Origin of the sequence: Paenibacillus agri (genome assembly GCF_013359945.1) — a bacterium.
GTDB classification, from domain to species: Bacteria; Bacillota; Bacilli; order Paenibacillales; family Paenibacillaceae; genus Paenibacillus_AQ; species Paenibacillus_AQ agri.
The window spans coordinates 1-115,343 of the sequence record NZ_JABWCS010000209.1; the positions used below are offsets into that span (position 1 = coordinate 1).

The following is a 115,343-nucleotide window of genomic DNA, read 5'->3' on the forward strand; positions in this document are numbered from 1 at the left end:
GATGAGAGTGATGAAACCCGGCTTGCTCGATAGGAAAACGGGCCTGTGACGAAGGTTTTGTTTTCTGAGCAATCGTATCGTCGTGAATGACAAACAGCGGCTCCGCCGTGCGCTTGGAGGTCTCCAGGATCTAGAAATGGGATTCGGTTTTCACTTTATTTTGCAACACGGTTTTATCCCATACCCCTTCGGCAAGGAAATGGCCTAGTGTGGTACGATGGCGGTCACTGTATTCCGCCAAAGCGGTAACCTTGCCACGAAATCCTTTAGCGGTTGCCGCCGTCATGTACGTTTCCACATGAGTTAAAACAGGCTTGGAAAAATACAAAGACAGCTGATGCTGCAACAAATAGTTGCGGATGGCGTTGGATTCAGGTACGATGGCGGTATGAGACATAGTGATTACCTCTTTGTGAAAAGTTTGTTGTTGTGACTACTTTTTCAACACAGGTAAAGCACTTTGTCTCTATTTTTTTTGATTTTACAGTTTATTGGAAGTGGATTTGCTCATTTAAAGATAGAACTTTGATTTTAAGATTCGAGAGAATAAGTGGGTGAGAATAATGTATAAAATAGTATTATGTGACGATAATGAATTTTTTTTGAAAGAGTTACAACAGGCACTGGAAGAAATTTTTCGAGTAAACAGATGCAAATATAGTATTGAGAAACTTAACAGTGGAATTGCCTTACTTGAGAAGATTGAACATGAAAAAAAAGGTTACAATATCATTTTTCTGAATGTTAATAAAGGGGAATCTCAAGAGTTTTTGATAGCCAAACGGATAAGTATAATGCACAAGGACTGTATTTTAATATTTACATCAAATTTATGTGATATTGCTAATGAAGGATATAAGTATGGTGCTTTTAGATGGATTTTAAAGAGTAATTTAAAAGAAGAAGTCTATGAAGCAATCAATAGCATAGTTGGAGTACATAGCAGTGCAATAACGGATGAAAGAGTAATAAGATTTAAGTTTAGGCATGAGGAGGAGTATGACTACATCAATGTTCTGGAACGGGACATCATTCAACTTTATAAGAAAAATAGAAGAGTGGTGCTGGTGACATTACAAGGAGATTATGAACTTCTACTCTATACGCTAATCCGATATAAAAATTATATCAATAGTAATAATTTTCTGATTGTTTCAAGGTCACGTTTAATTAATCTATACCACGTTGAACGATTAAAAGGTGACTTTTTTCAATTATCAAATGGAGATACTGTTTGTTTGGGGTCAGATGAGCGTATAAAAAAACATGTAAAAAAATATTATTCAATTAGATATAAAAAGGGAGCAACTTAATGTAGATAATTCTACAGATAAGTCAGTCCCTATATACTTAAATATCAGATTCCAGCCCGCTCAACCATTCCGCGAGCAATCCATACCCCTGCTGCCCCGGCCTGCGCCAGACCGCGGGTAATACCCGCACCGTCTCCACCGCAGTAGAGGCCGGATATTTCTGTCTCCATCGCTTCTGTAAGCTTCGGACGAGCGGAGTAGAACTTCGCTTCCACGCCGTAGAAGAGTGTATGCTCGGAAGCAATTCCCGGCGTGACCTTCTCCAGCGCCTCTACCATCTCGATCAGGCTCTTCATTGTGTTGTACGGCAGCACCAGCCCCAGATCACCTGGCACAGCTTCCTTCAGTGTCGGTTCCAGGAATCCTTCGCTGATCCGTGCCTCCGTTGAGCGCCGTCCACGCAGGATATCACCATACTTCTGGACGATGACGCCACCGCTGGACAGGTCATTGGCTCTTTTGCAGATTTCGCGGGCATATTCGTTCGGTTTATCGAACGGGTCTGTGAACTTATGCGAGACCAGCAGGGCAAAATTCGTATTCTTGGAGCCAAGTGCCGGATCTTTATAGGAGTGTCCATTCGCAGCCATTACCCCGCTGTGATTCTCCACCACCACATGGCCGGAAGGGTTACTGCAGAAGGTACGGACACGTGTACCCACAGAAGTATTGAAAATGAACTTTCCTTCATAGAGATGCTCGTTAATCTCCTGCATCACGACATCCGAGGTCTCCACCCGGACGCCGACGTCTACCTGGTTGTTGTACATCTTCAGACGGCGCTTCTTCAGCACTTCAGTCAACCAGGCCGAGCCGTCACGGCCCGGTGCAATCATGACCAGATTGGCCTCGTAGCTCTCGCCGTTCTTCATGGAAATACCGGTCACCCGGTGGGTTCCATCCTCTTTGACTGTAATCAGGTCCTGTACTTCTGCTTTAAACACCATATCGACACGTGTTTTCAAGTATTCATATATAGATTTTAGAATTTCGAGGTTTTGTTCTGTTCCTAAATGACGCACCTGAGCCCGCAACAGCTTCAAACCAGCCGCATAGCCACGCTGCTCGATATCCCGGATACTGTCCGTTGTAGGATCGGTAATTAGATCAGTGGCGCCATGCTCCAGGTTGATCCCGTCCACATAGTTGATTAGCTCGAGCACCTTGGAAGGGGCCAGATAATCTGTCATCCACCCGCCGAACTCCGTTGTGATATTAAACTTGCCGTCACTATAAGCGCCTGCGCCCCCAAAACCAGCGGTAATGGAGCAAGCTGGCAGACAGCCCGCAAACTCCTTGCGACCGGAGGCTGGCGGACAGAGCTTAATTTTCTCCTCGAGAATCGGACAACTGCGGCGATAAATATCATGGCCTTTATCCACCAGCAGCACTTTCCAATGCGGGGCCTTCCGTGTCAGCTCATAGCAAGCGAATATTCCGGCCGGACCGGCACCAACGACAATTACATCATATTTACTCATTTGTTCCTCCCAAGAAGATAAGGCTTCTCCGCCCTTACTGCGGACGGTACGCGTTCTCATAACATGATCACTTTGTGTGCTTTGTTGGCGACACTACAGCGGGAACCGGGCGTCTGTACAGTCCAACCTTTGCTTGCCAGAACGATCAGCAACAACAAAAATCCCGCCTATTTCAAGGTATGCCAAAGCACCCTATCCGTAGCCAGGAATTTACGGTTCCCTGTAGAGACCCCCAAACCCTATCTTCGGGGATATACGAACATCTTATACAAATTTTATAGAAAATATACGAATGTGTCAAGTTATTATATCGCTTATAGTTCGTTTTTTATTAATTTTACGTCAATATAGTCCTAATTAAGATTTATTATATATATCTAAATCCGAACATTAACTACAAGATAGCTTACAGAAGGAAACGATAGGATCTTGTCGAATATATAAGTATATTGCCACTTGAAAAGAGGAACATCTTATGCAGTGCCTACTACACAATCCTCGCGAAAAATATTGGAATCGCATGCTGCTGAACGCTTTCTGGGTTATTCTCCTGGTCTATTTCGCCAGTCAGTTGCTCGTTTTGATAGTCATGGGCAACGGCAGGCTGCTGATTTCGGAGAAGGAATATATTCATATCCGTATGGTTCTTCCTGATTCCATGATCCTGGTGCTGCTTCTGCTGCTTGAAGGAATATATCGCTGGAAACCCACCCTCTCGGAGATCTCGATAATTGCGGCCAGCCATGTGTACGCGATGATAATTATTCTGCACATCTCATCGGATGTAGCTGTGAAGCCGTTCATTCTGCTAATACCACTGCTTGTATCCATGATCTATCTGAAGAGTTGCTATCTGATCGGTTCTTCCGCGATCTGCCTGATCTATTTAGTCATATTGTTCGGATCGGGTGGAGATTATAACTACATAGAGTACACCGAGAATATTATCATCGTTACCATATTTGCAGGCACCTCACTGGCCGGGTTCGCAATCATCGGACGCGGGCGGGACTTGATTCAATCCCTGGAGAATTCAGAGAAGTCAGAGCAGGATCTGCGAATACAGAATATCATCATGGACCGCTTGTCCAAGATTGATCCTTTGACAGATTTGTACAATCATAAGACCTTTCACGAATATCTGGGCTGGCTGATTGAGCATCAGCAGAGCAACCCGTTCCCGATGCAACTGGCGGTTCTGGATATCGACAACTTCAAGCAGGTCAATGACAGGTTCGGGCATTGGGTCGGGGATATCGTACTGAAGCATGTGGCAGCCGTTGTCCTCAAGCACATCTGTACCGATGATTTTGCCGCACGTTACGGTGGAGAGGAATTTGTTGTGATCTTGAATGCTAAGCCTTTCGAAAGCTCACGCGAAATTATGGAAAAGATCCGCGCGGAAATTGCCGCTCACCCCATTGAGGTGATGGGGGGGCAGGTTATCACCGTGAGCATAGGCATGCATGATTTTGCAGGTGCTGACTCCAAGAGCTATGTGTTCCAGAAAGCCGATGATGCCTTATACGAAGCGAAGAAATCGGGGAAAAATCGAATCGTAGCTCTCTGAACCCAACACAAAAGAACGAGCCCTCCATTCAGGAGCAGCTCGTTCTTTTTGATTGTATACTGTGTACATGTTTTATCAAGAGACATCGTCTATTTCTCAGAAGTAGCGCTCGACCTCGAGCAGCTTACCTACACCACGTCCGGGAACCGGGCGGCTGATGAGATAGCCCTGAACCTTATCGCAACCAGAATCCTTAAGGAATGCCAGCTGGGCTTCCTCCTCTATGCCCTCTGCAACCACCTCCAGACCCATCTTATGTCCCAACTGAACGATAATTTGTACAAAGGACTGACTGTAGGTACTATCGGACAGAGAATCTATAAAAGCCTTGTCGATTTTGAGTGTCGATATCGGCAACTGCTGCAAATAGCTCAGCGAGGAATAACCTGTACCGAAGTCATCGAGCGCAATGAGAATCCCGCATGATTTCAAATACTCCAGCTTGGTGACCATACTCTCGAAGGATTCCATAAAGATAGACTCGGTAATCTCCAGTTCCAGACATTCCGGCTGTAATCCGGTCTCCTGTAGTGTATTCAGCACCACATCAATGAAATCATCTTGCAGCATTTGAATCACAGAGATATTCACCGATATCTTGTAGGGAATACCTACCCGATCATGCACATCCTTCGTGAAACGGCAGGCTTCACGCAGCACCCATTCCCCAATATAGATAATCAGTCTGGAATCCTCTGCAACCTTGATAAAATCAAGCGGAGAAACGAAGCCCAGCACCGGACTGTTCCAGCGGATCAAGGCTTCAAAACCGGAAATCAGACCCGTTCGAATATCTACCTGTGGCTGATAGTGCAGCTCAAACTCATTATTTTTCATGGCACTTCGCAGGTGTTTCTCGATGTTCATCCGTTCATTAAAAGCCTTATGCATCGACTTATCGTATACAGCATATCTGCCTTTGCCCTCTTCCTTGGCGCGGTACATGGCTACATCAGCATTCTTCAGCATTTCCTCTGTTGTCCCCCCGTCCTCGGGGTAAAAAGAAATTCCGATGCTGACCGTAACGTACAGTTTGCTCTCTCCGATCAGGAAGGATCTTTTGAAAGCCTGCATGATCTGTTCGGCAAGTTCAAAAATAGCATCCTTATCCTGAATATCCTTGAGGAAAATCACAAACTCGTCTCCCCCCAGCCGGGAGAGCATTCCCCCTTCACCCACCAGCGATTGCAGCCGCTCACTGGCCTTTCGAATAAGCACATCCCCAAACTTGTGACCGAGTGTATCGTTAATGTATTTGAAATTGTCGGTATCAACAAACAGCAGCGCCGCTGATCCTCCCGGCTTCCGGAAATATTTCTCCATCGCCTCCAGCAGACTGGCACGGTTGGGCAGATCACTAAGGGAGTCGATATAAGCCAGACGGTGCATATTCTTCTGATTTTCCAGCAACAGCTCGTATTGGCCCATAAGCTCTTGCTGGGTCGCTGTGAGCTGCTCATAGGTCGCCTCAAGCTCCTGATAGCTATTGTTCAGCTTGAGCTCCACCTGTTTACGATTGCTGATGTCAATCAGTGAGCCGAGGAACAGCAGGATTTTGTCCCGCGGATCAACGATCGCTTTACCCCTGACCTCAAACCAAATATAGTTTCCTGCCTTAGTCCGCATGCGATATTCTGTCTCATAGATCGGAGTTAATCCGGCCAAATGCTCCTGCCGGGCTTTATTCGACGACGCCTGCTCTTCCGGATGAATGATGCTGAGCACACCGCCTTCATAGGAATTAATCTCTTCCTCGGTGTAACCCATCACCTCAAACCAGCGGTCCGAAAGCCTGTAGTAACCACTCTCCCAGTCCAGCTCCCACATGTAGGCTCCAGAGCCTTCGGAAGCCAACCGGAACCGGCGCTCACTGATCCGTAATTTGTCGAACTGATCCTGCAGTTCCTCTTCGGTTGCCGCCAGTTCTTCGTATGTAGATTCCAGTTCTTCATAACTGAGCTGGAGTTTGAGCTCATTTTGCTTGCGGATATCGATATCCAGGCCTACGAGCACGAAGATATCCTCTGCCTGACGATCCAAACCTTTGATCAGTGTGGTACGGATCGTAAAATATCTGCCTTCCGGATCGCCCTCGGGAAGCTTCAGCTCGACATCGCTGACGTATTCCAGCTCCACTGCTCGCAGCAGCAGATCTCTAAGGGTTGCCACACTGCCCTCAAGTCCACCCAAATCCTCGATGCTTACACCGAGCATCTCCCGCTCGCAAAGTCCGGTCAGCCTCTCGGCATAATAGTTGAATCTCACAATTTTTTTGTCGCTGTGAACAGCCCAAATCATCATGCCGGTATTCTCGATGACATCCTCGAAAAATTGCTGCTCTGCATGGATCACCCTGCGCAGACGATTAATATACATCTTCAGCAGAAAAGCACCGAACACCAGCAGGCAAAGGGCAATGATCACGCCGGCAACCACCTGAGTGAATATCTTATTTCTGTAGCTATCGGAATGCGAGAAAAAGTATTGCTGGTAAAGCTCCTCGAATGCCCCGGATTCCTGAAGCCGTTCCAGGCGGCTGTTCAAATAAGGAACGAGATCAGGCTTGGACTTGCTTACCCCGATAGCTACATTTACCGGATAAAGATCGCTGAGCTTATGGACAATGGTACCGGTCAGACCCTGGTCGACAATCAGGTAATCGACAACCCCCTGGTTCTCGAATAGCAGGTCCACCTCACCTTTTTTTAGCGCATCCAATGCAGCTGGTATCGTAGGATATGTTATGTATTGTTTGATGTTTGCTTTATCGCGCAGCATGGCCTCTGTATATTGGTTCTTTCCTACAGCGATTTTGTAGAGGCCTAATGTGTTCAGAGTGACTTCTTCCTTGAAGGACTGGCGGGCGTAGACGGAGATTTTACTTTTGAATACAGGCACCGAGAACAGAGCCTTCTGCTTTCGCTCATCGGTAACGACCATCAGCCCGGCGGTATCAATCTCACCATCGATCAGCCGTTCATACACATCTCCCCAATCGCCGGTGCTGTAATGAACGAGATACCCCTGCTTGTCAAAAATCATGCTGATAAGATCAACATCAAAGCCGGTCAGATAGCCGTTCTGTATGTATTTGTAGGGGGGATAGTTCAGTTCGGCCTGGTATTTAATCTCCTGTCGCTGACCATGAGCAGCGGCTGCAGGAAACGTGAAGATAAGCAGAATACTAAGTAGAAGCAGAAACGCACATCGCTTCATCGCAAGTTCTCCTTTTTCCAAAATCAAATAACAGCCCTATCTCCAGCTTTATTCGACAAAAAATGGTAAGGTTCCTGCCAGTTCCCTCTGGGGTGAATAGAAAATGTGCATCGAAAAGAGAAGTTCTTCAATTTTGTATTGATTTTTAACGCTAAAATGTGGATAATAACAAATATAGTTGATAATGATTATCATTATTGAAGAAAACAGATTATTCAACCTCACTATAATTGAGTACAAAGGAGACTGAACACCGATGAGCGCAGCCACTTCCCGGACGACACTTCAGGTAGATGATTACCTGGATCTGCTCAATCTTGCCGTAAAAGTCGGCGATCTGAAATGGCAGAAGGAAATCAAATCCAGACTGCAATACATCCTCTGTCTGCAATCCAAATAAAGACCTGACAGCCGCATTCCCTTTCCGGGGATGCGGCTTTTTTTGTGCGCGACACCGGGAACCAATAGCGGCTAGAACACGTAGTGTTAAAGATATGTAGGCCGCCGCTGAGGAACAACAGAGGGTTCATTATATAGTATAATATTCAACATAATATAGGGTGTGTCATTGTCCCTAGAGATCGGAGTGTGCCATCTTGAAGAAATGTATACTATTGTTCTTGATGATCAGTCTTATATGGGTACCAGGCGTTTTTGCCGCAGACATACCCGCACAGGGAGCGAATCTGGTTCAGGATGAAGCTGGGTTGTTGGATAGCCGTGATATAACGGCCATTTCCAAAGTAACCGCAGGCGAAGCCTTTACCTTTCATGTTCTAACTGTGGACTCCACGGAAGGAAGGTCCGCTGAAGATTACGCCAATGATATCTTTGATTCCTGGGGACTCGCCGCCAGGGATGTGCTATTGCTCATTGCTGTTCAAAATCATGATGTTCAGCTAGTTTTCGAGAATCCGCCACTGCAAGCCGCCATTAATACGTGGGCAAAAGATCAAGGCGCATCTAGCGGAAGCGCGGCCCTTGTCAAGCTGCTGGATACGTATTTCGTTCCCTCCGCCAAACATGGAGACTTTGCCGAAGGCATTACCTCGCTCTTGAATGCTGTGCAAGAGCTTGGCCGTGCGGGAAGTATAAGCGGCACGACGCAGTCCGGGAGCGGAGCTGCCTCCGGATCGCAGGGCTCTAGCTCAGGGGCTGGCTCACACGGCTCCGGATCGGCAGGAACGGGATCAGCAACTGGATCGCATGGTTCCAGTTCGGCAGGGGCAGGATCAGCAACTGGATCGCATGGTTCCAGTTCGGCAGGGGCAGGATCAGCCGCGCTGCAGGACAGCGGCTCCAGATCATCGACTGCGGCCCGGGCCACAGTCTTTGTAGGGGCAGCCCTTCTGCTTGGCGCCTTGTTCGTCCTGCTGACAGGACTACGCCGTAGCAAACAATTGGGCGAGCAGAACGAACAGCTCTCCGGCCTGCTGGTACGGACCAATCAGGCGTTGGAATCCCTGAAGCCGTTCCAGGGGATCGTCCAAGGCAAGACAGGCGCGCTGGTGGAAGCAATCTCTACGCGGCTGTCTACCCGCCTTGTAGATATCTCCGCACGCTCAGGCCAGGATGCCAAGCCCGCTCTGTATCGCTTGGGCGAGCTGAAGAAAACCTTGGAGAAGCTGCGTCAAGACAATGGTGCCTTCAGCGCTGCACTCGAAGAGGATGAGAAGCAAATTGAGGTCATCAACGAGGCCGACCGTCATGTGAAGCAACGTATCACTGCTCTCAAGAAGGAAATTCCTGAACTGGACGAAGCTCTGCAAGCCCTGATCAGAGAGACCGGCTACAATCTACAGGCGATGGTCCAGGATCTTCAGACCTTAGCCGAGAAAGCAGCCAAAGCCGATCAGCTGGAGCTATTCGACCCCATTGCCGCCCAGGAATTTACGGAGGATGCTCAGAAGAGACAGACGAAGATTGGGAAAGACCTGCAAGATGTGAGCGTATATAACGATAAGCTAAAAGCATTTTCCGGGGTGCTGTCAGACACCCGGACAACGATTTCTGCACTGATTACGCAGCATTCCCTGCAAAATATGAAGGTCAGACCCTATGACCATCTGGAGCAGGCCCAAGCACAGGCAGAAGTCATCAAGACCCCGCTCCAAAGTGGGGATATGGATGAGGTGCGCAGCATCGCCGCCCGGATGGACCTGCTTCTGTCAGAGGCTGTGGCAATGACAGAGCGGCAGGGACAAATCCGGGGGCAGAACCGGCGGGATCTCGAGACAGTTCGCACGAACTGGACCACCCTGAAGCAGCGGCGGGATGAACTGCAAAGCCGTTTCCGTGATGCCGGAGGCCGGTTCGCGGAGCAGCATCTAGCGAGCGCCCGAGAGGCGCTAGAGGAATGGGGTACACGCCTGCAGGAAGGTGCAGGCGAAGTGCCGCAGATCGAGACTTGGACCAGCGATGAACGCGGGGAATTCGATCAAGCGCGCAGCGGTCTTGACCGCCTCCTGTCGCTTCAGGACGAAGCCTCCGCGCAGTTCAGCGACATCTCCGAGGGGCTGGATGTTCTGAATAGCCGGTTAGACAAAATCAACCGGATGCTGGCGGAAGGACCTGCCCGGGTCGATGCCGCGCAGAGCCTGCTGAAGCGAAACGGCCTGGCCCGCCGGGCGCGTTCCCATAATCCGCTAATCGCTGATTATGAGAAGCTGACACTGCGGCTGGTCTCACCGCCATTCCACCTGGATGAGCTGGAGACGCTTGCCCGATCTTATGAAGCGGCAATCAGCTCCTTTGTAGAAGAAGCTAATCGGCTTGTCCGCCAGAAGCAAGAACAGGAACGCCAGGCTGCAATGGCACTGATGCTTGAGCAGCAGCGGCAGCAACAGCGACAGCAGCAACAGACTCACAACAGCAATTCGTTCGGTGGTGGAAACCATTCCTCTGGCGGCTCCTCGTGGGGCAGCGGAGACAGCAACAGATCCTCTGGGGGTTCCTCTTGGGACGGCGGAGGCAACGACAGATCCTCCGGCGGTTCCAAATGGTAGATCACATGAGGCCAGATCCCCTGTTGGATTGAACACAAAACCCCTTCAGAGCTTGCAGTTATTGCAGCTCTGAAGGGGTTTTTTACTGCTGGTCTCAGTTCTTTAGGCCATATGGTTACTACTCCTGTAACCCCTTGATAAAATCGCGAAAAGCAGGGTGCAACCAGCGTTCTTTCGGATAAATAAGCTGGATGCTGAACGACTTGTGTTCCCCCGCTAGAGGGACTGCTGCCAGAGAGCCTGCCTGACGCTCTTCCTCGATAGCATAGCCTGGCAGGAATGCCGTGCCCCAGCGGTGCCTGACAGCCTGCTTGATCCCTTCCAGATTGCCGAATTCCATATTCATTCCCAGTGTTACACCACATTGCTTCAGCGTATGCAGCAGATGATTCCGGTCCAATCCGCCAATGTAAACAATGCCGCCCCGAGAGATATAAGTCCGGGGCAGCATTCGCTTTTTTATTATGCTGGGAGGAAAATCTTCACCGCTGTGCCTTGTCCAATCTCACTCTTGATCGTGATATGACCTTTATGCGCCGATACAATTTTTTTCACAATCATCATGCCAAGTCCGTTGCCGTTGAAGCGGGTCGTATGGAAAGGTTCCCCGATCTTCAGCAGCACCTCCTCGCTCATTCCTTCACCGTTATCCGCGATGGTAATGGTCTGGAAGCCGTCCTCCACCGCCAGTGTGATCATAATATCACCGCCGAACGGCAGGGCCTCCATCGCATTCTTCAGAATATTCAGGAAGACTTGCTTAATTTGGTTGCGGTCGCATTTAATCTCAAGATCCTCTTGAAAGTCCCTAGTGACGGTAATATTGTTCATACGGACCTGGATTGCAAAAATCCCCAGCATTTCCTGTAGAATGGCGCTACATCGTTCATTCTTGAAATGCACCGCTTGCGGTTTACCCAGAATCAGGAACTCGCTAACGATCAGATTCATGCGCTCCACCTCAGACATAATCAGATCATAATGCGGAAGCTTGCCATCCTTGTTGGACAATTGAAGCATTCCTTTGACCGTAGTAAGCGGATTACGAATCTCGTGGGCGATGCTCATCGCAAGCTGACCTGCGAATACCAGCTTTTCCGTATTGCGCAGCACCTCTTCGGTCCGTTTCATCTCAGTAATGTTGCGCAGACTTCCAATCACCCGGGACAGCTTCCCACCGCTATCAAAGGCTGGCACGACATCCATCATAAAGTGCTGAATCGACCCGTGCCGCTCCAGAGTCAGCTCCAACCCAGTACATTGATCATTTAGCATCAGCGTCCGCTCAAAATAATGCCCGATTTCAGTCAGCTCAAATACGCTGGAGCCTATGATGTCATAATACCGGGTTTGCTCGATCTCCAACATATTCATACCATTCTCATTTATATCAGCGATCTTGCCGTGTTCATCCGTAATAATGACGCCCAGATAATTCGTCTCCAGCAGCATTTGATTCAGCAATTCAAGCTGGGCATTGCTCTGGCGGAGCAACAGCTCCCGCTCAATGGAATCGGCCATCGTACACAGCAACGGCAGCAGATGCGGGTGAGTTACATCGATATCCGCCATGAACGAAATCGTCCCCAGAATCTGGCTATCCTCTTTAAGAATAGGGGCGGTGCAACAGGCCATACGGTGGAGAATCTGCTGATAATGATCTTGTCCGACCAATTGGAACGGTCTCTTGTGACGAAGACACAGGTCTATTGAATTGGTGCCTACATCCTCATTCATTAACGCACCCTCACCTAGGCCGATCTGTCGAATAGTGTCGATAATGGAGGGGTCGCCTTGAAAAGCCAGCAGATATCCTTTATCGTCGGAAATAGCGACAAGAATGGGGGTTCCAGTAATAGAGGACAGGAATTTATGAACAAAGAAATCGATAACCTCGATGACTTCGCGATACTTACTCAATTGCTTCTTCAGTTGCTCGGCAGACAAACGATTCGCAAAAACGGGCGGCTGTTCAGGGTCTATGCCTCTAAGCTTGCACTGTTGTTTAGAATCCTGAATAATCTGGTTGTCCGTCATTGTTTTCATGGCTACCACCGCTCTTTCCAAGAACATATCCCTCGATTTATAAATAAGCTTCAATTTTTTAACACTAATAATTTATTCTACTTTATATACCTTAATCCTTCCATTATTAAAAATTCAGATAGTTTCTTATTGCGAACAATGCTGACCTGTGATCCCCTTGTTTTATAACAAAAAAACTCCGCCCGATGGGGGCGGAGCCTGACATTTTGTCTTAATGCTGCTCTTCCTCGAGAAACGGTTTGTTCACGTAATAATACATATAGGCCATCAGTACACCGCCACCAATTAAATTCCCAAGCGTTACCGGAATCAGGTTATGCAGTACACCGCCCCACGAGATCGTTCCAGGGTGGTCCAGCACCAGCGCTATCGCAAAGGTACACATATTAGCAACGCTATGCTCATACCCGGAGATGAAGAAGCAGAAAACGAACAGCATCATGGCGAACATTTTGGCACCATCGCTCTTCATAGACATGGGTACAAAGAACGCCAGACAGACCAGCCAGTTACACAGAATCGCCCGGAAAAACAGCTGCAACGCCGGAGCCTCCATCTTGTGGGACACCACATTCAGCAGAAATCCGTTGACGTTGGAATCATAGAACAGACCCGTCAAATAAATCAGCAGTGCAAAGGCCGCTGCGCCCAGAATGTTGCCAATATAGGTGACGACCCACATCCTGATGACGTCTAACCAGCGCATTTTCCGGCGCAACGCGGCGTAAGAGTAATAGAAGGTATCTCCCGTGAACAGGTCGCCGCCTCCGTAGGAGATCAAAATGATCGCGGCCCCGAATGTAACAGCGGCCATCGGGTACGTCATCGGTGAATGCTCCATGTAGAAAAAGTTGCCCGTCTTAAAAGCTACGATGACACCGAATCCGATAAACATACTGGCCAGCATGGCCCTGGCAATATAACGCAGTACGCTTTGGCGAAAAATCTTTTGCTTCTTGAGAGCTAGCCGTTCAACCTGCAGCAGCGCTTCGTTCTCCATATGTCCTCCGTTTGGGTATAATTTTGCAGCGGATATTGGACTGATTATACAACATCTTGGTTAAGATACCCAATAAATTTGAAACATTTTCTTAAAACGAAGTCATAGCAGGATTAATTTTTCTCATTAGCTTTTTTCTTCTTGCGTCTTGAACTGTACAGGATGGTTCCAACGAAGACGATGATCAGAATAGCGAAGAAAACTGCATAAGGCATTTCGTAACCAAATACAGCAATCAGCATTCTACCGGCAATTATAGCAATCAGCAGGAAGGCCGCCTGCTCCAGTTCCGGAATTTTCTCAATCAACCTCAAGAATACCTGCGCCACCCCACGCATCATCAGCACGCCGAGTATCCCCCCGAGGAACAATACCCATACTTGATCACTAAGACCAAATGCGGCGATCACACTGTCAATACTGAAGGCGATATCCATCAACTCTACTAATAGCACAGTCCTCCAGAAGGAAGTTCCTTTATTCTGCATCTCTTTCTCTTTACCGACCTTGAACAGGCCCTTATACGCAATATAGAAGAGATAGAGCGCACCCAAAACCTTGACCAGCGTAAACTTGATAAGGACAGTGCCCAGCCCGATCGCCAGAAATCTGAACAGATATGCCCCCACAATCCCATAGAACAAGGCTTTCTTCTGCTGTTCCTTGGGTAAATGTCGAACCATTACGGCCAGTACCAGCGCGTTATCCGCTGAGAGAAGGCCCTCCAGAAGAATCAAGCTACCGATAATTCCCCAGTTCACAGGATCGGAAAACGCCCCTACAATATCGCCCCAAGAGAAAAAATGTCCATAGTTCTCACTAATATTTCTAAAAAAATCACTCAACCCGTTCATGCCACATTTGCGCCTCCGGTAAATTCATTATTAGCTCCCAGCTATCTTGTAAATATTATTTACGCATAACCTCAACGGTAGTTCCAGATAGGCGAAGTATAGCTTGCCGGATGGTCATTTCAATCGTAGTCCTGCAGCTCACCTTGTCTACAAAAAAGACCGCCATGAGCATTATTCATCTCCGGCGGTACTTTTCAAACATGTATTAAAATGTCAAATCCCCATCATACGAAGAAATCAATCTGTACAGTTCTGGACGGCGGTCACGGAAAATGCCCCACTCAATCCGCTGAACTTCCAGAGCATCCAAATCAAACTCGCTAACCAGGACGGTCTGCTCGTCGCGTCCAGCCTCAACAATTTTGTTGCCTTGCGGTCCGGCAATGAAAGAAGAACCATAGAAGTTAATACTGGAATCCTCATCGATCTCTTCGCCAATCCGGTTGGAAGCCACAACAGGAATCAGGTTGGCTGCGGCATGGCCCAGCATACACATCTGCCAGTGATCTTTGGAATCAATGCTTCCATCCTGAGGTTCCGAGCCAATAGCCGTCGGATAGAAGAGGATTTCTGCCCCCATCAGACTCATTACACGGGCAGCTTCCGGGTACCACTGATCCCAGCAAATACCAACGCCGATTTTGGCATAACGGGTATTCCAGACCTTGAAGCCGGTATCGCCCGGGTTGAAATAGAACTTCTCTTCATAGCCCGGTCCGTCCGGGATGTGGCTCTTGCGGTATTTGCCAAGTACCGTACCGTCAGCATCAATCACAGCCAGCGAGTTGTAGCGGGCATAGTTTTTCTTCTCATAGAAGCTGATAGGCAGCACGACCTGCAGCTCTTTTGCTACTTTTTTGAAATGATTAACGGCCTTGTTCTGCTCGAGCTCAGTCGCATACGCATAATATTCCGATTTCTCTTTCTGGCAGAAATACGGGGTCTCAAACAGTTCCTGCAGCAAAATAATTTGCGCGCCCTGTGCGGCCGCTTCTCTCACCAACGTCTCGGCTTTGCTAATATTCTCGTCAATGTTGCCGGAACAGCTCATCTGCGTTGCAGCTACTTTTACATTTCTCACGTATCGGTCCTCCTTATATATAAAACCAGTCTTGTTGGTTCATCCGTTAAAATGGGTTTACTTCACCGCAGGCATCTGCTGTGTAGTACAGTGAACATTTCCGCCTTCGCCGATCACGGCCATGCCGTTCACCGTACGGATGCGGCGGTCCGGGAACAGCCCAGCCAATGTCTCAGCAGCCAGCTTGTCTGTCTCCACAGCGGTTCCACCGAATACAGGCAGAACAATGCCCCCGTTCACAAAATAGAAATTCAGGTAGCTCAGGGTCAGACGTCCATCTTCTCCATCTACGCGAGGCGGCTGCTGAATCTTGATGATCTCCAGCTTCCGGCCCTTCGCGTCAGTAGCATTCTCCAGAATCCGCAGATTCTCTTGCGTAATCTCATAGTTCTCATCCTGCGGATCATCGCAGACCTGAATAATGACCTTGCCCGGTGCCGCGAAGCACGCAATGTTATCGACATGGCCGTCTGTCTCATCACCGCTCAAACCGCGCTTCAGCCAGATCACGGACTCTGCGCCGATATAATTACGCAACTGTTCTTCAATCTCATCTCGTCCCAGATCCGGGTTCCGGTTCGTATTCAGCAGGCACTCTTCCGTAGTCAGAACCGTTCCCTCTCCATCCGTATGAATGGAGCCTCCCTCCATTACGAGCGGTGCATCATAACGGGTGACCTTCAGATGCTCCAGAATCTGCGGAGCGACATTATCGTCGAGATCCCAAGGAGAATATTTGCCGCCCCAAGCATTGAACTTCCAGTTGACACCTGCGAGGGCACCTTCTTCGTTCACTACGAACGTAGGGCCATTATCACGCAGCCACGCATCATTATGTGCAATTGGCAGAAGGGAAACTCGCGGTCCGCCGACCAAGGCTTCCACCGTTTTCAGTTCATCAGGGTTCACGATCACCGTCACCGGCTCGAACTCTGCCATTGCTTTTATAATTTCTGCATACCCTTGGCACACAGACTCATGATTATCTGGAAAACACATGGATGCCTGCACAGGCCAGGAGATAAAGGTGCGCTCATGCTGGCTCCACTCCGGCGGCATCGTATAGTTCAGTTCTTTAGGATACATTTCGTTAGCTACCTCTACAGTTAAATTTAGAACCAGGATTGCCCCAAAGTTCCTTACATATCATACAATAATATGCCCCCTAGCTCAATTGCCGAAGTATAATTACGAGAAAGGTTATTTTTATAATAATAGTAAAAAAAATCATATTATAGACTCATCTACCGTATTGACCACTGTTCTATTCAGCGCGATAATTGAAGAAACATTTATCCAATTTATGGATTCTGGCGCGAAAGGTGGTCGTACCTTGGAAGCTGCAGCAACCATTTTGACTGAACTGGAGCATTACCTGAGAAGAGAAGCCTTGACGCTGGCTCAATTTGCAGAACGTACCGGCCTTCATTCCGGAACCCTAAGCAATATCATCCACGCCCGCCGACCGATTGCCATGCAGCAGCTTGACCGGATCACTTCAGCAATGGGGAAGCCGGATGGTTTTTTCTATGAAATGTATATTCATGATTACATTATTGAAGGGTCAGCAGATTGGCGGCGAATTGGCCCTTTGTTGCAGAGATGTGCTGAACTGGACAAGCTAGGCGCGATTAAGAATATTGTACAGCATATTATGGACAATCTGATGTACTCTCCCTTGCTGTTTGAGGCAGCGGAAGCGCTATTCGCTCAAGGTTATCTTGTAGCAGCTGCACTTCTGTACGAGAATGTGGCAGCAGGTGAAAAGCTCCAGCACTCCGAACGCCTGGCTCTGTGCCAGTACAGACTGTTTGCCATTCGTTTAGAGGATAATCAGGATGAGAACCTGCGTGCCGCCAATCAATTCGAACCCTATATAGAGCGACTGGAGGAAGCCGATCAACTGGATGCGCTGAAGCATTTAGCGGATATCTATGCCTCCCTGCATCGCTGGGACAAGGTAATGGAACTCGCAGAGCTTATGGGCCATAAAGCAGATATTCTATATCATCACTTTCGCAAAGATTCTGTGACCAAGACACCGACTCGCCCTATCATCTATTACATCCTTTATGCCAATTTGCTGGGCTCCTTGGTCTGTGATGAGCGTGGAGATTACGAACAAGCCTTGCAGTATGCATCTCTATATTCGGACGTAAGCTGGGCAAGGTCACCTGTTAACGAAGAGGAGTCCCGGGTAATTGAACAATTCAAAGAGTGGGCTACAGCGAATAGCTACTTGTACCGCCTTATGGCTGGACAAGTAGACGTCTTACCCGACTACATCAAATATGTCGAAGTTCGGGAGAACGAAATATTCCAGGCTCTTTTTAAAATCATGCAGGCCGCCAACCGCTATCGATTTGATGTTGATGCGATTTTGTTGCAATTCACAGACAACCTGTCGTATAAAGAGCAACACAGCCGACTGGGGAAGTACACTCAGCAGTTAACCGGAGATAAATACACACGGTTTCTTACCGAACTGGCCATATACTATCTCAGAAAAAATAATCTAGAGGCTGGCTTTGAGTACTTAATGGGGAGTCTGGAATCTTCGGTAAGAACGAGAAGCAATGATAGCATTGTGCGGTGTGTGGGATTATTTGAAAAGTACCGCGCGGCAGCTTCAGTAGAGCAACAGGAAGCATACGCAGGCTTAATCGGGGAAATGCACCGAATTAATGAAGAGAGAGCCTCTTATATCATTAAGACTTTATAGACACTAAATTAAACTACACCTCACTCAAACAACTACCCACTATTTGGAATAAAAGTATTATTAATACTAACTATTTTTTGAGCAAAGTTTGGCATCATCCTATAAACTATTAATAGAATCACTTTCAAGATTCCCTCAACAATTTTTAAAGTAGCCTGAACACACTACACAATTGGGGAGGTGTAACGAAACATGAGAAAGATGGTTTTGTGGGCAGTATCGTTTAGTTTCTTATTAATCGTAATTATTTCAGTAAATATACCAAGTAGTGGTTCCGAGTCAATTCAGTCCGCACTGCAACTCATGACACACGGCTCTGGCGGCTAACGAGAAGCTTTTAACGTCTACACATTTAGACAAAAAACAAAAGAGTCGTTCTGGAGGTATCAGGAATGACTCTTTTGTTGTTTTAAACCTCGTCGTTCCCCCAATCTCCTATTTTTTGACAGACGATTCTATAATACTACATATAGGAGGGATGTATTATGCAGTCGAGCCAGCCAGCCATCTTAATTCAAGTCGAGAGAGCCCGGGAAGAACTTCATCAAACACAGAAGAGATACGGTTTCTTTACACATCCCAAGGTCATCGAACAGTCGATGATTCTGGACGAGCTATTAAATCAATATCAACGCAAACGGCTTGTAAACTAGTTATTTCAATGATTTTCAATATAAATAAACACCTTATTTAGGGGGGAATATGTTTATTCCTATACTTGAAGCTATGACCATGGAGCAAGTGCTGGAAGTCATTCTGTTATTAGGCATGAACCTGGGCGCTGTATTTTGGGTACTACAAAAGCAAGCAAAAAAGACCCGCTAAATTCCTGTCTACACCAGCAAAATCAATATCCTGAATGCAAAGGTAGACAGGAACACAATGATAATAATTGATACACATACTACATATAGAGCTTCAAAATAGATCGTTTCAGAGCATTCGGATTTACCCCCACTTGAACCCTCTTAGCTCCTCTATTTTTTCATAACAAATCCCTTCTTCATATCTCCAGACATAAACATCCGCAAGGTTATCAATATCAATATCAAGTAGCCAACACAACCTGTGCATTCAAATATTATCTAAAAGACAGTATAGAGTTATTATTGACGATGATAATCATTATCAATTATAGTGTTATACATAAACTGATGGCTCTCTTAAATCCTGCTGGATGGTATTAAGGGTCACTCCGGAGGATTCCATATGTTTCATGGTGGAAGGGGCATTCGTTTGAATAAGACATAGTATTTCACCGGAAAATTCAGGTTCAAGAGGAGAGGAACTTCATTCATGCAAAGAAATACAAATAAGTTACTGTTTGCTTTCCTTTTACTTTTCACTTTATTGCTGGGGGCATGCTCCAACGGTAAACCAAACGCTAATGAAAATTCATTAACACAAGCAAACACCAAAACAATGAGTACGGTCTTCGGTAATGTTGATGTGCCTATGGAACCCAAACGTATTGTCAGTGTCGGGCTTGAGGATATGCTACTTTCATTGGATGCACCGTTAGTTCAAGCCAGTGGAACGAAAGGGGATTATCTGTACGACAGACTTCAGGAGAAGAAGGTTCCGACTCTAAATTTTTCATCTACACCTAACTATGAAGCTATACTGGCCGCGAACCCAGATTTGATTATTATAATTGATGGGTATGTTGATCAAGCAGGCTTTGAGAAACTTTCACAAATTGCGCCAACTCTTGTCTATGATCGAGGTGACTGGAAAACTTCAATCGTACAGATCGGCAAAGCGATTAATCGCGAAGAACAAGCAAATGAGATCATTAAAGCCTATGACGATAAATTGAGTAAGGCACGTCAGACGATTGCTCAATCGGTTGGAACGAATAAAACCGTTACCTTAGTGCGGCTTACGGACAAAGAAGCTGACGTGTTTTTCCCAAAGTTCCCTTATGGGGGAGTACTCTATAACGATTTGGGTCTAAAACCTGATGTAACTCTTACGGAATTTCAAAAAACAGCGGAAGAAGACTGGGGAGCTACTTTGTCATTGGAGAAGCTGCCAGAATTGAAAGCTGATTATTTGTTTGTCACGGCAGGGTATTCTGCTTCTTCTGAAGAGGAGTTTCAAAAAACATTAGAGACCGTGAAGGGAGTAGAGTCATTGCAAGTGTGGAAAGCGATCCCTGCTGTGAAGCAAAACCATACGTATAAAGTATCGGCAAGGCACTGGATGCTCAATGGCCCGATTGCTGACAGCATGAAAATCGACGATGTCGTGCAAGCTCTAACCGTAACAAAATAAACTTAAGTCTCAGCCATTCGGTCCGTTCGATTCCAATGGTGCCTACCCACTGCCAAAAACATTCCAGATTCAGCACATAAATACCCTGCCTTACCTACTCTATCGGAACATGGGTATTTTATAGAGGACATGCTTGGAGGTATGTTCACCGTGACCTCCTTGCATGTCCTTTTTCATCCCAAAGCCCAGCTATTCCTCAATCAATGGCATGATCGGCACTGCCCTACAGCTTAATTCCCTTAATCGTATCCCCATCGAAATCCTTCACCCTGAACTCGCCGTTTTGAAGAATACCGTATGAGTTTGGATAATTCTCCTTGGGAAGAGAAATCGAGCCCGGATTTAGTACATAAATGCCTTCCTTCACATCGGCTACAGGAACATGGGTATGTCCTTGGATAAAAATATCGCCCGGAGATAGAGGCGGAAGATTGTCCATGCTGAAGCCGTGCCCGTGTGTCGCATAGATCCGCCGGCCTTCATGCAGAATCAGGGCATAATCGCCCATCATCGGAAATTCCAGCAGCATCTGATCCACCTCAGCGTCACAATTGCCGCGTACCGCCACGATTTGGCTCTTGTATGCATTCAGCTTGTCAGCGACGCCCTGCGGGTTATAGCCCTCCGGCAGCGGATTCCGCGGCCCGTGATACATAAAATCGCCCAGGAAAATAAGCTGATCCGGCTGTTCCACGGCTACTTTTTCCAAAGTCTGTTCCAGCCAGAACAAAGACCCGTGAATATCGGAAATAAACATTAACTTCATCGTCAACCACCCTTTCGTCTACCCTAATTTCAGATGCTTCCATTGTAGGACAGTCCTTGCTTTGGTTCAAATTACATTCATACAAATGTCCGCTAAGTACATCACATAAGACAGTAATGCGAATCAACAACACAAAGCGGACGCCTATGAAGGCGCCCTGCTCTTTCTATACACATAACCTGTCATAGCTTAGGGCAAATTGGAGGCTCCCATTAAAAAGCGGTCCACTTCACGCGCAGCCTGCCGCCCTTCCTGAATAGCCCACACGACTAGACTTTGTCCGCGGCGCATATCGCCAGCGGTGAACACGCCTTCCACATTCGTTGCTTGAGCACCGAACTCCGCTGCGGCATTAGAGCGCTCGTCGCGCGCTATCCCAAGCTGATCCAGCACCGTGCTCTCCGGTCCGGTGAAGCCCAAAGCCAGTAGCACCAGCTGTGCCTTCAGCACTTCCTCGCTGCCTGGCACTTCCACCGGTACCATCCGTCCCTGCTCATCTCGGGTCCATTCAATGCGGACGGTATGCAGCTCCTGCACCTGTCCGCCGTCATCCCCCACAAATCGCTTTGTCGATACGAGATAGCGGCGCGGATCTTCACTGTACAGGGCAGCGGCTTCTTCCTGGCCATAATCGACTTTGAGCACCTTCGGCCATTCCGGCCAAGGGTTACCAGGCTGCCGCGACAGCGGTGCCTGCGGCATAATCTCCAACTGGATCACGCTGCGGCAGCCGTGCCGGATAGATGTCGCCACGCAGTCGGTGCCGGTATCACCGCCTCCAATGACGACGACATCTTTGCCCGCTGCGGATAGGTACTCTCCGTCTGCAAGCCCGGAATCCAGCAGGCTCTTTGTATTCAGAGTCAGGAATTCCATCGCCTGATGGATACCGGACAGCCCGCGCCCTTCCACCGGCAGGTCGCGGGCCACCGTGGAGCCGCCACAGAGAACAACAGCGTCATGTTCCCCCCGGACCTGTTCCGCAGGGATGTCCTTGCCGATCTCCGTTCCGGTCACGAAGGTGACGCCTTCCGCTGTCAGCAGATCCACGCGCCGCTGTACCGTCCCTTTATCCAGCTTCATGTTGGGGATGCCATAGGTTAGTAAACCGCCAATGCGGTCAGCCCGCTCGTATACTGTCACTGTGTGTCCAGCCTTATTAAGCTGGGCTGCACAGGCCAGACCCGCCGGTCCCGAGCCAACCACAGCCACTTTCTTACCTGTCCGCACCAGTGGCGGCTCCGGCACAATCCAACCCTCAGCAAAGCCCCTGTCTACAATCGCCTTCTCAATGGACTTAATCGTTACCGGCTTGCCGTTCATACCGACGGTACAAGAGCCTTCGCACGGGGATGGACAGACCCGGCCCGTGAACTCAGGAAAGTTATTGGTTTTGTGCAGCCGCTTTAGCGCTATCTCCCAGTTCCCACGATAGACAAGATCATTCCACTCCGGAATCAGATTATGCAGCGGGCAGCCGGAAGCCATACCGGACAGCAGGCGGCCCACATGGCAGAAGGGTGTACCGCAATCCATGCATCGAGCTCCCTGCTCCCGCAGTTTTTCCTCATCCATTTTGATAGCAAATTCGTTCCAGTTCTTGATCCGTTCCAGCGGCACACATTCTGCCGGCGTCTGCCGCGCATACTCCATAAATCCGGTTGCTTTGCCCATAACAGTCATCCTCCGAGTCTTCTTAAATGACCGCCGTAAAGTGAATTGGCGGTGTCCCTTGTGCTGATTCGGCTTCTATAAGAGATCACATGCTGCAGCCGACTAGAAATATACCACTGTGAAGCAGCAAAGTAAGAAGTGGCCTAGAGGCTTCAAATCCCTGCTGCCACTGCCTGCAAAGTAAAACAGGGGAATAAGTGAGACCATATTAACACTGCGCTGCCTTGCCGAAAATGAGCAATATCACCTTTTACGCAAAACGACATAATCAAATTAACGTTATCGTAACCGCTGAATGATTCATTCACATTGCAGAAGCATGGGGGTTAGGGACACATACAGAACAGGCAGTGCCCACAACTGGACACTGCCTGTTTTTGTGAAAAGAATGCATTTACAAACCGTAGGCTGGATTAGGAACGCCCTTTACTCTTGAAAATATTATAGGCCCCACTGAACATGCCGAATAAAATGGCGGTGATCGGGAACACGATCCAATTGATATGCCATTGCTGGAAAACCAGACCACTGATCAGAAAAATGCAGGTCGCCAGCGGCCAAATAATCGCAGCCACACCTCCGATAACCCGGTCCTCTTCCTTCTTTGCCTTCGAATAGTCACCGGTTTGCAGCAAGATGCTAAAGCTATCCTTAATATTCCCATAATAGACGAAGAGGAACACGGCTACAGCAACGATCTCCAGCAACACCACAACGCCCAAGGAAGCCGCCGCTTCACTGAATGCCGAGCCCACAAATATAGCAGCAGGGGATACCACGCATAGACATACGCCCATGATCAGGGACAGAGTGTAGGTAGAAGCAAAGGCTTCCTGTTTTTGCTGAACATAGGCCTTCAGGTGGTAGGGCAAGGTGAACTCAGATTTCAAATATTTGTATTTCTCCAGCTTCATGCCGCTATAGATGAACATAGCAATAGCTGGAACGATGAACAAGAGCATGGCGATCAGACCAAACATATTGGCAGCATCTTCTGAAAAGCGTCCTCCCAGCATCCCTATCTCAAAGGAAGTGGTAATAAAAATCAACAGTGCCACGCCGGTCAGGACCAGGGCTACACCGATGCCGATCCATAGACCCGATTTTCTTTTGGCGGCCATGAAGCCTTCAACTTCATCGTCCGCAAGCATAGGGGACCATTCTTCCTCCACCTCGGGCATAATGCCTAGTTCACTGGTCAATTCATCAATATTGCCAAACTCCGAGATCACGATCCCTACGGCTTCATTCTCCGATTTCCCGTCCATCTTCAACTCGTAGTACTTTTCTTCCATGCTGGCTAGCAGATCCTGCTTCAGCTTCAGCATTTGATCACTTTTGGGCAGGGTAGCGAACATATTGTTCAAATAGCTGATGATCGTATCCATGAACCTCACAGCTCCTTAATAAATTTATTAACGACCTCTTGTGTAACTTGCCATTCTTCGCATTTTTCGCGGTAATAGGCCAGGCCGGCCGGGGTAATCCGGTAGTAGGTGCGCCGCTTGCCGAACGTCTCTTCCTTGTAAAAGGAAACAATATATCCGTTCTTCTCCAGCCGGGTGAAGGCAGAATACAGCGTGGTCTCTTTCATAATGTATTTCTCCTCCGATAGCGTCCTGATCTTCTTGGATATCTCGTAACCATAAGATTCGCCGTCCATTAGCATATAGAGGATGAGGGTATCGTTGTATCCCCGGATCACGTCACTACTGATCAATAGTCTGCCTCCTTTACTGCATCTGTCGTACTTCACCTGTCGTAGTAATTGAATTGTAGCATAATTACTACGACAGGTGAAGTATTTTTATTCAAATTTGCGCCCGAAATAAGAAAAGAGCGCTCCACTGGCCATCCGGCCTTGCAGAACACCCCTTTTAGGCGTAAAATCAACTTTTTGCAAATCTATCTGTTCTCTGTTTGTTTTTTTGCCTCAAGCCTGTTGTACCGCAAGTACAACCATTCCGGTACCACGAGTAACCAGCCGGTCGCCCGCAAGCTTGCTTACAAGATCGCCGCCAAACAGCACTTCCCACTTACCCAAGCCAGGCAAGTTGCAGGAGACTCCTTCAGGGAGGCTGTTATAAATGACGTATAAGTGCTCTGCAGCTTCCCCTCCCGCGTGATCTCGCAGGGTGTAAGCCACTGCCCCGGCGGGGGTTTTCTCAAACACAAGATGACTGCGGATATCTTCCGCGTTCCGTAGCCGAAAGGCCGGATGAGATCTGCGTAGAGAAATGAGCTGCTTCATATAAGCAACATCTTCCTGATAAGCTGCACAGCGTTCCCAGTCCAGCCAGTTAATCTCCACCGGGGATTTGTAGCTGTTCTCAATACCGTCCTTGGTGCGCATAAATTCCTGCCCCGCATGGATGAAGGCGATCCCTTGGCTGGTAAGCACCATAGCTGAAGCCAGCCTGTGCATGGCCCGCCGCTGTTCGTCACTGACATCCTCTGTGGACAGTACGATTTTATCCCACAGGGTATGATTGTCATGACACTCCACAAAGTTCACACACTGCAGTGGCTCGTCAGCAAATTGTCCAATATCCTGGCTGTAGACAATCCCTCCGGTAATGCCCGTCTTCACCGCCTGTTCCAGTCCGGACTTCCCGCTAATAAACCCCGGCTGATCGTACAGAAAGATATTTCCTTTGACCGCATCCCGGTAACCATCGTTAAAGTGCCCGATACCCGGCAGCAAATCAGCATTGTTCTGGTTGGCCAACTGTTCCATAGGCAGTTCTGTATCCATGACCCAGCCCTCGCCAATGGTTAGGATCGACGGGTCGAGTTCATCCAGGCGACGGCGAATCTCCGCCATCGTGCCCACATCTATCAGACCCATCAAGTCGAACCGGAAGCCGTCAATATGATATTCCTTGGCCCAATAGAGTACAGAATCGACGATAAAACGGGACATCATCGCCCGCTCGGTCGCCGTATCGTTACCGCATCCGCTGCCATTGGACAAACTGCCATCCGGCTTGTAACGCAGATAGTATCCCGGAACCAGCTTCGTAAAATTCACGCGATAACCATCATAAACATGGTTGTAGACGACATCCATGATGACACGTAGGCCACGATCATGCAGGGCCTGAATCATCTGTTTCAGCTCGGTAATCCGGAGACCCGGGACATAGGGATCTGTCGCATAAGAGCCTTCGGGAGCATTATAATTCTTCGGGTCGTATCCCCAGTTATAATGGGGCTGATCCAACTTGGTCTCGTCTACACTTTCGGTGGCAAAATCATAAAACGGCAGCAGCTGGACATGAGTCACGCCGAGATCGGCAATATGATCGAGCCCGGTAAGAATCCCTTCCGGACCGCGCGTACCTGTCTCAGCAAGGCCCAAATACTGCCCCTTATGAGCAATGCCGCTGGCCGGATGAATGGACAAATCCCGCAGGTGCAGTTCATAAATGACCGCGTCAATATGATGGCTCAGCGGTGGTTTATCCTCGGTCCACCGCTCCGGATCGGTCTCCCTTAGATCCATAATAACGCCTTTGTCGCCGTTCACGCCCACAACCCGGGCATAAGGATCAACCGCCTCATTCCACTGTCCGCCGATTCGTACGCGGTAGGTATAGAATTTGCCTGCGAGGTCATCTTCAACCGCAATTGTCCAGGTTCCCCTACTATCAAGGGTCATAGGCAGGCGACTACCTGAGGTCTCGTCTTCCCATGATTCGTACAGGACGAGCTCCGTCTCCTGCGAGGTTGGAGCCCATAGCCGAAACACCGAGCGATCCCGTGCATACATGAGCCCCAAATCATCTCCATCATAACTGAACAGATCATCAAATCCTTGCTCAAAGACGGAAACCCCGCCAGTCACTGCCGGGTCGCCATAATGAATAGGTTCTTTCCCTTCTCTTTGTACCGCCAAAGCAATGCTCCCCTTTACCCTGTAATAACTGATATCATAATCTGATTATGAGTGGAGTGCAAACGTTTGAACTGAATTTATTTTCTTGATCTTGGAAAAGGGGTAAGGTTCAGTCCCACCATCGTGATAATGTCACGGTTGGCCTGATAATCCACCCGGCATTCCCTGCCAGGTGTAGCAGCGCCATCCTTGTAACGACTGCCGTTATCATGAACAATAATAGAGGGACCGTTGCCATCATAAGGTTCTTCATATCCAATGCCTACTACCCAGTGATAATCATACAGATATCGTCCCCTCCAGCGCAGACTTGTCCATTTGTCGAATTTGATCGCTACCGGCCGTCCAGCATTAATCTCGGCCTTATAGGTTTCCCAATCCCTGAATACATAAGATTGCGCAGTCAGCTTGCCCTGACCGTTATCCCCCGCCTCTGCGCGCAGAAAAGCCCGAATGCCCTTTACAAATCCCCGAACGCTCATCCCCCAAGGTCTGCCGCCATGGCAGCTGTACAAGTGGTTAATCTGTGCAGCTCTGGAGCCAAAATGCTGCTTACCGAGCACCGGAGCACCTGTCAAGTCCATATGCCGGCTCCAATATTCTAGTATGGCAGCCATTGTCGCCGGGCCGCAGGCAGAGCCCGGCGAGGACACGCCTTGCTCCCACTGTGAATAAGGCTCTATATTCAGCCTGTGTGAAGTAACTTTATGCTTCATAAGGATATCTTTTCCCTGTGCTCCCGCAATATCCGCTCTACCTCAGAAGAAACGAACGGTTTACTGATGAAATCGTGCATCCCCACTGCCTTGCAACGCTCGCGGTCTTCTGGTCCTGCAAAAGCGGTCACGGCCACGATGTAAGGACGGCGCTCTGCCGGAACTCTGTCCGCAATGAGGGCTGCTGCCGTAAAACCGCTCATGACCGGCATTTGCACATCCATAAAGACAAGGTCATACGACTGCTGCATGACTGCTGCCACCGCCTGTTCCCCATTCTCAGCGAGATCAGCACTGTATCCTCTTTTTTCAAGCATCGTCAGGAGCAATTTCTGGTTCACCGGATGATCCTCGACAACTAGAATGGACAACGGTCCATACTGGAGTCCGGTTAGCATTGCTCCCCCCGGCAGACATCCAATCTCCTCAGATTCCTCCGACAGTTCAACATTTTCTTCTGAAGCTATCTTTGTAGCCAGTTCTTCCGAGGAAGATCCAACCCAATGCTGTGTATCCGGTAAGATTATTCCGTTGTCATGACTGTGAGTGCCATCGCCAATGGTATCGAGTGGCAGGGTAAAATAGAAATTTGAACCTGCCCCTTCACTGCTCTCCACCCCGATCGCCCCGCCCATCAGCTCCACCAGCTTCTTGCAGATCGCCAGTCCAAGTCCAGTTCCTCCATACTTGCGATTAATCGATGGATGGAGCTGAGAGAAGGATTGAAACAATTGATGCTGTTTGAATGCGGGAATACCAATTCCCGTATCTCTGACATTAAACTTCAGAAGCAGCTTGTGGCTGCTGGAACACGCTTCTCTTTCCACATGCATGACAACCTGGCCCGCTTCGGTGAATTTAACCGCATTGCTGACCAGATTGACCAGTACCTGCCGCAGCCGGGCTGCGTCGCCATGAATTACTGCCGGAACGTCGCCGTCGATATGACAGGACAGAAGTATGCTTTTCTCCAGCGCCTTGGGTGTAAATAGTTCAGTTACGCTGTCCATAACGGCATGAAGGTATACCGGCTCATCGACAAGGGTCATCTTGCCTGCCTCTATTTTGCTAAAATCAAGGATCTCATTAAGAATGGACAGTAGAGAATCGCTGCTCTGACTGATGATGTCGGTATATCCACGCTGCTCCTCACTAAGCTCGGTCTCCGACAACAAATCGGTCATACCCATAATGCCATTCATCGGGGTACGCAGCTCATGACTAATGATGGCCAGAAACTCCGATTTAGCCTGATCGGCTTTTTCGGCAGATTCTTTGGCCCGGATAATCTCCTTCTCGTCTGTAATGTCCTGAAACACCAACACGGATCCAATACATTCTCCCTGGTTGAACAACGGTGTCACCTGATATTCAGCCAAAAAGCTGGAGCCATCTCTGCGCCATAAGACCGCATCCTTGCTGTCATGGGATATACCAGACCGAATCGCCTGCATTAACGGTGACTCCTGTGGACCAAAGTTAACTCCGTCATACGCACTCTGCTGGATATGCTTCAGGTAAGCACGGCCAATGATCTCATCCTGCTGGAAATCCAGCATAGCCGCTCCTGCAGGGTTGATGAACGTGACTCTTCCTTCCGGATCGAGACGGAGAATACCCTCGGAAACCGCATTTAGGATCAACGTATGTTCATTGCTCAGCTTCTCAATCTGCTCAGTATGGTGTATGCGTTCCGTAATGTCGCGTCCCACCGAGATGATCTCCACGATATTCCCGCTGTTGTCATAGATGAACCGGCTGTTCGACTCCACCCAGACGTAGCTCCCGTTCTTGCGGCGGAAACGGCAGGTGATTACCGGAAGAACACCAGTACTCAGGCCTTTCTCCATGTACCCTTTTATCATGACCAGCTCATCGGGGTGAACATAATCGTAGACACTCGTGCCATTCAGTTCTTCCGGTTCATACCCTAGCAATGTGCGGCTGGCCGGAGAGCAGTACAGGTAGGTAACATCCTTAACTGCATGCCTTGAGATTAAATCCAGGGAACTTTCGGACAACAGCCGAAAATGGTATTCACTCTCCCGCAGCTGTTCTTCTATCTTCAGCCGGTCGCTGATATCCTGCATCATTCCTATTAATTGAACCGGCTTTCCGCCCGGTCCCATGACGACATCCCACTGGACATGCACGCCAACAACACGGTGATCCGGCAGCAATAAGCGATAAGAAGCTTCTCCTGAACCCCCCTGTGCTATAGCTCTCTGAGCGGTCTCATTCACATAAGCCCTATCCTCTGGATGCACAAATTGTCTGAAATCATCGTAATACATCGTTTCCTTATCCAGTGGGTATAACAGCATTCGCTGCAACTCATCCGATAGCTTCAGCCGATCGCTGGACAGCTCCCAAATCCAGGAACCGATCCGGGCTACTCTTTGAGCTGTCGCCAGCGCTTCATCATTCTGCTTGCGCTTAGTCACGTTGCGTCCGATACCCAGAATATAAGTACTCTCGTTATTCTCGCCCCGTCTTACCTTAAAGGCTGTCTCAATCCACTCATAATGACCATCCTTGTGCCGCACACGGCGGGCAACTGCATCGCTCTCCAGGAATTTGCCGTACCGTCTAATCTCTTCGGCATCATCGGGATGGTAATAATCCAGCCGGTTCGTACCAATCATCTCTTCCGGACGGTAACCGAGGAGTGAATAGCTGGATGGGGACACAAAGGACAGCGTTCCGTCAGGCAGAGTCAGCGAGATAAGATTCTGCTCATCTTTAATAAATAAATTGTACAAATCACTGCTATCCACGGTCAGTTGATCAGCGATTTTGCGGTCCGTGATATCCTGGGCATACAGAATCAGACTTGAAGATGCTTGTCCATTCTCTATGCGAGTGAACGTCAGAGAGAGCCAAATATACCTTCCTTTACCGGTAAGAAAACGTAGCTCTCTCTCCAACACACAGTCAGCAGATGCCTCAAGACCGTCCATAATCTCCTGAAAGGACAACAGGGCTCTGTCTCCATTCTTCTTATTCCCTTTAAAAAAATCCAAGGTGTGGAGCTCTGTCTCATGATAACCCAGCAGCCTGCACAGAGCCGGGTTGGCCTTCAGCCAGCCGCTTCCTCCAGGTGCAAGGATCGCCATTCCTACGGGGGACTTCATGAACGCCTGATTCAGTATATTTTGGTTTTCTGCCAAGAAGTGATCCATCAATGGGCCTCCTTCATCATGAGCCTGTTTCAGCGGACTCTCTCTTTCTTTATTAACCCCAGTATACGTCAATAGAGACAGGGAAAGAAATCTGGTACCCGGACCTGAAACAAGAAAAAGAGAGAATAATTTCAATTGAAATCATTGACTTTTATGGGCTTCGAAAACTACAATGAGAACAACATATTATTCGTGACCTGTTACGACGGAAGCACCCGTAACAAAGGCTTAATGCCTTTGCTGCGGGTGCTTTTTGTCGTCCAATGGGGAACTATAAAGGAGGACACACCTAATGAACCTCAAAGCTATTATCACGCTGGCCGTTTCACTCTTGCTGCTGCCGCTGCTTCCTGCTGCCGCCTTCGGGGCTCCCGCTATTGAATTTACGCCTTCGGTGAAGACCGCCTTTGACCTGACAACGGCCAAAGCAGAAGGATCAGCCAGAACCAAGATGAACAGCCTATATAGCGAGCTATCTGTTCTAAAGCTGCAAGATGACAACCGTGAGAGCAATATCCGGTCCCTGCATTACAATAACGAGCAGTCCCTGGCAACGATACGTCAGCAAATCAAGGAGATTGATCTCACAACAGTGAGCCGATTGGAGGGGGAGACCGCTAAGCTGAAGCAACGCTATCAACCATTATTCGACCAATACAGTGCACTCAACAACAGGATAGCTCTGGCGAAGAAGTTGAAGGACAAGGATCTTAATGCCGTGCTGAAGACCCAGGCGGACGTTATGAAGATTGCAGTCCAGATTGCACGTCAGGACATCCGCACCAAAGAAACACAGCTACGTGCCGCCAAGGACGCTCGTACCAAGAAGACTGCGGCGGTCCGCAAGACTCTAAGCGGGATTGATAGTCCCCAGTCGACAATTAAGGCACAGAAAAGCGTGGTCTCCGCATTGAACAAACGGCTAACCGCCGACTGGAGTGATTTCAAGGCAGCTATCCGCAAGCAGAACGCCAGCCTGACTTCACAGTCCCTGTCCTCCATGGCCTCCCAGTATCGTCAGCTTGCGGATGCCAAGCAAAAAATTATCGAGTCGGAACAGAAAGTGGCTGCCGTCATTGCTGCTGCCAAGAGCCAGCTTGCATCCTAACCGGTAGCTTAAGACAGCCCCGCTTATTTCTTAGATGCCTTTGCTTTATCGTGAGCACGACGATATGACATCACCTTACGGTACATCCTTTTATCCTTAAGCTGGTTGAAAATATAGGGGTCAGGATTCGTATTCACTTCAATAATCCATGGTGTCATGTTACGGTCGAGGCCAACATCCACGCCAACCTGCTTAAATCCGGGATACTTCTTATGGTAGAAGCGTCCGGTATCCCGCCCTAACTTCTCCAGCCTTTTTATGACTTCTCCCTGCTGAGCCTTGCCTAGATGCGGGGCCAGCAGTGTCTCAATCGCTGTTGGCTTGCCACCGCTGTGATAGTTCGTAACAATCTTGCCTTTCTGAGCTACCCGGCCAATCAGCCCTGTTGTCTCCCACTTCCCCTTCGGACTGAGCTGCACCATGACCCGCAGATCAAAGCGCTGTCCCTTATGCTTTAATAGCTCGATCCCTTTCTGGATCAAGTAGCTACGTCCGCGGGTTGCTTTCTTCAGTGACAGGTGGAAGGCATCGAAGGCTCCAAAGGTACGGATGGTCGTGCCGCTCTGGTACTGATAGGTTGTTCCACCCGAACCCCGGTTCAGTTCTACCCTGATGACACCTTTGCCGTAAGTACCGTTGACCGGTTTCACATAGACCATGCCGTACTTATGCAGCATACTCTGCAGACTTGCTTTGGTAAATCTTCGTGTATCCGGAACCAGCGGCGAAATCTCCGGACTCTGCAGCAACACCTTAGTCTTGATCCATTTGCTCATCAATCCTGTTCTATGCTTCGTTCCCAAGCCAGCCCTCTCCCCTGTTCTAAGTCAGTATCATTCGCTCAGATATGATCGCCCTTGTATTGTATTCGGGAACTGTACGGTTCGCATGGGATGATCGCCTTCTCCGCGCCCAATCTGTATCTTCCGCCCAACAGGATGCATATGGTAAAAGAGCGAGAGGGAGCCGAGGACAGGAGGGATGGGAGCATGCATATTTGTATCATCGCACCGGAACAGTTTCCGGTGCCTGGGGACGGTTCGGTAGAAATCTGCATCTGGGCCATTGCCGAGAGACTGGCAGAGAAGCACAAGGTGACCATTGTCAGTCGGAGCATGCCGAATCTGCCAGATACCGAAAAACTGGCCCGTGTCGAGATCGTGCGATTGCCAGCCGGGAGCCCGGCCAGATATCGCAACTCGGTTCTGAAATATATCGAAGGCAAAGACTTCGATATATTTCAGGTGGATAATCGCCCGTATCTGCTAGCTGCAGTGAAGCAAAAGCAACCCCTGACGCCTGCCGTGCTCTTCCTCCATTCTCTGACCTTTGTGCCGGCCTCGGACAAGACGGCCGCCCGGTTGGCGCGGGCCGATCTCATCGTGGCCAACAGCGCCTCTCTGCAGCAGCGGCTGGCCCGGCGGTTCCCGCGCATAAAGCGCAGCATTGACGTCGTCCCGCTAGGCGCGGACTTGTCCCGGTTCGCCCCCGTATCACAGCCGGAGCGGCTGAGGCTGCGGGGGCTCCACAGATTCCCTCCGGCCTTCACCGTATTGTTCGTTGGCCGGATCATTCCCCGCAAGGGTGTGCCGGTGCTGATCCGGGCGGTCGCCCTCCTGAACCGGCACACCCGCGCTCATTTGGTCGTCGCCGGCAGAGGCAAGCCGGCGTACATCCGGCGGCTGCGACAGCTCGCCCGCCGGCTGGGCGTGCCGGTCACTTTTCCCGGCAGCGTCCCGCACGAAGACATCCACAGCTTATACCAGGCCGCGGATGTCTTCGTCTGCCCTTCCCAGCGGCATGAATCCTTCGGCCTGGTGAACGTCGAGGCCATGGCCTCCGGACTGCCAGTCGTCGCCTCCAGCAATGGCGGTATCCGGGAGATCATCGTTCCCGGACATAACGGTTATCTTGTAGAGCGCTATACGCAGGCGCTGCCCTTCGCCAGGTATTTGCTGCGGCTGGCGCGCAGTCCCGCATTAGCCGCCCGGATCGGGGCACAGGGGCGCAGCGACGCGCTGCAGGCCTTTGAGTGGCAGCACACCGCGGACCGGCTAGAGGTGCTGTATCACGGCCTTTGCAGCGAGGAGTAAGCAGCATATAGAATAATGCCGGTTAGGGAGACTTCAGGTTAGCCGCATACGGCTGACGCAGTCCCAAACCGGCTTACCTTGCTTGCGCCGGTAAACCACTTCAGCTGCTGGCGAATGAGATTCACTTGTCCGGATATAGCAAAAAAAGCAGCGAAGCTCTCAGGGCGCTCATTTAAGCTACTCCCGGATTGCATTCACTGCTCCACTAATTTCCTTTATCAAAGACTAGGGTCAGAACAATTGGATTACGGTAAGAACCAGCCCTACAACAAAACCGCATAATGCCCCGTTAACCCGAATCCACTGTAAATCCTTGCCTACCTTCTCTTCGAGCATGTTCACCAGACTGGCATCGTCCATGCTATCCAGATTCTCCTTCACCAGCAGGCCAATCCGGTAATGGTTGACCTCTACAAAGGCAATCAGAGAATCACGGACACGCGTTTCCCAGCCTTGAATCCATTGCTGCTCGTCCCGGATACGACGGGTGAGCATCGCATACAGCGCGAACAGCTTGCGTCCACCTGTCGCCTGTTCTTCTTCTAGCAGCGCCACAGCCTTGCTGCGCAGCAGCTCCAGTTGGGCCACCATGAAGCCATTGGCCGATGCACCTTCTACCTGTTCAACCGCCCACGCCTTCAAGGATGTCAGACGCTCCTCGTCACCGATAAGCTGGAACAGTGCCGTGCGGATCTCACGGATGACATCTTCGCGGTAAGGGCTGTCCTCTTCCTGAAAATCTCGTATCCCGGAGATCAGCATGCCCTGTAGCATATCGCCGAGCATCTCTTCATCGACAAATCCCACAAAGGCTTGGAAAGCCATGCCCTTGAAGCCGCCCAGCTTGACTTCAGACAGCTTCTGGCTGGCAAGCTTGCCCAGCATCGCTTTGGTCTCCGGGCGTGCGGTCCACGAGGACACGCCCTGCAGCGCAAAGTCGAGTGCGGCCACATCCTTGCCATCCTTCATCAGCTTACTCAAGACCACATCAGCTGCGGTGCCAAGATCAGCCTGACTGAGGTAGCTGGCGACAGCCTTTTGCAGATAAGGAACGGCCTTCTCGGCAGGTACCTTCAGCACGATACTCTTCAATTGCTCCAGCATTTCCTGCCGGGCCTTCTTCCGGCTGAACACTCTAGTCAACAAGCGAGAGGCGAGAGTGATAAAGCCGAACTTCCGCAGCTTGTCCTCGATACTCTTCTTATTAAGCAATTCGTTCTCCATCGCGTGGATCAGAGACTGGATGATTTTATCCCGGTTCTTAAGCAGCAGGGAGGTATGGGGAATCTTCAGCCCCATGGGATGACGGAACAACGCTGTTACTGCGAACCAGTCCGCAATCCCCCCTACCAGTCCGGCTTCAAAGCCGCCTCTCAGCAGGATAACAGTCAGGTTCTCCGGTAGAAACAGCGTAGCCAGAAAGCCGATCGCCATAACGGCGAGTGATATTGTAGCTAAATGTCTAGATCTCATAGAGGTCCTCCTTGGGTACAGCATAGACAACCTGCCGGTTTCCTTTGCAGGCTAAAGGCCGCCGGTTCAAGCCGAAAAAAGGCAAGGGACTGGCGACCTTTTCCGGCCTATCAGTGCTTTATCCATCATTGTACCACGATTGCTCCCCTTTCTGTACCTGCCAGTGCCCCCTGAGCAGATCAGGCGGTCAACCCCCTTCCTCTTGATGAAAATGGATTTTTAGTTTTCAGGAAATTAGTGATAAACTATCATTAATACTTTTTATCGCCCTTAACAGGGACTACTAATGTTAAAGGAGAGCCAGAATATGCTGATTGCTTTGGATATGGACGGCACCCTGTTGAACGACAACGGCAATATCAGTCCAGGAAACCGCGAAGCTATTGTACAGGCTCAAAATCATGGGGCTATTGTTATCATTGCTACAGGACGTTCGTATATGGATGCAGAAAAGCAGCTTCGGCTGGCCGAGCTGGAATTACCGGTGGTAAGTCTAAACGGCGCTGTAGTCACACTGCAGGACCGGACGCTTGCTGCCAGCAAGCCGCTGCATAAGGAAGATGTTATCCCGGCGCTGCGCTGGATGAACGAGATCCCTGACTTATATTACGAGATTTATACGGAAGACAACGTCTACGTGGAGCTGAACAAGCGCGTACACTTGGAGAAGCTGTCAGCACAAGGCGGCGACGATCTGCCCGAAGAACTGCGCTTGCTGCTGAAGGGCGTTATCGACCAGCAGTTCCGGCAGGCAGCCGTAACCTATGTGGAGAGCATGGAGGAAGTCTGGAGCAAGGAAGAGAGTGTCCTGTATAAAACACTGGCCTTCTCGCTTAAGCCTGAACTGCTGAAAGAGGCTTCCACGAGATTTGCTTCCATTCCTGGCCTGATTATCACTTCTTCCCATGTCAATAATATTGAAATCAACCATGAAGAGGCTAACAAGGGCTCAGGCCTGGCCATTTTGGCCGCTCACTACGGTATTCCCATAGAGCAAACCGTTGTTATGGGCGACAGCTATAACGATCTGCCGATGTTCGAGGCTGCCGGCTACCGTATTGCCATGGCAAATGCCGCACCGATTCTTAAGGAGAACTGCGATCACATCACTTTAACCAATCATGAAGATGGGGTAGCGGCAGCAATTCAGCATGTTCTAAATAAAAAATAACGGAGCAGTACCAGCACTCGTTACAGAATCTCTTCTACATGACAGGACCGGGCATTCACGCCCGGTCCTTTTTTTCACACCCGCTCCTTCATTACTCCATGGCCTTCCACCGGGCCGCCTGTTGCTAATCCTCCATGATGCTCCATCCGTGAGACAATCTTACACAATCCGCTTCTCCCGGTCGTCCACCCGTCTCAATCTGAATCAGTGTGAGCGTGGTCATCGCCTGGATCGCGTGTCCCACCCCTGCAGGAACCTGCACAATGTCACCAGTGGATAAAGCATACTCATTCCCATCCAATATATATTTCCCTGTGCCCTCTGCTACTGTCCATACTTCGGAGATCCTGTGATGGAAATGATACTCAGTATGCTTGCCGGGATGGATCTGCAGCTTTCGGGTTACGGTCACAGGTCCATCTTTACTGGGGTCTTCGTCCAAAATAACAGAGGTCCCCCAGCGGGTCTCTTCGTACCTGGGCACGGAATAACTATTCCCAAGTGCTGTCTTGATTTCATTGGCCCGGTTCTTGTCCGCAACGAGAATGCCGTCCGGGCCAGCCGCCACAATGGCACCGTTCAGGCCAATAACATGTACTGGCAGGGATAGCTCATTCACCAGATACGTCTGGTGCGCATCGGGAGAGACGCTGCCTTTGCCAGTAACCTGTTGCTCCAGATGGGCTGATAAGCTGTCCCAGCTCCCCAGATCACTCCAGCTGCCGCTGTACGGGATTACTACCGTATGGCGCGAATGCTCCAGCACCTCACGGTCAAAGCTCTCCCGAGGGAGGTTGTCGTAGCTCTCCAGCAGCCTGTCATATACTAGTTCGATCCCCCGTTCGGATAGACTGTTCAGGAGAAAAGACAACGAACAGGCAAAGACACCACAATTCCACAGGGCTTGCTGCACAATCAGTTTTTGCGCTGTGTCCGGATCAGGCTTTTCGACAAAGCGGTCGACATGATAATAGCTCCCGCCCGGGCTTCCCGCCTGCGGAACTATATATCCAAACTCCCCGGAGGGAAACCTAGGTACGCTACCGATCAGCGCAATCTCTGCCGCCCCCTCTCTAAGCACATCCGGAAAACGCCGCAGGAGCTGAAAAAAAGACGGCGCAGCATAAGCATCAGCCGGCAGAACTACCACCGTTTCCTGTGGCTCAACGCCGAGCACGGAATAGAAGTAGCTGGCTGCCAGAGCTACGGCTGTATAGGTACCCCGCTTCTGCGGCTCGCCAAGCACGGGAATTCCCTCGCCGACATGACTAACGGTAATATCGACCTGGGACTCGTGCGTTACGATACAGCTGGAGGACAGCAGCCCAGCCTGGTCCAGCTCTCTGCACATCCGCTGGAGCATGGATTCCTTGACGCCCGTTTCAGAACGTAGCAGCTTCAGAAATACCTTTGACCTGATCTCATTGGAGAGCGGCCATAGCCGCTTGCCCGAGCCTCCGGACAGGAGAACGATCCGCACATTGACGCCTCCTTATCTCTAATGTCAGGCAGCCGTCACCTTCAATCAATGGCGGCTGGCCTGTGATGACCGGGAATACCCTTTACGTTTATGAAAGGACAGTGATCTGTAGCTCTTGGCCAGTTTCGACTTCTCCGCCTGGGAGACCCCACCAGCGTTCTGGTGCAGACTCTTGTTGCGCGCCTTGCGAATCAGCATTCCGCCGGGGTCACTCTGGTACACGTAATTGCCGTAGGTCTCGAATTCTGAGAAGCCAAATTGCTTACTCCGGTTCATGCTGCGGAGGATGGCGGAATACCAGGGCAGGCCATGCCGGGCTTCGATCTCTTTCTTCATCCGGGAGAGCTTGCTCCGCTCAAATAGCATATAATGAGTAACGAGCGAAGACGGTGCGCTGGCCTTGCGGCCCATGAGTTTTTTGTACGTGACAAAATACTCCGGTTGGCTCCAGCTTCGGCTGAAAAATACGGTGCGGCCGTTCTGACGAAACCGGTGCGGAGCAATCAGCACCGTATCTGCATCGATAACAAGAAAGTAATCAGCCTTGCAGATTTTGTCACCGTTCAGCTTCAACAGCTGCTGAAACAGCCAGCCGGAACGCTCCCAGGTACGTGAGCGGTAATGAATGTCTTTTTTCGTAAGAGGAAGCACTGTATTCTCATCCACAAAGGTACAGCCGTGCTCCCGGCAAAAATGCAGCAAGCGCTCCTTTCGCGGGGCAACTATGAGAATTCGCCCAATGGGATGCTTAACATGGGTTCTAACAGCTTTCACCACATAGGGTAAGGTCGCCAAATCCTTTTCGATTGCTGGAATCAGCACATCAATCTTGGCCGCTTGTGAGATCCCTGCTTTACTTGGCAGTGACATATGTTCATCTCCAGATTTATCATTTTGCTTTAGGATATGAACGACAGTTAAGGAACGAATGGGCCCGACAAAAAAGATGGCTGTTCTCCCTATATAGATACAAGAGAAAAGTTCTCCTTTTTCCATTAAACCCCATATCAAGTACGGGCGAATTATCGTATAATTCTAGCCACTGGCGATTGTCTATGAACAATATCTCAAATCCGGCTTCACGATAACATCAAATTTCATTCATGAAGATACTGTGAAAGGAGCCTCTTTTCAACCGAGATGAAAGCCCTATTGATTGACGATGAGAAGGCTGCGCTAATCCAAATGGAGAGACTGATCAAGGCAGACGGACGGATCGAAGTTATCGGTGCCTTTACGACCGTACGAGAAAGCCTGGAGTATCTCTCTACTTACAAAGTTGATTTTGTCTTTCTGGACATCGGCATGCCTGAGATGAGCGGCCTCGCTGCTGCCGAATATATTTTGCAGCTTGACCCGGACATTCGTATCGTCTACGTCACTGCATACTCGGAGTATGCCGTCGAAGCCTTCGAGTTAAATGCCCTTGATTATTTGCTCAAGCCTGTCAGCACTGGCCGCTTTGCCAAAACTGTTACACGCATGTTAGATATTTATCACCGTAAGAGCGACGCCCTGTCTCTTGCTACGCAGACGGATTACGAGCCGTCCATCCTATGCTTTCACCGTCTGGAGCTTCGGGGTGGCAGGACGCCTGGTGTTAAACTGAAATGGAGAACCTCCAAGGCGCAGGAGCTCTTCGCCTTCTTACTCCATAACAAAGGACAATGGGTCAGCAAAAACCTATTGCTGGACAGCTTATGGCCAGACTATGCTCCTGACAAGGGATTGACCCATTTGCATACCTCCATCTATCAGATTCGCAAGCTGCTGCGGGAATGGGACGAGGGCGCTGGCATCGAATTTGCACAGGATTGTTATCGGCTGTCGCTGGAGGGAACAGTTACCGATGTCGACCTGTTCTTGCAGGAACTGGAGAGAATTCTAAAAGACCCGTCAGCTTCCCCCAATACTTCATCACACCGTTACGACAGCGCGCTTAGTCTCTACTCCGGGCATTACCTGGAGGAGCACGACTATTGGTGGGCCAAGCCGCGGCAGGAGCAGCTGAGGCAGCAATACATAGAATTGGTGCTCGCCATCGCTAGGGAAGAAACGGCAGCGGGCCATGAGACGCAAGCCATCAAGAGACTGGTGTCCGCCAAGGACAAGGACCCCTACTCTGAGGAGATTTGCCAGCAAATCCTTCAAGCTTGTGCCAGTCTGAAAGATTACGAGTTACTGCAAACTCACTATCTTTCATTCGCAGAGATGCTGCAGAAGGAGCTTGGGATCGAGCCCGATTCGGAGACAACTGCGCTTTACCAATCTCTTATGCAACAATAGTCCCTTAAAAAGTCCGGAGAGCAATCATTTAGCTGTTCTCCAGAAATAAATTCAAAAACACGCCACCTCTCTTTCCGAGAAGGTGGCGTGTTTTTTTGCATTTTGATATTTTCCAGGCAGCCGATTGCCTGAATTGAATCAACTACACTCAAGTCCTACTGCCTTCGCTTCAGCGGAATACGGAAACTAACCGTTGTTCCCTGCATCGGCACACTTTCTATTTGCAGACCTTCACCGTACAGCATCAACAGCCGGCGATTGATATTTTTCAACCCTACTCTGCCGCTATCGCTATCCGATAATGCGTGCGACAGCCTTTCTTTGGTCACACCCACGCCATTATCCGTCACTTCAATGCGCATGTGGTCGTCACTCTGGCTTACCGAGACCTTAACCACGCCGCCAGATTCTTTTTTCATAATGCCATGGTTAATCGCATTCTCTACCAAAGGCTGTATACTAAGCGGCGGAATCATCGGCTTCAGGTCTCCCTCCAGATTCAGCTCGACCTGCAGACGCTCGTTGAATCTCGCCTTCTCCAGTGTCAGGTAAGATTGAACCAGCTCCAGCTCCTTGTCCAGTAAGATCAAGCGATCACGGTTGCGGAAATCAAAGCTGCTGCGCAAATACTGACTCAGCTCGATGAGCAAATCCATTGCCTGATACGGATCGGTTGGGCAAAAGGCGATAATGGTATTCAAAGCGTTATATAGAAAATGCGGCTTAATCTGGGCCTGCAGGAAAGCCAACTCAGATTGAATCGCCGTTCGTACCGATTGGCGCAGTTCCAGCAGTGTGCGTACCCTCGCTTTTAGCTCCCCGGCGTCCACCGGCTTGCTTAGATAATCATTAATCCCCGCCTCAAATCCAATCCGGATATCCTCTGGCCGGCTTCGGGCCGTTAACAGAAGCACCGGCAGCTCTGACAGCATGAAACGTTCACGGATAGAACGGCTAAGCTCCAGTCCTGACATGCCCGGCATCATCCAGTCTGTGATCACGAGATCAAAAGACTGAGCGCCGCTCAAGGCTGCCAGTGCATCCTCTCCCCCGCTAAACGCGGTTACCTCATAATGTTCAACCTCCAGCAAGTTAATCAGCACCTGCAAATTGACGGGATCATCGTCGACAACCATTACCCGGTATTCAGCGTCCTGAGTCTCCCGCACCCGGCTTGACCGTCGCTCCTGCACTTCTACGGCACGAACAGATGCAGCAGTGGAATTCATCGATTCAACAAGCTTCGTTGACTTGTCCGAAACGGCTGAGACTGGAAGCGAGACTGTCTTCGCAGAAGGCAGGTAAACAATGAACCGCGAGCCTTGGCCCGGCACAGATTCAACCCTGATTCGCCCATCGCTCAACTCGACCAGCTTTTTGGTAATCGAGAGTCCAAGTCCCGTCCCCGCATAATCGCGATGAACGGCATCTCCACCTTGATCAAATGCATCAAAGATCGTCTCCAGCCGCTCTGCTTCAATCCCTATGCCGGTATCCTCTATTATAATTACGACATCGTCTCCTTCAGCATGTGACGAAAGCGTAATTTGCCCTTTGCTCGTAAACTTCGCAGCATTGCCCAGGAGATTGTACAGGATCTGTCTCAGCCGATCCTCATCGGTATCCAGCAAAGGCAGCTGATCCGGCCACTGCTGCACCAGTTTCACCGGTTTTCTTTTGAGCAGATAAGGAATCACTTCCAGTACGGATTGGGCCACAGAAGGCAAGTCTACAGACCGCCTGTGCAGCGTGATCTCCCCGTTCTTTAACTTGGAAAAATCCAAAATATCATTAATCAGCGAGGAAAGCTGCTTGCCCGTCGCCACAATCATCGCCAGATTCTCGGCCTGTTCCTCGCTACCAGCGGCTCCGGCAGCACTCTCCAGCATGGATTCCGCGATGTTAATCATGCCGTGTAGCGGCGTACGCAGCTCATGGGACGTATTGGCCATAAATTCGTCTTTGAGCCCATCCAGTGTGAGCAGCTTGCTTGATAGCGCCTCGACATCCCGGACCGATTCCGCAAATCTTCTGGCAAACATCAGGGCCTGCGCAGCAACGAAGATCAACATTTCGAAAGGAATGAGGACTTGATCGTCATACATACCTAGAACTTGCATGGTGCTGATTGCTACAATTGCAAAGATGCTTTGCATACTCATGATCATATAGAAAGCATCCGCTTTGTGCGTCCGAATCGAATTGGCCATAATGTACATCACAAACAGCAGCATCGAAAAGCCGAGCCCGATCATCTGAATATCCCATTTAAAAAACGTCTTCATGGGCAGCACCAGCGCTGAAAAAACCACAACCGCCATAAGCAAGTGAGCACCCTGTACAATTCTTTTATGTATCGCCTGCGGATTTAGCTCAAACGCAGATAGCAGCAGAAAATAGTAGCCGAGTGTGGAGCAGATGGGCTGTATTTTCATCAAAACCGTGTAAGGTAACGACGGAATAAGCATCTCCAATAATTTCTCCCCGTGTGTCAACATATAGAGAATCACGGAGAGGCAAAATAGCCCCAGATAGAGCGTAGACCGCTCTTGCTTTCGTAACCGGTATAAAATCAGAAAATAGGCAGCAGGTACAAAAAAACCAGCGATCAGTACCCCATCCTTAAAGACGCTGCGCTCTCTTACACCTAAAACATCGTCTTGCTCTCCGAATAAAAGCGGATAGATCATTCCCCCTGAGGCGTATAACGTATTAGATACCTGGACGATAATTTCAGACATGCCCCCTGATAACGGGAAAAAGCTCGCATAAGGAACGTTGCCTTGTTGGTCCTCGCTTTCCTCCGAAGCCGGAGCTCCGCTAGCCCCAATCTCTACTCCGTTAACAAAAATGCGGTTCGCCATTCGGATATTGGAGGTTCGGATGCCGTACATCCCCTCCTGATGATCATCTAATTGCAGTCTCAGACGATAAGTGGCATACCCGGTAGACTGCATAACTCCCTGCTCCTCAAGATGACGATTCCAACTTCCCGGAACCACGATGATGTCTTCATCTGAAGCAGCGGTACGGAGTTCATCAGGCGTCAGCAGCTCATTCCAAAAGAATGACCACTCGCCCGTCAATTCTACGTTACCGTCTTTTTTAAAATCCCAGTCTCTTAAATCCAGATAACCTGCCTTCGCATTGAGCTTGGTACCGGCCCCGGCCAACGAGAATTGAACCAGAAAATATCCCAAGAAACTTATGCCCAGCAGCAGCAATGCAACTTTATAGACTATGCCTTTATTCATGTAGCAAGCTCCCGCACAGTAAAATAAACTATCGACTACTCTTATAATATTGTATCCCAGCACTACTGAATAAGGTAGAAATTTTCTTCTGCGGCTTCTAAAATAAAAGAGATGTAACTGTGGATTTATTCGAATGTGAAGAGAAGGAGAGTCATAACCCTTGAAAGAAAACTTACACCCCGGCATTGCCACGCTATACGAAAATCGGCTGCTTCGGACGGAGCTGGAATGCGAGCGGTTTGACCGTGCGCTGGAGGGTCTTGCTGGGGATACAGAGGACCGAATCATTCATGAGATTTTCAAAGTGTTCGATGATGAAACGGAGCAAGAGGAAGTCATGTTCAGCCTTGTTCATTTTGTGGAGAGCTACCAGACGGAGATGTATCTGACCCAGCTGCTGGAGTCGCTGCCTGCCATGCTGGAACCGGCCCGGGATTGGGCGATTGTGCTGAATAAAAGAATCTTAGAGGATGAATTCTGCCGCAGTGAATACGCTGATATCGCTTCAGGGATGTCCCCACAGATCAAGCGGGTGCTGTCTTTTTTGCTGGAGGAAATCAAAGAAGACCGCCCCAAGTTATTCGAGCGGCATGTGAACGAGATTCTGGGGAAAATCTCCCGCTCCGGATAGAGCGGGACACTGGCTCAGTGCAGGAGCAGTCCCGCAGCCAACGTGATCAGGACTACTGCTGCAATAAACAGGCTGGTTCCTGCTAAATAGATTTTGGAGAGCAGGATCGAAATCATATTCAGACCGCTATGGCACTCCCTTTTCCCAACAATCCAGCTACGATTCAAAATTCAGGTTCACTGGCTCCAGCGGCAGGCCATCTTCCGCAGATTCGTCAGTCGTGGGTGTCTTGGCGTCTACAACTTCAAAGCGATACTCGTCACTCCAGGCCTTTCCAGCACCACTCAGCAGTATGCCAAATGCAATTCCATGGGCCTCCTGCGGAATATCCAGGACCACCTGATATTGGTTCCAATCCCTGGAGCCCTTGATAGGGCGACTTTGCATATTATCGAATTTAAGCATTTCTCCACCTTTACCGTCCACTCTCATCCATAATCCAGCCCAATCCTTAATGTTCTCCGCTTTGACAAAAGCCGTCAGCTTGAGACGTTTACCCAGGTAAGCCTGTGCGCTGAACATTTGCATTAAGGTAACGAATCCGGTAGCGGCGGAATGGGCGGATTGAAGCAGTGCCGAGGCTTTCCCTGTATGCACTTCCGATTGGTCCACGGACACCTTGTAGCTGTCGCTATTTTGTCCTGTCACGGTCCAGCCCTGCAGCGCCTTGTCTTTAGCCATTGTATTTCCTCCTTTGATGAGTTCTCTGGAATAGGTTCGATATTGGCCGGGAGTTAGTCGATATTCCTTTTTGAATGCCCGGGTGAAGGCCTCCTGGGATTGAAAACGATATTCCAGAGCGATGTCTAAAATCCGTTTGTCACTGTAGATTAGCTCACTTGCCGCTTTGGCCAACCGTCTTCTGCGGATATAACCAGCAACAGTGCTACCTACAGCCGCATTGAAGATTCTGTAGAAATGCTGTGGCGAAAAGATGATGTGCTGCGATACCTCGCGCAGGGATACCCCTTCCGTCAGATTCTTCTCAATATACTCCAGCGATTTCTTCACCGCCCTGGAATGCCCTTTGTCTCTCATGGGTGTGCTCCCTCCCTTGTCTATAAATTATCATAACGGCGTTTGGGAAATTTGACTTTTTATCTCAAATTAGAGGATTTACAGTTTTTCTTTGTGTGCATCATTTCGGATCAGATGATATATTGTAGATTGTCTGTTTTACGGCATAAGAAGGATTAAACGAAGGTGAATTCATTGAACAAGCTCTTATTTCATAATATCCCCTTAGGCGTTTCCGGGGAACGTATTCCGCAGGCGGCTGTCGCCTCTGCGATGACCAGCAAGGAGTTGGTCAAGCCCGGCGAATCGGATGCAGGTTATTTTCGCAGACTGGAACAGGGTGGCATTCACCTGAACAAGCCGCAAATAGCGGCCGTCCGGCATCATCTTGGACCGCTGTTGACCCTGGCCGGAGCTGGTTCCGGCAAAACCTCAGTGCTGATCGCCAGAACCGGTTATCTGCTGTCTGTGCGTGGTGTTACCGCAAGCCAGCTGCTGCTGCTGACTTTTTCGAACAAGGCGGCGGCAGAAATGCGAGAGCGGATCGCTCTGCTGCCGGGTGTGAACGAAAGTGATGTCTCGCGGCTGCAAGCCCGGACCTTCCACTCGTTCTTCCTGTATTTCCTGCGCAGACAGGGATTGCAACAGGAGATTTTTAGCGAAACACGCCGTCAACATATTCTGCTGAAACAAATCATGCGCGAGCTCGGATTACCCAAGGATGCTTATCCGCCAGAAACACTGTTGACCGTGCTCTCCACCTGCAAAATGAATATGGGCACCGTGGAAGATCTGCCGGAGTCCACCATCGCCGAGCAAGAGATGAAGGCTGTCCTCCGCCTCTACGAGCAATGGAAGACTGATCATTTTAAAATCGATTTCGACGATGTACTGCTGATCGCCTACCAAATGCTGAAGGACCGCCCCCGGCTGTTGAGTGATCTCCAGGAGCGGTTTCATTATGTGATGGTGGACGAGTTCCAGGATACCAACGCTCTGCAATACGAATTGGTTAAAATGATTGCCCAGCCCCGGAACAACCTGATGGTTGTCGGGGACGATGACCAGACGATCTACTCTTTTAACGGTGCCCGCAGCGAGTTCATTCTGGAATTCGAGAAGCTGTATCCTGGCGCTAAGGTTATTACGCTGGATATCAACTACCGCTCCGGCCCGGCTATCGTCGGACTTGGCAATGGGATTATCCGCCATAACCAGCGGCGGCGTTCCAAGACCCTGCAAGCCGCCAGAGGCACCGGCAGCCAGCCGCGGTATCTGCGTCCGCAAACAGCGGATGAGGAAGCGGAGCAGATGGTGGATTTCATCGTCAGCGAGGTAGAAGCCGGAAGGCGGGAGTACCGTGATTTTGCCATGCTCTACCGGGCTTCCAGCAGCAACCGGGCTTTGCTTGAATTATTGTTGCTCCGCGACATCCCGTATATCGATTATGGCGAAGGCCAATTGCTCTATGAGCATTGGCTCATCTCGCCGGTGGTCGACCATTTGCGGCTATCGCTGAACCGGCGCAATTTTGCCGCCATTGAGAACATCCTCCCCACCCTGTACATGAATCGGGAAAAAGGGATGGACCACATCCGCCGCATGGAAGCCATACAGCCGAAGCAAGGCCCGCTGATCCATCTGCTGTCCCTGCCAGGGATGGAGGATTTCAAGGCCGTCAAGCTGCGGGAGCGGCTGGATCTGATTCGCGGACTGCGGGAGCAGATTCCGGTACTAGCGATTCGGCAGATCCGCAAACAATTCTATGATTATTTCATCGAAGCCAATGAACGACATCAAGCTACTCTGCACCGGGAGACGCTAAAAGAAATGCTGGATGAACTGGAAGCCTCGGCAGAGCGGTTTGACAGCATCCAGACATTCATTGATTTCATAGACAACGTGACCGAACGGAACGAACACAGCCGCCAATCCGGACTTAAGGAACAAGGAGACCGGATTGCGCTGATGACCATTCACAAGTCCAAAGGACTGGAGTTCCCGGTCGTATTCCTGATCGGAGCCTCCGAAGGCATCCTGCCGCACAGCTCGGCACTGGAGGCTGACCGGCTCAAGGATCGCAAATCCGTGGCCGGGAGCAGTAGCGCCGCTGCCGCCGGGCTGGCCCTAGCGGCGCTTGAGGAAGAGCGGCGACTAGCCTACGTCGCCGTGACAAGGGCTCGGGAGGAGCTGTTCATCAGCTCCCCGGCCCGGCACAGAGGCAAAAAAGCGGACGTCTCGCGCTTCATGCTGTCCGCTTTCCGCTCGGCGGCTGCCACAGCCGCAGCCCCCGGGTCCACGCGGCCGGGCTCCGGGCACCGCAGCGCCGCCGTCGTCACGGCCAAGGCGCTGCCGGCCGCCAGAGCTACGACCGGCCGGACCCACACCGTGCCGGTGTGGAACTGCACCGGCGCGTCCTGCCCCGGCTGGACGCGCATGAAGGCAGGCGGGGCCGAGGACCATCTGGCCTCCAAGCCCTGCCCGCTATGTAACTCACCGATGGAGAAGAGCACCCGGGTTGTCCCGGTATAGAGGGACATATGTAGATATAGTCTAGTCGAGCAGTAGAGCCTTTAGATGAGCTTGAGAGAGTGTAAGAGGGAAGAGTAACGCAAACACGTTGAAGGAAGGGTTAGGCTGCAGCAAGTTTGATACAACGTAGTTGGCTAGAAAAACATGAGCTTGAGATGACGGAGAGGTTTTTTTATGAGTTGGGCTCGATCTGTTGCGGAGTAACTTATATAGTGTGGCTGAGTCAGCTTATCGCAGATTAACTAGTATCGTGTGGCTGAACTCGTCCTATCGCTAAGTAGCTAGTATTGGTTGGCTGACTCATACTGTTGCAGAGTAACTAGGTTTGTGTGGTTGGACTCATACTGTCGCGAGAGTAACTTATATTGTGTGGGTGTGATTAGCCTGTCGGAGTAACTAGCACTCTGTAGTTCGTCTCATTCCATTGCGTAGTTGCTACTTGTTGCATGAACCAAAGAGTAGTCACCAGCATTAACAGGAAAAACTCCCGTTAATTCGCCGATTTTCTTCATTAGCCCAGAATTAACTGGAAAAACTCCAGTTAATTCTTCGGAAGAAGGCTAAATTGGGGCTTAGCCCACAATTTAACAGGATTATATCCTGTTAATACATTCGTGTTGCTGATTTAAGCCAGAATTAACAGGAGAAATTCCTGCTAATTTTCTGGCATTCCGATGGCAGGAACAATCCCTTCTAACCTTCCAACAGCAGGAGGAATTCCGGTGAATCGTCTAAGATTCCGACACTACCTCGCTACCGTGTAAGCTAAACTATCCATTCAAGTCTGCTATATTCCCTGATTCAGCCTTCTATATCGCCGGAATCTAAAAAACGACCCTCACCGGTCGTTTTTTTAGGTCCAAGCCCAGAGGAATCCGTCGCGGTCCCAGGCGATCCTGCCGCCGTGGAGCTTGCGGAAGGCTTTTTTCACTTCTTTGGATAGCGAGGCATTACCGTTCTCATTCACAAATACAAATTCTTCGCCGAAATTCGTCTTCACATATTCAATCGCCGCCGTCTGATAAAGGGTTCCGGTGAAACGGATCTCCTTAACCATCCACTCAGCGACATCCTGAGCAGTTACTTCCACAGTTTACGCCCCTTTCCTTAATCCATATCATTTACTCATACTCATACTCATACTCATACTCATACTCATACTCATACTCATACTCCACTATTCTGTGCGACATTCATTATAACACACAAATCCCCCCAGCCCGGACAAGGGGTCCGAAGCTGGGGGGGAGAGAGTAGCTCACGTTACAATGTGCTAAATGTCTGGGCGGTGCTAATTCATTTCAGGCTACCGGGAGCGCTCGTTTAACGGAAAGTGCGGCCTCATCCAACGTAACCTTTCTCTCTTCCTAGCCTCCGAACCTCTCTACACTCTCGAAGGTCCTTCTCCTAGCCCCTGGCCCCTACACGCACCGCTCACCACCAGCGCTCACCCTCACACTACCTCCTCCGCCTCACGGCTTACCGCAGCCGGAACCATAGGCGGTAGACCCTCAGTGCTCATAGCAGCCGCAGGCATAAGGCCCAGGCAGTGGCACATTAAGGGCGCAAGGCGAAGCTGGGGCAGCGCTTGAACCTCTTTTTCCGGGGACAGTACGGTTTCGCCAAAAGTATACAGGGGGACATGCCGCTCTGCAGGCGAGACGCCGCCATGAAAGCCATTCGCGTTCATGCCGTGGTCGGCAGTGACCAGGATTTTGTAGCCCTCGTTCATCCAGATTGGCAGCATCGTAGCCAGCAATCCATCGGCTTGGCGCACAGCTAATTCGTATTCCTTGCTCTCCCCGCCATAGCGGTGGCCCGCATCGTCAATATTCATGGAGTGAACGTAGAGAAAATGGGGATCGAACGCCCCGCGCAAGTACTCGGCATCTGCAAACACATGGCTGTCAGGGTATTGGTCCTCGAAGTAGAAGCTGCCATGCTGAATCGGGCGCAGCACGTTGTGCTGGTGGCGGTCGGTTATCGGGTTGAACGGGGATGAGCTGTACAGCTCACTGACCCAGTGATAGGCGGCTGCGGCTGTACGAAGATTCGCAGCTACCGCCAAATGGAAGACACTCTGCTCCTTGCTGGGCCTGTTGATATGGTTGGCCGTGATACCATTTCTGACCACAGGTGTGCCAGTAAGCAGCACCTCGTAGAGCGGCCGTGACAAGCTGGGTAATTCCGACTGTACCCGGTAGCACGACATGACTCCCTGCTCCACCAGATGCTCCATGTAGCCCAAATACTTTCGAGCCGCATCATACCGAAGTCCATCCAATACAACCACAATCAGCTTGTTAGTGATCTCACTCATTTTTGTCCCGCCCTTCCTGAATCAGAGAATGGATGATTCTAAGCGCCTTCCCGCTCCAAATGTCGGAGCTGTGCCGGGTCCAGCACCAGTGTGACCTGATCCTGTTCCCGCAGCCGCAACCAACTTCCGTCGTTCAGCACGTCTACTGTCAGGCGAATGCCGGAGGCTTCGGCTGTGCAGCGGATGATATTCCCCAGCATCGATACCGAATGAATGCTGGCGTCCAGCAGGATCCGGCCCTCTTCTTCGGCCGCAGCAGCCTCCCCAGCCTTAAGCAGCGTAATCGCTTCAGGGCGTAGAGCGAAGCTGTCCGCCGAGCTGTCTACCCGGCCGAATAGTTTCAGCGCCTCTGGCCTAGTAAACACGTTGTAGCTGCCCATGAACCGCGCCACGAATTCGGTACGCGGCGCCGTGTACAGCCCTTCAGGTGAATCATCCTGAATAATCCGTCCGCCCTTCATGACGCACACTCGGTCAGACACAATCAGCGCCTCTTCCTGGTCATGGGTGACGAACAAGGTCGTCATGCCAAGACGCTTCTGAATCTCGCGGATTTCGGTCCGCAGATTTTTACGGATCTTGGCATCCAGCGCACTGAGCGGTTCGTCCAGAAGCAGCACCTTGGGCTGTACAGCCAGCGAACGGGCCAGCGCGATCCGCTGCTGCTGTCCACCGGACAGCGACTGCGGATATACGTCCCGCTTCTCTTCAAGGTCTACCAGGGCCAGCAGCTCTTCGCTGCGGGTACGTTGGGCCGCCTTGGACATCCCGCGCATTTTCATCCCGTATTCAACATTCTGGCCCACGGTCAGGTTGGGAAATAACGCATACGACTGGAACACCATGCCCACCTCCCGGTCCCGGGGTGGCTGGCGGGTAACGTCCTTTTGCGCCAGCATAATGCTGCCGCCATCCAGTTCTGTCAGGCCGGCTATGCAGCGCAGCAGGGTGCTTTTTCCGCAGCCGGAGGGTCCAAGCAAGGTCACAAGCTCCCCCTCACGGATCTCCAGATCCACATTGTCCAGGACACAGGCGTCCCCGAATAATTTGCGCACACCTTGCAGCTTCAAATAATCATTCATCCGCGAACGCCTCCCATCTTTTTACCCAGCTTCATTAGCACCATGGATAGCACCAAAATAAACACAAAGTACGAAATCGCAATCGCACTGGCCAAATGCCCGCTCTCGCCAACCCGCTTATACAAGTAAATCTGGATCGTCTGGATATGTCCGCCAACCAGCATATTCGTCAGTACAAACTCACCGAACAGCACCGAGAAGGACAGTAAGGCAGAGACCATTACACCCGGCCAGATATTAGGGAGAATCACATTCATAAAAGCCTGCCGGCGGCGGGCACCGAGCAGCTCAGCGGCCTGCAACAGCTCGGCAGCGGAGACGGTCAACAGACTGTTGCGGATGCCCTGATACATGTACGGAAGAATAACCACAAAATAAGCGCCAACCAGTAGGTAAGAAGTCCCTGCGATATTCAGCGGTCCGGAAGAATAGGTACGAATAAGACCCACCGCCGCCACAACACCGGGAACCGCATACGGTAGAACGACAATACCCTTCATCAAGCTCTCCCAGCGCGGAAAATACATCGTAATTACGAACACCGCTGGCAGCATAACCACCAGACTGACTACCACGCTGATGAGACACAGATACAACGAAGTCCAAAGCGCCTCCATGAAGCGCAGGTCCTGAAACATCTGTATAAACCAGTCGAAGGTCCATGCACGAGGTAGCAAGCTATTCTGCCAATCCTGCGCAAAAGCATACAATCCCGTAGCCAGCAGCGGCACGAGCAGATATACCATCAGGAGCAAGATCAGTACACGGGGAGCAAGCCCCGCTTTGCGGGTATTCATTGTCCCAACTCCTCCCTTGCCCTTGGCCGAAGACGTCGTACAACACTGGCCTTAGGCTGAGGTTTATCCGCAGCCCTTGCCACGAAACGTCCGGAACGTCGAACCATTACATGGTTAAGATAAACAGCCAATAGCGTAGTCAGTGCCAACAGGACAGCCAGCGTACTGCCCATCTCCGGTTGGGTAACCACATTCCCTGCGACCAGAGAGCCAATGCGCACGGCAAGCAGATTATAATTACCGCCGACCAGCGCATAAGCCGTCGCATACGCACCCATGGCATTAGCAAAGAGAATACCCATCGTGCCAAAAATCGCCGGAGCCAGCATCGGCAGACCGATAGTTTTCCAGAACTGCCAGCGTCCTGCACCGAGCAGCGCCGCAGCTTCTCTCCATTGCTCCCGGATACCGTAAAAAGACGGGTATAGCAGCAGCAAAGACAGAGGCACCTGGAAATAGACATAGACCAGCGCCAGACCGGTCCAGCTGTACAGGTTGAATCCGGCAAATACGTCCCAGCCCCAATCCTTGAACAGCAGGGTGAATATTCCGTTGTTGCCCAGCAAGATGATATACGCAAAAGCCAGCGGTACGCCGGCAAAGTTGGAGGTCATATTCGAGACCATCAGTACCCGGTCACGTACGGCTGGCGTGAAGCGGGTGATGCAATAGGCACACACCAGTCCGATGGCGATTCCAGCCACACTGGAGGCGATGGAGATGAACAGGCTGTTCTTGATCGCCTGCATATAATAGGCACTTTGCATCGCATGCACATAATTGCCAAAGGTAATGCCCTTCCCGTCTCCGCTATGGAAACTGTTGCTCACCATGGACAATACAGGCACTAGCTGGAACGCCAGCACCATCAATACGAATGGAATCAACGCCAGAATGACACCGCCGCGTCTGTTCTGTTTCATTCTTTACAAGCCACCTCTCTGCCCCATTCAAAAAAGCGGGCGCTCCGGCATGATACATGACGAAGACGCCCTCTGAATTAAAGTACTGCTCCCGTGTTCCCGGGATCGGTTAGTTCAAATGCACAAGAACGCGTTCTTGCCATAGTTGCGGAATGCTCTTGGCTGTTTCTTCCCATACCTTGTAGTCGCCTACCGGTTTAACGTTCGCGTACTCTTCCTTCGGCAGCAGCTTCGCTGCTGCTTCATCCGGCAATTTGACACTGTCACGGATCGGACGTGCATAACCATTAGCCAGATTGATCTGGCCTTTATCACTCAGAATGTACTCCCGTGTCAGCTTGGCTGCATTCGGATGCGGAGCCCATTTGTTGATGATCGTTGCATAACCGCTGACTATACTGCCTTCCTTCGGAATGGCAACGTCAAAGCCGTCTTTGTTGATTTGATCTCTGTAGTTCAGAGCGTTGAAATCCCACAGCAGGGTTACTTCAACTTCACCCTTTTCGATGTTAGCGACAGAAGCTTCTGCGTTCGAGAGACGGCCTTTCTTGGCCAGATCTTCGAAGAATGCAATCCCTGGCTCAATGTTCGACTCGTCCCCACCAAAAGCGATCGCTGCGGCCAGTACCGCCATTTGTGCTTGCGCGGCTTTAGTCACATCGCCAACAATGATTTTATAATTGCCATTCTTGAGGTCTTCCCAGCTCTTGGGCGGGTTCGGTACAAGTTTGGTGTTCGTCAGAAATGAAATACTGCCCTGGTAGCCAACCACCCAGTTGCCGTCTTTATCTTTTGCCCAGTCAGGGATTTCATCCCAATACGATGTTTTGTACGGCTGTGTTACGCCCTTCGCTACCGCAACAGGTCCAAATGCGATACCGACATCGCCGATATCTGCTGTTGGTTTGTCTTTTTCTGCTTCGAACTTGGCGATTTCCTCCGCGCTCGACATATCTGTATCTTCATGCTTCAATCCATATACGCTAGTCATATCTGCCCAGGTGTCTTTCCAGTTGGCCCATGAATCAGGCATGCCGACACTCATTACACTGCCTTCTTCTTTGGCTTTGCTCTCAATTTCGCTCAAGCTGAGCTCTGGTGCAGCGGCATTGCCTTCCGGCGCATTCGCCTTGTTGTCCGAATTTCCACAAGCAGCAAGCAACAGGACGAGCAAGGACAGCGTAAGACCGATGAACCATTGTTTTCTGAATCGGATTGTCATGATTTCCCCTTCACTCCCATTTCCTATTTGTGGGCTCTTCTCTAAGGTCCAAGCAGTTCTTCACCCACTTGCAGTATAGGAGCCGATTATTTGCCGGAGATTAAGGATAATGGAGTCGAATGTAAAAGAGAGACGTAAATTTCCAATTTCGCATCTTAAAAAAGACACCCTATGGGTGTCCTCGCCTGCATAAAATGATGTATTTAAGTATTTTAACAGATGGATATGACTTAAAAACGCAATTACATAACACTTATAATCTCAAGACAGCGTAATTACGTAAGTGACAAACTGATATTTATTGTCCTTTAACACAGACGTTGAAACGAGTAACTTCTTCCCGGAGGGGCTCCATCGAAGCTTGTCAGAAGCCTGCATTTCGTCGGAAATAGGGGTTTGCTCCCCGGTTTCCACCTCGGTGATGAACAAACGGTTTACATTGCCGTTATCAGAGCTGACATTGTAGGCCAGCTTACTGCCGTCCGGTGACCAATTGGCACCAAAAATCTGCATCCCGCTATCGATCACAGACTGCTCATTGCCTGCAGGATCGCAGAGAACAAGCTTCATCTCCCCGGGGCCCTCCCGCTTTACAATAGCTAACCGGGAGCCATCCGGGGAAGGGATAACCCACATTACATTCTTTTTGATCATCTTAGATTTCTTGGTCTCTGTGTCATAGGCGAACAATTGGCTATCTTCATGGGCAACGTAATAGATGATACTGCCGGACTGCACTACATTGTGGATAATACCCGCGCCCGTCTCCAGCACGACCTCGCTCTTGCCCTGCACATCGGCTTTGATAATATCGCCTTTCATGTCCGGGTAAATCACATGTCCGCTGTCCGCCCACTCCCCTTCGCTCGCCATGAATTCATCCTTGCCCAGTTGAACCGTCTCACGGGTCCCCAGATTCATCAAGTAGCCAATGCCGGTAGCTTCATAGACTTCTTTGTAAAAAATATACTTGTTATCCGGAGACACGATCGCATTGCCAAGACTTTCTTTCCCCTCCTTGAGGGGCTGATCCTGGCCGCTTGCCAGATTACGGATATAGAGGTTATGAGGATAACGTTCCTGACCTTCAATCATTTCGGGAGTCAGCTTTCGATTTTCCTTGTCGACAGCAAGCTCATTCTCGCCTAACCAATCCATACCACGGATGCCTTCGAACTTGTCGATGCTATCAAGTTTGAGCTTTGTATAGACGGAATCTGTCGTATTGTCCATTACCGTAACTTTTTGCCCCGACTTCTCCACAACGTGCCGGGCTTGCGTGCCCGCCGTACCGCATGCGGTCATAGCCAGAAGAAAGGCGCACCCTAGCAGAAGACTTCCCGCTCTCACCAAGCGGCGTGCGGCCTTCGACTTGCCTGTATTACCGCCTTTCTGGTCTTCCATACACGAATCCTCCTAGAACATTGTTGCTCTCAGCATACTAGAGCCATATTTCCAAACCATTGCAGAATGTTTCCATAGTGTAAAATTGATGCGAATTTTATCTATTCAGCGCCTCTCACGATACCGCCGGGAAAGACAGAACGAACACAGAGCCCGGCCCTTCTGTATCCAGAAGTTCAATCGTACCATGATGCTTTTCCACCAGATTTTGCACCAGCGACAGGCCAAGCCCTGTGCCTCCCGACTGCCTGGACCGGTCACGATTGACCGTGTAGAACGGTTCAAAAATCTTCCCCCTAGCTTCCGCCGGAATACCGATCCCCGTGTCACGGACTATCATGCGCACCCGGCCTTCCTGCTGCTCACAGAAGATGTGAATGTTTCCTCCGGGAACGTTATATTTGATCGCATTGTCGAGCAGGTTGATAAAAATATGCATAAAGCTTTCGCGGTCCATCCAGACATGGGCAGGGTGTACATCCAGGCTGATGGTGAGGCCAAATCGCTCCGCCTTGCCATTCATCCGGCTGCAAATGTCCCTGAGCTCTGCCGCGACCTCCAGCAGCTCACTCTGGGATTCAAAATCATATTTCTCCAGGGCGGTCAATTGCAGCACCTTCTCCACCATCTCATAGAGCCGCTGTGTTTCCTTGGCGATATTCTGCTTGGCATCAGCCAGGAGCCGGGGATCATCGTCATACATATTAAGCAGATCCACATAGGCCTTGATCGAGGTCAGTGGGGTCTTGAATTCATGACTGATGTTTCCGATGTACTGTTTTTGCTGCTGCTCCAGTGCCTGAAGTTTCTCGACGGCCAGCTGGAGCTTGCGCTGCTCCTCATCCTTCGCTGCAATACTCGTTTCAATCTCCTGACTCATGTAAAAGATGCCCTGCGCCAGTTCTCCCAGCTCATCCTTCCGGCGAAGCGGAGGTTCAGCGATATACTCGGCGCGGCGAATTTTCTCTGCAGCCTGCTTCAACCGGCCAATGGCGGCGGCTGCGGTATTGAAATACAGATATCCCAGCAAAAAGCTCAGCAAGAGCACAATTCCGCCTGTAGTCAGGAACAGGTTCTGGAGAGTATGCTGAAAATCGTTGTTGCTCTTCAGCGAATACCGGAGCTGAACCACTCCCATCTGCCCCTCCGGGCCTTGCAGCGGGGCCAGGTAGAGCAGGGTATCACCTGCATTTTGGTAGGCGATTTTATTCTCGAGCGCATAGGACAGGGCGGTGCTGACATCCGGCTTTACGGGCGTTGGGTTGCTCTGTGCAGAGGAGCCGACCATGACTCCCTCTTCGTCATACAATGTAACCTCCATACCAGTGAATCCGGCTAGTTCAGCCGCCATTCCCCGGCCCCGCAGCCGAAGGAAGGCCTGCGGCTCCGGGCGGTCGCCCGTCCCCGTATAATACGTCTGCTTCACCCGCAGATTGACGGTTTTAACATGTTGCGCCAGATAGCTCTCCACCTGAGCCTGCTGGTTGTTCTCCACTCCACGCAGCACAAAAAAACTCAGCACCCCGATGGCCAGAATCAGCAGCAGTGCCAGAAAGAAGCTGAACTTCAGCTTGATGCTGATCTTCATGCGTAATCTCCTGCAGGAACCGCTTTATACCCTACTCCATATACGGTTTGCAGAATATTTTGGTAAGGCTCGCCCAGCTTTTTGCGCAGACGCTGGATGTGAATATCCACCGTGCGCGTGCCGCCTGCATAGTCCATCTCCCACACCTGCTCCAGCAGTTCTTCCCTCATGTAAACCCGCTGTGGATGGGACAACAGCAATAACAGAAGGTCGAACTCTTTGGGCGTCAGGTCCAGTTGTTCTCCGGCGATCTGCACACTCCGGTGATCCGGCTGCACCTTTAGCGTGCCATACTGAATCAGCTCACTCTTTGTGTCTACGCCCTTCTTGTCCAGCCTGCGCAGCAGCGCCTTCACACGAGCCAGCAGCTCGCGAATTTCGAACGGCTTCGTCATATAATCGTCTGCGCCAAGCTCCAGGCCGATGATTTTATCGACAATATCATTTTTGACAGTTAGCAGTATAATTCCAATGTCGCTCCGGTTCTCCAGCTTCCGGCACACATCATATCCGCTCATGCGCGGCATCATCACGTCCAGCACCAGTACGTCCGGCTGAAAGGTACTCACCTTGCCAAGTGCCTCTTCACCATCCCCGGCTGTATCTACCTCATAGCCCTCACGGCGCAGTGCATATGCAATGGCGCTCACGATGCCTGGTTCGTCATCGACGACCAGCACTTTTTTATTCATAGGTGTTCACCTTTTCAACGAAATTTAAGTTTATCATTTATTCAGTATACCCTCTGACCCGGTTCATACCATAATGAAACATCAGCCAATTTAATAGATATAATACTTATAAGAATTAAGACTTCCCTCGGTCAGTCAGATAACTTATTAAAGGAGGGCTTTACATGAACCAATGGAAAGAGTTGACGGAAGAATCCCGGTCCAAATGGGAGGAAAATGCGGAGTTTTGGGACAGCTATATGGGCGACCTCAGCAACCAGTTCCACCGGGAGATTATCCGGCCCAAGACCGAGGAGCTGTTAAATGTCCAAGCCGGTCAAGCCTTGCTGGATATCGCTTGCGGTAACGGGAATTTCTCCAGAAGGCTGGCTGAGCTTGGCGCTGTCGTGACCGCTTTTGACTACAGTCCCAACATGTTGCAACGGGCTATCACACGATCTGAGCAGACAGCTTCGGAAATTGACTACCGAGTACTAGATGCCACAGACTACGACTCCCTGCTGACACTGGGTACCGCTCAATATGATTCTGCTGTCGCCAATATGGCGCTTATGGATATTGCCGACATTGTTCCTCTGGTAAAAGCACTGGGACAGATAATACGAGACAATGGTGTTGTCGTCTTTTCGATTCCGCATCCGTGTTTCCAGGCGCCCGGCACCCGAAAAATCCATGAGACCGAGGACCGTAACGGGGAGATCATACACCGCAACAGCGTGCAGGTCAGCAGCTACCTGACTCCAGAGCCGATGTACTCCATTGGCATCAAGGGCCAACCGGTAGCCCATCTCATTTTTCACAGGCCTCTATCCTATTACATCCATACGTTCAAGCAGTCTGGCTTTGTGCTGGATGGCCTGGAGGAGCCTAGCTTCGAACCGGATGAATCTGCGAAACGCCAGTTTGATTGGTATGAGCTGCCGGCGGCGGTGATTTTCCGATTTAGAAAAATCCGCCCCTAAAAGATTGAAACAGAATGGCGCCGAAATGGCGCTATTTTTTCAATAAAAAATAAATATAACTAAAGTCTCCCCTCTCTCGTCAAAGGAACTTCACCGAGCTGTAGGGAAATGTTCTACATTAAAGACATCATTGAGCTGAAGAGAGGTGAAGCGCTATGGATAACCATCTTGAAGAATGGATTATCGAAGCAGATATTACAAGCATGCAGGCGGAAATGACCGCAGGAAGAGTGACTTCAGAGGATCTGGTTAACATCTATCTGGAGCGTATCCGCAAGTATGATCCTGTGCTTCGTTCTGTACTGGAGCTCAATCCGCAGGCTATAGATATTGCAAGAACTCTGGATCATGAGCGAAAGGACAAAGGCCCCCGCGGTCCGCTTCACGGCATTCCAGTGCTGTTAAAAGATAATATTGACACCCATGATGACATGCATACCAGTGCAGGCTCGTTGGCGTTAGCCGAATCTATCGCTCCAGAGGATTCCTACGTAGCTGCCCGGCTGCGTGCGGCAGGGGCAGTTTTTTTGGGTAAAACCAATATGACCGAATGGGCCAATTTCATGTCGCCAACGATGTGGGCAGGATATAGCGCCAGAGGAGGCCTTGTCCTGAACCCCTATGGACCGGGCGAGCTATTCATTGGCGGCTCCAGCTCCGGTTCCGCGGCGGCTGTTGCGGCCAATCTCGGTGCTGCGGCTATCGGGACAGAGACCTCAGGCTCCATCATTGGTCCGGCAGGCCGCAACTGCCTTGTCGGTCTGAAGCCCACGGTGGGCTTAATTCCTTCATCCGGCATTATACCGATCACGTATAGCCAAGACTGCGCTGGTCCGATGACTCGAACTGTAACAGATACAGCGATTCTGCTTGGTGCGCTCACCGTAGAGGATAAGCTGCAGGATTACCGCCCCTATCTGAATCGGGAGGCCTTGAAGCAGGCGCGAATAGGGATTCCGCGGTTTTATTATCAGGATCTGGACGAGGCCAGACTGGCGATTATTGAAGAAGCCATCTCTCAGCTTAAGGCACAAGGGGCAGTGATTGTAGACCCTGTACATCTTCCCTGTGAAGATATGGAATGGGATGGCAATGTGATGCGCTATGAATTCAAGGCCGCACTCAACAGTTATCTTGGAAAACTGCCAGATGACGTGCCCGTTCACTCTCTTTCAGAGGTCATTGCCTATAATGAACAGTACGGCGAAGCCGCGCTGAAATATGGGCAGGATACCTTAATTTGGTCCGAAGAAACCAGCGGCACACTGACCGAGGAGGTCTATCTGGAAGGCAGAAGGAAGGACCTGCACATGTCCCGGGAACAGGGGATTGATCATGCGCTGCAAAGCCATCAGCTAGATGCCCTCCTGTTTCTGGACGACGAAGGAGGCGCTGATATTGCCGCCAGGGCAGGTTATCCGTCTATCACTGTTCCTGGAGGATTCGCCGCAACAGGGGTTATAGCACCGGGAGGATACACTACCAAAGGACATCAAGGGATTACTTTTGTAGGGACCGCCTTCAGCGAGCCGGTGCTGCTGGGGTTAGCCTATGCCTATGAACAGGCTAGTGTTCACCGTGTCGCGCCTAAGCTTGATTAGACACTAAGTACTATAACCAAACGCAATCTTTAGATTATCTTAAAGAACAATTAAGGTTTATCTCAGGTTCGCTGTTTACAATAACATTAGGTCAAACAGAAGACTGAACTCTCACACCCATAACCGTACGTATATATTAAGCACCAAAAAACAGGAAAAGAGGATTTCTAACTATGAACATAAAGCGAGTGATGATTGTCGGAACGATGGTAGTAGCCATGTCCTTCGGAGGCACCGCCTGGGGCAGCTCCATCACAAGCGCAAGTCCGGTAGCGAAGTGGACTGCCACTGGCGTTGCGGAGAAAGATGACCTGCTGGAAGCACTCAATCAATCATCCAATGAGGAGCTATATGAATCGTTGTATGACGGGAAGTCACTGCATGACATTGCCGCTGATCAGGGCGGGGATATCGCGAACGTGATTGAGCTGCAACTGACACAGCTTACACAGCAGCTGGATGAGCGACTACACAGCGGAAGCATTACGGCTGAGCAATACGCTGCACACAAGGCAGAAATCAAAGAAATTGTTGAGCAAAGTGTCCTCACTTCATTCGGTTAACAGGAGTTACATAGAAAGTGGACATTCTGAGCGCTAGCAGAAACTAAAAGCCCGGCCAAATGGCCGGGCTTTCTTGTGTGTACATGAATAGAAGTTATCCCTTCTTCTCATTCTCCCGTTCAATCTCCAGAATATCAAGGAAGAAGACGAAGATCGGAATACCGAGAATCAGGCCCCATATCCCTAAATAATGTTCTGAGAAGAGCAGAACGACAAAGGTGTAGAACATAGGCAGATTCATTTTGGAAGACATCAGCTTCGGATTGAGGAAATATCCCTCTATAAAATGCAGTATAGCAATCATAGCTAGTACATAGATCGTCATCATGAGGCCGCCGATGTTGTAACCAATAATACATAGCGGGATCAACGAGATCACAAAACCTACGACCGGGATCAAACTAAGCAGGAAAATCATAATAGAAAGCGCGAACAGATACGGAAAGCCCAGAATCCACAGCCCGACCACCGTAAACACAGTATTGAACATCGCGATCAGAAGCTGCGCTTCGATGACTTTGCCGAAAGAAGAGATGAATTTTTGACCAAAGTACTCCAGTTCCTTGTAGAACCAGCTAATCTTACTAGTGCTCAGTCTGGAAGTGAAGGCCACAATTCGGTTCTTCTCCAGGATGAAGACAAAGCTTAGGATCGTGGATAACACAAAGGTCGTACCCCAATTACTGATTCTCAGAACATACTCGATCCCTTGAGTCATGTAGGATTGGTAGTTCAAATCCTTCAAGGTTCTAAAAATATGCTGGGTGATGTCATTCTGGGGAATATCTTCAGGAGTAAGGTTGGTTAGAAAATACGTTAATTGCTTGATCTGGACAAATACTTTCGGAAGGTAATTGACGAGTGCGAAAACAATCGTAGCAATCAAAGCCAGGTACAGAAAAACAATAATAACCTTGCTGTTGATCCGGACATATTTGTCAAGCCGTTTGGTTAGCATCACCTGAAAGCTGTTCATGACATAAGCAATCAGAAAGGTCAGCAGCACCAGATTGAGCATATCTCTGATACTGAACAACAGCAGGCAGATCAGAAATAATATTCCGAAACGCCGAACAGTTAAATTTTCAAAAAAACGCTTGAACACTTCCATGCTTCCTCTCCATTCGCTTGCAATTGGCACCTTATTATAGTCTACATTAATGAAAACAATTATAGCAAATAACGGGCTCTGAATCGGTCGTATTTTCGCGATTTTTGTGCTTTTTTAGAAAAAAACAAGAGATATTGCAGAATTAGGCATCCGTACCTACCAATTTGTCCTGCTATCCGTCTAGGCTCCCCCTTTATATGGCAAAATATCCCCCACACGTAGTTCGTCCACAAATTGTTGCAACGATTGATAAAACTCCACCGCATGCTGTATCTTGGCGTAGTCTATCAAGCAGCGCTCCCGCTCGTCCTCAGACAGCTCTGCCTCCTCAAGCAGCTCCTGCAGACCTGGCAACACATGCTCCAGCGCTTCATTCATTACATCAATCTCCCTTTGCAGCTTCATTGTAAAGAAACTTCTGAACGCCCGGAAGAAATCCGTCTCCGCCATATACAAATCTTTGCGATCCTGTTTTTCCGTAAGCTTCGTAACCATGCCCGAAGAGATTAGGGAACGAACCCCATAGCTCATATTACTCTTGCTCATGCTCATCATATGCTTCATTTCTTCAAGCGTCATCGGTCGGTCCTCAAAGAACATGATCCCGTACAACTGCCCGAATGAATAATTGGCTCCATATAAATCCATCGTCTGCGCGATAGCATCGATCATTCTGCGCTGCAATTGCATCCGCGGCGTCAGCTCCAAATCTAACTCTCCAATTCCTTCTCGCTTCATCATGCACACCTTCACTTCCTGTGGAATCTATCCTCTACATTACACAAAACTGAAACTTTTATCGCGTTTTTTAAGAATTTTACATAAATCTAGCTTCCGTTTTACGCCGTCTTTACCACACCTATAGATATTGAGTGTACAATTTTTTTTGAACAGAGAAGCTTTACTCCAAATTATACAGTGAAATTGAAAAGATGGAATGGGGTATATACACAATGATTCGCTCGAAGTTTATCGGCGGCCTGAAGCCAGTACTATTCACACTGCCAGCTATGATTCCGTTCACCGTGTTCTGGCTTGGACCGCTGCTGTACGTCTTGTATCTAAGCTTTAACGAGTGGGACTTCATGAGTCCGGAGAAAACCTTTGTCGGGCTCGACAACTACATCAATCTGTTCAGCAACCCTGCTTTTTACCAGGCACTAAGGGTCACTGCGCTGTTCTGTGCAGGCACCGTAATTCCTGTCATTGTGATCGGCCTTGGATTGGCCCTTCTAATGAACAAGAAGCTGAAAGGCTCCGCGATTTACCAGGTTCTGTTATTCTCGCCTTGGGTGACACCAACGGTAGCCGTATCCATCGTCTGGTCATGGATCTACGAGCCGGAGATCGGCCTCGCTAATACGGTTCTAAGCTTTCTGGGATTCGAAAAGCTCGGCTGGCTGCAAGATCCAACCTGGGCGCTCGTCGGCGTAATACTCGTCACCATCTGGAAATCTGTCGGCTGGGCGATGATCTTTTATCTGGTAGCCTTGCGTAATGTGCCTGCTGATCTTATGGAGGCTGCTGACCTGGACGGAGCGAATCCTGTCCATAAGTTCATTCGCATCACGCTTCCGCTAATCTCGCCGACTACCCTGTTCTTGTTTATCGTTCAGCTGATTCAGGCCCTTCAGGCTTACGATCAGATTAATGTACTGACCCAAGGCGGGCCGGCTGGTTCCACGCGTACCCTGCTATACATGTATTACCAGTCCGCTTTCGAGTCATTTCAGATCGGGGAAGCCTCCTCTATAGCCATGACGCTTGTCTTCATATGTATGCTACTGTCCCTGCTGTCCGTTATTTTCAGCAGCCGAAACACTCACTACTAATAATGAAACTAGCCATCAGGAGGGCTTTATGAGTATTCTTTCGCACATAGGCAAGCTGTCACGCCATTTGTTCTTCGCTGCACTTGCTTTAATCATGGCTTTTCCATTCTACTGGATGATTACAAATGCGCTCAAAACCAATGATGAGATCTGGCAATCCCCGCCAACGCTATGGCCACAGACACCGTTATGGGGCAACTTTGCAGAGGCCTGGCATGCAGCACCGTTCTCCCGGTATATGGGTAACAGCATTATCGTTGCTACTTCCATCGTTCTGATCCAAATGTTCAATTCCGGTATGATGGCCTATGCGCTCACCCATATGAAATTCCGGCTCAAAGGATTGTTCTCCGGAATCATCCTGTTCGGTTACATGGTTCCGGCCACAGCCGTTTATCTTCCAAGCTATCTGGTCCTGTCCCAGCTGGGCCTGCTCAATTCCTATGCCGGGCTGATTCTGTCCAACTGTGTCAGCGTATTCTCGATTTTCCTGATTAGACAGGCATTCCTGCAAGTTCCCCATGAACTGGTAGAGGCTGGTGAAGTGGATGGTGCCTCGCATATGCGGATTCTTTGGACCATTATCGTTCCGATTGCCCGCTCTTCCTTTGCGGTGCTGGCCCTCATCACGTTCATTGATCAATACAACAACTATTTCTGGCCGACGCTGATCACCAAAGATCCTAGCCTCCAGTTGGTATCTGCCGGACTCCGCAGCTTCTTTGTTGAAGGAGGTGCATACGGATTAAAATGGCCGCTGATCATGGCCGCTAGCGCCTTTACTATCGCTCCATTGCTGCTTGTCTTCCTGGTGGCGCAAAAAACAATTATGTCCAGCGTCAACATGACTGCCGGGTCCAGCAAAGGTTAATATTCTTATCACCATAATACTTAATTTGAAGGAGAATGATGATGAACGTTTTGAAAAAAGTATCCGCCGTATCTCTGGTTGCCAGCTTCACCCTGCTCACCGCCTGTGGCGGAAACACTGCGAACACTGCAAACACCACTGGTAAAGCGAATGCTGCTGCTGAGACAACCGCTCCGGCTTCTTCCGCACCTAGCGCTCCAGTAACCATTGAATTCTGGTACGGACTCGGCGGTAAGCTGGGCGAGAACATGGACAAGCTGATTCAGAAATTCAACGCCTCACAGAAGGACGTTATCGTCAAAGGAATTGTACAGAGCGACTATACAGAGACCGAACAGAAGCTCCAGGCCGCTATTGCAACTGGACAAGTACCTGCTGCTGTACTGTCTTCTAATGTAGACTGGGCGCGTAAAGGCTACTTCGCTCCAATGGACGATCTGATCGCGCAACTGCCGGACTTCAACAAAGAGGATTTTGTACAGACTTTCCTGACTCAGGGACAAGTGGACGGCAAGCAGTTCTTCCTGCCAATGTACGGAACTACACAAGTGATGTACTATCGCAAGGATGCTTTTGAGAAGAACGGAATCGAAGCCGATAAACTGAAGACGTGGGAAGATCTCGCGGCGGCAGCTGAGAAAATGTCTGTTAAAGACGGCGGCAAAACTTCCTTCTACGGCTGGGAGCCAATGTGGGGTTATGAGAATATGTATGATGCTGTGCTGAGCAAGGGCGGAAGTGTCCTTAGTGAAGACGGAAAAACTGTAACGATCGATTCTCCGGAATGGGTACAGACATGGGATTCGTTCCGCAAATGGATTCATGAAGATAAAATCATGCGCATTCACTCCGGCGGTCAAGGCTGGGAGTACTGGTACAAAACAATTGACGATGTTATGAAGGGTCAAGCTGCAGGCTACACCGGTTCCAGCGGTGACCAAGGCGATCTGGACTTTGGTGTCGTAGCTGCTATGGAACAACCAGGTTGGGCCGGTGTCGGCGAAGGCAAGCCTGTCGCTCAAGCACTGATGGCTGGTATTCCTTCCAAAGCTAGCGACGATCAAAAGCAAGCAGCTATGAAATGGCTGGCCTACTTCACTAATTCCGAGAATACAGCGTTCTGGTCGATCCAGACTGGATACATCTCTGTTCGTCAATCCGCACTGCAAGATCCGGAATTCGTGAAGTTCAGCGAGAGCAATCCACAAATCAAGATTCCGCTCATGCAAGCAGCACATGGTTCTGCACCATTCCAGGACCCAACTGGCGGCAAAATCACTGATGCACTGAAGATTGCAGCTGACAAGGTAGAAATCCAGAACATTCCTGCAGCACAGGCACTTCAAGAAGCGAAGAAAACCGCACAAGCGGCTTTGGATAAATTGAAATAAAGGTGGCTAATCGTAATGTCTGATCTTATTACTCCGCAAGGGCGTCAAGCTGTATCTGCTATCCTGTTCGATAAGGACGGGACCCTGCTGGAATTCGTATCCCTCTGGGGAGTCTGGGCCAAGTGCCTGCTGGAGCGTTTCGGCGCACATCTGAACAGCCGCCAGCTCACGCTCCAGCCGGAGACTATCCCATCCCTATTCGGTACCGTGCACAACGAGGGCGGGAACATCACGGATTATGACCGCAACGGCCCGCTCGCCATGGGTACGATGGCTGATCTCTACGCCATTCTCGCCTGGCAGGGCTACCTGCAAGGTCTATCCTGGGCAGAGACGATGGAGATCGTTGATCTGTGCCGGAAGGAAGCGGACGCCATGATGGACGAGATGCGGCCAGTCGTCCCCCTGCCGGGGCTGACACGCTTCCTGGAGGAGGCCCGGAGCCATGGTGTGCCTATGGCCGTAGTCACCGCCGATGAAACCGATGCGGCAGAGAAGCATCTGCGCTGGCTCGGCATCCGTGATTACTTCTCTGAGGTGATCGGAACTGATCAGGTAGAGCGAGGGAAGCCATTTCCGGATATGGTTCAGCTGGCCTGTAGCAGACTTGGGATTGACCCTTCCGGGGTAGTGGTGATCGGAGATACGAACGGCGATATGAGAATGGCCAAGGCGGCAGGTGCCGCCCTGGCTATCGGACTCCCAGGTTCAGCTTCGGATGATGAGGTAAGCAATCTGTTGTCTGATGCCGATGTCATCGTACGTACCTACGAAGATCTAAGCGTCGGGAGACCAGGGAAATGAAGCCGGAAGGAGCATGGGCTTGGATCTTCCTGGGCATGGCCATTGTCTTCGAGCTATCTGGCACCATTTCGATGAAAGCCTCTCAAGGGTTCTCCCGCTTATGGCCCTCTGTGCTCATGTTTCTGTTCTACGCGATAAGCTTCACATCGCTTAATTATGCCCTTACCTCTATTAAGGTGGGGATGGCATACGCCATATGGTCGGGAGCCGGAATCATACTGATCTCCGTAGCAGGCATCTTCTTCTTCAAAGAACGGATGCCCATGTCTTCCCTGCTCTGGATTGCCGTCATCGTTGTGGGGATCGTTGGACTTAATCTTAGCGACAAAAGCCACTAAGTGCTCCACGTCCCCTTCATATTATTCCAGGAGGTGCCTGTTCCATATGAACATAAATTCTGCAGAAGTGGCAAAACCTCTTGCCAGCTTTCAGATCATTACAGATACACACATCACTGCCGATCCTAATCATGAGTATAATCTTAACTTCGGACAGGCTTTGCGCGATATCGCCAGCCACGCTGAAGGAAGCAGCGGCATCATGCACATTGGGGATGTCACAGACCACGGATTCCCCGAGGAGTATGAGGAAGTACGCCGTATCTTGAGCTTGCACCAGGCAGGACTGCCGACTGTCCGCTTCACCCTCGGTAACCATGATGTTGGCCTGGGTGACTGGCATTCACGCCTGGCGCTGTATGCCTCCCGGACAGGGATGCCCGGCCCTTATCATGATCACTGGATAGACGGCTACCACTTTATCTTTATCGGCACGGAAGAGAATCTACCGCTCTTCTGCGACCTTTCCAAGGAGCAGCTTCAATGGCTGGATCTGAAACTCGGTGAGGAAGCTTCACCGGACAAGCCGGTTTTCCTGTTCCTCCACCAGCCGCTCAAGGATACTGTGGCCGGCTCGCTGGAATCCCAGGAATGGTACGGCGTGACTCAGGACGAGGAATTGCGGGCCATCCTTTCCAAGCATCCGCAGACCTTGTTGTTCACAGGGCACACCCATTGGGAAATGGAAGTCGACAATACGATGTATCCAGGCCGCGGGGAGACTGCAACGATGTTCAATGCCGCATCAACTGCCTATCTATGGACGAATGAGGATGAGCACAAGGATGGGAGCCAAGGCTTCTATGTGGAAATCTACAGCGACAAGGTGCTGGTGCGAGGCCGCGACTTCAAGACCGGAACCTGGATTCCCGCTGCACAGTACGAGGTAGCCTTTCCTGTGGGTGGGGTATAACAACCCCATCTCTATAAGTCTTTAATAGGATCATACAAAAAAAACGATTGCATGCAGGCTGTAAAGCCTTGCAGAGCAATCGTTTTTTGAAGTCTTTTTCGCTAATCCTAGCTCAAGCGCTAGCTTTTAGCTATATCTTAACGCTGTACAGGCTCAATCCGGTAGCTCGAAGCTTCACCATCTGCGGTTCCGTTGCCTTCATGAATCTCCCAACCGAAGGACAACACCCCTTCCAGGCGCGCCTTCTCGGCTGCCGTCAACGATACCTCTACAGCTTCCTTACCCGGCTCAAGTTCCAGCACAGGCTCTTTGCCCAAGGCAACGAAAATCCAGCTGCGAACACCGCGAATGGTATTGTATTTGATTTGATAGCCTTCCCGTACCGCCCGCTCGAATAGTTCAGGCTGCTCAGCCTGCAACGCCGTAAGCTGCTTATAATCAAAATGGAACTCGCTTTCGTCTACAGGCAGCTCACCTGAGGCTACTCTGCGTAGCAGCTCGTCATCAGACCAGCCTAAGGTACGCAACGATTCCAGGATTAGGGAATCCCACTGGGACAGCTTCACTCTGTTCAAATTCTCCGACATCTCTTATTCCTCCCATTTTCGATAAGATGGTTTAGAAATCAGCAACGAAGTGGCCAGGGCTTACTTCGCGAAGCTCGGAATTCCCCTCGCCACCACGCTTTGCTGTATAACCGTTCTGGCTCAGGCGTTGACCGGCCTTCTTCGGATCCGGCTCCAGGATGGAAGACAACAACGCTTGTGTGTAAGGATGCTGTGGGTTCTCGTACAATTCATCACTTTCGGCAACCTCAACCAAACGGCCAGCATACATTACTCCGATGCGATCGGAGATGTGCCGCACCATTGACAGATCATGCGCGATGAAGAGATACGTCAGTCCGAACTCAGCCTGCAAATCCTCCAGCATGTTCACGACCTGGGCTTGAACGGAAACGTCCAGCGCAGAGATGGGCTCGTCACAGACGACAAATTCCGGTCTCACTGACAGGGCTCTGGCAATGGAGATCCGCTGGCGCTGCCCGCCGCTGAACTCATGCGGGAAGCGGTACAGATGCTCTCGCTTAAGTCCCACTTTTTCCAGCAGGGCCGCAATGATTTCCTTACGATCTTCGCCCTGGTGGGTACCGTGGATCTTCATCGGCTCGCTGATCAGCTCCAGCACATTCAGACCGGGATTCAGCGAAGAATACGGGTCTTGGAAAATCGACTGAATACGTCTGCGAAACGGCTTCAGCTTTTTCTCGCCCAATCCGCCGATTTGTTGCCCATCGAAAGATACTTCTCCGTCCGTATAATCATACAGACGAAGCAGACAGCGCCCTACTGTCGACTTGCCGCTCCCCGATTCGCCGACAAGACCAAAGGTCTCACCCTTGCGGATCTGGAAGCTAACACCGTCCACTGCCTTCAGCACATCCGTATCACGTCCCCAGATGTCTTTGCCTTTGGAGAAATGCTTCTTGAGATTCTTCACGTCGACCAATATTTTGCTCTCACTCAAGCGAACGTCCCTCCTTCCACACCTACAGATACCTCACCATCAGCCAGCCAACACATCGAGCGATGTCCCGCCGACAGTTCGAATACCGGAGGCCGCTCCGCACAGCGGGCAAATGCATGAGGGCAACGGTCCATGAATGGGCAACCAGGCGGGGGATCCAGCAGATCCGGCGGTGAGCCTTCGATCGGCACCAGGCGTTCTTTCGACTTGCCCCCATTCTTCGGAATAGAGCGCAGCAAACCTTTAGTGTAAGGATGCTGCGGACGGTAAAAGATATCCTCTACCGTTCCCTCTTCCATGATCAATCCACCATACATGACAATGACCCGGGTACAGACTTGGGCCACTACGCCCAGATCATGGGTTATTAGCGCGACTGCAGTATGTGAATTACCCTTCAGTTCCTTAAATAGGTCTAGAATCTGCGCCTGGATCGTCGCATCCAGCGCCGTTGTCGGCTCATCCGCAATTAAAAGCTCCGGCTGGCAGGAAAGCGCCATGGCGATCATCACCCGCTGCCGCATCCCGCCGCTGAATTCATGCGGATATTGCTGCAAGCGCTGCTCGGGTTGGCTAATCCCAACCTGACGCAGCATATTAGCCGCTTCCGTCAGCGCCGCTTCTTTATTTAATCCGCGGTGTCTGCGGATCACTTCTGTTAATTGTTGACCGATCTTTTTGACCGGATTCAGCGAGGTCATCGGGTCCTGAAAGACCATCGCGATCTGGTTACCGCGCAGTTTTCTCCACTGCTTCTCCGACAGGTTCAGGAGGTTCTCACCGCGGAAGTTGACGTTCCTTGAGGTGATTTTGCCGGGTGGTGTGATCAAAGACATAATCGCCTTGGCTGTCACGCTCTTACCACTGCCGGACTCACCGACAATACCCACGGTCTCCCCGGCATCGATATGGAAGCTAACACCGCGCACAGCTTGATTCTCTCCATCCCGCGTGGAGAACGAAACCTTCAAATCCTCAACAGACAGTAGACGTTCCGTCATGATGTCTCCACACTCCTATCTCTTGATTAGCTTCGGTTCAAAGCCAACCCGCAGAATATCGCCCAATATATTAAAGCTCAGTACAGTCAAAAGGATCAGTAAGCCCGGGAACACCGCCAAATATGGCGCCTGCGCGATATAACCCTGCGCATTGTTCAGCATGCTGCCCCATGTTGCATTCGGAGGTTGTACCCCAAAGCCCAAAAAGCTCAGGGAAGACTCCATCATAATCGCCGAAGCGATGTTATTCGTAGCCCCTACAATGATGACCGGGATCAAGCCCGGCATAATATGCTTCAGGATGATGCCGAACGCACTTTGACCCGAGGCCTTGGCGTAAAGTACAAATTCCCGTTCCTTCAGGGTCATCGTCTCCGCGCGGATTACCCGGGCGATATGCATCCACATCAGTAAAGCAATAATGACAATAATATTGCCGACGCTCGGCTTCAAAAATACGCTGAGCAGCAGCAGGATCAGAAACGTCGGTATCGACAATATTACATCCAGCATACGCATCAGAAGGTTGTCCAGCCAGCCGCCGAAGTAGCCGCTGATCACTCCTACTGTGACGCCAATGCCGGTCGCAATAATCATGGCAGTGAAGCCAACTAACAAGGATACCCGGCCTCCGTACAGCGCTCTGGCGAAATAATCCCGCCCGAAATCATCGGTTCCGAACCAATGCCCTGCACCGGGTGGGGTCAAACGTTCCATTACATTTAACTCATTCGGATCATGACCGGATAAGAACGCGAAGACCGAGGCAAGCGTGAACAGCAACAGAAGGATAAGGGCAGCGACACCCATACCGTTTCCCAGCAGCTCACTTCCGACATTTTTCCATTTACTGCGATTCATGAGGTCACCTCGTTAGTTTAATTCGCGGATCCACGAAGCTGTACAGGATATCCGCCGCCAGATTGCCTATAATCAGCATCAGAGAAGAGAATAAAGTGATACCCATAATGACAGGGTAATCCATACCTCTTACCGCAGTCATGCCCAGAGAACCGATTCCCGGCCAAGAGAATACCGTCTCCGTAACAATCGCTCCGGCTACAAGATCACCCATGGACATCCCGAGCAGCGTAATTACCGGCAGCAGCACATGCTTCATAACATGGCGGAACAGCACTGTAGTCTTCGAAGCCCCAAAGGCATATTGAATCTGTACGTACTCTTCTTTTAGCTGACCGATGGTGCTGGAACGGATATACCGTACATAACTGGTCAGGAATCCGAAAGCCAGCACCGTACAAGGCAGAACTCCATGCTTGATAACATCTGCTGTAGATTCCACGCCAATGGTACGCATCCCCATACTAGGAAGCCAATGAAGCTTGATCGCGAATAAATAAATCATCAGAATAGCCAGCCAGAACAACGGCACGGAAATCCCGATATACGAAATAAAGTTAATCAGCTTATCCACCCAGCGGTTGCGGTTCGCTCCGGCCAGAAGGCCGAGGGGAATCGCGAGTAGCACAGCTAGAGCAATGGCGCTGCCCATCAAACCGGCGGTAGCCGGGAGGCGCTCCAAAATCTGGTCCAGCACCGGCTGGTGATTGGTCAGTGAATAACCAAAATTACCTTGAAGCAATTCTTTAAGCCAGATGAAATATTGGATGTAGGCCGGCTTGTCCAGTCCCAAATTATGCCGGACACGCTCGATATCTTCGGCATGCATATTCGGGGTTACGAAGGAAAGCACCGGATCGCCCGGCGCCAGCTTGATCATGAAAAAGCATACCACCGATACGAAGAACAACAGCGGTACGGTTTGCAGCAATCTACGGACGATGAGTTGTCTCATTCGTATACTCTCCCAGCTCATATCGGCAAAAAAATAAGCTGGATTAACCAGCTTATTTTTTCCCGTTCTTATTTAAGGTAGATTTTGGACAAATCTTCAAAAATAACGACAGGCTTCAATACTGCTTCTTCAATGCCACCATATTGCTTAGAGACAGCTACGATGGTCTTGGTATACGCAATAGGGTAAATCGGTGCATCCTCAGCTACGATCTCCTGTGCTTTTTTGTAGATTTCTCCGCGCTTAGCAGTGTCTGCTTCACCAGCACCTGCTTCAAACAATTTGTCGACTTCCGGATTGTTATAATGCGAGTAATTGGAATTCCCGGTAGAGCTGTACAGGATACGGTATGCATCCGGGTCATAGCCCATAATATATCCAGCCAGAGCAAGTTCAAAGTCTTTAGCGTCTTTATCCGTGAATCGTTTGGAGTATGCGGAAGCATCTACGCTTTGCAATTCCACATCCACACCGATCGCTTTCAGCTTTTGTTGAACATACAAGGAAACAGCTTCTTGTACCTTGTTACCGCTCGTTGTGATAAATCTCAGCTTCAGGTTGCTGACACCAGCTTTGTCCAATAGTTCCTTGGCTTTAGCCGCGTCATTATCATACGAAGTTACGTCATTGGTAAAGAACAAACCATCAGGTGTTACGAATGATTTTGCCGGTTCAGCATAATCACCGGATGTATAGGCTGTTTGGATCAACTCATCGCGGCTCAGCGCCAGGGATAGAGCTTCACGTACTTCTTTTTTAGCAAGAGCACCTCTGTCACTGTTAGCGTTGAACAGCAGGTATGCCAGACGTCCTTCGCTGTAAGGCAGAATTTCAAAGTTATTCGTCGCTTGGAATGTCGCTACGTCTTGCGGATCAAGATACTTCACGTTGATCTCGCCGTTTTGCAGTGCAAGGTTCGCACTGTTAGTGTCTTTAGCAATCCGGTAAGTTACAGAATCCAGATGCGGCTTGCCGCCGAAGTAATTATCGAAGCGTTCCAAAGTCAGGTATTCACCGGTTTTGTATTCTTTGAATTTGAACGGGCCAGAGCCGACTGGAGTATTATTTTTAGGGCTCTTCTCGATGTCTGCTTCATTCTCAAAGATATGCTTTGGAATCGGAGAAATCTGTACCAGTGTGGCTTCAAAAGCTGGTGCGACTTGCGGAAGCTTGAATTCTACAGTCAGATCGTCCACCTTAACCGCTTGAATCGGCTTGTCACCGATAATCAGGTTGGATCTCAGAAGGCTGTTCTGCTTCTCGTCCAAAATACTGTTAATCGTGAACACTACGTCGTCAGCTGTAAGCTTCTCTCCGTCATGCCAAGTCAGTCCACTCTTCAGCTTCAATGTATAAGTAAGGTTATCTGCGGATGGTGTCAGGCTGTCCGCCAGATAAAAGGTTTTCTTTCCGTTATTCACTTGGAACAATGGTGCATATAGCGCTTGGTCGATGGTCAGGCTGACACGGTCGCCCGCATAGTTCGGATTCAGGATGACCGGATCGGCAGCTACTCCAATAATTAGATTACCGCCGTCTTTTGGTGCGCCATTATCAGCAGGCTGCTGCGATTCCGCAGGTGCATTACTTGCAGCAGGTGCTGCGTTATTTCCGCCGGAGCAAGCACTCACCAGGAGTGTCAATAATATCACGCCGATAAAACCAGTTAGTCGTTTACGCATGTTTCTTTCCCCCATATCTCTCTATTGAATCCCAAGATGTTTTTTAATTATACATCGGAATACTAGGGATTACAATGGATGTATTTTCACATAAATGCAACAAAAAGGAAATTAGTGACTAAGTGTACTAACCTTACCTTTTGTAATGACGTACTGAAGTTATTGTACAGCATTTGCATCAATTTTTAAATACGCTGATCACAACACAACCCTATATTGCTCCATTCTTCAGGTTTTAACCAAAGAAAATATGCACCATGAAAAAAATGAGGGTCACCATTCACGTTTTCTAAATATATTAAACCAAACGCACAATTGTATTTTGAGAACGGGAGGACCTTATGATCACAATAAGTCTGTGCATGATCGTAAAAAATGAAGAGGATACCTTGGACCGCTGCCTGAGCTCCGTGGCCGATTTGGTCGATGAGATTATTATTGTCGATACAGGATCGACAGACGCTACAAAAGAGATCATTCGTAAGTATAGTGATCAGGTGTTTGATTTTGAATGGATTTATGATTTCGCCGCTGCCCGTAACCACGCCTTCTCACAAGCGACGAAGGAATATATCCTTTGGCTGGATGCAGATGATGTCTTCAAGGATGTGGATCGTGAGCGCCTGCGCGCCCTCAAGGACACGCTGGACCCGGCGGTCGACTCTGTTACCATGAATTATCACCTGGCCTTTGATGAAGAAGGGAATGTGGTGTCCAGTCTACGCCGCAACCGGCTGGTCAAGAGAAGCAATGGCTTCCGCTGGATCGGAGCCGTCCATGAATATCTGGAGGTTAGCGGGAACATCATCAACAGTGATATCGCCGTTACCCACAGCAGCATCCATCATGACAGCGACCGTAACCTGAATATCTATGAAGAACGTCTGGCTGGTGGAGAGCAATTCTCACCTCGGGACTTATATTACTTCGCCAACGAGCTGCTGGATCACAGCCAGTATGAGCGGGCCATCCGCTTCTATGGGGAATTCCTCGGGACCGGGCTGGGCTGGATTGAGGACAACATCGCTGCCTGCGGCAAGTTGGCGGATTGCTACCACGGGCTGAAAGATGAGGACCGGGCGCTGGAAGCCGCCCTTCTGTCCTTCCGGTATGATCAGCCACGCGCGGAATTTTGCTGCCGGATCGGATACCATTTTCTCAATAAAAATAATATCAATGCGGCCATCTTCTGGTATAAGGCAGCTGTAGCCGACCAGCCTTCCGGCGATCAATGGGGACTGCGCAACCTGGCCTGCTCCACTTGGCTACCTCACCTTCAGCTCTGCGTCTGCTATGACAGAATCGGCCAGCATCAAATGGCTTACGCCCATAACGAGGCGGCCCGGACCTACCGTCCGAGTGACGAACGTATACTGTTAAACAAGGCCTATCTGGAGGCTGTCCTTAATCCGCAGACACAAGCGGAGTCAGACACCAGCCAGGGGGGTGACGTATGAGTGACCAACCGATCCGCGTGCTGCTTGGCAGCCCTATTCATCAGAAGGCGACTGTGTTGCAGCATTTTCTGGAGTCACTGGGCCGCTTGAAGTTGGAGGGAATTCAACTTGATTTCTTTTTTATCGACGACAATCAGGATGGGCAGTCTTCCGAATTACTTAAAGCGTTCAAAGCAAGTACCGAAGCAAATACGGGCAATGTTCTGATTCAACCCTCGGGCTACAACGATACTTATATCCGGAACGATACCACCCATTTCTGGAGCACTAACCTGGTCTGGAAGGTGGCTACCTTCAAGAACCTTATGATCCAGCGGGCCCAGACCCTCGAATATGATTATTTATTCTTGCTGGATTCCGATCTGATCCTCCATCCTGATACGCTGAGTCATCTCATCAACACGGAGAAAGATATTATTTCTGAGGTCTTCTGGACGCAGTGGCAGCCGGACACGATGTTCCAGCCCCAGGTCTGGATGCATGATGAATACAATCAGTGGGATCAACTACCAGGTGAGAAGCTATCCGCTGAGGATATCCGCAGCAGGTTCCACGAGTTCATCAACAGAATGCAGGTTCCCGGAATTTATGAAGTCGGTGGTCTCGGAGCCTGTACACTCATCAGTAAAGCAGCCATCGTGAGAGGCGTTAGCTATAATCCTGTCAAAAATATCTCCTTCTGGGGAGAAGACCGTCACTTCTGCATTCGCGCCGCAGCGCTTGGTATTCCTCTGTTCGTTGACACTCACTATCCTGCGCTGCATCTCTACAGGGATAGTGATCTCAGTAAAATTGATGAATTTGTACAGCGTACGTCGGGTGAGACAGGCATAACGCCGGGTAGTGAACCGGTGTCCCCGCCTTCACAGGAGGACTCCAATCAGCCTGAAGACTCCGTAGGATCGTTAGAATCAACCCCGCCGGAAGAAGATCCGCTTCTTGAGAAAGAAGCAGCTATTCCAGCCTCCGAAAAGCGCCCCAAGCTGACCTTGGCTATGATCGTCAAAAATGAGGCCAACCGCTTTCTGCGACAGGTACTGGAAGAACACCGCAAATATATTGATGAAGCCGTGATTATCGATGATGGCAGTACAGATGATACCGCAGATATCTGTCTGGAGGTACTGGCAGGCCTTCCTGTCACCCTTATACGCAACACCGAATCCAGATTCAGCAATGAATATGAACTGCGCACACAGTTATGGCAGGAAGTGATCCAAACCGAGCCGGAATGGATTCTCACCCTCGATGCAGATGAGGTGTTCGAGAATAGATTCGCCCAACAGGTCGACGAGTTGCTGCGGCAGACAAAGTCTGATCTGCTCTGCTTCCGGCTCTATGATTTCTGGGATGAGAATCACTACAGGGATGACCAGTATTGGAGTTCCCACTACAGCTTCAGGCCATTCCTGCTCCGCTACAACAAGGACTTGAACTATACTTGGAAAAATTCGCCGCAGCACTGTGGACGTTTACCGGAGAACGTGTTCGAAGTGCCCCATCAATTAAGCCTTCTACGTATCAAGCATCTGGGATGGTCTAGACTGGAGTTTCGTCTGGAGAAATTCGCAAGATATATGCACCTTGACCCCGAAGGTCAATATGGGTGGAAGGAACAGTACATCTCCATCCTTGACGAGCAGCCTCATCTGGTACCTTGGGTGGAGTGAGCGGGGAAGCTCACTTCGGATGATGGTTACGGCGAGTCCAGACTCTTTGCAAAAACAAAGGCCAGCCGATTTCGGTTGGCCTTTTCGTATGACTTTGCCCCTGTTGCTAGCCTTGACCTGCATATCTTTCACGGTATTCATGATCCAGCATGCTCAAGATCGCCTGTCGAAGGCCTCAGTCTCCCTCTGAATAAACTCCAGAAACTCCAGAATAATCGCAGACACCGCATCCTCCTCCGGCAAATGAATAAATTTGCTGATTCGCAGAATATCCTCTTCATATAAATCTATAAGCTGCAGCATGGCCTCGGTGTCTCCTTGCTTGGCAGCACGCAGCAATTCTAGGATTTCACGGTCCGGGATAATTCCCGGATCATCTTTCGTTTCCATTTATTCACCCCCTGTTGACTGATATTCAGCTGCCGGGCAACCTCGGCTTCCGTCAAATCCTGAAAGTAAAGTTTATCTATAATGACTTTTCCCTGCGGAGGCAATGTGTCGACAAGCTGCCGGACCCACACCTTCTCTTCAGAAGAAACGGCAAAGCCGGCACCGTGAAGGGGATTGTCATAGAAGGAGCATTCCCGGCTCCTGATTTTTCTGGCCCGATACTGCACTCTCCATCCAATGCGATAGATCTCGCTTTTACAGCGCTCATAGACCGATGTCTGCTTGTCCACAATTAAGACTCTCCTCTCTAGTGTTGTCTATAGTAGGGAAATTCAAGAGAACTTCCTACAACCAAAATAGGAACATTTGTTCTTATTTATAGTACCATTATTTAACTGGATTGTGAAATGAGCTGTCAATTCTCTATTTCAAATGGCGTTGGCTAAGTGCTTTTCCGCAAAAAATAGATTTCCGGTTGTTATTCTCTACACGAGATCACCTATATAAGTGAAGGCTATGACAGCCTATCCAACCAAAGGGAGCTAATATGATGAAAAAAGTGCTGTATGTACCGCTCGATGATCGCCCGGTGAACCTGGATGATGTCATTGTCCAAGGAAGATCTGCCGGCATCCAGATTATTACACCGAAGCTTGATGATATCAGGAACCGCCCGGATTCCGAGAAAACTTCCTCCGGCACCACGCTGGACAGTACCTCCTCGCCAACCTATGGCCATCCGGCGAATATCCGCCATTTCATTCTGAACCATGCCGCTTCAGTGGACGGCTTTATTATTTCGAGTGATATGCTGGCCTACGGGGGCCTGATCGGCAGCAGAAGACTTCGTACAAATGGTGGCGGGGCTTACCCGGACTATGATGCGACAACAACAGATTTGCTGGATGTTATCCGTCTCGTTAAGCAAGATTACCCGGACAAACCAGTGTTTGTTCTAGATACGATTATGCGGCTGGCGACAACCGTGTTTACTGAGGGGCTTACTTTGGACGCCTATAATGAATCGCGTGGGCTCATGCTGCAACCAAGAAGAACCTTTACCGCATTTGATGATATTTTGGAGGGGTATAACCTGTCTCCTGATTCCTCCTATGGAGATACCATTCATTTTGATAAAGAGCAGTACTATAACACTCGCCAGCACAAATTCAAATCCAACCGTTATATCCTAGAGTCCCTGGTGAAAGAGGGCTATATCGATTTCCTTGCGATTGGTGTGGACGACGCCAACACCCAAGGTGTGCAAATCAATGAGATCAAGTATGTGGAAGGATGCATTCAAGCTTGGCTGGGGGGTGGAAGTAATGGACAGAATCCGGATCGAGCCATCATTCTTCCAGATGCGGATGGATTGGGGCAAGCGCTGGTGGCTCGTATGGCGAACCAACTATATCGCAGCGGAGTAAAACCTGGTTACGCTGTACACTATTTTGGCCCCCACGGCTCCACCATTACCAGCGCTTATGAATATATGGATGTCCATCAAAATATAGAGCGGCATGTGGATATCATCGGCGGCCGCATGGTATCAAATCACCCTGCAGTGGAGATTGTCGCGATTACTGCTGCAGATCAACTATCTGCGGCTATGAACAGAATCACCGCCAACAGTGATCAGTGTATTCCGACCATCGTCATTGATTTCGTCGACTTGGGCAAAGGGAATCCTGCAGTCACAGAGGCCCTGCTGGGTAGCGAACACACGGGCCGTCTTCTGGGATACTGTGCCTGGAATACTGCCGGTAACAAAATGGGGCTCGCACTTGGTATGGGGCAAGCACGGTATGCCTACTTGTTGACAGAGACGAATGAAACCGCCCTTAAGGCGGCTATGAACGCTCATGGATCATTACTGTTCAAACGCTTTTTGAAAGACTACTACTATAAAACACTCGCCATCGTCCAGATTCGAACCTATTCCAGAGATCATTCCTTGTACACCAATACTTCAACACTTGCCGATCAGAATATGCTGCTGTTCAATTCACCTGCCGATTATACTCATATGCAGACTGTCCTGCGGGAGCAGATGCAGATCCATACCGCCACACTTGCCGGTAAAGCAGCGTTTCAAGCCGGCAACTCAGCGATTCTCCAGATCTGCGGCTCTGACTGGACCTATGCTGAATATGCCTGCGCGATACTCCCATACGAGAACCCGGACTTCATCTGGGGCCGTGCCTTTGAAATTACGCTGAATCCGGCACTGAATCTGGAATAGCGTCATTCTTCCCACTCCAAAGCCAAATAAAGCAGCCCGCTCCACAAAAAGTGGAACGGGCTGCTGCTCATTATGCCCCTGCTACTGCTACTGCTACTGCCCTTGTCCTTGTCCCTGAAAGGGATTTCTCGCAACACAGGTACGATTCCTTACAGAATGGAAAGGCGGATAGCACCTACCGGCTTATATCCAGCGCACCGGTACATCCTGGCTTCATCGTTCCTATTCGTATTTGGACATCATCCGGGAGAGCTTGGTCACCATCTGGTTCACTAATTCTGCCGGTTGTTGCACAGTTGCCTCATGACCCAGGCTGATCATAAAGTCAGCCAGGAAAGCAAGGTCACGCTTCGGGACCTTCCCTTCCAGCCACCCGGTACCATTGTCTCGGATGCGCAGCTTGGGAACCAGCCACAATTCTGCTTCGCACCTCTGAACCCCTTCCTTACCCAGTTCGACAAGAAGTGGCATGGTCTCCGTTTCCCCCTGCAGCACTTCCTTCCGATTGCCCAGATGAACTTCCCGCAAATCCATCGGCGTAAGGCCAGACGTATCAAAATCCGCAGAATACATCCTATCGCAGCGGAAGACCCTAATGCCCTCACGGAGAAAACAATACGCTGGACAGTACCATAAGCCATTTTGGGCATAGACTCCAATGGGCTGAATCTGCCGCTGCGAACGTACTCCTTTTGTCTCATATTCAATAGTCATCACCCGTTGCCCGACCGCCCCCTCCAACAGTATCGATAGATAGGGCGACTCTGTTTGCCGTACAGGGGTCACAAGGTCGAAGCGATTCTTCACCTGATCAATACGGTCTCGGACCTCACTGGACATATGGTGGTAGAACTTCTGAAGCGCCGCTGCAGATTCCTCCTTAAAGGGTAGCGAAGTATAATGACGCAGGGCATGGCTGGCAAAAAACAGGGCAACGGCTTCCTCCTCCGTAAAGGCAATGGGCGGCAGAATGCTTTCTTTTAACACTTGATAACCACCGTGCGGACCCACTTCTGAATACAGAGGAACACCTAGCTCGCTAAGCTCCTGCAGATCCCTCAGGATAGTCCTTGTTGAGACCTGGAATTCCTCGGCCAGTTCCTTAACGGTAAATCTCCGTTTCCGGTTGACGGTCATCATCAGCTCCAGCAGCCGTTTTGATTTTGGCATATGGCAGACTCCATTAATTTTTTATTAGTGACAATAGTTGTCACTATTAGACTCTACAATAAGATTACAGCCAGAACAAGAAGTCCAACACACCATAATTCAACCTAAGGAGATGTATAAGAATGTCTTTTCAATTAATTCCCTACATTATGCTTGACGGTCAGGCTGAGGAAGCCATCCAATTCTATGAACAAGCTTTAGGTGCCGAACTGCTTTTCAAACAAACCTTCGGCGAAGGCCCACAGAACCCCGATTCTCCGCTGAAGCCCGAGGACGCAGCGCTCGTTGCGCACGCCATTCTGAAGATTGGCGATACACAGATATTTGTAGCCGACTCCATTCCGGGATTAACCCTCCAACAGGGCAATATCTTGACGATCTGTCTCACCACGGATGACAGCAATCAGGCCAAGCAATTCTATCAGGCCTTGCAACAAGGAGGTCAGGTTATTCTGCCGTTGGAAGCGGCCTATTTCAGTCCGGCTTACGGGATGATTAAAGATAAGTTCGGCGTAACCTTTCAAATTTTCACTAAACGTCAGTCATAGAAACACTTCAAGTTTTCCTTTTGAATCAGATAAAAGGGTTGCGATCAAGTCTTAACAGCGCCTTAATTTAGACCTCCGGGATTAATGCAATGATAAGATTCAGTTACCCACGTGTTAACACTCATCGGATAAACTCAGCTATGAAACCAACGATAAAGGAGATAAACCGATGAATGATTTCATTAGCAGAAAAAGCCTGGTGCTGTTAAGTCTTGTTGGCTCATTAAGTGTAGGTTCCTTAGCTGCCTCAGCTTCGGCAAATTCCGCGAAGTCTGACACAGCACCCGTAAGTTCTATCACGAAGGTAGCAGCAGTGAATTCAAATTCGAAATCGCAGCCCCAACCTTCTCCCTTCAAACCGGACCAACTGCTGCAACTGCTGCAGCAAGAGAAATATGAGTTGATTTATGGACAAACAATAGCGGAATTCAAAAAGGCGTTCCCGCTTCAAGACTTCAAACAAGCGGCTCGCCTGTACCATAGTAACGTCACTTCCTATAAATTGAAGAGTCACGTAACCTTGAACAATACCAACTACTATGCCTGGACGGACCCTAAAGGTGAAAAAATGATTCAGGTCATGTTTAACAGTAAAAATCAGATCCAGTTCCTTATCTTTGATACATTGAAATTGTATCCTGAGACCGATGCAAAGCGTACGCAGACGACCTTTCAGCTACCCTTTAAAGGGAATTGGTTTGTCTTCTGGGGAGGACCCAATGAGCTGATCAACTACCACTATGGAGCTGAACAGCAGCGTTATGCATATGACCTGATTGTCGTAAACAATGGATTCAGCTATAAAGGTGATCCCGCCAAAAATGAAAGCTACTACGCTTTTGGTAAACCTATCTTCGCTGCCGCAGCAGGCAAGGTAGTGAAAGTGGTCAATAACATCCATGACAACAGCCCTGTCGGAACGGAGAACACGAAAGAGATTGCCGGAAACCATGTGATTATCGATCACGGCAATGGAGAGTTCAGCTATTATGCCCATCTGCAAAAGGGCTCGGTCAGCGTCAAAGTCGGCGATCAGGTGAAAGCCGGAGATTCGCTTGGCAAATGCGGCAACTCGGGTAATTCGAGTGAAGCGCATCTGCATTTCGAGGTAGCCGACAGTGCAGAGCTGTATACTACGAAGTCCCTGCGCGTGAATTGGAAAGACGCCGATGATTACGAACAAGGCACCTATATCAAAGCACCTTAATGATCGAATAAAAAGAAGCAACCCGGACATCTGAGTTGCTTCTTTTTGTCGCTTATATTAATAGCAGCCTTTCGGCTTATGAATTGCCCTTCCAAGCTGCCGTAGCCGATGAAGAGAAAGACAGATAATAAATGATATAATAGAAGGAGATAATAGCAACTATATATTAACGGGAGAATAAAGCGATGCAATCTACTATAGATGCCATGGATGATGAGCTGTGGGACAAGCTCATTCAGGATGTGGCGTATCTTTTCGATGATCTGACGCTCAAACGTGGGTTTCAATATTATAAGCAAAAGCGTGTCCGGCCGTTTGCAGTGACCGATGCGCGTAAAATCATTACCCTCGTTGAGGGTAACGATGATTACTCCGTGGTTATCGATCTCGACAATCTCGGAAATAGCCGCTGCGAATGTCCTGTCAAAGGACCTTGCAAGCATATGGCCGCCGTGCTGATGCATTATGCAGACATGCAGAAGCGCTCCGTGCAGACACTAGCGAACGCTAAGGCTGCCGCTTCTCTGCAGCGTCCAGCCAGTCCCAAGGTTCCCCCTGGGGCGGCTTCAATGCTGGCGCGACAGGATCTGCTTCAACAACAGGCAAGCGGTATACCGGAAGCCGGGGTTGCGGAGTGGCGTGAGTTCTGTGTAAGCTGCACCGCCCCGCTGGCCCACACGAGCCGGACGCCGGGTTATGCCGAGAAAGCCCTCGCGGCCATCCTGAAATATAAACCGTCGATGTCACCGGCTACAGAGAAACTGTTCCTACTCCATGCCCACCTCTTTGTGCTAGAAACGATAACTAAACCCCAGGGTCCGGCGCAGACTACGTTCGTTTCCTCCATGGGCTACTTCGCCCATATGACTGTCACAGAGCTGCAAGATTCTATCGGGCAGCTCCTGACTAGCGGCCTTCCGCTGAGGGTAGAATCCCAGCAATGGCCTAGGGCGATGGAAATTTTGGACTATCTGCGCCTGCAAATGCTGTCTGAGCCACGCGGCCGTTCCCGTGAGCAGCCTTATTTCCGTATAGCTTATGAGCTGTACTGGGAACATTGGCTCGAACCCAACCTCAGTGACAACAAGCTATACGAAGAGGAGCTTGATCAGCTACGTACAGCGGAGACAGAGCTTGGGACTTCACTCTCGCGGCATGCCTGGCTGCTAGCCCAGAGCCGGATGTATTTCTACCTCGGGGACGATCCCCCTGCCTGGGCACATCTTCGCACCGCTGCGGACACCCCCGCTCTGCAGCCGGAAGACCTGCTCGGCTTCCTTGAGCCCTTATACAGCGCCGGGGATTGGGAGCGGCTAGTGAACTGGCTCGTTCAGACTGGCCCGCTGCTCGGTAGCCGAATCTACGGAAATCTGAAGGATTATTCGAGCTACTGGGATGCGGTCGTGGCCCAGCGCCCAGAAAGTGAGCCATTGATGTGGAGTACTCTGAGCGAAATGCTGCCTTTGGCAGGTGAAATCTATGGCGAAAAGCTGCTCATCCATGAGAAATGGCAAGTCTGGATGGACTACCAGCTCGCGAACGGCAAAGAACCTGCCGACTTCCGTGTCCGGGACCTTCAGCCGCTGGAAAAGCATGCACCGGAAACGCTGCTCCCCTTCTACCATCAGGCTGTAGAACGATTCGTGCTGGACAAGAACAGGCAAAGCTATAAAGCAGCGGTTAAGTTATTGAAGCGGCTATCCAAGCTATACAAGAAAATGAAGCAGGAGGAGCGATGGGAGCTGTATATCCATTCGTTCTCCGTTCGCAATAGCAGACTGCGCGCCTTGCAGGAAGAGCTTCGGAAAGGAAAACTGATTACATGAGCATCAATTTGAATACGATCACCGTGAAGCTCGCCTTGAGCGAGTACGGCGATGCCTTATTATTCGGGCTCAACGAACGGGACGATTATGTCCCTGGATTGACCTTCAAGCAGCGATTGTTCGCCTGGCACGAAGCTTCTTTCTATGGTACAGAACTGGCGGTGCGGCAGGTGGAAGACGTTCAAGTGGTGGTTCTGCCTGCAGAGCAGGTCATCCCGTTCTTCTCCGATCCCAAGCTTCTGAGCCATGTGCATTGGAACTGGGAAGGCGGCGCTGCCCGTCTTAATGTATTAGCCCCCCTGCTGACGGACTGCCTGAAGGGGAAAAAATATATTCCACGTCTGGCCGCTTATCGGGAAGGGCGGCTGCAATGGACCTGGGATGATGCCGCGCTGAAGCGGGCCGCCACAGACCGGAACGAGTCATCTACTCTACAGCAGATGCTCACTGAGAGCTCCGAGTTCACGGAAGGACTCCGTGCAGCGTTCTCGGCAGCGGTGTCCCAGCAATATTACGGAACCGAAGCCACCGCTGGCGATTTGCGCAGCGAATACCCGCTGCTGTTCGATAGAAGCGGCACGGGCACGGCAGGTATGGATGAAGCCGCCTGGCTGATCTCCATCGGCTGGAAGGCCGATACCGCCCCGTTCCGCCCGGCGCTGCAATTGCTGGAGCCGGAAGGCGATGAGCCGCACTGGGTACTCAAGCTTGTGCTGCAGGACAAGTATGACGAGTCCGTGCTGGTGCCGATACAGCTGAGCGGCGAAGGCGAAGCCGCCGGGAAGTGGCCTGCGGCGTGGACGCCCCATGTCACCGAACGCGCCGCAGGCTGGTCCGCCCGGCTGCGTGCCAGCCTGCCAGGCGAGCAGCTCTTAAGCGGCGCCGATATGCTAGGCGCGCCGCTCAGCAATGAGCTGGCCTGGCGCTTCCTGACGGCGGACAGCCGCCGTCTGCTGGAAGCGGGCTGGCAGGTGCTGCTCCCGGCGTGGTGGGAAACCGCCAGCCGGAAGAAGCCGCGCCTGCGCGCCAAGGTCAGCTCTGGCGAAGGCGAGCGCAGCGGCCAGTCGCTGTTCGGTCTGGATTCGCTAATCGATTTCGATTGGCGAATCTCCATCGGCGATGCGGACCTCTCGGAGTCCGAGTTCGCCGAGCTGGTCGCCCGGGGCGAGCGTCTGGTCCGCTTCCGCGGCCAGTGGATTCCGCTCGACCCTGCCCTCTTGGCCCAGATTCAGCGGGCCATGGCTGGCATGGACAAGTCGCAGGGCTTGTCCTTCCAGGATGTTCTGCAGCTTCATCTCCTGGGTACAGGTGATGAAGCCGAGAATGCTGAAGCCGCCGAAGAGCAGCTTCAGGAGGAGGCCACGCGGCTCCGCCTGGAGGTGGAGCTGAACGGACACTTGCTCGGCCTCATCGGCCAGCTTGGACAACAGGCCCAGTGGCCGAAGCCCGAGGTGCCGGCCGGCCTTAAGGCCGAGCTTCGCAGCTACCAGCACGACGGCTTCGCCTGGCTGGCTTTCCTGCGCCGCTTCGGGCTGGGCGCCTGCCTGGCCGACGACATGGGCCTGGGCAAAACGGTGCAGCTGATCACCTATCTGCTCCACCTGAAAGACAACTATGCCGCCGCCCCCAAACCGGATGCGGCAGCCAAAAGAGATCCTCACGCGGCCCCTGCGGATTGGCCGTCGCTCATCATCTGCCCGACCTCGGTACTCGGCAACTGGCAGAAGGAGCTGGCCCGCTTCGCCCCGTCTCTGAACGTTATGCTGCATTATGGCAGCAAACGTCTGGAGGCTGGCTACTTCTACGGAGCCGCTTCGCAGGCTGATGTGGTACTGACGTCTTATGCTACCGCTTCGCTGGATCAGGAACTGCTGAAGCAATTCACCTGGGGATGCATCTGCCTGGATGAAGCGCAGAACATCAAGAACGCGCAGACGAAGCAGTCGGTCGCCGTTCGCAGCTTCCCGGCGCTGCACCGGATCGCCCTGACAGGTACGCCGATTGAGAACCGCCTCTCTGAGCTGTGGTCAATCTACGACTTTATCACGCCCGGTTACCTCGGCAGCTCCAAGTCGTTCCAGGACCGGTTCAGCAATGCCATCGAGAAGGAACGCGATGAGCGTCGTACAAATGAGCTGCAACGACTCGTTAAACCGTTCATGCTGCGGCGCAAGAAGAAAGATCCGGCAATCCAGCTCGATCTGCCGGACAAGAACGAGATGAAGACCTATATTCACCTGACAGCAGAGCAGGCTGCGCTATATGACCAGACCGTCAATGAACTGCTGGAACGTGTGCAGAAGCTCGAAGGCATCGAGCGCAAGGGCGCTATTCTCTCGGCGCTTACCCGGCTCAAGCAGCTATGTGACCATCCGGCACTGCTTTCTAAGGAAGCCTTGCAGGAGACCGACCCCGATTCAGGAGCGATGGCACCGCTGAATACCCCGGCCCTGATCGGGCGTTCAGCCAAACTGGAACGCTTGATGGCCATGGTCCGTGAGCTGCGCGAGGAGGATGAACGCTGCCTCATCTTCACACAGTATGTCGGCATGGGCCAAATGCTGCAGGCAGTACTCCAGCAGGAGCTCGGAGAGCCGGTGCTATATCTGAATGGCAGCACCTCCAAAACTGCACGGGATCGGATGATCGATCGCTTCCAGGCTCCTGCACGAACAGATTCGAGCGAATCAGCGTCCGACCAGCCAAACGTCTTCATCCTTTCGCTGAAAGCCGGTGGAGTCGGCCTCAACTTGACCGCGGCCAACCATGTGTTCCACTTCGACCGCTGGTGGAATCCAGCCGTCGAGAATCAGGCAACCGACCGGGCCTACCGGATGGGCCAGACCCGGGATGTTCAGGTCCATAAATTCATCTCGCTCGGTACGCTCGAAGAGCGCATTGATGAGATGCTGGAGAGTAAGCAGCAGCTTAGCGACAACGTGATTTCCAGCTCGGAAGGCTGGATTACCGAGCTTTCTACAGACGCACTCAAGGATCTGTTCACCTTACGTAGAGAATGGATGGCGTAAAGTGGTGAGCCTACCCATAATCGCTGAGAGTTCTTAGCTTCTTGTGCGTTACAGGCGATTGGGGCTTACTTCGATTAGCAGAGCTTTGAAGTGAACCCGACTCACCTCCAGTTTGCCATAAATTAGTGTATGTGTTAGAATCGACTTAACTTTTATTGAACGGAGGGTTACGTGTGATAGACTTTATCCGAGTTCGTACGTTGCGCGGCTAATTGAATAGCGCTCAAGCTCTGCCCATGTGCAGAGGACTCAGGATAGGTCTGCCATTTTTAAAGGTAACCCACAGCCATGGACTGCCCGGAGAAGCTTACCGCTCTTCGGCATTCCGCCTTTAGGAACTCCATAGAAACCCGTGAACACAAGCGTAGCCTGTTATCGCAGGGGGAGATGTCATACATCTTTTCTCATGTAAAGGCTATTTGTGTCCTGCATCCTATGGAAGACCAGGTCTCGCAGCGGAAGTACGTCTTCCCTCGCGTCCTTGTTCTGAAGTCCTCTACAGATACTGTAAGCACAGGCAGATAGCCTGTGCTTTTTTTATTTTTCATTTTCGCCAAATTTTTATGTTAACTTTGGCTAAATAACGGAGGATGATTATATATGATGGAACCTACTCAACAAACAGCGATCATTGTTGGTGTCCAGCTGCAACAGGACCATAACTTCGCCTATTCTATGGAAGAGCTGCGCAATCTGGCAGCTGCATGCAATATCGAGGTTATCGGGGAATTAAGCCAGAAGACCAGCCGGATCAACCCTTCCCATTATCTTGGAACGGGTAAAATCGAAGAATTGAAGGCTTTAATGGAAGCAGCGGGTACAGAACTTGTTATTTTCAACGATGAACTGTCCCCTTCCCAAATTCGCAACCTGGAATCAACACTGGATCGGGAAGTTATTGACCGGACGATTCTGATCCTCAATATCTTCGCCGAACGGGCCAAAACCAAGGAAGCCCAGCTCCAGGTAGAAGTGGCCCGGCTGCAATATATGCTCCCCCGCCTATCAGGCCTGCGTGAATCACTGGGACGTCAGGGCGGTGGCGCTGGCATGAAGAACAAAGGTACCGGGGAGACAAAGCTTGAACTAGACCGCCGGAGAATTGAGGAGCGCATCACCGCCCTCCAGACTGAGCTTACCCAGCAGGTGTCGCGGCGCCAAATTCAACGCAAGCAGCGTCACAAGAATGAAGTACCTGTGGTCTGTCTCGTTGGGTACACCAATACCGGTAAATCCAGCTTAATGAATGCTATGGTTGAGACTTACCATCCGGGTTCCAACAAACAGGTATTCGCGAAGGATATGTTGTTCGCCACCCTGGAGACCTCGGTACGCAGCATCGATTTACCGGATCATAAAACCTTTCTCTTGACGGATACGGTAGGATTCGTGAGCCAGCTGCCGCACCATCTGGTCAAAGCCTTCCGCTCCACGCTTGAAGAAGTGACCGAGGCGGATCTGCTAATCCACGTCGTTGATATTGCTGATTCACAGCACAAGCAACATATGGCAGTGACGGAGGAGACTTTAAAAGCGCTCGGCGCAGACGGGATTCCTGTCCTCTACGCCTACAATAAAGCAGATTTGACAGAACTGCCCTATCCACTTGTTGAAGGGGATAACCTTTACTTGTCCGTGAAGCAAAATAAGGGCATTCCTGAATTAACACAGTTGATTCGCGATCATGTGTTCAATGACTACATGCAATGCGAGATCCTTGTGCCCTTTGACCAGGGACGTCTAGTCTCTTACTTCAACGAGAACGCTCATGTCCAATCCGTCAGCTATGAGGAAAATGGCACCCGGATGATGCTGGAGTGCAAAATAGCAGACTTTGAGAAGTACCGTAACGATTTCATCGAGCTTTAAACGATCTGAAAAACAAGAAAACCTCGACCTCTGCACAGGATTGGGGTGGGGGACTGCTTGTCTTTCTGAGAACTCCTAAAAGGCAAATATATACCGGCCTGCACGCGTCCATGACGTAGTGTAGCGCCGGTTTTTTCACGCTTTGTAAGCCTGCTAAAGGTTCAGAAATCATCCATATTATATCGATGTAGTCGAGAGGTCTGCTTTTTTATACGTATAAATATAATGATGCCCCCCAATTCTGGCGATGACCGCCAGGTCTGAAGCTCTGACTACGGAAAACGAGCGGCTTCGTCCCTCCGATAATTTCCGCAAATACTCAAAATCAGGATGAAATGTCTCATCCAAGAGATATGCAGACGTTGTGCTTCCCGGTACCCTCTCCTCATTCAGCGCAGTAATGATGCCCGCCCCGGAGCTTATACCGATGCCGTGACCAAAATATTCCCCATTCCCCAGGACGATAACATTCTCACCCTGCCATTCGGGTTTGTTCGGATCATGGTCGGGATTCTTGAAATACTGCACATCGCCAGGATAGGCTTCCAGATTGTTATTAATAGTAGTAAGCTGCAGATCGCTATCATAATGCCAGTCATATAGTAGCAGATCATTGAAATAGGAGTTGAATACAGCCGGGCCCAGCGTATCCAACACACCCTTGTATAAAACCACTACTGTTGCCGTGGCGCATTCAAATGCATAAAGATAACCGTTACGAAAAATGTCGTTGATCCCATCGGATGGCTGAACCCCGCTTCTCAGCTGTAGCCCGCCTTTGCTGGTCCGGGTCCAATAATTCGGATTACCCCGGGTAGTCTCAAAAGAGGCAAATTCTGCTCCGCTGGCATCCAGTGCCCTTGCCGCATTCACAATGTGCTTTCTTGTATTCAGCTCGAATTCCAGCGCCGCCGGACTTTCATACACATAGTTCTCCGGGCTCCTCTGTTTCTCCGCTACAATCTCCCGCTCTACCCCGGTCAAGCCTGACATGTTAATTCCGTTGATGTCGCCATTCAAGAACGTAATCACTGCCGTACCTCCCATGAAACTTTATTCTCTTAATATGGGTTATTGTACGTTGCAACTCCTGTGGATGTGCAAAACAACCCTCCAGTACCGCTGCACATGTGCAGGAACTGGAGGGTTGTAGTGTTATTTTTAATATTAGGTTAAATTATGCCGTACCAAGTGCGATCTCATCGTCTTCGTTATCCGAATTGAAGGCTTCACGGTCGAATTCACCTTCTGAATTAGCAACTAACAGAGCTGTAACCGTAGTTCCTGTCGCATTCACGGCAGTACGTCCCATATCGATGAGAGCTTCTACACCGGCCACAATAGCGATACCTTCAAGCGGCAAGCCTAGCGCAGTTAATACAACTGTAGTAGAGATTACCGCTGGACCTGGAACTCCAGCTACACCAATAGAAGAAATAATACTAACAAGTACGAGAACGATGTAGTCTGTTACGGTCAAATTGATCCCAAATACTTGAGCAGTGAACACCGCCACAATTGCCGGCCAGATGCCGCCGCAGGCGTTGAAGTTCACAGAAGCGCCAAGCGGAGCGATAAAGCTCGCAATACGCGGCGAGACATGCAATCTCTTAGTGATGACTTCCAGATTGACTGGAAGCGTAGCATAGCTGCTGCGGGTGGTGAATGCTACAGCGATGGTCGGATAGATTTTGCGGAAGAACTTAATTGGATTGACCTTGGCTACGAAGAATACCAGGCCACCGAAGATGAGCACAAAATGGATGATCATGGCTACATAGGAGGTAATAATAACACTTCCTAGCTCCTGCAAGGTCTCCCATCCGTAACGCGCCGTAATCGCGGCAATGAGTGCGAACACGCCATATGGCGTTAAGCGGATAATGAATTTGACGACTTGGTGTAGAATCAAGGTCAGAGATTCGATCAGATCACGTACAGGCTTTACTGCCTCTGGCTTTTTAGAGCCAATCTTGATAATTGCCACTGCCAGGAAAACTGCGAAGATAAGCAGTGGAACCACTTTGCCAGTCGCCGCTTCATTAACCGGGTTAGAAGGTACGAGGTCGAGAATGACCTGCGAGAAGGTCGGAATCTCACGGGCAGTGAAGTCCGCCGGCACCTCCTGCTGAATACCTTGACCAGGATTGAAGAGCAGGGCTACTGTCAGTCCTATAATAGAAGCGATTCCCGTTGTCCCCAGGAACCAGGCAAAGGTCTTGATACCAACTTTACGCAGATACTCCAGGTTGGTCAGAGACGCGATGCTGTTCAATACGAGAACGAAGACCAGGGGAATAACGAGCATGCGGATCAAACTTACATAAATGCTGCCAAAGGTGCTAATTGCCTTGGTCTCAAATTCCAGCTTTTGAAAAAGAATCCCAACTACAAGTCCGATTAACAAACCGATAATGACTCGGGTACCAAACCCTACCCGCTTGCGTGCCAACAGAAATAAAATTCCAAAGACAACGATAGAAACTACAAATCCGTACCAGTTTGTTTGAATCGCCGAGAGTAGATTATTGTCTATATTCTTCATTCTTTCTAAAACCCTCCCAATACCCCACTTATTTGATATGAATAATGATAAATAATGTATATACAAAACCTATGAATGTCAATGTAATTATATGTTAATTTCATTTAATTCCGATAATTTCGGTATGAAAAATAAATATTGATTGACAACTACTTTCGCCATTGAATAATATTAAAAACATCACACGATGCATGCATCATTTGCTGGATCACCAAAGGGATAGAATCAACTGGACAGCCAGAGATTCGAGTTAGAGCGCTAGGTTTGCGTTCTCTTGAGTCTCTGGTTTTTTTATTGGCGCAAAAGGGAGGGATGAAGACTTCAGCCGAGCAATCCAGCATGAGCATACATAACTAGCGGAGGACTGAGTCTACTGGACAGCCAGAAATTCAGCGGGTGATGTCATAGCACCACCTGCCTGAGTCTCTTGTTGTTTCCGCTGGAACCAAGCTTGCAGAAATGAATATTCATGTAACACGCAGGACATGTTGTAAAGCCCCGACTGTATCCGCAAAACGCACTACAAATAAGCCCGAAGGCGACAGGCTTAGCCGCCTTGTCTGCCTGGTCCAGGGCGCAAAGAAAAGGATGATTACTCTTATGAAAAAGCTCACTATTTCGATCGTTACTGCTGCTGTAGTCTTCTCTGCTTTGACTTATGCTGCCGTATCGGCCAATCAGAAAAAACCGGAGGCTGCGCCGGCACAAAACAATACCGCTGCTGCTACTACTGACACCGCTTCCGCCGCAGGCACACAGACAGCTGTGCAGACTGTAGCCGAGACCGTTCAACCGGAAGCAACCACTGCACCTGCTGCAGAAACCGTGCAGGCTGAGGCCACTGCCGCGCCTGCCGATCAAGCCGCCGCTGTGACAACTGCTCAGCAGCCGCAAGCGACAGAAGCACCTGCGCAAGCCGAAGCCGCACAGGTGAAGACAGCTTCCGCACCAGCTGCCGAAGCTCCAACCGTGAACACCGCCGCTGCCAAAGTAGCTGCGCCGGCACAAGCCGCTGCTGCACCAGCCGCACAAACAGCACCGGCACAGCCGCAAGCAACCACTGCACCGGCAGCCGCAGCAGCGCCCGTGGTCTCCAAGACTACACCGGCAGCTACCCCTGCTCCAGCAGTGAAAGCCGCCCAACCAACGGCAGTACCAGCACAAGCTCCAGTTGCCGAAGCTAAAGCTACTGCTGCACCGGAGCCTACAGCCGCTCCGGCCAAGAAGATCACCTTCTCAACGACCGAAGTGGTGAAGGCCAAAGCTACCGCTGCGCCTGCGGCGGAGCCCGCTCATTCCAAATCAAGCGCTTCTGCCCCAACAGAGAGTGTGCAAGCTCCGGCACCTGCCTCTGACCCGGCACCAGCACCAGCACCTGCTCCGTCATCTGACGAAGAAGTATGCCCTTGATTACTGCATCATCGCTGCTGAGCTAAAACCCAGCCAACTATATTTTCAGAAAAAGACAGAAATCGAGGTGCAAATTTAATGACTATCAAGTTCAAGCCCAAAAAAATTGTGAGTCTGCTGCTGGCAGCCTCTCTGGCGGTCCTGCCTCTTCAGGCAGGCCGGGCAGCAGCGGCTGCTGAAACAACCGTTTCTACAGCTGCTACTCCGCTATCTACTTTTGATTATTTCAGCAAGGTGTACCCGAAACTGAATGATCCGAACCATGTCTATAAAACAGCAACTTACGAGGACATTGTTCACTTGTTTGAAAGCCAAGGCACGTATGCCGTTCTGGTAGGCGGCGCATGGGATGAGAACACACAAGCAGATATCGGCTTTATCAATGAAGTTGCCAAGGATTACGGCATTTCTACCATTTATAATTTCGATACCAAGCTGGATGGCGATACACTGCAAATCGCAGATACCAATAACAAGTTCGCGTACAAATACGTAGACCTGGTTAACAAGTATCTGACGAACCTGAATATTTACGACAAGAACGATCCAGCACACAACGTGAGCTACACAGCCAAAGACGGCAGCACGGTCACGGCTAACAAAATCGAAGCTCCGTTCCTCTTTGTCTACAACAAGGACAACAAGGATGCCCTAGGCAACAGTGCTCCAATTGTCTCTTCCCTTAAAGACAGCAAATCCTGGTCACAGTTCCTGACGAACGAAACCCTAGATCAAACCAAGGTCGATGCCTATAAAGCGGATGTTCGATCCGTATTCGCCAAAGCTGTGAAATACGACACGATCAATGAATCGGAGTATATCAAAGCTGCATTTAACAAGAACTATGAAGGAGAGAATCCGGGCAAGCCAACGATCTTTACCCAGGCTGACGGCGATCTCGTCTATGAACATGTTACCTATCATCAATTAAAAGAAATCTTGTCCAGCGACGGCAACTATGCCATCCTGTTCGGGGGTTCCTGGTGCCCTAATACTCAGGCGGTTATCAAATACATTAACGAACAAGCCAAAAAGAAGAACATCAATAAAATATACCTGTGGGATACAAAGCTTGATTCCGGTGTGACGGTAGGCGTGCCGAACAACAATAGCGGCAATTCTATCAAGGATGGAAATCCGCACACCAACGATGAGCTCCAGGTCCGGACCACCGACCACCCATATGCCAAGCTGTATGTGGACCTAGTCAAAGAATATTTGACCAATATCAAGACACAAAACAACACGGCTGAAAAACCTACCACAATCAGTTATTTGGATCAAAACAATACTCGAATTTTCGGAGATCGCCTGCAAGTTCCGTATCTCTTCACCTATAACAAAACCAATAAGGATGACAGCGGGCAACCAGCACCCATTCTCGGACACATCGAATTGATGTACTCCTGGACAAATATCCAGCCCGACTTTGTCAGCAACGGTTACGCCGATGGTGCAAGATACAATTTCTACCTGAACGCGCTGGATAAGCTGTTCTCCAGACTGGAAGCCACTCCAACCGAACTGACCGCCGTAGCGCCAACTTCGGCTACCGTTAACGACGGACAGATTACAGGCGTTCTGAACAAATCGCTGGAGTACAAACGCGCCGATGAGCCTGACTACAAACCAGTATCCGGCGAAGCCATTACCGGGCTGGCACCAGGCACCTATCAGGTAAGATATGCTGCCAAGTTCGGTTATCAAGGCCCAACCGTTCCGGCAGGAGCTTCTGCAATTCCGTATAAACCGGGTCAAGCCACCGAAATTGTTGTTCCGGTCTTTACACACCAGCAAGCAGCACCGACTGGACTGATCGGCGTGGCTCCTACTACACCTGCCAACGATGATGGGCAGATTACAGGAACCAATTCAGCCCTGGAATACAGACCAGCCGCTGCAGCTGATTACATTCCAGTAAACGGCGAAGCTATCACAGGACTTGTACCTGGCTTCTACGATGTTCGCTATGCCGCCAAGGAAGGCTACAGCGCCAGCCCTGTAACTCGCGTTGAGGTACCTGCATACGGCGAGCAAGCGGCACCAACCGGACTGGCAGGTATTGCTCCTACTTCACCTGCGAATAACGATGGACGTATCACCGGTACGACGCCTGCATTGGAATACAAACTGGCGGGTGTAACCGATTATGTCTATGCTACAGATGTCGAAATTACAGGACTTGTACCTGGTACTTATAACGTCAGATTCGCAGCCAAGGAAGGCTTCAAAGCGGGCAGAGCAGCCGATGTAATCGTGCCAGCCTATACCGCAGAGCAAGCAGCGCCAACCGGTCTCACCGGTATCGCCCCTACTTCATCTGCCAATAATGACGGACGTATCACCGGCACAACACCAGCACTGGAATATAAACTGTCCACTGTTACCAATTACGTATACGCCACAGATGTTGAAATTACAGGACTTGTGCCTGGTACTTATAACGTGCGATATGCTGCAAAAGAGGGCTACAAAGAAAGCCCTGTAACTGATGTAGTCGTACCGGAGTACAAAGCACCTACTGGTGGCACAGATCCCGGTCCATCAACTGGCAGCAACTCTCCTGCACCAACTCCGGTTAGCAGCCCGGCACCTACTGCCAGTGCGGCACCAGTTACTAGTGCTCAAGGAAATACAATCATCGCTTCTAAAACAGCGGTTGCTACTACCGATGAATCTACAGGTGTTACCACAGCTTCCATCACAGCAGCTGATGTAGCGGAGCTTGTAGAGAGTGCTAAAAAAGCAGAAGCCGAAGGAAAAACAGCACTTCTAGAAATTAAGGTTGAGACTACTGCTAAGACTCAAACCGCTGAGCTTACCATTCCAAGAAGCGCATTCAATGCAGTTGCTTCTGGTACAAAAGCTCAGGTTAAAATCAACTATGCCAACGTGGGAACGATCACCTTGGATGCCAAAGCAATCGCTAATATTAGTGGAGCTAAAGATGAGGGCGATATCCATATTCGGATTGCCAAGGTTTCACTCACCGACGAAGGTAAAGAGGTCCTTGGTGATAGACCTGTCTACGATCTGACTGTCAAAGCAGGAGACCTTACTGTTTCTAGCTTTGGCGGAGGCAAAGCGCAGATCAGCGTTCCTTACAAGCTGCAAGCTGGCGAAGAGCCGAATTCTATCATCATCTACCATATTAATGAATCGGGAAGTCTCGACAATGTACGCGGCAAATACGCTGCGGGAACAGTAGATTTTGTCACTACTCATTTCTCCCAATACATCGTTGCTTATAACAAAGTCGACTTCGCTGATGTTGCAGCAAATGCATGGTACAGCGATGCCGTTGGCTTCCTGGCTGCCCGTAGCATCACGTCTGGAACAGACGATACCCACTACAGCCCGAATGCCTCGGTTACCCGCGGACAGTTCACTGTTCTGCTGCTGAAAGCCTATGGCATTGACGCCGACGAGAATGCGGCTAATAACTTCGCCGATGCCGGCAACACGTATTACACCGGCTATCTGGCTGCTGCCAAACGCCTGGGTATCACCACCGGTGTAGGCGATAACCAATTCAAGCCTGACAGCAAAATCACACGCCAGGAGCTATTCACGCTACTGTACCGTTCTCTGGACGTCTTGGGAGAGCTTCCAGCTTCTAAGAATGGCCCTGCTCTGTCCAGCTACAGCGATGCTGGCCAAATCGCAGACTATGCTAAAGAAGCCCTACAGGCCCTTACTGCCTCTGGAGTTATTGCAGGAAACAATGGCAAGCTCAACCCTGCCAGCGTATCTACTAGAGCAGAAGTAGCACAGGTACTATTTAATCTCCTTTCCAAGTAATGCCCACCCCGCATTACATCTTCTAAAAAAGCCTCCGAACCCCTTTTCAAAGGGATTCGGAGGCTTCTTCATTTCACTATGAAATCCTGCCTATTTCCACCTTACAGCTTGTAAAAATTATGCTCCCTGGTGGCACAATTTATATCTTATGATGTGTTTTAAAACCTTATTTTTTACTAAAAATTAGGCCATTTGTCGGAGATGTGAACCTTATTTCCTATTAGATGAGTATGTATTAATATAACACCATTTGTTAACAAAAATCCCTTTTACAGAGCCTTTTCGAACGATTTTTGCCCATCATAATCTTAATATTCCAATATAAGGGTTGAAAATCTACTAAAATATTTTTTATTTTCATATAGATTTTACATTTTACCAGTGGTAAAATCTTCTTAACATTTTTCCTACTAGCTTGGGTGGAATTAATTTTTGAATTCATAGGAAAGGAGAGTTTTGCCGCGATTTCGCCGAGAAGACGGAAAAAGTTTGATTTTGAAAAGAATATATGACGGAGGGGATTTTTTTGGATTGGGGCAAATTATCTCGTAAACTATCACTGCTGGCACTCGCAGCTGGTGTGACGATCAGTACGGTACCCGGAGGGGTTTCCGCAGCAGGAGCAGTGCAGCCTAATATCGACCAAAGCACACTGCCATTGGTTCAAAGTTCTCAGAAAACATTCATATCGCCTCAAATCAATACAAAATCCACAGATGATATTCGCGTCATTGTCCAACTGAGCGGACAGCCGGCAGCCGTCGGCAAATATGCAGCGAAGCAAGGCATCTCTTCACTAGCCTCCACAGCCACCGAAGCTGCGGTAGATAGCCAGCAAACTGACGTTCTCAAGAAAGCGTCCAATGCTGGACTGGACCTTGAAGTCAATTACAAGTACAACACGGTACTGAACGGTTTTGAGATCACGATTCCTGCGAATGAAATCCCTGAGCTGGCTAAAATCCCAGGCGTCATTTCTATCCATAAGAACAGCACCTGGTATGCCGTTCCAGTGGAAGGAGACACTTCGGCAGCCGCTGCAGAGGCAACAACACCACAAAATGATAACGAGCCATTAAAGCAAATCCACGCCGATTGGGCCTGGGCTAACGGATATACAGGTAAAGGCCTTAAGGTGGGCGTTATTGACACCGGGGTTGATTATACTCACCCTGACATCAAAGATGCTTACAAAGGCGGGTATGACTCATTCTACAATGATAATGATCCTTATGAAGAGGTCCCTCTTACTAAAGAGAATGATCCATATCACGTAGGCTATGAAGGCACATATCACGGCACACACGTTGCCGGAACAATCATTGGACAATTCGCCAACAAGAGCGGTGAAATTGCCCAAAAAGGCGTAGCTCCAGGTGCAGAGCTTTATGCTTACAAAGTACTTGGACGTAATTTGGATAGACCTAGCACGTCCTCCGGTTCTTCTGCACAGGTTATCGATGGTATCGAACGTGCAGTGAAGGATCACATGGATGTTATCAACCTTTCGCTCGGTTCCGATGAAGAGAAGGACGTAAATTCTCCGGATGCCATTGCAATTAACAACGCTGTGCTTTCGGGCGTTACAGCGGTAATTGCCAACGGTAACGCAGGTCCTGGTGAATATACCCTAGGGTCTCCTGCCACTTCCCAGTTGGGCATTTCGGTCGGAGCGGTGACCAGCCCAAGCAAACAGTTCTCCGGTAAATTCAAAGCGGAGTTGGAGCGTACCACGGTATCGACCGTAACCTATGAGACTTACGGAGACGTTAACTTCAATTTGATGGCCTGGGGACTAGGCAAAGAGAACTTCGCTAATATTATCGGCACCAAACCAGTAAATGTAGTATACGCAGGACTTGGTGGCAAAGCAGATTTTGAGAATATTCAAAATGTTGAAGGCAGCATCGTTCTGGTCTCCCGTGGACTATATGCCTTCACTGAGAAAATCGCCAACGCGAAAGAACATGGCGCAAAAGCTATCGTTATCTTCAACGGTAATGCCAAACAAGTAGGCGATGAGAATATAGTAGATCTGAGTCCAACTATCCCTAATCGGGACGGTTTCATTAACTCCGGTCTGGGAGACGGGTTCGACAACATCCCTACTCTGGATATTAAGGGATCCGAGGGTAGAGCCTTAGCTAGAACTCTGGCAGCTAACCCGGGAAGCAGCTTCCGCTTCACTTTTGACGACAACTATAATCCTCAGCTAAGCAAAGGGGATGCATTGGCCAGCTTTACTTCCTTTGGCCCGAACGTTGATGACAATCTGAGCATCAAGCCAGACTTCACAGCACCAGGCGTAGGCATTCTGTCTACTTGGCCAGCTTACGGTAAAGGTAAAGACAATGTCCCTTACGATAAAGCATACAACCGGATTAGCGGCACAAGCATGGCAACTCCACACGTTGCCGGTCTAGCACTGCTGATCAAGGAAGCTCATCCTACATGGTCGCCATTTGATATTCGTGCAGCTTTGGCAAATACGGCTGAACCAAATGAGGAGTACAGCGTTTATGAGCAAGGCGCAGGACGTGTAAATGTTGAGAATGCCATTTCCACACCAGCCCTGGTACAAGCTCTTGAACCGATCACTATTCTTGACAAGAACTACAAACCACAAAATGTAATTAATTATAATTCCTCGGCAGCCTATGGCGTAATTCAGCCAGGAACATCTGCAATCAAAAACGTGCAGCTCAAAAATACAAGCAAGGATGCTGTAAGCTATTCCGCTTCTGTTGAGTGGCACTTTGAAGATCCTCAAGGGATCACAGTGACACCTAGCATTTCAACTGTTAGTGCCGACGGAGGAAAAGTAACACCGTTCAGTCTAAACCTGAATGTAGGCAACAATGTAAAAGAAGGCTTTTATGAAGGACAGCTGAATCTAGCCGCTCCTGGCGTACCAACATTGCACCTGCCGTTCAGTGTGTATGTAGGTAAAGAACTACCAGAAAACCCATTTGGCATTCAAGAAATCAAATTGTCTAATGCACTTGTTTATCCGAACAGAAACTACCAAAGCTCTACAGATCTTACTTTTAGACTGTCCGCAGAGGACACCAACTACTATGAGGTCAATATTGTTAATCTTGAAGATCATACCATCGGATATGTTGATGTACAGTTTAATGCGAAACAATCATTTACTCCAGGCCTGTATTCAGTCAAAAGTATCAATGGCTCCTATCATCCTGTCGATGCAAATGGCAAAAAGATTGTAGATGCTAGTGGTAAGCCGGTTACCGAGTACCTGAAGGATGGCGTCTATAAAATTTATATCTACGCCTCCCACATAGATGCACCAGGTGAAGCGATAGAGTCTATAGTTGAAAAAGAAATTGAGTACAAAGGATACTCTTCTTTCCGTGTAGACAACTCTTATGATAGCAACTCTGGCGGCAGCACTGGCGGCGGTGGAGGCGGCCCAGTTGCCACACCAGCACCATCTACAGCACCTGCTCCAGTTAGCGGCGCTGCTAATGCAGTCATTGACCAAGGCTTGAAGCAAGCGCCGGTGAAGGCTGCTGTAGCTTCCAGCAATGGCGTAGCAACTGTTACGGTAACTAACGATGATCTGAAGTCAGCCATCGCCTCTGCTTCGGCTTCTCCGGCAGCTATTGTAATCAATGCTCCGGCTACGACCGACGCTACAGCTAAAGTGGCTCTGACAGCTGAGCAAGTGAAGCTGCTCGCTGGTGCACCAGCGAAGAGTACTATTATTGTAAATGCTGCAGGTTCCGCATTCGCCTTGCCAGTAAGCCTGTTGACTGGCGGCGCTGCCGATGCCAGCCTGGATCTGATCATCAAGAAAGCGGATGACCAATCCTCCAAATTCTCGACAACTGCCGGATCAACAGTTGTTGGGTCTCCGGTAGCCTTTGAAGCCAACTGGACTAAAGCTTCTGGAAGTACAGCTCTGAAGGTACCGAATGATGCCTTCATTAAGAGATCCTTCACAATTCCAGGCAAAGTTGAGCCTAACACTGCAGGTGTTCTATTTGAATCGAACGGCAAGATTACTCCGGTATCTTCCGTATTCAAAGTACAAGCAGACGGTACGACTCTCGTTACGGTTAGCCGCCCTGGATTCTCGGTCTATGCTGCCGTGAGCCGCCCTGTTACTTTCAGTGACATCGCCAACTCCCCGGCTGCTGCCGATATTACAGCACTGGCTAACAAGCTGATTATTGAAGGCACTTCGGCAACGACATTCTCGCCGAAGAGCAACCTGACCCGTGCCGAGTTCACAGCCCTGCTGTCCCGCTCGCTCGGACTACGTTCTAGCTCGACTTCTACCTTTACAGATGTGAAGTCTTCTGACTGGTATGCCAATGATGTTGCTGCTGCTTCCGAGGCAGGACTGATTCTGGGAATCGGCAATGGCAAATTTGCCCCGAACGCCCAAGTTACGCGTCAAGAGCTTGCTGTTATCCTGGGAAGAGCCGTGAAACTGACTGGCGTGGAACTGAAAGCCTCCAATCCATCGTTCACTACTTATGCCGATAGCACCAAGATCGCTCCATACGCTAAAGATAGCGTGCAATCCTTGTCTGCTGCGGGTATCATTAGCAGCGAAGTCGGATCGAACTTCAATCCGACAACAGCAGCTACCCGTGAGACAGTTGCAGCTACTCTGCATCAATTGCTGAGCAAAACTGGCCTGATCGACTAATTCGGACCAAGCCAGAAACATCAAACGCCCGTCCGCTTCCCAACAGGGAAATGGACGGGCGTTTTTTTACAACGATAGATACTGGGCAACTCTTTTGAACAAACAGCTTAATTTCGCGTTGTCCCCTAAGATGATGCTTGTTGCAGCCTCTCATTCAGCCTCACGAATAATGATTGCAGCTTGTCTTGGGGAACACCGCTATAATTGTCCCCGATGCTCACTTCATAGTAGGAAGAGAATTCGTCGACTTCTCTCACATAAGAGGTGAGTCCGATCCCCGTGGCTTGATAAAGATCGATTAAGACATCCTCTACTACTGTTTTGGGCAAGGATACATGCACATGAAACATATTCGACACCGGCTCTAACGGAAGCGTAGTGACCGCATGGCATTGATTATATAAAGCAGCCAGCGCTTTGGCCTCTTCATAATACTTTTCCATTTTATGAACCCGTTGTTTAAAATAAAAGTCAGCAGGGATGATATATGGGTATAAGCTGATCAAGTCTCCACCATGCCGCCGCTTCCAGACCTTCGATTCCGCTGTGAAATCCGCTGTGCCTGCCAGAACCGCTCCAGCAATCCCACCGATCCCTTTATAGACAGAGATATATACACTATCGAATAGCGCACAAACCTCTGCAGCACTCTTCTGATAATAAGGCAGAACCTCAAACAATCTTGCGCCATCCAGATGGAGATAAATCCCCTTTTCCCGGCAATAGGCGGAAATGGCTTCAAGCTCACTATACTCCGGCAACTGCCCGCCGATCTCACGTTGTGGCAATTCCAGCAGCAGACAAGCAACCTCCTCCGGCATCCCTTGGACATCCTCAAGTGTAATCAGGCGGTTCTTGTCAGCGAGCAGCACAGATTCAATATGATGCAGCTGCTTCAAACCATCCTCTTCATGAATCTCCAAGTGACAGAGCGGATGGTAAGCCACCTGGTTCAAACCCTTGCGATCACACCATAATCTTAAGGCAATCTGCTGTGCCATGGTCCCACTCGGAAAGAACACTGCCGCTTCCTTCCCCAGCACTTCGGCCATATTCGCTTGGAAATCCTCAATAACCTTTCCCGTTCCATATATATCAGAATCCAGGTGACCCTCTATCTGCTCGAAAACCTCTTTCAGCACTTGCACATTCCGTTTACCGTGAGCCGGCAATTGAAAGGCAGCTTCTTTAAAGGCTTCTGCTAATGACAACTTCTCTTGCATAAACTAATTGCTCCTCTCAGATATATCTTAATAACACATATATAAGACGAAGAAAAGAAACAACAAAAGAGAGAAGGAACGAAGGGGAAAATTTGGAGCTGTAGGAGCGAAAGCGCTCGCCTAAAAAGCTTTCTGCAGGAAAGCTCGCATCGGAAGCATACGCTCGCCGGATTTCAACCGCGATAAGCGGTTTAATCGAAGAAATCTGGGGGCAACAGCGACCGGAAGTCCAAATATTCACCGTAGTGACGATCGAGCCTTTACGTTATCATCTTACGTTCGTCTTATATAACTCAACGAATCTTGGCCACGAAAAGACCCAGATACTCTTTCAAAGCCAGCCCTGTAATGCTAACCGCTCCGGCATTCGGAGACAGTTTGGCAGGATAAAAAGTGAACTTGCTATCCGATACATAATCGGTCGGAAAAGGCTGCACCGACAGACCGGCTTGGCCAAACTCCACCACCGCCCGTGGCATATGGAATGCAGAGGTCACGAGCACCGGGTGCTCAAACCCGTGTTCCTTCAGAATGAGCGCAGTATTAATTGCATTCTGCTTAGTATTGAGTGAGCGGTTCTCGACAAGAATGTCACTCTCTGCCACCCCAAGGGCAAGCAGCTGCCGTTTTGCAATATTCGCTTCATTACCGCTATCGGCGAAAACCTGACCGCCGGAGAACAGAATCGGCAAGCCGGTGGCCTTATGCAGGCGTACGGCAGTCAACAGTCGGTTCGCCGCTGAACCCAGCATATTGCCCTTGCCATTCAAGTCAGGTGTCGTCAGCGTGGCTCCACCGCCGAGCACAACGATAACATCTCCCTGTACGGCCTGCGGCTGCGCATATTGCCGCTCTAGTCCGCGTATGAATAGATCGCTGACAAGCGACGTAGAGGATAAATAGAATAACAGGGTAACGATGAGCAGGAATACTGACGCCCTTCGCTCACGCTTCCATAGCCAAATAATCGGTACCAGGAGCAGCAGCACGAATAGCCCCGGCGGGAGTACGAAGCTATAGATAAATTTGATTACATAAATCAGACTATTTGCACCTCCTAACCGGGCGAGTCCCGGTTTGAACTATGACCCTTGTCCACACGATAATTATAACCGGACATCCTCTTACTTCGCACCTTTTCACCACTTGGAAAAAGAGCTTTTCCTGACTACCCATTTTTTAGATTTCCAAAAAACGCATGAAACCTGCCATGTTTTTAACTAAAATTATTATTTTCACATGAATATGTAAATAGAACGGAAACAATCATCTTAAATGTGTAATATAATATTACACAAAATCGAAAAACGTTGTCGTTTATAGCGATGATAATAAAAATAGATCAGATTACGTGTCATATAATATAACTGGTAGCGCTTTATTTTTAAAAATAGGTATTGATTATTTCGATCCAATCCTCTATGATAATGACATCGGACGGATTAAAAGTTAAAGCACTTTAACTTTTATATCAATAAGACCCATAAAATTTGATTTTGACAACAAATTAATGATCAAAAGTTAAAGCGCTTATACTTTAGGAGAGAAAGGTTGGTGTATCCGTGAGCAATCGCGAGAGTCGGCGGCAAACATTTTACATGTATTTGTTTATCTCACCCTGGATAATCGGCTTCTTAATCTTCGCCTTGTATCCCATTCTGTCATCGTTTTACTACAGCTTCACTGAATATGACATTATTCACCCGCCAAAATTCGTTGGGCTGGCCAACTACACCGAGATGTTCCATAACGATCTGTTCTGGAAATCGGTCGTTGTCACTGTAAGGTATACCTTTATCGGTGTGCCAATCTCGATGCTGTTGTCCCTGGGCTTTGCACTATTGCTGAATCAGACGATTCCACTCAAAGGCTTCTTCCGGACAGCAATGTACTTCCCAAGTATGGTATCCGGGGTAGCGATGTCCCTGCTGTGGTACTGGATCTTCAATCCGCAGATCGGACTCTTTAACTACATCCTGTCCTGGTTCGGCATTCAAGGCCCATCCTGGCTGATGAATCCGGATACTGCCCTTTACGCACTGATCATTATGTCCTTCTGGGGCGCGGGAGCCGGGATGATTCTCTTCCTTGCGGGACTGCAAGGGGTGCCGTCCAGTCTAGTCGAAGCAGCTGAACTTGATGGAGCCGGACGCTTGCGGATTTTCTGGCACATCACACTGCCGATGATCTCGCCGGTGCTGCTGTTCCAGTTGATTATGGGGCTAATCGATTCCTTTCAGGTATTCACCCAAGCCTTCGTCATGACGCAGGGCGGACCGAACTACTCTACCTGGTTCTACGTCTACAACCTTTATACCAGCGCCTTCAAAGAATATCGGGCCGGTTATTCCTCGGCTCTGGCCTGGGTGCTGCTGATCGTTGTTATGCTGTGTACGGCTCTTATCATGAAGCTGTCCAACCGATTCGTTCATTATGAAGGGGGCGTTAACAAATGAGCTCCATCCCAAGCCTCTCCACACGCCCGCCCAGTTCACGTCCGCGCCGGAAGGTCGGACCGGTCAAGATTATCAGCCTGCTGACCTTGATTGTAACAACATTCCTTATGCTGCTTCCGCTGTTCTTCATGGTTATGACCTCCCTGAAGTCCAAGAAGGAGATGCTGAAGTTCCCGCCTACCTTTCTTCCGGAAAGCTGGCAGTGGAGCAATTACACGGAGATTTTTGACACCCTGCAATTCGGAACCCTGTACAAGAACAGCCTTATTATCGCCGTCCTGTCCGTCATTGGCACACTGATTTCTTCTGCGCTGGTGGCTTACGGATTTGCCAGATATAAAGGAAAAGGCAACAAGATCTGGTTCATGCTGCTGCTTAGCACCATGATGCTGCCTTATCCGGCGATCATGATTCCACAGTTTATCCTGTTCTCCAAAATGAACTGGATCGACACTTTCCTGCCGCTGATTGTGCCCGCATTTTTCGGCTCAGCGTATAACATCTTCCTGCTACGCCAGTTCTTCACCACCTTGCCAGAGGAAATGTTCGACGCCGGACGGATTGACGGATGCGGCGAGCTGCGGATGTGGCGCCAGATTGCGCTTCCGCTCTCAGGACCAGCCCTAGCCACTGTTGCCATCTTTGCTTTTATCTACAGCTGGAATGACCTGCTCACCCCTGTGCTTTATTTAAGCTCATCAGACAAATTTACGCTACCTGTCGGCATGGCCTCGCTCACCTCTTCACGGTTCCGTATTCCGCCGTGGCATCTTCTGATGGTAGCTTCCGTGCTGGCTATGCTTCCAATCGTGACCCTGTTTGCGGTTGCTCAGAAGCAGTTTGTAGAAGGTATTGTACTTACAGGCATTAAGTAATAACCCGCCGTCATTGGCGGAACTATACACTGATATCCTGGAGGGATTAGCGAATGAAAAAGAACAGGAAAACGTTTGGAACTCTTTTTGCAGCAAGTGCACTACTTCTTACGACCTTGGCTGGCTGTAGCGGCGGCAAATCAGTAGAAGATGTAGCCTCACCCGGATCGAACAGCAGCTCCGGCGGTAAAGGCGACAAAGTGACCATTACTTACTACACCATTGATTCCGAGGACCGCACCTTTGTCGAGAAGCTGATTCCTGATTTCGAGAAAGAACATCCTAACATCAAGGTCAAGATGGAAAAGGCGCCTTACGAGCAGTTTGACAGTAAGCTGCAGACACTGATTGCCGGGAACAAATCGCCTGATATTACGAGCCACTACGGCTACGGCGGCTTCGCAGAATACTACAACAAAGGCATGCTGATGGACCTCACCGATCTGATGCAGGAAACAGGCTTCAAAGCCGAAGATTACAACATTCCTGAGCACCTGATGGACATCTACAAAGTTAAAGATCACACTTACGGCATTCCACTCAACATGTACGTTACGCTGATGATGTACAACAAGGATATGTTCGATGCGGCGAAGTTATCCTACCCGCCAAGTGATTACGAAGACAAGAGCTGGACCTTTGACAAAATGGTCGAGGATGCCAAAAAGATGACGGTTCACTCTGACGATATTACCAAAACGCAATATGGTGTTGATTTCACCTGGTCAGAACGCGACATGCGTCCGCTGTACTTCGGAGCAGATCCGTACTCTGCAGATACCTGGACCAACGGCGGCGTACCTTCCGAGACCCATTTTGACTCACCAGAGGTTATTGCTGCTTATCACAAATTCTTCGACCTGATCTTCAAAGATAAAGTGTCGCCTAATACCGAATGGAGCAAGAGCGTAGCCGGACAGAATGGCGATCCGTTCGTAGCTGGTAAAATCGGAATGTCTGTCGGCGGCTCCTGGATTATGGCCGGTTCCAACGACTTTCCGTTCAAGGTTGGCGTAGCCGCTGTGCCATGGGGCGGTAACGATAAGGTGCGCAGCCCGCTGTTCGTGGACCCGCTGCTCATTCTGAAAGATTCCAAGCATCCGAAGGAAGCCATGGAATTCATCAAATTCCTGCTCACCACTGAAGTTCAGGAGAAATCCATTGAGCTGAGTGGCGGTAACCCGCCAGTCAACACCAAAGCTGCTGAAACGTACTACAAGCACTTTGAAGGCGTTGATCCTGAAGATGTGAAGAAGGTCTATGAAGGGGCTGTGAAATACGGCTACGAATCCTTCAATCACCTGATCGTACACTACTCGCAAATCAACGATATGTTCATCAACGAGCTGCAGCCGGTAGAGACCGGACATAAGACGCTTGAAGAGGTCATGGGTACCATTCAGAAAAAGGTCACCGAGATCATCAAACGTTAGCATGTACGGCATACCGTCCCTTCCGGGACGGTATGCTTGCTTGGAATGTTATTGTTTAGCAGACCGCCTCTCCACCCTGTATACTAATGGTAGATAATACATTCGGAAAATCTGCTGCAAGGAGCACAAGACATGAAAGTGAGCATATTTGATGTAGCCAAAAAATCCGGTCTGTCTGTCGTGACGGTATCACGGGTGTTGAACGGCGCTGAATCGGTACGCGAGAAGAATCGGCAGAAAGTGTTAGATGCAATCAAGGAGCTGGACTACCGCCCCAATGCGGCTGCACGCAGCCTCGCCAGTGGAAAGACAGGGATTATCGGACTCGTGGTAACTACTCTGCACGATTCGTTCTTTGACGCCGTTGTCAAAGAACTGAATGAGGTGCTCGCGCTGCATGGTTACTTCCTGGCGATCGCCATCTCCAGAGGCATTGAATCGGATGAGGACCACTATCTCATTCAGGAAGACCGGGTAGACGGCATGATTCTGCTCTCGCCGATCGGGGAAGAGAATTATATCATGCAACTGAAGCGGCGCGGCATACCTTATGTACTGATTGATAATCAGGAGCCGGAGAATGATACCTATTCGATCACGATCGACAACTTCAAAGGTGGCTACGCGGCGGCAAGTCATCTGTTGGAGCTCGGGCATACCTCTATCGCGCATCTGTGCGGACATGAAATGTTCCGCAGTACAAGGGAGCGGCGCAACGGGTTCGCACTGGCACTACAGGAAAAAGGAATTACTCCTTTTGAAATCGTACAGGGCGATTTCGAAATAGAATTTGGCTATGACACCTGTAAACGCTGGTTAAGCGAAGGACAATTGCCCACCGCGGTATTCACTGGTGATGACAATATCGCCCTTGGGGTTATCAATGCTCTAATGGAGGCGGGGATATCCGTACCGGAGCAGGTCGCTGTTGTCGGCTATGATGACCACTACATTGCCTCACAGCTTCGCCCGCATCTGTCGACCCTTCGGCAACCTGCGGACAAAATCGCGCAGGCGGCAGCGGATATGCTGCTGCGGCGCATCTCTGGCAAGATGAAGCGCGGGTCCGGCATACGGATTGATCCGGAGCTGATCATTCGTGAATCTACAGTTTCCATCTAGACTGGCATCCATTTGCAGACCGGCTGTAATCTTTTGTTTTCTATAATATATATTCACTTAGGAGTGAAGACCATTGACTTACTACTTGGGACTCGATGGGGGAGGAACCAAAACCTACGCCCTGCTCAGTGATGAAAAGGGCAATGTGCTGGGGAAAGGCAAGAGTGGCAACGGTAATCATCAGGTAGATGCGGCCCGCGCAGCTAGCAGCATCCGTGAAGCCACGTTCGGCGCTTTGGCGGATGCCGGGCTCAGCTTGGACGACATTCAGCACACTTATCTGGGATTGGCGGGTGCTGACCGTGATGCCGATTATGAGATTTTGCACCCGATCATCCGCGATATCGGTTTTACTAGATACACCATCAATTGTGACACCATGATCGGGCTACGAGCAGGCACTAACCGTCCATATGGCGTCTCCCTGATCTGCGGCACAGGTACCAATTCGGCTGGCCGGAATGTACAGGGACAGCATTATCAATGTGGCGGCTTTGACTATATGTATGGAGATTTTGGCGGAGGCGGCTCGCTCAACATTGAAGTTTTCCGTTCAGTCATCCGGGCTTGGGACGGGAGGGAACAAGCTACCCTCCTGACTGCCCCGCTGCTAAAATTGCTGGGATATGAGACGGTGGAGCGCATGTTCAATGATTTCCTGGATCATGGGAAGCACGTGCCTACAGATGCTGCCCGCCTGCTGTTCGCAGCTGCAGCTGAGGGCGATGCTGTGGCTCTGGAAATCCTGCACCGGCAAGGTGTAGAGCTGGGCAAGTCTGCTGCCGCTGTCATCCATCGGCTAGGCATGGAAAAGGACGTCTTCGATGTCGTGCTGGCCGGAAGCCTGCTGACCCGGGGAGACCGTGGCTGGATTCGTAGCCCCATCGAACAAGCCGTAGCCATTGCTGCCCCACAGGCAACCGTGGTCACCCTAACCACCGAACCGGTGGTCGGTGCGGTATGGTCAGCCATGGAAAGCGACGGGATGACAATCAGTAGTGAAGTCTATGACAAGATGAAGGGTTTTCAGGAATTCGAATCCATTAAACAAACTACCAGACAGGAGTGATTATTGTGACAGCTAATAAAGGACTGAAAATCGCCGTCATCGGCGGAGGCTCTTCGTACACACCGGAACTCGTAGAGGGATTCATTCTTCATCATAAGGAGCTCCCTATTCGTGAACTATGGCTGGTGGACATTGAACCCGGACTGCGCAAGCTGAACATTGTCGGCAACCTGGCTAAACGGATGGTTGAAGAATCCGGACTCCCCATCGAAGTCCATCTGACGACAGACCGCCGCGAAGCCATCGCAGGCGCTGACTTTGTCAGCACACAGATGCGTGTCGGCATGCTGGATGCCCGTGCCCGCGATGAATCCATCCCGCTCAAATATGATGTTATTGGCCAGGAGACCACCGGTCCCGGAGGCATGATGAAAGCCCTCCGTACGATTCCTGTGATTCTTGACGTCTGCCGCGATATTGAGGAACTGGCTCCAAACGCATGGCTGCTCAACTTCACCAATCCGGCAGGGATGGTTACGGAAGCTGTCCTGAAATACTCCAACGTCAAAAGCATTGGCCTATGCAACGCTCCTATCGGCCTGATCAAGCAAGTCTCCTCCAAATACAGCGTAGCCCCTGATCGGGTATACGCCGAATTTGTGGGTCTCAACCACTTGCACTGGATTACCCGCATTGATGTTGAGGGCGAGAGCAAGCTGGATGAAATGCTGGCTGATACAACTGCTTATGGCGCCAAGAACGTGCCTGCCCGTGAATGGAACCCGGAATTCCTGAACTCCCTTCACGCTTTGCCTTCCTACTACCTGAAGTACTTCTACATGAACGATGCTATGTTAGAAGAACAGTTGGAGTCCTTCAAGAAGGGCGGTAACCGAGCTGAGGTGGTTAAGCGTGTGGAAGAAGAGCTGTTCGAAATCTACAGCAACGTGGAGCTAAAAGAAAAACCGAAGCAGTTGGAACAACGCGGCGGCGCCTTTTATTCAGAGGCAGCTGTCAACCTGATGCGCTCGCTGTATAACGGTGCGAATGACATCCAGACGCTGAATGTCGCCAACAACGGTATTCTGGATTTCTTGCCTGATGATGCCAGCATTGAAGTGAACTGTGTCGTCACAAAGAACGGCCCATTGCCACTCCCGCTGACTACCGTTCCACCTATGGCCAAGGGACTCATTCATGCAGTCAAAACCTACGAACAGCTGGCGATTGAAGCCGCTGTGACCGGCAGCCGCGAGCTGGCGATTCAGGCACTGGCCCATCATCCACTGGTTCCATCCGTGGAAGTAGCAATCCAGATGCTAGACGAAATGCTGGAAGCGAACAAAGAGTATTTGCCAAGCTTTTTCACCAAAGAAACTACACCTGCTGCACAATAATTTATAAATAATGATTACGGTTTAAGGTCGGGCCTTCTCTGCACTATAGAGGAAGGCTAGATCCTCCTAACCAAACCACTGTCCCTACGCAGAATGTTCTGTCGATACGGGCAGTGGTTTTTTTTATGTGAAAAATAGGGTGAAAAAAGACCGCGCACCTTATTCGGGAGCCGGTCTTCCGGGATACAATCCCGCTTTCTCCAGACTGATATCCTCTACGCTCCGCCGCCCAGCTACCCTACCTACCCGGCAAGCCCTTGGTTAACCGACGGCTGATGATGCCTGTTCACGATAAACAACAATGAGGCTGCGGCGCACAGGCAGAAGAGGATCAGGTACAGAAATTTCGCGCCCAGATGATCCGTGACAACTCCCCCGACAGCATTCCCAACAATACCACCGAGGCCCCAGGTTACCGCTGCATAAACCGTCTGCAATGTCGCTTTGGTCCCTTCTGTGGCGTAGCTCTGAACCACTTCCACAGCGGTCCCTGCGGCAAAAGCAAAGGCAACACCGTTCAGCAGTTGAACCGCGAGCGTAAGCGATACATTAGAGAACAGGAACATGACCAGGTACTGGCTGCCATAGATCGCAGCGGCCAGGCATAGCAGCGGGTATCTTCCGATAGCCTTACTGAGCCGGGTGGCCACCCAGAACATCGGCACCTCAATAATAGCGGCAATGGCGAAGGCGCTGCCGATCCAGCTTTTATTGAAGCCCATTTCCTTGAAGTACAGTGGTAGAAAGTTCAAATTAATAGAAGCGGACATCATCATTAACGTACTGGTGACTACAAATATCATAAACGGCTTATTGCGGACAACCTCACCCATTTGTCCGAAGAGCGTCACCTTTCTACGGGACACTTTCGTTGTGGGCAGGAACAGAATCGTCACGCACACGATCATACTGATAACTAGGTAATAGACAAAAATATGACTATAGCCGAATCTCTCATATAGAATCCCTGTAGTGAATGTACCAATCGCATAGCTTAAAGCCCCGAACAGCCTCACATTTCCGAAAGAAAAACCGTCACGGCTGGCAATTTCCACTGCTAACGCATCGCCCACCGGTCCAACTGAGGATTGAAACCAGGCAAAGAACAAGGACAAAACAATAATTCCGGTCAAGCCCTCCATCAGGTTAAAGCCAAAGCCCAGCACCGCTGCCAGGATCGAAGAGAGTAGCATGATTTGTTTGGGATTGCCCAGGCGGTCGTTAATGAGCCCCATGACCGGTTGAGCAACCACACTGACCAGTGCCCATAAGGACAGAATCAAGCCTACGGCAGTGAAGCTGAAGCCTCTCTCACTGAAATACAGACTTGTATACGGCATCAGAACAGACATGGCCAGGTAATATAAAAAATAATAGCTTGATAATGTCCTCACGAATGACACTGCTCCTCTTTCTTAACGATCCTCTTCGATTTCTGCACTCCAGCCGAGCTGTCTGCACATCTCGTACATCTTGCGAAGATCCTGTCTGACTTCAATATGGGTTAATCCGAGGGACATCGCTTTTTCAGCTGCCCAGCGAAGCACATACACTAGTGTGTCAGCCTGCGCCTCCTTAGCGGAAAAATCTAATAATACCAACGTATCGCCACGGACTCCAGCGCGCAGGTATCCCCAATAGCTGCCATCGAACTCTCTAAGGGTGAACATTGCCCTGTCCTCTGCCACACCAAACTCCTCTAGTGGCGTCTTCAGATGTTCCAGCCATTCATTCTCTGAAGAGAAATGAAGGGTATACTGCGGAGCATTCCACTGGATCGTCTGGGTCGCCAAATCAGCGAGCTGCTTATCATTCTGAAGCGACACCCACTTTTCCACCGGATGATCCAGCTCAGCCGGAACCTGCACGGTGATTTTCCAGGGTCTATACTCGGTCTCAGCACCAATGGAGTCCAGAATATCAGGAACACCTACGGCCTGCAGCCCCTTTTGCTTGGCAATGCGAATAAGCTGTCTCAGCCCCTCTGGTGATCCTGTTGCGATATCATTGCTATGCATGACTACAATCGTGCCATTCTTCAGCTCCGGCTCTACCCGGGCAACAATCTCCTCTGCAGAAATTCCTGCCCAATCGCCCGAATCCACACCTTCAATATCCAGATACCCGCCCCATTCGGCCAGCCAATCCAGGTTCTCCTCGCGGAACGAACAATACGGAAAACGCATGAAGCTGGGACACGCCAGACCGGTTGCATCCTGATATGCCAGCTCAGCCAGTTTTAACTGCTCCAGAAACACTGGTTTCGGAACTTGAGCCATCCGCCGGTGATGGTAGGTATGGGGAGCGAGCACATGTCCTCTGGACAGAATCTCCCGCGCCTTATCCGGGTGGCGGTCCATCCATTCTCCTGTGAAGAAAAAGGTGCCTACAACGCCCTCTTCCTCCAGAACACCCAGCCACAATTCAAGTGGAAGCCGGGAAGGCCCATCGTCAAACGTAAACGCGCAAATCGCCTGATTGGCATCTCCGCTCCAAACCGCCTTAGCTGACATATTGCCGCCTCATTTCTATGATTATATACATTTATTATAGTGGAGGGCGGGGGTGTTTTCCACGTATTACTGGACCCTTTTCACGACAAAAAGATGCCGGAAACATTAAGTTTTCCCAGGCATCCTGATATTGTCTTCTATGGACTTTAGAGTGCATGCATCAGCTCACCATTGCTCGGCGCATAACGAATTAGCGTATCGTGTATCTGTAAGACTGACCTTCAATATTAATGTCGGCATAAAGTGGTTTATCACTTGTCTGCACTTCCGTAGGCACCGTGGCGAAGAACACCAGCGTGCCATATTTTAATGGCTCGACACTCGTAATGTTGGTGTAGGTAAAGTCTTCCCCTCCCTTGTTTTCAATCGTCGAGGAGGTCCTGTACTCATACTGGTTATCGTATTTGACAGTGATATCGGCGAACGTATCCGCACCTTTTCCTGAACCACCCAGATTCTTTACTTTCAGCGTAATAGCCAGATAAGTGGTATCAGGCTCCTTGGCTTCGTAGTATGTATAGAATGTACCCGGTTTGGAAGGAACGATTTTCTTAGTAAATGAAGTCTTCGTGACTGTGTATTCGGCAACTCCGTCCAACACTAACGGCTGTCCCTTTACAATGGCCTTCGTTTCTTCCCCCGCAGGATTCGCGTTATCCGACTGGGCTTTCTCTGGCTCTTCTTCTGAAGTGTTGGCTACTACAATCGCGGCCTCCTTCAATTTGTTGTTCTCTTCTGTTAATTGCTTGTTCTCCTCTTGGAGCTTCGCAATCTGGGTCTTCAATTGCTCTGCCTCTTCTCCTGCAGCGTTAGTATTGTTGCCAGAACACCCGGTGAGCGACACAGCAAGGACAATCGTACTCATTAACATACTCATCTTTTTCACTTTCATGATGCACCCCATTTTTGGTTAATTAACCCATCTATTATAAACTACAGAGACTGTTCAAAGATAGAGTTAATGTAACCGCCTGGAAAGATAGTGACTTCGCACAAGCAGCGGCTCAAAACCTGAGTAATATATAGTAAAAAGAACAATGAGGTGATCCACAGATGGGAAAATCGACCAAAATCCGCAAGCAGGCAAAACAGCTACAGGGCCGCCCGGTCTGCATCACACTGCATGATGGACGGTCGTATGTGGGGTTTATAACTGGGCTTGAAAAAGAAGCTTTGGTGCTCTC

At 50.0% G+C, this 115,343-nt stretch carries 91 protein-coding genes, 1 pseudogene and 1 riboswitch (1 of these 93 running past the window's edge); of the genes and pseudogenes, 41 read left to right on the forward strand and 51 right to left on the reverse strand.

The features are described 5' to 3' along the window. A pseudogene (locus HPT30_RS14055) lies at positions 1 to 397 on the reverse strand (IS701 family transposase); the annotation flags it as partial. Positions 398 to 563: 166 nt separating this feature from the next. On the opposite strand from HPT30_RS14055, the gene HPT30_RS14060 reads away from it, so the two are divergent. After that, positions 564 to 1,313 (forward strand): LytR/AlgR family response regulator transcription factor, encoded by a 750-nt coding sequence (locus tag HPT30_RS14060; protein ID WP_175371991.1) that lies wholly within the window; start codon positions 564 to 566, stop codon positions 1,311 to 1,313. Between the two features lie 44 nt (positions 1,314 to 1,357). On the opposite strand, the gene HPT30_RS14065 is transcribed toward HPT30_RS14060, so the two are convergent. Continuing rightward, positions 1,358 to 2,794 (reverse strand): NAD(P)/FAD-dependent oxidoreductase, encoded by a 1,437-nt coding sequence (locus HPT30_RS14065; RefSeq protein ID WP_175371992.1) that lies wholly within the window; start codon positions 2,792 to 2,794, stop codon positions 1,358 to 1,360. A gap of 179 nt (positions 2,795 to 2,973) precedes the next feature. After that, positions 2,974 to 3,073: riboswitch (purine riboswitch) on the reverse strand. A 196-nt stretch (positions 3,074 to 3,269) separates the two neighbouring features. On the opposite strand from HPT30_RS14065, the gene HPT30_RS14070 reads away from it, so the two are divergent. Further along, positions 3,270 to 4,364 (forward strand): GGDEF domain-containing protein, encoded by a 1,095-nt coding sequence (locus HPT30_RS14070; protein ID WP_175371993.1) that lies wholly within the window; start codon positions 3,270 to 3,272, stop codon positions 4,362 to 4,364. Between the two features lie 96 nt (positions 4,365 to 4,460). On the opposite strand, the gene HPT30_RS14075 is transcribed toward HPT30_RS14070, so the two are convergent. Further along, positions 4,461 to 7,580 (reverse strand): EAL domain-containing protein, encoded by a 3,120-nt coding sequence (locus HPT30_RS14075; RefSeq protein ID WP_175371994.1) that lies wholly within the window; start codon positions 7,578 to 7,580, stop codon positions 4,461 to 4,463. Between the two features lie 256 nt (positions 7,581 to 7,836). Here HPT30_RS14075 and HPT30_RS14080 point away from each other — a divergent pair, with 256 nt between their 5' ends. Further along, entirely contained in the window at positions 7,837 to 7,980 is a 144-nt protein-coding gene (locus tag HPT30_RS14080; protein ID WP_175371995.1) for a hypothetical protein, read from the forward strand. A gap of 196 nt (positions 7,981 to 8,176) precedes the next feature. Next, the gene (locus HPT30_RS14085; RefSeq protein ID WP_175371996.1) at positions 8,177 to 10,585 is read left to right on the forward strand and encodes a TPM domain-containing protein; all 2,409 of its coding nucleotides are present in this window, start codon (positions 8,177 to 8,179) and stop codon (positions 10,583 to 10,585) included. Positions 10,586 to 10,703: 118 nt separating this feature from the next. Here HPT30_RS14085 and HPT30_RS14090 read toward each other — a convergent pair whose 3' ends face one another. From HPT30_RS14090 to HPT30_RS14115, 6 genes are all read right to left on the reverse strand, one after another. Further along, a complete protein-coding gene (locus tag HPT30_RS14090; RefSeq protein WP_175371997.1) occupies positions 10,704 to 11,036 on the reverse strand; it encodes a substrate-binding domain-containing protein in 333 nt (110 codons plus the stop codon). A gap of 11 nt (positions 11,037 to 11,047) precedes the next feature. Beyond that, on the reverse strand, positions 11,048 to 12,631 hold the full coding sequence (locus HPT30_RS14095) for an ATP-binding protein (protein WP_175371998.1): 1,584 nt from the start codon (positions 12,629 to 12,631) through the stop codon (positions 11,048 to 11,050). A gap of 211 nt (positions 12,632 to 12,842) precedes the next feature. Next, positions 12,843 to 13,631, reverse strand: a complete 789-nt coding sequence (locus tag HPT30_RS14100; RefSeq protein WP_175371999.1) for a formate/nitrite transporter family protein — start codon at positions 13,629 to 13,631, stop codon at positions 12,843 to 12,845. Positions 13,632 to 13,744: 113 nt separating this feature from the next. After that, a complete protein-coding gene (locus tag HPT30_RS14105; protein ID WP_175372000.1) occupies positions 13,745 to 14,485 on the reverse strand; it encodes a MeeY/MeeF family manganese export membrane protein in 741 nt (246 codons plus the stop codon). A gap of 205 nt (positions 14,486 to 14,690) precedes the next feature. Continuing rightward, entirely contained in the window at positions 14,691 to 15,566 is an 876-nt protein-coding gene (aguB, locus tag HPT30_RS14110) for an N-carbamoylputrescine amidase (RefSeq protein ID WP_175372001.1), read from the reverse strand. Between the two features lie 57 nt (positions 15,567 to 15,623). Then, a complete protein-coding gene (locus HPT30_RS14115) occupies positions 15,624 to 16,652 on the reverse strand; it encodes an agmatine deiminase family protein (protein WP_175372002.1) in 1,029 nt (342 codons plus the stop codon). Positions 16,653 to 16,899: 247 nt separating this feature from the next. Between HPT30_RS14115 and HPT30_RS14120 the strand changes: the two genes are divergently transcribed. From HPT30_RS14120 to HPT30_RS14130, 4 genes are all read left to right on the forward strand, one after another. Beyond that, on the forward strand, positions 16,900 to 18,288 hold the full coding sequence (locus HPT30_RS14120; RefSeq protein ID WP_175372003.1) for a helix-turn-helix domain-containing protein: 1,389 nt from the start codon (positions 16,900 to 16,902) through the stop codon (positions 18,286 to 18,288). 485 nt (positions 18,289 to 18,773) lie between these two features. Next, on the forward strand, positions 18,774 to 18,941 hold the full coding sequence (locus HPT30_RS14125) for an aspartyl-phosphate phosphatase Spo0E family protein (protein ID WP_175372004.1): 168 nt from the start codon (positions 18,774 to 18,776) through the stop codon (positions 18,939 to 18,941). A gap of 49 nt (positions 18,942 to 18,990) precedes the next feature. Next, positions 18,991 to 19,113, forward strand: coding sequence for a hypothetical protein (locus tag HPT30_RS30410; RefSeq protein ID WP_281364496.1), 123 nt, complete (start codon positions 18,991 to 18,993; stop codon positions 19,111 to 19,113). Between the two features lie 471 nt (positions 19,114 to 19,584). Then, positions 19,585 to 20,565, forward strand: a complete 981-nt coding sequence (locus tag HPT30_RS14130; RefSeq protein WP_175372005.1) for an iron-siderophore ABC transporter substrate-binding protein — start codon at positions 19,585 to 19,587, stop codon at positions 20,563 to 20,565. Between the two features lie 223 nt (positions 20,566 to 20,788). Here HPT30_RS14130 and yfcE read toward each other — a convergent pair whose 3' ends face one another. The 7 genes from yfcE to HPT30_RS14165 form a co-directional block, all read right to left on the reverse strand. Next, positions 20,789 to 21,331 carry a phosphodiesterase gene (yfcE, locus tag HPT30_RS14135; protein ID WP_175372006.1) on the reverse strand — a complete coding sequence of 181 codons (543 nt, stop codon included), beginning with the start codon at positions 21,329 to 21,331 and terminating at the stop codon, positions 20,789 to 20,791. Between the two features lie 189 nt (positions 21,332 to 21,520). Then, entirely contained in the window at positions 21,521 to 23,005 is a 1,485-nt protein-coding gene (locus HPT30_RS14140; protein ID WP_175372007.1) for a glutamate synthase subunit beta, read from the reverse strand. A 413-nt stretch (positions 23,006 to 23,418) separates the two neighbouring features. Next, positions 23,419 to 24,393, reverse strand: coding sequence for a permease prefix domain 1-containing protein (locus HPT30_RS14145; protein WP_175372008.1), 975 nt, complete (start codon positions 24,391 to 24,393; stop codon positions 23,419 to 23,421). A gap of 5 nt (positions 24,394 to 24,398) precedes the next feature. Beyond that, a complete protein-coding gene (locus HPT30_RS14150; protein ID WP_175372009.1) occupies positions 24,399 to 24,725 on the reverse strand; it encodes a PadR family transcriptional regulator in 327 nt (108 codons plus the stop codon). Between the two features lie 213 nt (positions 24,726 to 24,938). Next, positions 24,939 to 26,903 carry a type I pullulanase gene (gene pulA, locus HPT30_RS14155; RefSeq protein WP_175372010.1) on the reverse strand — a complete coding sequence of 655 codons (1,965 nt, stop codon included), beginning with the start codon at positions 26,901 to 26,903 and terminating at the stop codon, positions 24,939 to 24,941. A gap of 77 nt (positions 26,904 to 26,980) precedes the next feature. Next, positions 26,981 to 27,619, reverse strand: coding sequence for a C39 family peptidase (locus HPT30_RS14160; protein ID WP_175372011.1), 639 nt, complete (start codon positions 27,617 to 27,619; stop codon positions 26,981 to 26,983). Further along, positions 27,616 to 30,801, reverse strand: a complete 3,186-nt coding sequence (locus HPT30_RS14165) for a PAS domain S-box protein (RefSeq protein ID WP_175372012.1) — start codon at positions 30,799 to 30,801, stop codon at positions 27,616 to 27,618. The genes HPT30_RS14160 and HPT30_RS14165 overlap by 4 nt, the downstream gene beginning before the upstream one ends. Positions 30,802 to 31,093: 292 nt before the next feature. On the opposite strand from HPT30_RS14165, the gene HPT30_RS14170 reads away from it, so the two are divergent. Next, the gene (locus HPT30_RS14170) at positions 31,094 to 31,909 is read left to right on the forward strand and encodes a hypothetical protein (RefSeq protein WP_175372013.1); all 816 of its coding nucleotides are present in this window, start codon (positions 31,094 to 31,096) and stop codon (positions 31,907 to 31,909) included. Between the two features lie 23 nt (positions 31,910 to 31,932). Here the strand turns inward: HPT30_RS14170 and HPT30_RS14175 are convergent, their stop codons facing one another. After that, positions 31,933 to 32,712 carry a YheC/YheD family protein gene (locus HPT30_RS14175; RefSeq protein ID WP_246317082.1) on the reverse strand — a complete coding sequence of 260 codons (780 nt, stop codon included), beginning with the start codon at positions 32,710 to 32,712 and terminating at the stop codon, positions 31,933 to 31,935. A gap of 186 nt (positions 32,713 to 32,898) precedes the next feature. Between HPT30_RS14175 and HPT30_RS14180 the strand changes: the two genes are divergently transcribed. Then, positions 32,899 to 34,002, forward strand: a complete 1,104-nt coding sequence (locus HPT30_RS14180) for a glycosyltransferase family 4 protein (RefSeq protein WP_175372014.1) — start codon at positions 32,899 to 32,901, stop codon at positions 34,000 to 34,002. A 38-nt stretch (positions 34,003 to 34,040) separates the two neighbouring features. On the opposite strand, the gene HPT30_RS14185 is transcribed toward HPT30_RS14180, so the two are convergent. Both HPT30_RS14185 and HPT30_RS14190 read right to left on the reverse strand, forming a co-directional pair. Then, on the reverse strand, positions 34,041 to 34,196 hold the full coding sequence (locus HPT30_RS14185; RefSeq protein WP_175372015.1) for a hypothetical protein: 156 nt from the start codon (positions 34,194 to 34,196) through the stop codon (positions 34,041 to 34,043). 37 nt (positions 34,197 to 34,233) lie between these two features. Further along, entirely contained in the window at positions 34,234 to 35,475 is a 1,242-nt protein-coding gene (locus HPT30_RS14190; RefSeq protein WP_175372016.1) for a DUF445 domain-containing protein, read from the reverse strand. Positions 35,476 to 35,782: 307 nt separating this feature from the next. On the opposite strand from HPT30_RS14190, the gene HPT30_RS14195 reads away from it, so the two are divergent. Continuing rightward, entirely contained in the window at positions 35,783 to 36,646 is an 864-nt protein-coding gene (locus tag HPT30_RS14195; protein WP_175372017.1) for a Cof-type HAD-IIB family hydrolase, read from the forward strand. 124 nt (positions 36,647 to 36,770) lie between these two features. Here the strand turns inward: HPT30_RS14195 and HPT30_RS14200 are convergent, their stop codons facing one another. After that, a complete protein-coding gene (locus HPT30_RS14200) occupies positions 36,771 to 38,126 on the reverse strand; it encodes a sugar phosphate nucleotidyltransferase (RefSeq protein WP_175372018.1) in 1,356 nt (451 codons plus the stop codon). Between the two features lie 45 nt (positions 38,127 to 38,171). Next, entirely contained in the window at positions 38,172 to 38,996 is an 825-nt protein-coding gene (locus HPT30_RS14205) for a DUF6492 family protein (protein WP_175372019.1), read from the reverse strand. Between the two features lie 282 nt (positions 38,997 to 39,278). Here HPT30_RS14205 and HPT30_RS14210 point away from each other — a divergent pair, with 282 nt between their 5' ends. Then, positions 39,279 to 40,412, forward strand: a complete 1,134-nt coding sequence (locus tag HPT30_RS14210; protein WP_246317084.1) for a response regulator — start codon at positions 39,279 to 39,281, stop codon at positions 40,410 to 40,412. Positions 40,413 to 40,567: 155 nt separating this feature from the next. On the opposite strand, the gene HPT30_RS14215 is transcribed toward HPT30_RS14210, so the two are convergent. Beyond that, positions 40,568 to 43,666 carry an ATP-binding protein gene (locus tag HPT30_RS14215; RefSeq protein WP_175372021.1) on the reverse strand — a complete coding sequence of 1,033 codons (3,099 nt, stop codon included), beginning with the start codon at positions 43,664 to 43,666 and terminating at the stop codon, positions 40,568 to 40,570. 160 nt (positions 43,667 to 43,826) lie between these two features. Between HPT30_RS14215 and HPT30_RS14220 the strand changes: the two genes are divergently transcribed. Then, entirely contained in the window at positions 43,827 to 44,297 is a 471-nt protein-coding gene (locus tag HPT30_RS14220) for an Imm30 family immunity protein (protein ID WP_175372022.1), read from the forward strand. A gap of 14 nt (positions 44,298 to 44,311) precedes the next feature. On the opposite strand, the gene HPT30_RS14225 is transcribed toward HPT30_RS14220, so the two are convergent. Together HPT30_RS14225 and HPT30_RS14230 are read right to left on the reverse strand one after the other, a co-directional pair. Then, on the reverse strand, positions 44,312 to 44,464 hold the full coding sequence (locus HPT30_RS14225; protein ID WP_175372023.1) for a hypothetical protein: 153 nt from the start codon (positions 44,462 to 44,464) through the stop codon (positions 44,312 to 44,314). Beyond that, positions 44,454 to 45,335 (reverse strand): helix-turn-helix domain-containing protein, encoded by an 882-nt coding sequence (locus tag HPT30_RS14230; RefSeq protein WP_175372024.1) that lies wholly within the window; start codon positions 45,333 to 45,335, stop codon positions 44,454 to 44,456. Before HPT30_RS14230 ends, HPT30_RS14225 begins: the two co-directional genes overlap by 11 nt. 174 nt (positions 45,336 to 45,509) lie before the next feature. On the opposite strand from HPT30_RS14230, the gene HPT30_RS14235 reads away from it, so the two are divergent. Beyond that, the gene (locus HPT30_RS14235) at positions 45,510 to 47,846 is read left to right on the forward strand and encodes a UvrD-helicase domain-containing protein (protein WP_175372110.1); all 2,337 of its coding nucleotides are present in this window, start codon (positions 45,510 to 45,512) and stop codon (positions 47,844 to 47,846) included. 853 nt (positions 47,847 to 48,699) lie between these two features. On the opposite strand, the gene HPT30_RS14240 is transcribed toward HPT30_RS14235, so the two are convergent. The 9 genes from HPT30_RS14240 to HPT30_RS14280 form a co-directional block, all read right to left on the reverse strand. Beyond that, on the reverse strand, positions 48,700 to 48,936 hold the full coding sequence (locus HPT30_RS14240) for a DUF6953 family protein (protein ID WP_066375148.1): 237 nt from the start codon (positions 48,934 to 48,936) through the stop codon (positions 48,700 to 48,702). Between the two features lie 363 nt (positions 48,937 to 49,299). Then, positions 49,300 to 50,166 (reverse strand): alkaline phosphatase family protein, encoded by an 867-nt coding sequence (locus HPT30_RS14245; RefSeq protein ID WP_175372025.1) that lies wholly within the window; start codon positions 50,164 to 50,166, stop codon positions 49,300 to 49,302. 38 nt (positions 50,167 to 50,204) lie between these two features. Continuing rightward, positions 50,205 to 51,248: an ABC transporter ATP-binding protein gene (locus HPT30_RS14250; RefSeq protein WP_175372026.1), complete on the reverse strand. Its 1,044-nt coding sequence runs from the start codon at positions 51,246 to 51,248 to the stop codon at positions 50,205 to 50,207. Further along, the gene (locus HPT30_RS14255) at positions 51,245 to 52,045 is read right to left on the reverse strand and encodes an ABC transporter permease (RefSeq protein WP_066375157.1); all 801 of its coding nucleotides are present in this window, start codon (positions 52,043 to 52,045) and stop codon (positions 51,245 to 51,247) included. Before HPT30_RS14255 ends, HPT30_RS14250 begins: the two co-directional genes overlap by 4 nt. Further along, positions 52,042 to 52,968, reverse strand: a complete 927-nt coding sequence (locus tag HPT30_RS14260; RefSeq protein WP_175372027.1) for an ABC transporter permease — start codon at positions 52,966 to 52,968, stop codon at positions 52,042 to 52,044. Before HPT30_RS14260 ends, HPT30_RS14255 begins: the two co-directional genes overlap by 4 nt. 109 nt (positions 52,969 to 53,077) lie before the next feature. Continuing rightward, complete coding sequence (locus tag HPT30_RS14265) at positions 53,078 to 54,190, reverse strand: ABC transporter substrate-binding protein (protein WP_175372028.1); 1,113 nt, start codon at positions 54,188 to 54,190, stop codon at positions 53,078 to 53,080. A 261-nt stretch (positions 54,191 to 54,451) separates the two neighbouring features. After that, positions 54,452 to 55,594, reverse strand: a complete 1,143-nt coding sequence (locus HPT30_RS14270) for a TolB family protein (protein ID WP_246317085.1) — start codon at positions 55,592 to 55,594, stop codon at positions 54,452 to 54,454. 115 nt (positions 55,595 to 55,709) lie between these two features. Next, positions 55,710 to 57,182: a sensor histidine kinase gene (locus HPT30_RS14275; RefSeq protein ID WP_175372029.1), complete on the reverse strand. Its 1,473-nt coding sequence runs from the start codon at positions 57,180 to 57,182 to the stop codon at positions 55,710 to 55,712. Continuing rightward, complete coding sequence (locus HPT30_RS14280) at positions 57,179 to 57,874, reverse strand: response regulator transcription factor (protein ID WP_175372030.1); 696 nt, start codon at positions 57,872 to 57,874, stop codon at positions 57,179 to 57,181. Before HPT30_RS14280 ends, HPT30_RS14275 begins: the two co-directional genes overlap by 4 nt. Positions 57,875 to 58,038: 164 nt before the next feature. Between HPT30_RS14280 and HPT30_RS14285 the strand changes: the two genes are divergently transcribed. From HPT30_RS14285 to HPT30_RS14295, 3 genes are all read left to right on the forward strand, one after another. Next, the gene (locus HPT30_RS14285; RefSeq protein WP_175372031.1) at positions 58,039 to 58,836 is read left to right on the forward strand and encodes a class I SAM-dependent methyltransferase; all 798 of its coding nucleotides are present in this window, start codon (positions 58,039 to 58,041) and stop codon (positions 58,834 to 58,836) included. A gap of 155 nt (positions 58,837 to 58,991) precedes the next feature. Next, positions 58,992 to 60,437: an amidase family protein gene (locus HPT30_RS14290; RefSeq protein WP_175372032.1), complete on the forward strand. Its 1,446-nt coding sequence runs from the start codon at positions 58,992 to 58,994 to the stop codon at positions 60,435 to 60,437. Positions 60,438 to 60,610: 173 nt separating this feature from the next. Further along, positions 60,611 to 61,000 carry a hypothetical protein gene (locus HPT30_RS14295; RefSeq protein ID WP_175372033.1) on the forward strand — a complete coding sequence of 130 codons (390 nt, stop codon included), beginning with the start codon at positions 60,611 to 60,613 and terminating at the stop codon, positions 60,998 to 61,000. A 94-nt stretch (positions 61,001 to 61,094) separates the two neighbouring features. On the opposite strand, the gene HPT30_RS14300 is transcribed toward HPT30_RS14295, so the two are convergent. Further along, positions 61,095 to 62,111 carry an AI-2E family transporter gene (locus HPT30_RS14300; RefSeq protein WP_175372034.1) on the reverse strand — a complete coding sequence of 339 codons (1,017 nt, stop codon included), beginning with the start codon at positions 62,109 to 62,111 and terminating at the stop codon, positions 61,095 to 61,097. A 180-nt stretch (positions 62,112 to 62,291) separates the two neighbouring features. Beyond that, a complete protein-coding gene (locus tag HPT30_RS14305) occupies positions 62,292 to 62,849 on the reverse strand; it encodes a GbsR/MarR family transcriptional regulator (RefSeq protein ID WP_175372112.1) in 558 nt (185 codons plus the stop codon). A 215-nt stretch (positions 62,850 to 63,064) separates the two neighbouring features. Between HPT30_RS14305 and HPT30_RS14310 the strand changes: the two genes are divergently transcribed. From HPT30_RS14310 to HPT30_RS14335, 6 genes are read left to right on the forward strand one after another with little or no spacing between them, the layout of a single operon-like run. Continuing rightward, the gene (locus HPT30_RS14310; protein ID WP_246317086.1) at positions 63,065 to 63,943 is read left to right on the forward strand and encodes a carbohydrate ABC transporter permease; all 879 of its coding nucleotides are present in this window, start codon (positions 63,065 to 63,067) and stop codon (positions 63,941 to 63,943) included. Positions 63,944 to 63,971: 28 nt separating this feature from the next. Next, entirely contained in the window at positions 63,972 to 64,814 is an 843-nt protein-coding gene (locus tag HPT30_RS14315; protein ID WP_175372036.1) for a carbohydrate ABC transporter permease, read from the forward strand. Positions 64,815 to 64,855: 41 nt separating this feature from the next. Beyond that, positions 64,856 to 66,205, forward strand: coding sequence for an ABC transporter substrate-binding protein (locus tag HPT30_RS14320; protein ID WP_175372113.1), 1,350 nt, complete (start codon positions 64,856 to 64,858; stop codon positions 66,203 to 66,205). Between the two features lie 15 nt (positions 66,206 to 66,220). After that, complete coding sequence (locus HPT30_RS14325) at positions 66,221 to 67,009, forward strand: HAD family hydrolase (RefSeq protein WP_175372037.1); 789 nt, start codon at positions 66,221 to 66,223, stop codon at positions 67,007 to 67,009. Further along, a complete protein-coding gene (locus HPT30_RS14330; RefSeq protein ID WP_175372038.1) occupies positions 67,006 to 67,347 on the forward strand; it encodes a DMT family transporter in 342 nt (113 codons plus the stop codon). Before HPT30_RS14325 ends, HPT30_RS14330 begins: the two co-directional genes overlap by 4 nt. Positions 67,348 to 67,393: 46 nt before the next feature. Continuing rightward, entirely contained in the window at positions 67,394 to 68,260 is an 867-nt protein-coding gene (locus tag HPT30_RS14335; RefSeq protein ID WP_175372039.1) for a metallophosphoesterase family protein, read from the forward strand. Between the two features lie 137 nt (positions 68,261 to 68,397). Here HPT30_RS14335 and HPT30_RS14340 read toward each other — a convergent pair whose 3' ends face one another. The 6 genes from HPT30_RS14340 to HPT30_RS14365 all read right to left on the reverse strand — a co-directional run bounded on the left by HPT30_RS14340 (position 68,398) and on the right by HPT30_RS14365 (position 74,286). Further along, complete coding sequence (locus HPT30_RS14340) at positions 68,398 to 68,847, reverse strand: hypothetical protein (RefSeq protein ID WP_175372040.1); 450 nt, start codon at positions 68,845 to 68,847, stop codon at positions 68,398 to 68,400. Positions 68,848 to 68,878: 31 nt separating this feature from the next. Continuing rightward, positions 68,879 to 69,787, reverse strand: a complete 909-nt coding sequence (locus HPT30_RS14345; protein WP_175372041.1) for an ABC transporter ATP-binding protein — start codon at positions 69,785 to 69,787, stop codon at positions 68,879 to 68,881. Beyond that, positions 69,784 to 70,788, reverse strand: a complete 1,005-nt coding sequence (locus tag HPT30_RS14350) for an ABC transporter ATP-binding protein (RefSeq protein ID WP_175372042.1) — start codon at positions 70,786 to 70,788, stop codon at positions 69,784 to 69,786. The genes HPT30_RS14345 and HPT30_RS14350 overlap by 4 nt, the downstream gene beginning before the upstream one ends. Before the next feature lie 15 nt (positions 70,789 to 70,803). Beyond that, positions 70,804 to 71,649: an ABC transporter permease gene (locus HPT30_RS14355; protein ID WP_175372043.1), complete on the reverse strand. Its 846-nt coding sequence runs from the start codon at positions 71,647 to 71,649 to the stop codon at positions 70,804 to 70,806. A gap of 4 nt (positions 71,650 to 71,653) precedes the next feature. Continuing rightward, entirely contained in the window at positions 71,654 to 72,604 is a 951-nt protein-coding gene (locus HPT30_RS14360; protein WP_175372044.1) for an ABC transporter permease, read from the reverse strand. A gap of 68 nt (positions 72,605 to 72,672) precedes the next feature. Then, a complete protein-coding gene (locus tag HPT30_RS14365) occupies positions 72,673 to 74,286 on the reverse strand; it encodes an ABC transporter substrate-binding protein (RefSeq protein ID WP_175372045.1) in 1,614 nt (537 codons plus the stop codon). A 341-nt stretch (positions 74,287 to 74,627) separates the two neighbouring features. On the opposite strand from HPT30_RS14365, the gene HPT30_RS14370 reads away from it, so the two are divergent. Both HPT30_RS14370 and HPT30_RS14375 read left to right on the forward strand, forming a co-directional pair. After that, positions 74,628 to 75,743 carry a tetratricopeptide repeat-containing glycosyltransferase family 2 protein gene (locus HPT30_RS14370; RefSeq protein ID WP_175372046.1) on the forward strand — a complete coding sequence of 372 codons (1,116 nt, stop codon included), beginning with the start codon at positions 74,628 to 74,630 and terminating at the stop codon, positions 75,741 to 75,743. Then, on the forward strand, positions 75,740 to 77,413 hold the full coding sequence (locus tag HPT30_RS14375) for a glycosyltransferase family 2 protein (protein WP_175372047.1): 1,674 nt from the start codon (positions 75,740 to 75,742) through the stop codon (positions 77,411 to 77,413). The genes HPT30_RS14370 and HPT30_RS14375 overlap by 4 nt, the downstream gene beginning before the upstream one ends. Positions 77,414 to 77,566: 153 nt before the next feature. Here the strand turns inward: HPT30_RS14375 and HPT30_RS14380 are convergent, their stop codons facing one another. Both HPT30_RS14380 and HPT30_RS30700 read right to left on the reverse strand, forming a co-directional pair. After that, positions 77,567 to 77,803: a helix-turn-helix domain-containing protein gene (locus tag HPT30_RS14380; protein ID WP_175372048.1), complete on the reverse strand. Its 237-nt coding sequence runs from the start codon at positions 77,801 to 77,803 to the stop codon at positions 77,567 to 77,569. Continuing rightward, positions 77,755 to 78,093 carry a sigma factor-like helix-turn-helix DNA-binding protein gene (locus tag HPT30_RS30700; protein ID WP_175372049.1) on the reverse strand — a complete coding sequence of 113 codons (339 nt, stop codon included), beginning with the start codon at positions 78,091 to 78,093 and terminating at the stop codon, positions 77,755 to 77,757. The genes HPT30_RS14380 and HPT30_RS30700 overlap by 49 nt, the downstream gene beginning before the upstream one ends. A 257-nt stretch (positions 78,094 to 78,350) precedes the next feature. Here HPT30_RS30700 and HPT30_RS14390 point away from each other — a divergent pair, with 257 nt between their 5' ends. Further along, positions 78,351 to 80,045 carry a DUF4127 family protein gene (locus tag HPT30_RS14390; RefSeq protein ID WP_246317087.1) on the forward strand — a complete coding sequence of 565 codons (1,695 nt, stop codon included), beginning with the start codon at positions 78,351 to 78,353 and terminating at the stop codon, positions 80,043 to 80,045. A 222-nt stretch (positions 80,046 to 80,267) separates the two neighbouring features. Here HPT30_RS14390 and HPT30_RS14395 read toward each other — a convergent pair whose 3' ends face one another. Continuing rightward, complete coding sequence (locus HPT30_RS14395) at positions 80,268 to 81,215, reverse strand: helix-turn-helix transcriptional regulator (protein WP_175372050.1); 948 nt, start codon at positions 81,213 to 81,215, stop codon at positions 80,268 to 80,270. Positions 81,216 to 81,337: 122 nt separating this feature from the next. On the opposite strand from HPT30_RS14395, the gene HPT30_RS14400 reads away from it, so the two are divergent. From HPT30_RS14400 to hflX, 5 genes are all read left to right on the forward strand, one after another. Next, the gene (locus tag HPT30_RS14400; protein WP_175372051.1) at positions 81,338 to 81,763 is read left to right on the forward strand and encodes a VOC family protein; all 426 of its coding nucleotides are present in this window, start codon (positions 81,338 to 81,340) and stop codon (positions 81,761 to 81,763) included. 169 nt (positions 81,764 to 81,932) lie between these two features. Then, positions 81,933 to 82,970 (forward strand): M23 family metallopeptidase, encoded by a 1,038-nt coding sequence (locus tag HPT30_RS29985; protein WP_246317090.1) that lies wholly within the window; start codon positions 81,933 to 81,935, stop codon positions 82,968 to 82,970. 185 nt (positions 82,971 to 83,155) lie between these two features. Beyond that, entirely contained in the window at positions 83,156 to 84,796 is a 1,641-nt protein-coding gene (locus HPT30_RS14410) for an SWIM zinc finger family protein (RefSeq protein WP_175372052.1), read from the forward strand. Beyond that, positions 84,793 to 87,825 (forward strand): DEAD/DEAH box helicase, encoded by a 3,033-nt coding sequence (locus tag HPT30_RS14415; RefSeq protein WP_175372053.1) that lies wholly within the window; start codon positions 84,793 to 84,795, stop codon positions 87,823 to 87,825. Before HPT30_RS14410 ends, HPT30_RS14415 begins: the two co-directional genes overlap by 4 nt. 603 nt (positions 87,826 to 88,428) lie before the next feature. After that, entirely contained in the window at positions 88,429 to 89,694 is a 1,266-nt protein-coding gene (hflX, locus tag HPT30_RS14420) for a GTPase HflX (protein WP_175372116.1), read from the forward strand. Between the two features lie 177 nt (positions 89,695 to 89,871). On the opposite strand, the gene HPT30_RS14425 is transcribed toward hflX, so the two are convergent. Both HPT30_RS14425 and HPT30_RS14430 read right to left on the reverse strand, forming a co-directional pair. Further along, positions 89,872 to 90,726, reverse strand: a complete 855-nt coding sequence (locus tag HPT30_RS14425; RefSeq protein WP_312876338.1) for a protein-glutamine gamma-glutamyltransferase — start codon at positions 90,724 to 90,726, stop codon at positions 89,872 to 89,874. 145 nt (positions 90,727 to 90,871) lie between these two features. Beyond that, positions 90,872 to 92,239, reverse strand: a complete 1,368-nt coding sequence (locus HPT30_RS14430) for a dicarboxylate/amino acid:cation symporter (protein ID WP_175372054.1) — start codon at positions 92,237 to 92,239, stop codon at positions 90,872 to 90,874. A 600-nt stretch (positions 92,240 to 92,839) separates the two neighbouring features. Here HPT30_RS14430 and HPT30_RS14435 point away from each other — a divergent pair. From HPT30_RS14435 to HPT30_RS14445, 3 genes are all read left to right on the forward strand, one after another. Further along, positions 92,840 to 93,649: a hypothetical protein gene (locus HPT30_RS14435; RefSeq protein ID WP_175372055.1), complete on the forward strand. Its 810-nt coding sequence runs from the start codon at positions 92,840 to 92,842 to the stop codon at positions 93,647 to 93,649. Between the two features lie 78 nt (positions 93,650 to 93,727). After that, positions 93,728 to 97,450, forward strand: a complete 3,723-nt coding sequence (locus HPT30_RS14440) for an S-layer homology domain-containing protein (protein WP_175372056.1) — start codon at positions 93,728 to 93,730, stop codon at positions 97,448 to 97,450. A 526-nt stretch (positions 97,451 to 97,976) separates the two neighbouring features. Next, positions 97,977 to 102,131, forward strand: coding sequence for a S8 family serine peptidase (locus HPT30_RS14445; protein WP_246317094.1), 4,155 nt, complete (start codon positions 97,977 to 97,979; stop codon positions 102,129 to 102,131). Positions 102,132 to 102,256: 125 nt separating this feature from the next. Here HPT30_RS14445 and HPT30_RS14450 read toward each other — a convergent pair whose 3' ends face one another. Together HPT30_RS14450 and HPT30_RS14455 are read right to left on the reverse strand one after the other, a co-directional pair. Next, the gene (locus tag HPT30_RS14450) at positions 102,257 to 103,354 is read right to left on the reverse strand and encodes a threonine aldolase family protein (protein ID WP_175372058.1); all 1,098 of its coding nucleotides are present in this window, start codon (positions 103,352 to 103,354) and stop codon (positions 102,257 to 102,259) included. 293 nt (positions 103,355 to 103,647) lie between these two features. Then, entirely contained in the window at positions 103,648 to 104,397 is a 750-nt protein-coding gene (locus HPT30_RS14455; protein ID WP_175372118.1) for a YdcF family protein, read from the reverse strand. A 555-nt stretch (positions 104,398 to 104,952) separates the two neighbouring features. On the opposite strand from HPT30_RS14455, the gene HPT30_RS14460 reads away from it, so the two are divergent. The 6 genes from HPT30_RS14460 (at position 104,953) to HPT30_RS14485 (ending at position 111,646) form a co-directional block, all read left to right on the forward strand. After that, positions 104,953 to 105,810, forward strand: coding sequence for a carbohydrate ABC transporter permease (locus tag HPT30_RS14460; protein WP_175372119.1), 858 nt, complete (start codon positions 104,953 to 104,955; stop codon positions 105,808 to 105,810). Continuing rightward, positions 105,807 to 106,685 carry a carbohydrate ABC transporter permease gene (locus HPT30_RS14465; RefSeq protein ID WP_175372059.1) on the forward strand — a complete coding sequence of 293 codons (879 nt, stop codon included), beginning with the start codon at positions 105,807 to 105,809 and terminating at the stop codon, positions 106,683 to 106,685. The genes HPT30_RS14460 and HPT30_RS14465 overlap by 4 nt, the downstream gene beginning before the upstream one ends. A gap of 53 nt (positions 106,686 to 106,738) precedes the next feature. Further along, a complete protein-coding gene (locus HPT30_RS14470) occupies positions 106,739 to 108,118 on the forward strand; it encodes an ABC transporter substrate-binding protein (RefSeq protein WP_175372060.1) in 1,380 nt (459 codons plus the stop codon). Positions 108,119 to 108,250: 132 nt separating this feature from the next. Then, positions 108,251 to 109,240, forward strand: coding sequence for a LacI family DNA-binding transcriptional regulator (locus HPT30_RS14475; RefSeq protein WP_175372061.1), 990 nt, complete (start codon positions 108,251 to 108,253; stop codon positions 109,238 to 109,240). Between the two features lie 73 nt (positions 109,241 to 109,313). After that, positions 109,314 to 110,309 carry an N-acetylglucosamine kinase gene (locus HPT30_RS14480; RefSeq protein WP_175372062.1) on the forward strand — a complete coding sequence of 332 codons (996 nt, stop codon included), beginning with the start codon at positions 109,314 to 109,316 and terminating at the stop codon, positions 110,307 to 110,309. A 5-nt stretch (positions 110,310 to 110,314) separates the two neighbouring features. After that, the gene (locus HPT30_RS14485; RefSeq protein WP_175372063.1) at positions 110,315 to 111,646 is read left to right on the forward strand and encodes a 6-phospho-beta-glucosidase; all 1,332 of its coding nucleotides are present in this window, start codon (positions 110,315 to 110,317) and stop codon (positions 111,644 to 111,646) included. 242 nt (positions 111,647 to 111,888) lie between these two features. Here HPT30_RS14485 and HPT30_RS14490 read toward each other — a convergent pair whose 3' ends face one another. From HPT30_RS14490 to HPT30_RS14500, 3 genes are all read right to left on the reverse strand, one after another. Then, entirely contained in the window at positions 111,889 to 113,040 is a 1,152-nt protein-coding gene (locus HPT30_RS14490) for an MFS transporter (protein ID WP_175372064.1), read from the reverse strand. Positions 113,041 to 113,061: 21 nt separating this feature from the next. Next, positions 113,062 to 114,159 carry a polysaccharide deacetylase family protein gene (locus HPT30_RS14495; RefSeq protein ID WP_175372065.1) on the reverse strand — a complete coding sequence of 366 codons (1,098 nt, stop codon included), beginning with the start codon at positions 114,157 to 114,159 and terminating at the stop codon, positions 113,062 to 113,064. A 190-nt stretch (positions 114,160 to 114,349) separates the two neighbouring features. After that, a complete protein-coding gene (locus HPT30_RS14500) occupies positions 114,350 to 115,051 on the reverse strand; it encodes a coiled-coil domain-containing protein (protein ID WP_246317095.1) in 702 nt (233 codons plus the stop codon). 161 nt (positions 115,052 to 115,212) lie between these two features. Here HPT30_RS14500 and HPT30_RS14505 point away from each other — a divergent pair, with 161 nt between their 5' ends. Further along, positions 115,213 to 115,343 carry the 5' end (the start) of a hypothetical protein gene (locus tag HPT30_RS14505; protein WP_175372066.1) on the forward strand. 253 nt of this gene lie beyond the right edge of the window, so the window shows 131 of its 384 coding nt (coding positions 1-131); the start codon lies at positions 115,213 to 115,215; its stop codon lies off the right edge, out of view.

Coding starts and splice junctions, on each gene's coding strand:
- HPT30_RS14060 (WP_175371991.1), top strand. CDS start 564: ATGTATAAAATAGTATTATGTGACGATAATGAATTTTTTTTGAAAGAG.
- HPT30_RS14065 (WP_175371992.1), bottom strand. CDS start 2,794: ATGAGTAAATATGATGTAATTGTCGTTGGTGCCGGTCCGGCCGGAATA.
- HPT30_RS14070 (WP_175371993.1), top strand. CDS start 3,270: ATGCAGTGCCTACTACACAATCCTCGCGAAAAATATTGGAATCGCATG.
- HPT30_RS14075 (WP_175371994.1), bottom strand. CDS start 7,580: ATGAAGCGATGTGCGTTTCTGCTTCTACTTAGTATTCTGCTTATCTTC.
- HPT30_RS14080 (WP_175371995.1), top strand. CDS start 7,837: ATGAGCGCAGCCACTTCCCGGACGACACTTCAGGTAGATGATTACCTG.
- HPT30_RS14090 (WP_175371997.1), bottom strand. CDS start 11,036: ATGCTGCCCCGGACTTATATCTCTCGGGGCGGCATTGTTTACATTGGC.
- HPT30_RS14095 (WP_175371998.1), bottom strand. CDS start 12,631: ATGAAAACAATGACGGACAACCAGATTATTCAGGATTCTAAACAACAG.
- HPT30_RS14100 (WP_175371999.1), bottom strand. CDS start 13,631: ATGGAGAACGAAGCGCTGCTGCAGGTTGAACGGCTAGCTCTCAAGAAG.
- HPT30_RS14105 (WP_175372000.1), bottom strand. CDS start 14,485: ATGAACGGGTTGAGTGATTTTTTTAGAAATATTAGTGAGAACTATGGA.
- HPT30_RS14115 (WP_175372002.1), bottom strand. CDS start 16,652: ATGTATCCTAAAGAACTGAACTATACGATGCCGCCGGAGTGGAGCCAG.
- HPT30_RS14125 (WP_175372004.1), top strand. CDS start 18,774: ATGCAGTCGAGCCAGCCAGCCATCTTAATTCAAGTCGAGAGAGCCCGG.
- HPT30_RS30410 (WP_281364496.1), top strand. CDS start 18,991: ATGTTTATTCCTATACTTGAAGCTATGACCATGGAGCAAGTGCTGGAA.
- HPT30_RS14130 (WP_175372005.1), top strand. CDS start 19,585: ATGCAAAGAAATACAAATAAGTTACTGTTTGCTTTCCTTTTACTTTTC.
- yfcE (WP_175372006.1), bottom strand. CDS start 21,331: ATGAAGTTAATGTTTATTTCCGATATTCACGGGTCTTTGTTCTGGCTG.
- HPT30_RS14140 (WP_175372007.1), bottom strand. CDS start 23,005: ATGGGCAAAGCAACCGGATTTATGGAGTATGCGCGGCAGACGCCGGCA.
- HPT30_RS14145 (WP_175372008.1), bottom strand. CDS start 24,393: ATGGATACGATCATCAGCTATTTGAACAATATGTTCGCTACCCTGCCC.
- HPT30_RS14160 (WP_175372011.1), bottom strand. CDS start 27,619: ATGAAGCATAAAGTTACTTCACACAGGCTGAATATAGAGCCTTATTCA.
- HPT30_RS14165 (WP_175372012.1), bottom strand. CDS start 30,801: ATGGATCACTTCTTGGCAGAAAACCAAAATATACTGAATCAGGCGTTC.
- HPT30_RS14170 (WP_175372013.1), top strand. CDS start 31,094: ATGAACCTCAAAGCTATTATCACGCTGGCCGTTTCACTCTTGCTGCTG.
- HPT30_RS14180 (WP_175372014.1), top strand. CDS start 32,899: ATGCATATTTGTATCATCGCACCGGAACAGTTTCCGGTGCCTGGGGAC.
- HPT30_RS14185 (WP_175372015.1), bottom strand. CDS start 34,196: ATGCAATCCGGGAGTAGCTTAAATGAGCGCCCTGAGAGCTTCGCTGCT.
- HPT30_RS14190 (WP_175372016.1), bottom strand. CDS start 35,475: ATGAGATCTAGACATTTAGCTACAATATCACTCGCCGTTATGGCGATC.
- HPT30_RS14195 (WP_175372017.1), top strand. CDS start 35,783: ATGCTGATTGCTTTGGATATGGACGGCACCCTGTTGAACGACAACGGC.
- HPT30_RS14205 (WP_175372019.1), bottom strand. CDS start 38,996: ATGTCACTGCCAAGTAAAGCAGGGATCTCACAAGCGGCCAAGATTGAT.
- HPT30_RS14215 (WP_175372021.1), bottom strand. CDS start 43,666: ATGAATAAAGGCATAGTCTATAAAGTTGCATTGCTGCTGCTGGGCATA.
- HPT30_RS14230 (WP_175372024.1), bottom strand. CDS start 45,335: ATGAGAGACAAAGGGCATTCCAGGGCGGTGAAGAAATCGCTGGAGTAT.
- HPT30_RS14245 (WP_175372025.1), bottom strand. CDS start 50,166: ATGAGTGAGATCACTAACAAGCTGATTGTGGTTGTATTGGATGGACTT.
- HPT30_RS14250 (WP_175372026.1), bottom strand. CDS start 51,248: ATGAATGATTATTTGAAGCTGCAAGGTGTGCGCAAATTATTCGGGGAC.
- HPT30_RS14255 (WP_066375157.1), bottom strand. CDS start 52,045: ATGAATACCCGCAAAGCGGGGCTTGCTCCCCGTGTACTGATCTTGCTC.
- HPT30_RS14260 (WP_175372027.1), bottom strand. CDS start 52,968: ATGAAACAGAACAGACGCGGCGGTGTCATTCTGGCGTTGATTCCATTC.
- HPT30_RS14265 (WP_175372028.1), bottom strand. CDS start 54,190: ATGACAATCCGATTCAGAAAACAATGGTTCATCGGTCTTACGCTGTCC.
- HPT30_RS14270 (WP_246317085.1), bottom strand. CDS start 55,594: ATGGAAGACCAGAAAGGCGGTAATACAGGCAAGTCGAAGGCCGCACGC.
- HPT30_RS14275 (WP_175372029.1), bottom strand. CDS start 57,182: ATGAAGATCAGCATCAAGCTGAAGTTCAGCTTCTTTCTGGCACTGCTG.
- HPT30_RS14280 (WP_175372030.1), bottom strand. CDS start 57,874: ATGAATAAAAAAGTGCTGGTCGTCGATGACGAACCAGGCATCGTGAGC.
- HPT30_RS14285 (WP_175372031.1), top strand. CDS start 58,039: ATGAACCAATGGAAAGAGTTGACGGAAGAATCCCGGTCCAAATGGGAG.
- HPT30_RS14290 (WP_175372032.1), top strand. CDS start 58,992: ATGGATAACCATCTTGAAGAATGGATTATCGAAGCAGATATTACAAGC.
- HPT30_RS14295 (WP_175372033.1), top strand. CDS start 60,611: ATGAACATAAAGCGAGTGATGATTGTCGGAACGATGGTAGTAGCCATG.
- HPT30_RS14300 (WP_175372034.1), bottom strand. CDS start 62,111: ATGGAAGTGTTCAAGCGTTTTTTTGAAAATTTAACTGTTCGGCGTTTC.
- HPT30_RS14305 (WP_175372112.1), bottom strand. CDS start 62,849: ATGAAGCGAGAAGGAATTGGAGAGTTAGATTTGGAGCTGACGCCGCGG.
- HPT30_RS14310 (WP_246317086.1), top strand. CDS start 63,065: ATGATTCGCTCGAAGTTTATCGGCGGCCTGAAGCCAGTACTATTCACA.
- HPT30_RS14315 (WP_175372036.1), top strand. CDS start 63,972: ATGAGTATTCTTTCGCACATAGGCAAGCTGTCACGCCATTTGTTCTTC.
- HPT30_RS14320 (WP_175372113.1), top strand. CDS start 64,856: ATGAACGTTTTGAAAAAAGTATCCGCCGTATCTCTGGTTGCCAGCTTC.
- HPT30_RS14325 (WP_175372037.1), top strand. CDS start 66,221: ATGTCTGATCTTATTACTCCGCAAGGGCGTCAAGCTGTATCTGCTATC.
- HPT30_RS14330 (WP_175372038.1), top strand. CDS start 67,006: ATGAAGCCGGAAGGAGCATGGGCTTGGATCTTCCTGGGCATGGCCATT.
- HPT30_RS14335 (WP_175372039.1), top strand. CDS start 67,394: ATGAACATAAATTCTGCAGAAGTGGCAAAACCTCTTGCCAGCTTTCAG.
- HPT30_RS14340 (WP_175372040.1), bottom strand. CDS start 68,847: ATGTCGGAGAATTTGAACAGAGTGAAGCTGTCCCAGTGGGATTCCCTA.
- HPT30_RS14350 (WP_175372042.1), bottom strand. CDS start 70,788: ATGACGGAACGTCTACTGTCTGTTGAGGATTTGAAGGTTTCGTTCTCC.
- HPT30_RS14355 (WP_175372043.1), bottom strand. CDS start 71,649: ATGAATCGCAGTAAATGGAAAAATGTCGGAAGTGAGCTGCTGGGAAAC.
- HPT30_RS14360 (WP_175372044.1), bottom strand. CDS start 72,604: ATGAGACAACTCATCGTCCGTAGATTGCTGCAAACCGTACCGCTGTTG.
- HPT30_RS14365 (WP_175372045.1), bottom strand. CDS start 74,286: ATGCGTAAACGACTAACTGGTTTTATCGGCGTGATATTATTGACACTC.
- HPT30_RS14370 (WP_175372046.1), top strand. CDS start 74,628: ATGATCACAATAAGTCTGTGCATGATCGTAAAAAATGAAGAGGATACC.
- HPT30_RS14375 (WP_175372047.1), top strand. CDS start 75,740: ATGAGTGACCAACCGATCCGCGTGCTGCTTGGCAGCCCTATTCATCAG.
- HPT30_RS14380 (WP_175372048.1), bottom strand. CDS start 77,803: ATGGAAACGAAAGATGATCCGGGAATTATCCCGGACCGTGAAATCCTA.
- HPT30_RS14390 (WP_246317087.1), top strand. CDS start 78,351: ATGATGAAAAAAGTGCTGTATGTACCGCTCGATGATCGCCCGGTGAAC.
- HPT30_RS14395 (WP_175372050.1), bottom strand. CDS start 81,215: ATGCCAAAATCAAAACGGCTGCTGGAGCTGATGATGACCGTCAACCGG.
- HPT30_RS14400 (WP_175372051.1), top strand. CDS start 81,338: ATGTCTTTTCAATTAATTCCCTACATTATGCTTGACGGTCAGGCTGAG.
- HPT30_RS29985 (WP_246317090.1), top strand. CDS start 81,933: ATGAATGATTTCATTAGCAGAAAAAGCCTGGTGCTGTTAAGTCTTGTT.
- HPT30_RS14410 (WP_175372052.1), top strand. CDS start 83,156: ATGCAATCTACTATAGATGCCATGGATGATGAGCTGTGGGACAAGCTC.
- HPT30_RS14415 (WP_175372053.1), top strand. CDS start 84,793: ATGAGCATCAATTTGAATACGATCACCGTGAAGCTCGCCTTGAGCGAG.
- hflX (WP_175372116.1), top strand. CDS start 88,429: ATGGAACCTACTCAACAAACAGCGATCATTGTTGGTGTCCAGCTGCAA.
- HPT30_RS14430 (WP_175372054.1), bottom strand. CDS start 92,239: ATGAAGAATATAGACAATAATCTACTCTCGGCGATTCAAACAAACTGG.
- HPT30_RS14435 (WP_175372055.1), top strand. CDS start 92,840: ATGAAAAAGCTCACTATTTCGATCGTTACTGCTGCTGTAGTCTTCTCT.
- HPT30_RS14440 (WP_175372056.1), top strand. CDS start 93,728: ATGACTATCAAGTTCAAGCCCAAAAAAATTGTGAGTCTGCTGCTGGCA.
- HPT30_RS14450 (WP_175372058.1), bottom strand. CDS start 103,354: ATGCAAGAGAAGTTGTCATTAGCAGAAGCCTTTAAAGAAGCTGCCTTT.
- HPT30_RS14460 (WP_175372119.1), top strand. CDS start 104,953: ATGTATTTGTTTATCTCACCCTGGATAATCGGCTTCTTAATCTTCGCC.
- HPT30_RS14465 (WP_175372059.1), top strand. CDS start 105,807: ATGAGCTCCATCCCAAGCCTCTCCACACGCCCGCCCAGTTCACGTCCG.
- HPT30_RS14470 (WP_175372060.1), top strand. CDS start 106,739: ATGAAAAAGAACAGGAAAACGTTTGGAACTCTTTTTGCAGCAAGTGCA.
- HPT30_RS14475 (WP_175372061.1), top strand. CDS start 108,251: ATGAAAGTGAGCATATTTGATGTAGCCAAAAAATCCGGTCTGTCTGTC.
- HPT30_RS14495 (WP_175372065.1), bottom strand. CDS start 114,159: ATGTCAGCTAAGGCGGTTTGGAGCGGAGATGCCAATCAGGCGATTTGC.
- HPT30_RS14500 (WP_246317095.1), bottom strand. CDS start 115,051: ATGAAAGTGAAAAAGATGAGTATGTTAATGAGTACGATTGTCCTTGCT.